This is a genomic window from Afifella sp. H1R (genome assembly GCF_021462425.1).
Lineage (GTDB): Bacteria > Pseudomonadota > Alphaproteobacteria > Rhizobiales > Afifellaceae > Afifella > Afifella aestuarii.
In genome coordinates, this window is sequence record NZ_JAKEDY010000001.1 from 2,303,572 (window position 1) to 2,418,914 (window position 115,343).

Genomic DNA, 115,343 nt, shown 5'->3' on the forward strand with positions numbered 1-115,343 from the left:
GGGAGCGCGATTGGCGAAAGCGTCGGCGGACGAAGCGGGCACAACAGAGGCGCAGCGGCTCGACCGCTGGCTCTGGCACGCGCGCTTCGTGCGGACACGCTCCGCCGCGCAGAAATTCATCAGCGACGGGCATGCGCGCATCAACCGGCAGAAGGTCGATCAGGCGAGCCGTCTGGTGCGCGTCGGCGACGTTCTCACCCTCGCTCTGCCCGGCGGTGTGAAGGTCGTGGAAGCGCTTGGCTTCAGCGAGCGCCGCGGCTCTTTTTCGGTCGCGACGACGCTTTACCGTGACGTCGGCGCGAGCGTTGAGACCTCCTCCGTTGAAACGGCCCCAGCGCCCGACGATGCGCCTCCGCCCGCCCCCCAGCACCGCCCGAGCCCACGCGAACGGCGAGCGCTCATTGCGATGAAGCGGCGGAACTGACGGGCGCTGCTAACTCTCCGGGCACGCTCATTATTAAAGCGCCTGCGGCTGCATGTCTGGGTTGGCCGCACACCCTTGCACCCTTGCCGAAAAGCCATTAGGCCCCGAACGCAAGCGCTGACGCGGAGTAGAGAATGACCTACGTCGTGACCGACAATTGCATCCGGTGCAAATATACCGATTGCGTCGAGGTGTGCCCGGTCGACTGTTTTTACGAAGGCGAGACGATGCTCGTCATCCACCCTGACGAGTGCATCGATTGCGGTGTGTGCGAGCCGGAATGCCCGGCCGATGCGATCCGCCCCGATACCGAGCCGGGGTTGGAGAAGTGGCTGACGCTCAACGCCGAATACGCGGAGAAATGGCCGAACCTCACCATGAAGCGTGATCCTTTGCCCGACTCCAAGGAACACGATGGCGAGGAAAACAAGCTCGAGAAGTACTTCTCGCCGGAAGCCGGTGAAGGCGACTAAGCCGGCCGCCCAATTCTGCACCTGACGGCGCGGAGGCACCCCGCCCCCGCGCACGTTTGCCGTGCGCGTGCAACAAATCCTTGATTTCTACGCCCTTTTGAACTATGTTCGGAAGATCGGACGTGCTCGTGTTCCGATCTCATAATTCCGGCATGGAATAACGACAGGATGATAGCCGCTGCCAGAGGCAGCGGTAAACTTTGTGTCGTCAGCCCTGTGTCGTCAGAAAGGTCCCCCGCGCAGACTAAAGCGCCCTCGGCACCACGCCCCCGGCGAAGCTGCCTTTTCCGAACTCAGGAGTCGCACGCGTATGACAACAAAGAAGACGTTGAAGCGTCAGGGTTTTCGTACGAACGAGAGCATTGTTTATCCGGCCCACGGCGTCGGCCGCATCGTCGATGTGGAGACGCAGGAAGTTGCCGGAATGAGCCTCGAATTGTTCGTCATCGACTTCGACAAGGATAAGATGACGTTGCGCGTCCCTGTCGCCAAGGCGGCTTCTGTCGGCATGCGCAAGCTTGCTGACGAACCGACCGTCGCCAAGGCCCTGGACACGGTCTGCGGACGCGCCCGCGTCAAGCGCACCATGTGGAGCCGCCGCGCGCAGGAATACGAAGCCAAGATCAATTCCGGCGACCTCATCGCCATTTCGGAGGTCGTTCGCGATCTCTATCGCTCCGAGGCGCAGCCGGAGCCGTCCTATTCCGAGCGCCAGCTCTACGAAGCGGCGATCGATCGGATGGCGCGCGAAGTGGCCGCCGTGGAGAAGACCTCCGAGACGGAAGCACAGCGCAAGATCGAAAAAATGATCGAGGCGAGCCCCAAGCGCAAGCGCGCTCAGGAAGAGGATGAGGCGCGCGAAGAAGCCGCTTAAATCCGGGGCGCGGCCCATTTAGGGCCAAAAACGCTTTTGTGAACAGGGAACCCGACCGGCAGGTCGGGTTTTTCTGTTTCAGCGGAAACAAAACGGTGTTTAGAAGTGTTACAGGGAAGGGACGCAGACGGGCAGAGTTTCACACAGGCGGGAAGGTTGGCATGAACGATTCCAGCAACTCACGACGCCAGATAGTCCGGGCGGCCATGAAGGCCCCCTATCTTGAACGGGACGAAGAGCGCGAACTCGCGGTCGCGTGGAAGGAAAAACGGGACCAGCAGGCACTGCATCGCCTCACCTCGGCCCATATGCGATTGGTCATTTCGATCGCAGCACGCTTCCGGCATTTCGGGCTGTCCATGAACGATCTCATCCAGGAAGGCCATGTCGGGCTCCTGGAAGCTGCGGCTCGCTTTGAGCCCGAACGGGAAGTGCGCTTTTCCACCTACGCGACCTGGTGGATCCGCGCCTCCATTCAGGATCACATCCTGCGCAACTGGTCGATTGTGCGCGGCGGAACCTCGTCGGCGCAGAAATCGCTCTTCTTCAATCTCCGACGTCTCAGAGCTCGCCTCTCCCGCGGCTCCGAGATGATCAATGCACCGGAGATGTACAACGAGATAGCGCAGGCGATCGGCGTGTCCACCAACGATGTTGCCTTGATGGATTCCAGGCTTTCCGGCCCGGATACCTCCCTCAACGCGCCGATCATCGAATCCGACGGATCCAGCGCCGATCGGCAGGATTTCATCGCCTCGGACGCCCCTCTCCAGGACGAGACGGTGGGCAACTATATCGATTCAGAGCGCTGGTCGGGCTGGCTCTATTCGGCCTTGAGTGTGCTGAACGAGCGCGAACTGAAGATCGTCCGCCGACGCCGTCTCGAAGAAGACGGCGCAACACTCGAAGCGTTGGGTCAGGAACTCGGCATTTCCAAAGAGCGCGTGCGCCAGATCGAAAGCCGTGCCTTGGAGAAGCTGCGCACGGCGCTGACGGAAGACAATCGCATCACGCTCGCCTGAAGGGCGCGCGGCGACGAGATGACGGGCGCAGTCGCAAGACTGCGCCCGTTTCGTATTCGGAACGGCCGCAGTCGACAGAGCGATGCCCCGGGCCGTTGCAGGCTTTCAGCGCGCCCCGTCGTCGGATGGCCGTGTCTCCATCGAGGCCGCGGACCCTTCTTCTCCCGTCTCTCGGCCTGACCTGGAGCCGGGAATTGTCCTTGCCCGCCTCGACCCTTCGGGTCTCCGCCCCTTCAGAACGCCGGATTCCAGAATGATCTCGGAAACCTGATGTTCGCGGCGATAGGCCATGACATGCACCCCGGCGACACCCTTGATCTCCCGGATCTGCTGAATGAGCTCGATCGCCAGACGCTTGCCCTCTTCGCCGGGCTTCTCGGCCTTCTCCAGGCGCTCGATGACATGATCAGGGATATGGATGCCAGGGACGTTGGAGCGCATCCAGCGCGCCGCTTTCGCGGAAGCAAGCGGACCGACGCCAGCGAGGATGAACACCTTCTTGTCGAGACCGAGATCGCGCACACGCGCCATGAAGGCCTCGAAGACCGGCATGTCGAAGATATAGTTGGTCTGGATATATTCCGCCCCGGCCTCGATCTTTTTGCGCAACCGCTCCGGGCGCCATTCGAGCGGCGGCACACAGGGGTTTTCCGCCGCTCCTAGGAAGAGATGCGGCGGGCTGCTGATCTTGCGACCCGACAAAAAAGCCCCCTCATCCCGCATCGTCTTGAGCGCCCGCAAGAGCGAGATGGAATCGAGGTCGAAAACCGGCTTCGCCCCGGGCTGATCCCCCACCCCGACGCCGTCCCCGGTCAGGCAGAGGACATTTCTGACCCCCATCGCCGCAGCCCCGAGGACATCGCCCTGGATGGCGATCCGGTTCCGATCCCGGCAGGAGATCTGATAGATCGTGCCATAGCCGGCCCGGGTCAGAAGCGAGCAGATGCCGATCGACGACATATGACAATTGGCGCCGGACGCATCGGTCGCGTTGATGGCATCGACGACCTCCGCAAGAGGCCGCGCCGCCTCGAACACATCCTCCGCATTGGCGGAATCCGGTGGGTTCAATTCGGCCGTCACGGCAAAACGGCCTTGTCGGAGGACGCGCTCCAACCGGCTTCCGGAGGAATGCCCAGGCGGCGGCGCCTCGTAAGCCTGGAATGGATGGGTGAATTCGCTCGACCCGCTCACCGCTGCGCCTCCTGATTGACGGCGCTCGACGGCTCCTCGGCAAGCGGTGCGGAGGCGGGCTCATTGCGCCTGGCGCCGGAAAAGGCGCGGGCGACGATGGCGCGCGCCCTGCTTCGCACCGGCGCGGCCCGCCGTGCAGCCGCTTTCTCGCGCGCCACGCGGAGCCAGGAGGACGAGCCCTTGAGACTGCGATCGACCGGCGGCAGGACCTCTTCGATCCAAGCCCCGTTGCGCATTGTCTGCGCCCCGCTCCAGGCGTCCACCCAGACGCAGCGCATCCATGGCCGCACCTCGCAAAAGCCCCCTGGCCTGACACCGCCGCAGGGGCCATTTCGAAGCTGCTTGGGGCAGTTCATCGGGCAGGACATGCCTGTCGACGACAACACGCACTGGCCGCACATCTCGCAATCGAAGAGGAGGCCTTTGACGTTGCGCTCGACGAAGGCGATCGGACGCTCGACGCGGTCGTAACCGAGCCGAGAGAAGAGCGGGTCAAGTGCCACCATCGTGCCCTCGACCCACTTGTAGAGCCGCTCCAGACCCCTGGAATGGCGCACGGACCATAAGCGCAGCCGGTACATAGGATCCCTGCCCTCCTGCCCCCGAAGCATGACGGCCGAGAGCGCCACGGCGGCTCCGGCTTTCCCTTTGTGCCTGGAATGAGGACGTTGGACTTGGCCGTCCGCGTCACGCAGCGGTTTCGTTTGCGCCGCCTCGGCCGCCGAAGCACGGCCGCCACCGAACGACGAAACACACACGTCCTCCAAAGACTGCACGTGCGAGGAACTCTTCGGCCAGCCACCGCACGCAATTATCCGGCAGCCTCAGGGCGCTCCACATGAGACGCCGAATTCCTCGGTGTCGATCTCACTTTGGACGGCGGCGCTGTAACGCGCACCGCGCACGGTCTTCTCGTTGATCAGGGCATCGAGGCGTGGAAGCGCTCCGGCAGGCAGGACGATATCGCCCGCCTCGGCATTCTCCCGAAGATGCGCCCTCGAGGTCGTGCCCGGGATCGGGATGATGTCGTCGCCCTTGGCGAGAAGCCACGCCAGAGCCACCTGCGCCATCGTGCAGCCGGCGTCGTCGGCAATCTCCTTGAGACCGTCGATGAGCTGCATATTGGCAACGAAATTGGCCCCCTGGAATCTCGGCATGTTGCGGCGCAAATCCCCGGGCTTAAGTTTCGCAGGATCGCGCAGCTGGCCGCTCAAAAGGCCGCGCGCGAGAGGCGAAAAGGCAATAAACGTAATGTCGAGTTGTCGGCAGGCTGCCAGCATGGCGATTTCCGGGTTGCGGGTGAAAAGCGAATACTCGCTTTGAACCGCAGAAATCGGATGCACCGCATGCGCGCGCACCAGAGTGGGCACCGAGACTTCGGACAGACCGATCGCCTTGATCTTCCCTTCCTGGACGAGTTCCGAGAGCGCGCCCACACTCTCTTCAATTGGCACCACCTTGTCCCAACGGTGCAAATAATAGAGATCGATGACATCCGTCTGGAGGCGCTTCAGGCTGTCTTCGCAGGCGCGCTTCAACCTCTCGGGACGATTGTCGATTACACGAGTCCCGTCATCGGCACGGAAGATGCCGCATTTGCTGGCGAGCACAAACTCGTCTCGCCGGCCATTGAGAGCCTCGCCGATCAGCGATTCATTGGCCCCGTATCCGTAGATCACCGCGGTGTCCAGGAGACTATATCCACACTCCAGGGCTTGATTGAGGAGACGTTCAGCATCCGCGCGCGCCAACGGCGTCCCGTAGGCGTGCGAAATGCTCATACAGCCAAGACCAACGGCCGATACGGAATAGCGCCCAAGCTTTCTCTGCTGCATACGCAGATGATCCTTTGGCTAATCAATTCTCGCAGACAACAAGATAAACGATTTTTGTTTCATTATGCAGGCAGCAAATCCCAAACTATATTTTTTTAGATGTCCGACGGACGAGACACGACGAACTTGAGACACCGACACCACGGCAATTCTCACGACCGCGCGGACCCTGCCTGCTGCAACCGAAGAGGATATATAAACCCAGGGTCGTAGCTCGACCATGAGTCTATTGTCGCAGAGAGCTCGCTCCGCGAGATGAATGGTCGATCATTTCTATTAAAAATAAGGATGATAGCCGAAGCCCAGGCACGATGAGGCGGCGCTATCGTATGACACAGGTGGCGCAGCCCGGCCCGATGCACAACCTTTTGGTGCAGACGCGATTCAAGCGAGGCCTGCTCCAGCGCTTCTGCCGTATCGCGGCTGCGGGAGAAACCGGAGGCGTCTGCACGAGCGCTTCGCCGTCGTGCGAGGTGCTTGGAAGCATTGCGTCGAAGGAGATGTCATCTCCGGCGAGCCGGTCAGTCTTCGCGGCGCCAGAGGATTTTCGTGCCGAAGCCGAGACTGTTGTCGGTGTATTTGAGAAAGTCCGCCGCGAGGAGCCAGACCGGAGCCGGCATCTTGCTCGCAACCGGGAAGCGCGCTTCATAAAGCGCCCGCACGGCAACGGCAGAGGCGTCGGGGAGGCACGTCGCCCGTGCGGAGAACTGCACGCCCTTGATGTCCTCGACCTTCTCCGGCTGCCCTGCGACGCAGCCCGCCACCTCGTCTCGTGCCCGCATCATCTCCGCATGGCGGGTCGAGCCATCGGTCAAGATTACGAACGAAGCCGACTGCGGCAGCCAGAGATAGAAGCAGTTCGCAGCCCAGACCTCTTTCCCGTCCGAGCATGCAAGCGCGAGGACGTGGTGCGAAGCGAGAAACGTGTTGATGCGGGGGTCGGGAAGAGCGTCCTCCGCCAGCCGGCCGGGCTCAGCATCCCCGTGTTCGCCGCCTTCCGACATTCAGGCCTCGGCTTGCGGCGTCGGCTCGCCCCAGCGACGAACCTTGTCGTTGTGGAGACCGAGAAGGTCGAGGGCGCGAGCCACACTTTGTTCGACCATATCGTCGAGCGATCGCGGCTTGGCATAAAACGCGGGGACCGGTGGCATGATGATCGCACCGGCTTCCGTCGCCTGGGTCATCGTGCGCAGATGCCCGAGATGCAAAGGCGTCTCGCGGACCATGAGGACGAGGCGCCGGCGATCCTTCAAGACGACGTCGGCGGCGCGGCTCAGAAGCCCTGCCGTAACACCCCAGGCGATTTCGGAAAGGCTGCGGATCGAACACGGCGCCACCAGCATCCCCTCCGTGCGGAAAGAGCCGCTGGCGATTGCCGCGCCGATGTCTTCAGGCTTGTAGACGACATCGGCGCGGGCGTGGACATCGGCCACTTTCAGGTCGGTCTCGTGCGCCAGCGTGATCTGTGCGGACTTGGTCATCACCAGATGCACTTCGACGTCGAGCTCGCGAAGCAGGTCGAGAGCCCGAACCCCGTAAATGACACCGGATGCACCACTGATACCGACGACGAGACGCTTGCGCACGAGGACTTACCTACCTCTTTCAGTTCTTCGGGAGGAAATCGTTGGTGTAATAGACCGAGACGTCGTCCACCGTCTTGGTCAGCCCGCCGAATTCCGCCATCAGCTCCTGCGTCTGTTCGAAGCGCGCCTTGTCGGAATAGCCGATGCCGTGCTCGTCGGTCACGTCGGAGGTCATCAGCTCCGCCGTCGCCTTGAGCTTCTCCACCGCCACGTCCTTGTCGCGGGTCGGCGAACGCTTGATCAGGGATTCGATCGCTTCTTCCGGATGTTCCAGAGCGTAGGCATAGGAACGCAAGGTCGCCTTGACGAAGGCGGCAATCATTTCCGGATCTTCTTCGATCGTATCGGTATTGGCGGCAAGAGCGTCGCCCATCGTGTCGATGCCGAAATCGGAATACATGAAGTAGTCGACATCACCCTCGGTGGTCGCCTTCATGCCGAGATAGGAATCGTTGGAAAAGCCAGTCAGCGCTGCGGCGCGCTTCGCCAGGAAAGTCTGGTTGCGGGTGCCGCCGTCGGTCGCCACGATCTTGACGTCGTTACGCTCGACGTCGTTACGGGCGAGAAGCGCATAGAGCATGGTCGTCGTCGTATCGCCCTGCAATGTGGCAACAGTCTTGCCGACGAGATCGGCCGGCTTCTTGATGTTCTCTTCCTTCCAGCTGATCACCGCATTGGGGCTCACCTGGTACAGCTGCGCCACGATGCGCAGCGGCATGCCCTGGGCCGCGCCCAGCATCAGCGAGGGCGGATCGATGATGGCAAAAGTGTCCTGCTTGTTGGCGACGAGCTGCATGGACGATGTCACGCCCTTGCCCTCGAGGACTTCCACATCGAGGCCCTCTTCCTCGTAGAAGCCCTTGTCGACTCCCAGGAGGTACGGCGAACGGTGGCCGTTGTAGTTGAAGGCGAGACGGACGGTGACCTTTTTCAGGTCTTTGTCCTGCGCCAGGGCCTCGGTCATCCCCGCGGGAAGGGTCAGTCCGAGCGCCGTCGCGCAGACAAGAAGGGTGCGTCGCGTGAGTTTCATTCGATCCTTCTCCAAATATCAGTACTTCTTCAGCACACCATGTGCCTCGAAGAGGTGGCGGATATGGGCGACTTTCTGCGTGAACTTCTCACTCTCCATGATGTCTGGTGTGCGCTGGAGAGGGAGATCCACCTCGATGATCTCAGCAATTCGACCAGGCCGCGGCGTCATGACCAGCACACGCTGTGCCAAGAGAACCGCCTCCTGAATATCATGCGTGACGAACATCACGCTTTTGTGCGTGCGAAGCCAGATGTGATGTAGCTCCATCACCATCTGTTCGCGCGTCAGCGCATCGAGCGCCCCGAAAGGCTCGTCCATCAGAAGAAGCGAAGGATTGTGCACGAGCGCCCGGCAGATGGAGACCCGCTGGCGCATGCCCCCCGAGAGCTCGTAGGGATATTTCTCTTCGAAGCCGGCAAGCCCGACAAGCTCTAAAAGCTCGCGTGCCTTGCCTTCATACTCGCTCGTCTTGAGGCCGCGCATTTGCGGCTGGATCATCACGTTCTGAAGGACGCTGCGCCAATCGAGCAGCGCATCGGTCTGGAAGACGATGCCGATGTCGGTGACGGCCCGATCGATCACGCGGCCCGCCGTCTTGACGGTCCCTGCGCTCGGGCGCTCCAGCCCGGCCGCGAGAGACAGGAGCGTGCTCTTGCCACAGCCGCTCGGCCCGAGGACGGCGAGAAATTCACCCTCGCCGATGGAGAAGCTGACATCGTCGAGAGCCTTCACCGGCCCGCTGGATGTCGTGAAGGTCTTGCTGACGGCGGAAAAATCGAGGGCGGGCTCCATTGTCACCGTCTCCTCACGAGCGCTGCGAAACATGCCAGGGAAGCGCCAGGCGCTCGGCGAGATCGACGAGGGCAAACAACAACATTCCCATGACGCTCAAGACGATCAGGATACTGAAGGAGAGCGTCACATCGAGCGAGCCGTTCGCCACGATGAGCTGATAGCCGAGCCCGCTGTCGGCGGCGACGAACTCCCCGACGATTGCCCCGACGATGGCGAGTGTCGAAGCCACCTTCACGCCGGCGAAGATGTTCGGCAGAGCCGCCGGCACCTGGAAATGCAGGAAGACCTTCCAGCGCGACGCCCCGGTAGAGCGGGCGAGCCAGGCGATTTCCTTGGGCATGGAGCGAAACCCGACGAGGGAATCGACCAGGATCGGGAAGAAGCAGATGAGGAAGGCAATCAGGATCTTGGGAAACAGCCCAAAGCCGAACCAGACGACGAGCAGCGGCGCGATCGCCACCTTCGGCACCGTCTGCGAGGCGACGAGAAGCGGATAGAGCATCCGCTCGACCAGTGGGAACTGCGCCAGGATCGCGGCAAGCGGGACGCTGATCACGATCGACAGAAGAAAGCCGATCAGGACCTCTTTGGCGGTGACCAGAGAATGGCTGAAGAGCAGTCCGAAATCGGAATAGATGCGCTCCGCGATCGCCGAAGGCGGCGGCAGGAGATAGGCGGGAACATCGCCGAAATACGTGACCGCCTGCCAGGCGAGGACGACGGCGAGGCACAGTATGAGGCTGTCGAAGGGCAGGCGCGCCTTGCCCCGCCCCTTTTTCTCGGCCTGTCCCGATGAGGCGGTCATGGCAGCTCCTTCAAGGCCTTGATGAGCTTGTCGTTGTCCGCCCGTGAGCGCAGCGAAATGCGCAGGACGTGATCGTTTTCAAGCCCGTGGAAGGACGTGGCGTCGGCGACGATGAGGCCGCGGCGCGCGAGGTTTTCGGCCGCTTCGCCGGGATCACGCCCACCGAGATCAAGGAGGATCATATTGGCGTTGTGGCCGCGCACCTTAAGGCGCGGATCGGTCGCGATCTCCGTCAGGAAATGCGCGAACTCTTCGGCAAAAGTCGCTTTGCAGCGCGCCAGAAACTCGCGATCCGAAAGGGCCGCGATCGCCGCGTCGAGCGACGGCAAAGCGAGGTTGAAAGGCGGCCGCCCGACCTCGGCGACGGCCACGAGATCAGGGCTCGCGATCGCATAACCGACGCGCATGCCGGCAATGCCGAAATATTTCGAGAAGGTGCGCAGGACGACGAGATTGCGGTGATTGGCGACGAGGCCGACGGCCCCCTCCTCTGCCGGATTGATCAAGGCTTCGTCGACGACCAGGATGGTCTCCGGCGCCGCTTCTGCGAGCCGCGCAATCTCGCTCCGGGTGAGACGCGCGCCGGTCGGGTTGTTCGGCGAGCAGATGAAGGCGAGCGCGGGCTTGTGCGCCACAAGCGCGCTTTCGATCCGCCCCGCGTCGATCAGCTCCGGCTCGTCATTTTCCACCGCAACGATCCGGCAGCCGCGCAGGGAGGCCTCGAGCTCGTAACGCGGAAACGTCGGCAGATGCACGAGGACGTCGTCGCCCGCGCTCGTCCAGGCCTGCAGAATGAGCTTGATGACGTCGTCGAGCCCGGCGCCGAAGAAGAACATCGCCTCGTCGACACGGTGGCGCGCGGCAAGCGCCCGCCGCAGCTGCGAATAATTGAGGTCGGGATAAAGGTGAATGGCACCGCAGGCACGCTGCGCGGCCTCGACGGCAGCGGGCGGCGGGCCGAAAGGGTTCACGTTGAGGGAGAAGTCGATGACGGCCTCGCGGGCAAGACCGTACCGCTCGGCGATCAACTCGGGCGAGGTCTCCGCTTCGTAGAGGCGCGTTGCAGACATTTCGGCGCTTTGCGGGTTGAGCGTCATGCGAGCAGCTTCCCGTAACCTGTGATCGCGGGCAGCCCTCCGAGGGCATTGCGGACGCCCCACAATGTGACCTGGTTGCTCGTCAAAACGGGCTTGCCGCATTCATGTTCAAGCTCCTCGGCGACCTCAAGCGCCCGCAGATCGGTGCAGCTCACGAAAATCGCCTCGCTGTCCGGCGTATCGACATCACGCACCAGCTCCTTCACACGCTCAGGCGGCACTTCGCGGATCGCCTTTCCGGAAAGCCCGAGCCCGCGCAGATTGGTCACCGTCAGGCCATGGCTTTCAAGAAAGGCCAATTCGGCCGCATTCACCTCGTCGAGATAAGGCGTCGCAAGGGCGACCTTAGTCGCGTTGAGATGGGCCATCGCTGCGACGATGCAGCGCGAAGTTGAAACGACGGGACAACCGACGCGCGCCTCGATCGAAGCGATCTGGCGGGCGAGACCCTCCTCGCCGTCGATGAAGGAGCCACTGGTGCAGGCGAAGGCGACGACATCGGGGGTGACGGAAGCGATGAGATCGGCGGCGGCCGCAACGCCATCGTTCATCTGACGAAGGCCCTCGGGCGTCGTCTCGCGCAGCATGACGCGCGTCGCATGAAAGGTGACATTGGGCCAGGCGATACGCGCACAATCCGGCTCGATCACCGCATTGACCGACGGCACGATGAGGCCGACGCGGCGCCTGGAGAGGGCGGAGCCCGCGGTCACCGCTTCTGCCATGACGTCTGATAGTCTGTGACGTTGGCACCTTCCCGGCTCAAGACGACCAGCGAGCGCAACAGATCGACCATGGCCGCATTGGTGCGCGCGTCGGTCCCGTCGACATAGAGCCGGAACTGCCCGCCGACGGGGTCGATCGCGCCTGCGCGCACGCAAGCCTCGATCAGCCGCTCTTCCTCTCGCCCGTCGTGGAAAGCGGCTTCCCGCCCAGTCGAGGCGGCGAGACAGGCCGCAATCCCGTAAGCGCCCCAGTTGGAGATATTGGCGACGACCGTCACGTCGGCCGGCTGTTCGGCGGCGATCGTCTCGCCGAGAGGCACATATTCCCGGACCTCGTCGGCGACCGTGCCCATGCCGAGCTCGTTGCCGAGATCGCCGATACCGATCGTGGCGATGCCACGCTCGCGTGCCATCCGGTAGAGAACGTCGGTTTTGGCCGTGAAGCCAGAGATCTCGAAACCGCCGCCGCCGTGATAATGCCCGTCCGCGCCCGCGCCCGGCCGCTCGACCGCGATGACGGCTTTCGGCTGATAGCGGTCGAGAATTTCGGCCGCCGCGCGCTCCGCCTCGGCCGCATCGACAGGAAAGTCGAGGAGTGCGCAGCGATTGCGTCCGGATCCGAGGCTTTCAGGCGCCGCCGGGATGAGACCCGCAGCCGAAAAACACGCCTCCATGCAGGGCACGACAGAGGCCTCGGAGATACCGACCGGCACGGCGCCGAGACCGACCGCAAGGGCGCGCGCCAGAACGGCCGCGCCGATCGGCCCATCCGTTTCCGGCAGCCCGTAATCTCGCATGATGAAGCCGCTCAAAACGAGGACCCGGTCACCTGGCCCCACGCGATTCTCCAGAAGGCGCGTAGCCGTCAGCGTCACCGCCTCCCCGCCAGCTTTCTCCCGGGCCCGCGCATAAAGCTTCAGAAGCGGAATGCCTTTCAGGATCGTCCAATTCGACATGGGCGCCGTGACCAGATGGTCGATCGCCTCGCCGATATTCTCGAGGCTAACACCCGCCATCGATATACTCCTCCAGACGCACGTCAGATTCTCCCGGAAAGCGTCGTCGCTCGAACAATTTCTTCATATGCAGCGGCACGGTCGCATCGATGCCGATCTTGCCGCGATGCACCTCCCGCACGTCCTCGCGTGTATAGCTCGGCACACGCGGAAAAACGTAAACGCCGGTATCGGGCGTCGCACGCGTTTGAATTGCCCATAGAACATCGGCCGCGTTGAAAGGATCAACGTCCTCATCGACGACAACGACGACTTTCGTCCACGAATAGGCAGCAAGAGCCGCAAGCACGGCATTCTTCGACTGATCCTCGCTCTTCTTCTCGATGGAGATCACGCAGCCGAAGACATAGCCAGGAGTGGCGATGTCGCGGATACGCGGCACGAAGGACGAGACCTTTTTGTAGATCTCGGTCTGGATCGGAACGCCGACGAGATTGAGATCTTCGGTGCCGCCGGCGAGGATCGCATGATAGATCGCATCGCGCCGCCGCGTGATGGCGGTCACACGGAAGACGTGGTTCTTCATCACCGGCACGTAACCGTCGGTGAATTCGCCGAAGGGACCCTCATCCTCGCGCACGCCGGCGATGACTTCTCCTTCGATCACCATCTCCGCATCCGCTGGTACATCGACGGGGATCGTCTTGCAGCGCGTGACGCGCAACGGGCTGCCCTGCCAGGCGCCGGCCACCTCGAGCTCGTCCACTTCGAACGGCACCTTGGAGGCGGCGGAAAACATCACCCCCGGAGGCGCCCCGATGACGATGGCGCAGGGGAGGTTCTGCCCCTTCTCCTCGGCCACCTGATGATAGCGGCCAAGATGCTGAGGCGGCATCATCCGCACCCGCATCCGGTCGCCGCCAACAAGCTGGCAACGGTTCCATGAGGCATTGTAGACGCCGGTTTCCGGATGCGGCGCGATCAGGACACCCGCCGTCAGATAGGCCCCGGCATCGAGCTCCGAGAACACCACCTGCGGAATATCGCGCGAGACGTCGACATCGGCGCCGGCCACGACGACTTCCTGAACGGGAGCCTCGTCTACTCTTTCCGTCGGAAGACGCTGGTTCTCCAATTGGACGAGCGAAGAAAGCAGATCGGCCTCTTCGAGACCGAGGGCAGCCGCCACGTGGCTGCGGAAACCGAAGACATTGGTTACGACCTGCTGGTCGGAACCGGCAACGGAACGGAACAGAAGCGCTTTGTTCTCGCCCTTCTGCATTTGCCGCATGACAGCCGTCAGTTCGTGCTTGGGATCAACTTGCCGCGAGACGGTTGCAAGGGCGCCTCGCGCCTCGAGTTCTCGCACCACCTCGCGGAATGCCGTTTTGGCCTTCATCAAATCGTTTCCTGTTGTTGCGCATTGCGCAACGCTGTTGCGTTTAGCTATGATTGACTTTCATCTGACAGAGGTCAAGCACAAGATGCCTCGAAAAGGTCAGAATGCAGCGATGCCTAAGAATTCAGCAGAACCGACCGCCCGCCGTCCCGGAGTTGCCGCCGCAAGGCACGCCGTGGAGGTTCTGCGCTGCGTGTCGCAGGCCGGCGGAAGCATCGGCATCAACGAGATCGCGCGCCGCATCGGGCTCCACAAAAGCTCGATTTCACGCGTCGTCGCCACGCTCGAAGACGAGGGGCTTCTGGAGCGCGAGCCGGCGAGCGAACGCATCATCCTGGGCATCGGCCTGATCGCCATCGCAGCGCCGATCCTGACGAGCCGCGGCATCTCCACGATCGCCCACAAACACATGGAGCGCCTGGCGCACGACACAGGCGAGACGGCGAGCTTCAGCGTCTGGAACGGGCTGGAAGCGATCAGCCTCGACCAGGTCATCGGCACCAATGCGATTACGCATTATGCAGGGCCCGGCCAAAGCAACGCACCCCACTGCACGGCCTCGGGCAAGCTGCTTCTGGCCTTTGCGCCCGAAGCGGAGATCGAGGCGATCCTCGCAGAGACCCTGCCGCGCCATACGCCCCACACAATCACCGACCCGCAGGCACTTCGCGGCCAGATCGACGAGATCCGCATGCGCGGCTTTGCCATCAATCGCGGCGAGCTTTCGGAAGATGCAGGCGGCATTTCTGCAATCGTACGCGACCTTCGGCACCGCCCCGTCGGCGCCATCACCATCACGCTGCCCATGTACCGCTTCGACGAGGCCCGCCAGGATGAGCTGGTCAGGCAGGTCTGCAATGCGGCATCGCGGATCTCTCTGGAGATGGGCTGCACGGAGGGCGGCCCGGGCAAGTTATGAGGCCTTGATCCGGCCCCCGTCCGGCCGCATCCGGCATGCCCCGTTCAGGTGTGCGCGGCAAAGCGAGAAAGAGAGCACCCGCAGACCTTCCCGCGTCACGGCCACGGCTCCGACAAACCCCGGCACCGGCACAAAACTCCGGAGCCCATAGGAGCCGAAATCTGGAACCGCACCGCTTCGCGCCAGGAGCCGGCGCCCCTGCCGGTCGAAAGTGAGAACGACTGTATCGGGATCGACCGTCAGGCCGAGGCCCGACGCCTTCAACACCGCCTCCTTCCAGACCCAGATCTGAAGCAGAACGGAACGATCGAGCGGCAGGCCGAGCAGGTGAAGTTGCCGCTCCTCCTCCGCCGAGAGGATCCTGCGGAGCTCGATATGCCCCGCCGTTTCCGCCTCGATATCGATCCCCACTTCACCGCCACGGCACAGTGCGACGGCAGCGATGTCACCGGCATGCGAGAGATTGAACGCCAGGCTGGCATCCAAGCCGAGGCAAGGCTTCCCGAACCGACCTTCTTTCAAAACGACGTCCGAGGGCTCGCTACCGAGATAATGGGCCAGCAAAAACCGGAGACCATTGCGGGCCGCGGCAAAGCGGATCTGAGCATGAGGCTCAGACAGCCCTGCGCAGCGATCTCTCTCCTCAGGGGTGAGCCAGTCACCGCACGCACTCAGGAAATCGCCGTCGAGCCGCCAGGTCCAGATGTGGATGTCGTCTTCAGCCAGCGAAGGTGACACGACATCACCCACTCCGGCGCAGCAGGACCCGGTTTATACCTGCCTCTCTCTCGATGGGGCTCCCCGCCTCGCTGCGCATGAGGGCAATTCGATCGGCCGCGACCTGCGGCACGAGGACACCGACATTCAGCGCATAGCCAAGGTAGAAAGGAGAGAGAAACGTCCGAGCGAATTCGAACGGAATGGCGATCCGCCTGGAATCCGGAACCTGACACGCACCGCTTTCTGCCGATGCCGCACAGCCCACCACCCAATACAAGGCGAACCAGCATCCGACAGCAGCACAGACAAGGAAGAGGCCCCGATACGCCAACATATCCTCGACACCTTCAATCTGCAGCGGCATCGGTCCGAGACGGCAGGGGTCGCGGATTCCTTAGCTTGGCATCACATCAAGAAAATAGAAAAAGTCAACAAAATGTAGCAGTAGACGCCGCAATTTTATCCTATCGCCCTAGAAATTCGTGCGACCATGAACAAGATTTAGGCTGGGAAGCAACGATTCGGGACGCCCGGCAGGCCACCTGGCGTCTCCGATCAGCAATCCGGAGGGAGAATTTCGAACATGATGATGCGGCCGTTCCTGGAGAGGCCTGAATACGAAATCCTCTCACCGGAGGCGAAAGTCAGATACCTGGAGGCGCAACGCGATTATTGCCTCGCCGCAGCGGCTGCGCTCGACGAGGCCATCGCACAAATCCGCCCGGGCGGGCAGGCCAGTCCTGTCGACCTCAGCGCGTTCAACCCCGCCTGGAAAAAGGGCGACCGGCTGACGCGCCTCGGCAAGACCGCGGTCTATGCCGCCTTCGATCGCGGCATGAAACAGATCGAAGTGGCAAGGCTGTTTCAGATCTCGACACCAAGCGCGCATCGCATCCACACGATCTGGGAAAACGATCGGCGCCCATAGCGGCCTCTGCGCGGCATCCCCGAAATCACGCATCCCGAAATCACGCACCGCCGACCTCCGGAGACAGCGGTGTGATCATCGAATGTGCCTCGACATGTCGGCGCCCGAGCCCCGACTGAAGCGCGATCCGCGCTTAAAGCAGCTCCGCCACTCTCGGCCGGAACTCTCCGCACCAATCCGTCGGCGGCACCATCGGATAGACCCGCTTTAACTCCAGCGGGCGCCCAAGCGAGCCTTCCGCATAATGCGGCGGATAACGACGACATTCGCCGGCAAATTTTTTGCCTTGACGCGCCCAGAAACGGCATTGCTCACAGCTTTCGCCATTGGAGATATTGCGACACGGCATAAACCCCTCACCTACAAGCAATGACCTGCGAAAATTATATGGAGAAATTATAAGCATAACAAGATGCCTTGCAAAATGGATTAAAATACGACGCATTTTCTAAGGGAACTTTCCGGTTTCTTTGCGTGACCGGAAGGTATGACTATCGAACACCTGCCGGTACACAAATTTCAAAGGCGCATTCGCGCCGGAAACCGAGGCTCCGCTTGCCAGTCCGGAGAACTCGCCTTCGGACTGCCGCCGAGGTCTGGCTCATCGACGCTGGCGACACTGGTTTCGCTCATCCTCCGAGAATAGAGACGGACCGAGCGACCGAGAAAGCTGTTCAGCTTTGTCCGAAACTGGCGGCTGTCGAAAATTTCTGCATGCCGGCGAATGAAAGCAGGATCATAGCGCTCCGGATTGAAGTGTCGGAGGGTCCGTTTGAGGCTCTCGCAGGTCTGTTCGTCAAACAGCTCCCCGGTCTCGCCGGGGACGACCGTGTCGAGAGCGCCCCCCTCACCCAATGCGATCACGGGACGCCCGGAGGCCATCGCCTCAAGCGGCGTGATGCCGAAATCCTCCACCGAGGTGAGGATCAGGGCGGTGCAATTGCGATAAAGCTCGGCCTTTGCCTCCCCGTCCACGCGACCGACGAATTCGACACTCGGCCCGGCAAGGGCCTTGAGGTGCCGCATCTCCCGGCCGTCACCGGCCACGACGAGTTTCACGCCGAGCTCGCTGCAGGCTTTGACGGCGATATCGGGCCGCTTCCAGCCGACGAGACGCATCAAGAGCAGAAAGTACTCGCCACGACCACTTCCCGGCCGGAACTCGTTCACATCGACGGGCGGGGGAATGATGGTGCTGCGACGACGGTAGGTCTTCCGGATCCGCTGTTCCACGAGAGTGCTCGTGCTCACCCAGAAATCGACCCCCTGCGCCGCGGCTCGGTCCATGGAACGAAGCCGCGGCAGCATGGATTCCACGACCCGCCGTTTCCAGACGCCAAAGCCCTCGCGCCGGGCATAGGCATTGTAGTCCCAGAGAAAGCGGGGCGGAGAATGGCAGTAGCACACATGGCAGCTCTCCGGTGGCGTGACCACGTTGTGCGCGAAGTTGAAAGAGCTGCTGATGACGAGGTCGTAGCCGGAAAGGTCGATCGAGCTCATCAGCAGAGGATAGAGGGGAAAGAGCGCCCGGTGATGGCGCCGCACCAGCGGCAGCCGGTTGATCCAAGTGGCACGAATATCGGCCTTATGGAAAATCTCAGGAAACGCCGACGGCTCGTAGAGCGGAACGAAGACGGGAGCCTCCGGAAACATCCGCATCAGCTCCTCGAGAACTTTTTCGGCCCCGCCGTAGACGGTCAGCGCTTCGTGGATCAGAGCAACCCGCATTCTCCCTCCAGACCCGAAAACCCCTCGCCCTGCCGCTCCCGAAGGAGACGACGGCCGGCTGGCACAGCGACCAGGCGCGTGCGCCCCAAGCGCAGCCCCGATCCCGCAGCACCCGCTCTGCGACGGCTTTCCACCATTCGAGCGCCTGGTCCATCCAGGAATTAGCATAATTATAATTTAATTAGCATTCTATATTGACTGCGCCAAGAATATTCCGTCTTCATCTAAAAACTTAGCCAAACGGCACGCCGTTCTGAGCCGACGCTCGGCACGGGTCCGCGCCCGTGCGCCAAGGGTTGAAGACAGAGGTCCCAGCATGTGTGCAGAGCGCGCCGTTCTTCATGTGAGCCGCGTCGGCTTTCTCGGCGGCGCCGAGCGCGTGATCCTGACGCTCGCGCGAGGAATGGAGCCTTACGGCTATTCCCCTATCCTCGCCTGCCCCGGCGGCGGTGATCTTGCGGCGGCGGCCCGCTCGCTTTCGATCCCGCTTTCCGATTGCGGCTTCGAGCGGATGCGCGCCACCTCGGACCCTCTCGCGCTATGGCACTATCTCCAGGCCTGGCGCGCCGGCAGCCGCCAGATTGGACGACTGCTCGCCTCCGGAGAGATCAAGCTCGTCCACGTTCACCACCCTGTCGGTGCGCTGTACGCGCTCCCCGCCGCCCGTCGCCTCGGCATTCCGGTCGTCATGCATGTGCATGAAGTCCTGCCCATCAAACCACAGCACCACCTCGCGCTCCGCTGGACCGCCCGTCATGTCGACCGCTTCATCTGCGTTTCCGGAGCGAGCCGCGAACTTCTCGAGACGATCGGCGTCTCCCACGAACGCATCGAGATCGTCCCGAACGGCGTCGATCCGGAGTTCATCGAAAAGGCGGCCAGAGCACGCCCGGCCGCGCCGATCGTGGAGAAAGGCGCGCGCTACAATATCGGCATCTTCGGCGTCATCGAGCCGCGAAAAGCGCAGCATATTTTCCTTGAGGCCGCCGAGAAGATCGCAGCCCAGGAGCCCGGCGCGCATTTCTGGGTCGTCGGCCCGCTCGCCCTCAAAGACAAGGAAGACTACGCAAAGCGTCTCCATCGCATGGCGGAGACCCCGGCCTTGCGCGGCCGCGTCACCTTCACCGGCTTTCAGGCCGACATGCCATCGTGGATGGCGGGGATGGACGTCGTGGCGTTGACCTCAACGAGCAACGAATCCTTCGGCATGGTCCTCGCCGAGGCACAAATCGTGGGGCGACCGGTCGTCGCCACGGATATCGGCGGCGTGCGCGAGGCCGTCTGCACGGAGACGGGAGGCACTCTCGTCCCCAGGGACGACGCGGACGCCGTGGCCGAGGCCGTGCTCGCGGTCCTGAGACAGCAAGAGCACGTACCTGCCTCTTTTGTCGCGAGCATCGCGCGGAAGCAGTTTTCGCCGGACGTCTTCCGGGCCCGTATTGCCGAGATCTACGAGAGGGTTCTCGGCGACCGCAGGATGCGCCTCGCCTGCGAAGAAACCACCTCGGGTCGGCGCTGGCATCCGGGCCTCTTCGCGGCCTCTCGGCCGGACTCCTCACAGGCGAACCCGGCTCTCATCAAAGGCAATCCCGGCACCGCCAATCAAGACGGGCCCGAATGCACCCGAAAGCCCGCCCTGTGGTTGTAGGAGCCGATCAGGCGAAAGCCGACATCGCGGCCGTCGACATCGCGCCCATCAATGGCGATGGCGCCGCGGCCGCCCCATCCATGCGCGCCATTCTCGCAGCGAGCCTCCTGCATCTACCGGGCCGGATCCTCAAAGCGCCCACCGCCATCTATGCCGTCATGCAATCGATGGCGACCTTTGCCGCCATCCTCTTCGTCAACATCGTCACCGGCATCATCACCGCGCGGCTGCTCGGGCCGGACGGTCGCGGCATCTATTCCGCGGTCGTGCTCTGGACGCAGTTCCTGGCCTTGATCTCCACGGCCGGCATCGGCGCCGCCACGACCTATCATGTGGCCAAGAACCGCGAGGACCGGGCAAGGATCGCGCAGATCGCTTTTGTGCTGGCGGCCGGCTGGGGAAGCCTCGTTCTGACGGCCGCGCTCCTCGCGATCCCCCACCTGATGACGCAGTACGATCAGCAAGCGATCCTCTACGCCCGCATCGCAGCTCTTGCCTCTATCTTCGGCGGTTCGCAGGCGCTTCTGTGCTGCGTCCTCATCGGATTGGGCGCCTTCACCTTCAACAATTACGGCCGCCTCGCTCCCAACCTTTTCTATTTCTTCGCGCTGATGGGAGTGCTGGGCTTCGCCGACCTGAATTGGCAAGCCGCCGTCCTGGCGTCGATTGCGGGGATCAGCCTGGCTCTCGTCACGCAGGTTCCGGCCTTCTTGGTCCGCATGGGCGTCGCCCGAGGCGATTTTCGACGCCATGCGCGATCGATGCTCTCCTACAGCCTGCGCGCCGGGCCCGCCGACATCGTCACCACCTGTGCGGAATATACCGACCGTCTGATCCTGATCGGCCTCGTCGCTCCCGCCGAGCTCGGCTTCTATGTGATCGCCTTCAGCTTTTCACGCATCGCCATGGCGTGGATCATGCCGATCAACAGCGTGCTCCTCTCCAAGATGGCGAGGGCCGAAGCGAACATTGCGAAATGCCATTTCGACCAGACCTTTCGCTTTGCCCTTGCCCTTCTTCTGATCACCTGGCTGGCAGGCATGTGGTGGGGACCGCCGCTCCTGGTGCTGCTCTATGGCCAGGAATTCGCGCCCGTGGTTCCGATCTTCCACGTCCTTCTTGCCGAGGCGATCATCTTCGGCCTCGCCAATATCAGCGCGCAGCTCTTCCAGGCCTTGAACCGCCCGGGCTATGTCTCCGCCGTGGAGGCGACATGCTTTGCGGCCATGCTGGTCTCGGTTTACGTGATGGCCTCCCGTGACGGCGCACTCGGAGCGGCCTGGGCGATCCTCGCGGTCACGCTTCTCCGCCTCACCCTCATCCTGATCGGGATCAAGATCTCGCTGAAGCTGCCGCTGCCGCGTCCTTATCTGACCCTTGCGGACCTCCGCTATCTGCGTGATCGGCTCATCCATCTGTAAGAGGCCGCCAGACGACACGCTGCCGGCCATCGATCCGGCCTGAAAGCGGCGATCAGGGATGCGTGGGCAGGGTGGCGGCGATAGGGCCGGCCACGACACCGGCATCCAGCGAGGCTCGATCCCGTGATGGCAGTCGCATCTTCGCACGCGCAGCCGTAATCTGCGCCACCCCCATCCCGAGCATGAACCAGAAGACGACCCCATGCTCCCCGAACGTGGCCGGGATCAGGAGGCTCATCACGAGATAGGACACGGCGATCGCCTGCGAGGCGAGAACGAGCGCCCTCTCCTCCGCCCTCAACGCGGCGCCCTGAACGAAGAGAAAGGCAACGACGAAGCCGATCCCGACGTAATAAACGAGAGCGCCGACGACCCCCACCGCCAGCATCGCGGCGATCGGGCCGCTATCGATCTGCATCGCCTGAACGCCGCTCTTGGTGGCCGGATCTGCCCGCGATCCCCCGAGACCGGAGCCGAAAACGTGCCGCTCCATTTCCTCGAACGCCGCCGAATAGACGTGGAGCCTCTCATTGGCACTGACGTCGGAGCGGGCATCGAGCATGGATTCGATCCGCTGACTGACGATCCTCGCTCCCTGGTCGCTCAACAGGGCCATAGGGGCCACCACCACGAGCACGAGGGCGAGCGCGAGCATCGAGGTTCTGATGCGGCCTGAGCCGAGGAGAAAACAATAAGCACCGATGATGAAGATGCCGACCCAGGCGGTCCGCACCGCCGTGAGGCCGAGCGCCACGAAGCCGAGCGCCAAAGCGACCCAGCGCAGGGCGTCTTTTGAAACGATGAGCATCGACAGCGGCAGGAGCAGAAACAAGGCCAAAGATGCGGGCGAGTTCATCGTGGCGAAGACGCGAACCTTATAGGGATAGGGTTCGCCGATCGTCGGCATGAGCGTCTTCTTCATCCAGAGCGCGTCCCAGCCGGGCATGTAGCGAAACTGATAGAGCGCGTAGAGGCCGAGAACGATGCCCGCAAAGAGCGAAAACACGGTGAGATCGCGCCGCAGCTGTCCGACCCAGGAGGGGTTGCACGCCACGAACATGCCGAATGCCGCCGGCAGCACCCAGAGAAGGAAATCATAGGCGCCGGGGAGAAACTGGCCGTTGAGAGCAGCCAGCATCAGCCCATAGACCGCGGCGGCAACGACGAGGAGAAGCCCGGCCGACATCGGGTGACGGAGATTCGCCATGGCAAAGGCAAGGGCGCCGGCAGACGGGGCGAGCGCCGCATAAGGCGAAAGCAGCAGAGGGCTGTAATCGAGAAAGCCGGCGTGAAAATCGACCATCCGCCGGATGAACGGCGTCAGAAGGAAGAGCCAGAGGCAGAAGGCGATATACCGCCTCATATCGCCTCGCAGCAGAAAGAAAACGGCAACGGCAAGAGCCCCCGCCGGAAGGCCGAGCCGCAGATGGCTGGCCGCGCTCGTGAACGCCGGCGCGGCGATGATGCCGATCAGCGCCAGAACCTGCACCTGCAGCAAGGCTCGCCCCAAAAGTCCGTCAGAGGCAGACCCGCCAGAAGCGGGAACGAGCCGGCCCGGCCCGAAACCGTCAGGCGCAGATCCGCTGGGCAACACCCTATTGGACGAGGCTCCGCTGGAAGCCCCTCCCCGCCCAGTGTCGCTTATAGGCCGCCGCGGACCCCCGGCTCTCATTCTACGACGGGGAGGCGGCCGCAGCTTCCGGCAGGGATGCCCCACCAACGGGCTGCGGGGAAGGATAAACTTCCACGAGCGAGGCGCCCGCGAGGGTCGGGCGCAGTCTCGTAAGCCCCTTTTGCGCCCGCGACGGAACCGGCGCGCCATGGCGCAAAATGCCTTCTTTCGCGAAAACGCTGTTGCCGGTCAGAACGACACCCGAGATCTCCGCGCGGCAGGCGCGCAGGAGCGTGATCGTCTGGTCGACGGCATCCGGCGAGAAACGCCCGATATGACAGAGAAGCAGCGTTTGATCGGCGAGCGTGGCGAGGGAGGTCGCGTCCGAGACCACGTTGAGAGGCGGACTGTCGATGACGATCACGTCGTAGTCACGCCTGAGGACTTCGATGAGCTTCGGCAAGACCGGCGACGCGAGAGCATCGATAGCCTTTGCGTCACGTCCAGCAGCACTCCCGGCAGCGAGAACATGAAGCGAGGTCCCCTCGACCGCCATGATCGCGTCACGCAGCCCGGCTCGTCCCTTCCCGCCATACGCACCGAGAAGATCGCTGAGCCCGGTTTTCCCAGCCGATGGCGCGGCCGCATGGTCACCCGCCCCATGCCGGAGATCGGCATCCAGCAGAAGGACCCTTCTCCCCGTCGCCGCGAAACTTTGAGCGAGCGCGACCGCGGCAAGCGACCTGCCTTCCCGCGGCATCGCCGAGACGACAAGCACCACGCGCGTGGGTTTCCCGTTGTCATGAAGCAGGCGGTTGCGGACGAAACGGATTTCCTCCCAGAACCTCACACGGCTGCCCCGGTTCGACGGAAGGCGGCTTAAGACGTTGAGCGAGATCGTCCCCAAGATCGGAAGACCAATGCCTTCGACCTGAGCGGCATTGCGCCGCCACCGGCTTGCAAGATGATCGACCACCATCGCGACCGCGAGGCCAGCCGCGAGGGAAACGATGGCGGCAAGGAGGAGGAAAAGCGCCACCTTGGGAAAGATCTGGCGCGTCGGCACAGAAGCCCGCGACACGACTTTGGCATCGTCGGCGACGAAATCGGCGCTCTGCAGCTGGCCGTCGTGCAATCTCGATGTGGCCTCGACAAGCCGGCTTTGTGTCTGCGCCAGCGCACCCCGGGCTCTGTCGAGATCGCTTTGGAGATCCGGCAGCGAATCTCCGAGCGAACCTGCCACCGGACCGGCCCCTGAACCGAAGACTGAACCGGGGAGCGGCGCGTTCCCGCCCGATACGGCTTGAGCCGATGCCAGCGCATCCATCGCCGCTTCGACCTCCGCACGGCGCTCTTGCATCTGCGCGCTCAGAAGATCGACGACATGCTGGAGCGCGAGCGTGCGTCGCTCGACCTGCATGCCGATATAGGCCGCCGCGTGTGCGTTGACGATTTTTGCGGCGAGATGCGGATCGCTCCAGGTGAAGCTGATCAGTGCGGCCGTCGACAACCCGTCATTATAGGTGGAGAGCTTCTTCATATAGATTTGCAGAAGCCGGTCCCGCTCGAGCTCGTCGACACTCCAGGCCGAGGCTCGCACCTCGTTTTCTCCGAAGACGCGCGCGCTCCAGCTCCGCAGCCTGGTTCGCCAGGACGGTTTCTCGGCAAAACTCGGCTCGTCCTGGAGATCGAGCGTCTCGATGACCCTGCGGGCGACTTCCTCGCTGCCCAGAACGGCCGCTTCCGACGCGATGATGAAGGAAGGCAGCATGGGTGAGACGGTTTTTTCCTCGGCCGTCCGCGGATCATCAACCGGCACCGAAGGGAGCAGGACGAGAGCCGTGGCGCGGTAGGAAGGCGTCAGTTTCGCAATCACCGCCGCCATCCCCATGAAGACGACCGCGGCGACGAGCACCACCACCCATTTGCGCCGGACGAGGAGGCCGAGCATCCACAGGAGACTGCCGGCACCGGTTTCGACGCTGGATTGAGCGGGCGTCTCCTGCGCCCCGGCTATGGAGAGAGGGTCAGTACGCATCTTTGCTGAACAACACGTAGATGATGGTCACGACGAGGATGCGGGCATCGAGGAGGAGCGAAGCTTCGCGCACATATTCCAGGTCGGAATTGACGCGCTCTTGCATCACCTCCACCGTCGGCGTCTCGCCCCGCTGCCCGCGGATTTGGGCGAGCCCGGTGATGCCCGGTCGCGCCTGCAACCGGCCAGGATAGCCCTGCACGAGCGTGGCATATGCCGCATCGAGCGACGCGACATGGGGGCGTGGTCCCACGATCGACATGTCGCCGAAGAGCACGTTGAAAAACTGTGGAAGCTCATCCGCGCTCGTCATGCGCAGAAGCCGTCCGACCGGCGTCACGCGCCCGTCGCTGCGACCGGCCTGGCGAAAATCCTCGCCGATCGAGAAATACATCGAGCGGAACTTGTAGATCTGAAAGGGTTGCCCTCGCAGACCGCTTCGCTCCTGCCGAAAGATGACCGGCCCCCGGCTCGTGATCCTGACCGCGGCGTAGATGAGCACCATCAGCGGCAGAAAGAGCGCGATCAGCGCGAGAGCCAAAACAATGTCGGCCGTCCGCTTGGAGGAGGCGAGGAGATAAGGGCTCCCCTCGCCAACATCGACATCACAGACCTCTCCCCTGACGAGGACAGGCATTCGCCGCGACAGGATCGCGGCCTCCTGCACGGCAACAGGACTGACAGACGCATTGCCGGGACGCGAGGCAAACTCGAAGTCCGAAAGCTCGCTCATCGACAGCACCAGCCTCAAAGATTAATATTTTTCTAATTTCAGTTAGACATTTGTTAGAATTCCTGTCAACATCCTCTTTAAGTGAAACTTGAGTGAAATAGGAATGCGCCCGCCAAACCGCACTTTCTCCACAAGTTTAAATATGCCGAGAAAGCTAATGAAACTAGTTGTTCTCATTATTTTGCTTTCGTTCAGCACCGTATCGGCGGCCAACGAACTCCCGCTGCAAGCGGGCGACACCGTAGAAATGACCGTCACCGGCGTTCAGGATCTGACACGGCGCACCACGGTTGCAGAAGACGGCGTCGTTTCACTGCCTCTCTTTGGAGACATCAAAGTCTCGGGGTTTTCGCCCTCACAGGTGCGCGCGCGGCTGAAACACGATGCACCGGGAAAAAGTTATCGTCCGAAACTACAAAATCCTAATGGGCAGGTCGTATCGATCACGGCAGAGGACGTCTTCTTCGATCTCGTTGCGAGCCGACCCGTCTACGTTCACGGCGATGTGGGCAAACCGGGCGAGGTCACGTACCGCCCCGACCTCACGGTCCGCCAGGCCGTGACGCTGGCTGGCGGTTACGACGTGGCACGGCTGCGCCAGGCGGACCCCTTCATCGAGATGGAGAACGCCCGCACCGATTACGCAGCTTTGTGGATCGCCTTTGCGCATCAGCAGGCAACCGTGTGGCGCCTCGAAGCCGAGCTGAAGGGGCGCGACGACATCGGGCACACGGACATTCCCACCGTCCCCGTCGACCCTGAACTGATCTCCCAGATCCTCCAGACCGAGAAAAAGCAGCTCGCTCTCGACCTTTCCGATCACGTTTTGGACCGCGAGCAGCTCGCCAAGACCCTCAAGGAGACCGAGCGCCAGATCGCCACGTTGGAAGAGCGGGACGACATGCAGACGGCTGAACTGGCGGCAGCCCGAGCGGAACTCGACAATCTGAAGGAGCTGGACAAAAAGGGCCTCGCGCAATCGACCCGCATCAGCGATGCACGCCGAGCCATCTTGCTGACGAGCAGCCAGCAGCTTGAAACCACCGTTGAAAAGCTGCGCGCGACCGTCGAGCGCGACGGGCTCGCGCGCCGCTACGACACCCTCGACGCCGAGCGCGAGGTGACCCTGCTCAAAGCCCTGAAGGATGCCCGCCTCGAGCTGGAAACCACCCGGACGGGGCTGCGTTCGGCGGGCCAGAAACTCCTCTACGCCGGCTTGTTGCAGTCCGACCTCGTGCGCCGCCACGCCCCCGCGGACATCATCATCCATCGCAGCAATCCAGAGGGCAAACCACAGAGCATGCCCGCCTCCGAAGATGCGCGGCTGATGCCGGGCGATGTCGTCGAGGTGAAGCTGGAGCTGCCGAGGGAGCTTTTCACAACGCAACTCAACTGATCGCACGGCGCAGAGTTTTCCGACAACTCCACGCCGTCCTTCGGAACGAACGACAGGAACGCGAAATGGCTTTCACGGGACGAGGTGCCGGCAGACTTGCAGCACTGTTCGGCGGCAGCAATCGAGCTCAGACAGAGCGGGCGGCCGGGCGGCCGATAGGGCCTATTGAAATGGAATCTGACGAGGGAACGCCCCAGGCATCGACCGCCTCTCGCTCTGTCGTCAGCTGTTTTGCCGAGCAGGTTGCCCGGCGCCCCTCCGCCGCAGCACTTCTCGCCGATCCTGGCCCGATCACCTATCTCGCGCTCGACCAATGGTCGAACCGCATCGCCCAGGTTCTGAGGCAACAGGGCGTCGGACACGGCGATCTCGTCCCGACTCTCACCCTCCAGAGGCCAGCCAGTGTGGCGGTCTATCTTGCCATTCTGAAGCTTGGCGCCGCCTATGTGCCGATCGATCCGAACCTGCCCGACGGCCAGATCGGCGCGCTCTTCGCACGTTTGAACGCGCCTCTCGCAATGGCCGACGAAGAGCTGCTCGCCCGCCTTCCCGCAGGCACCGAATGGAGCGGCGACGTCGTCTGCCTGCAACGTGAGGCCGAGCGGATCGCCACCGCAGACCCTCGCCTCGAAAGCCCTCCTCCCGGCGCGGAGGATCTCGCCTACATCATGTTTACGTCCGGTTCGACGGGCGCGCCGAAGGGGGTCATGGTCCCGCATCGGGGCATCGTGCGTCTGGTAAAGGGCACCCACTATGCCCGGATGGACGACAGCGAAGTCTTTCTTCAATTCGCCCCCCTCGCCTTCGATGCCTCGACCCTCGAGATCTGGGCGCCGCTTCTCAATGGCGGCGCACTCGCCTTCATCGACAATCCGAAGCCCTCGCCGCTCGATATCGGCGAGGCCGTTCGCCGCCATGGCGTCACGACCTTGTGGCTGACCTCCGGTCTCTTCAATCTGATGATCGAAGAGGTGCCGGAGGATCTCGCCCCCCTCCGGCAGATCCTGACCGGCGGCGACGTTCTCTCCGTCGCACATGCGGAAAAGGCGCGCCGCCTACTCCCCCACGCGCGTCTCATCAACGGCTACGGACCGACGGAAAACACCACCTTCACCACCACCTACACACTGCCATCGACGGGCCCGCTGCCGTCTCCGGCGCCGATCGGCCAGGCGATCTCCGGCACCACGGCGCATATTCTGGATAGCGACATGCGTCCGGTCCCGGATGGCGAGGTCGGCGAGCTCTACACCGGCGGGCTCGGCGTGGCGCTCGGCTACTTCGCCGACAAGGAGCGGACCGAGCGATCGTTCCTCGACGATCCCTTTGCCGAAGAGAGCGGGGCGAAACTCTACCGCACCGGGGATCTCGTGCGCAGAAATGCCGAGGGAGACATCGAATTCGTCGGACGCGCCGATCTGCAGGTGAAGATCAACGGCAAACGCGTCGAGCTGTCCGAGATCGAAGCCATCCTGGAGGATATGCCGAACGTCGCCGATGCGGTCGCGTCGGTGCGCGAGATCCGTCCTGGCGAAAAGCAGGTCGTCGCCTTCCTGCGGCCTGCGCAGGCTTGGCCCGACGAGGCGGCGATCATGGCAAGGCTGCGCGAGACCCTCTCGCCGGAGGCTGTCCCGACAAGATTGATCGTGATGGAAAGATTTCCGGTGAACCGGAACGGCAAGCTCGACCGGACCGCACTTCTCGCGACGCTTTTCGAGCCTCCCGGAAACCCGGGCGGCGAGAACGGCGGCGAGCCGGTCATGGCGCCGGCCCAGCACAGGGTAGCGAGGGAAGAGGCCGCATGAGTGAGGACAGCACGACCAGGCACCATCGCAGGGAGCCCGACCTTGACTGAGAACGTTTTCCCGGAGGGCGCTTTCGTCGAACCGGAAGAGCCTTATCAGAGCGATGACGCCCCGACGCGATCATCCGATCCTGCCTGCGGGAGCGCGCCTATCACCGCTGCGCTTTTGACGGCGTGGGAAGACCTCCTGCATGTGACGGAGATTGGCCCGGACGACGATTTCTTCGCTCTCGGCGGCTCGTCGCTCACCGCCTATCGCTGTCTTGCGCAGATCCGCAGGCTCTATGGCTGCAACATTCCGCTCGAGACCTTCTATCGCGCCCCGACCGTCACGGCGCTTGCCGAAATCATCGCCGCGAAAAGCGAGCCGCAGGCACGCGCCATCGCCCTCCAGCCCGCAGGCTCCCGAATTCCGATCATCGCCGTGCACGATACGGTCATCTACCGCGAGCTTGCCGCAAGGCTCGGCAGCGACCAGCCCTTCCTCGCGGTGCCGATGCCGGACGAGGTCGATCCTCTTTCCCAGTCCTATTCGGACATCGCGGCGCGTTTCGTCACCGCAATCCGTCATGCGCGCCCTCGGGGGCCCTATATCCTCATCGGCTTCTGTTTTGCGGGACGTCTCTCGCTCGAAATCGCGCGCCAGCTGAAAGAGGCGGGCGAGACCATCCCTCTCGTCGTCGTCGTCGATGGCTGGGCGCCCGGCTATCGCGCCGGCGGCGGGACGATGCTCGGGCGAACGGCCTTCTTCCTGCATCGCGCCTCGGCCCATCTGAGAGAGGCGCTACCGAACGGAATATCCGGGCTCCGCGACCTCCACCGACGGAGCGACACGGTGCGCCGGCGGCTAATCGCAGCGCGCAATCTCGTTCGACGTATAATGAACGAGCCGGAACAGGCGCTCGATCCGGAGGACCTTGCGCGTTTCAGGGCGATCGACGCCGCGGGAGAAAGGCACGCAACGCAGGATTACCCCGGCGATGTCCTCGCCATCTGGAGCGACGATCAACCGAAAAGTCGCTTCATCGACCAGGCCTTCGGCTGGACCGGGCTGGTCCAGGGGAACCTCAGCCACGCGCGGGTGGCAGGCACCCACACGGAAATCTGGAGCGGCCTCGGCCTCGACCAGATGGTGCGCGCCCTCGATGAGGCACTCGCCCGCTGCAACAGCCCCACCGAGGACACATCCCACGAGGTTTGGAGCGCGCACCTGCCCGAGCCGGATTGTCCCCCGCCCGTGCCGCAGATCATCTGAACCGGTACGGCCGCGAGATTCTCGCCCCGATCAAACGCCGGTCAAAACGTCAGCCAGTCCGATTGCAGCACATCATCGAAGATATCGGCCAATCCGTGCGCGGCATGGTCGAAGGCCTCGACACCCAATCCGAGATCGGCGCTGGCGACGGACCGCGAGACGGCGTGGGAAATGAAACCGCTGGCGGGCTCGTGATCTTCACCCGCCGCCGACGCGCCACGCTGCTCGGCGCGGGCTGCAAACGCCCCGAAGAGGCTCCGCGGCCCCGTGGAGGAATCTTGCCCGGCGGGCGCGGCCGGCGCCACTTTCGGTGTGACGGGAAGCGATCCGCCGGCCGGCGACACCACTGAGCCGTCATAGTCGCTGATCTCGATGACGACTGGATGGTCGGAGAGTTCGAAGGAAACCCGCTTGCCGTCTTCGGTGTGCGCGATCGCGTCGGTGCCGCTGACCATGGGATCGTAGACGGAGAGGTCCGCGGTGCTTTCGACCGTCACTGTCGAGACGTAGGCGGAGGCGGGCTTTTCGCTGGCCGTCGCACTGTCCCAGATCAATTCCTCGTTCCAGATGACGAGATCGACCGTCCCGTCGGCCTCCGTCAGAACCATATGCTTCGCCGTGTCGGGAAGGTTTTCGATCCCGTATTGCAGCGTCCCCTGCACCGTCGCCGAAACATCCGAATTGTCGGCGAGGATGGTCGTCAGATTGTGCAGAGCCGTCGCCGCCATTTTCGGCGAGCCATCGGGGTTGAAAAGCCCCCAATTGTTCTCCGGATCGAGGTTGCGATCGCTGTAGGGGTCCATCAGCTGATAGATGTAGGTTTTCTCGACGCCGTCTTCGGTCGCGTCCATCAGCACGTTGAGGATCTGTTTCGCCTGCACCTCTTCATTCACGCCCATCGTGGTGTCGGACAAGGTGTAGAAGCCGGTCTCCGTCACGACGACAGGCTTGTCACCGGTCGGAATCCGGCTTGCGTCAAGAATGGTGTCCCACTGCTCCTGAGGCTTCGAAGAGTTCGGAAAATAGATGTGGGCGTTGCCGTAATCAGCCCATTTCGAGAGATCGCCGAGCGAAGTCATCAGCTTCTCGTTGGCATACGCCACCGAGAACCCGACCACCGGAACATCGCCAAGGACGGCATTGGCGTTCACGGCCTGATAAAGATGCTCCTGGATCGAACCGCCGGCGGCAAGACCCGATTTGCCGGCAAAGTTCGCCGGCCACAGATTGATCTCGTTCGGAGCTTCGATCGCATCGATGCTGCCGGGATGGGCCTTCAGAAAATCGGCGGCCGCCCTCACCCCTTGATCGATCAGAGGCGTCCCGTCGACCACCTGAACGAGAAAGTTGAAGTCGTACCCCTTGGCCGCGAAATCTTCATAGACCTTGGCCTGGAAATCGAGCGGGATCACGTCCCGCAGATTGTCGATACCGAGATAGGCGAGCTCACTCTCAACGAGCCCGACCCGGGCATAGGCTGTGTCCGTCCAGTTCAGATGCGTGTTGACGCCGATCGTATCGACGAACGCATCGGCGCTCATTGCACTCTTCAAATCGACGGTGAGCGCATCCGTGCGTGTCGTGGAAGCCATATCAATCCAACTGTTGTTGACCGTTGGAGTTGATGCCGGGGCGAAACCTGCGCCGAAGAGGCCGAAGCAGAGTCCGACCGCCCGCAAAAACTCGGGGCTACCAAGCGCACGCAGATTGTTAGAAATGAGATAAGAAACCGCCATCATTGCGACAAGTTATGTTCTAGTTAACTTTAGATCATAGAGATTACTCTACTTCGCTATAAGATAATTGCAAAAAACTTATAGAAATTATTTGATAAAATTAGCTCTAAGCCGCTTTCACGAGCTGGAAGCCTAACGCCGCCTTCCGCAGCCAGGAAGCGGCGATGACGGCCCAAACGGGAAGAATGGCGTCTCGGAAGGTGCCGCGCCAGTAGAGGCCAAGGAAATCCGGACAAACGCCGAAGAGCGGCGAGCGGAAAAAGCCAACCGGCGGAGCCCAGCACGCGGCGTGGTCATCGCGGCGCCGGGAGCGGAGAAACCGGAAACGCAGGCGGTCGGGCGGGCGCGAGACCCGGTCCATGCGGCGAAAACCATCCGCCGCAAGCCTGCGTCTCTTGTTTAGCAGTGCGGTGCCATCACCGACGGACGCACGGCCCCCTCGCCTTCCGGCGCGTCTTTGCCGCGAAACGCCCGGCCCTCGGCATCGAAGACATGCAGGCTGCCGACATCCGCCCCGAGCTTGAGACGCGCCCCGCGCTCGACATGCACATTGCCGGGAAGCTTGGCGATGACCGGGTGGGCGTCATCCTCGGTCTTGAAATAGACGAGCTGCACCTCACCGAGATATTCCGCATAATCGACGATGCCCTCGAAGAGATGCTCGCCCTCGGTGATACGAAGCTCCTCCGGCCGCACGCCGATGTCGACGGCAGCCCCTTTGGCAGAAGCGGGCGTCGGAACGGGAACCTGCATCCTCGTGCCGTTGGCATAGGCGATGAGCGTTTTCGGACCGGGTTTCTCGATCTGCGCCCGCACAAGGTTCATCGCCGGTGAGCCGATAAACTGTGCGACGAACAAGTTCGTCGGCTCCCGGTAGAGTTCTTCGGGCGTCCCCACCTGCTCGATGCAGCCGTCCCTCAACACCACGATACGGTCGGCCAGGGTCATCGCCTCCACCTGGTCGTGGGTCACGTAGATCATCGTCGTATCGGGCAGAGATTCCTTCAGCTTCGCCACCTCGATGCGGGTCGCCACCCGCAGGGCCGCGTCGAGGTTCGACAACGGCTCGTCGAACAGGAAGACCTCCGAATTGCGGACGATCGCACGACCGATGGCAACCCGCTGCCGCTGCCCACCGGAAAGCGCTTTGGGAAGCCGGTTGAGATAGGGGGTGAGCTGCAGGATCTCCGCAGCCTGGCGCACGCGCGCGTCGATCTTCGCCTTCTTCTCGCGCGCGATCTTCATGCTGAAGGCCATGTTGTCGTAGACCGTCATATGCGGATAGAGCGCGTAGGACTGGAACACCATGGCGATGCCGCGCTTGGCGGGCGGCACGTCGTTCATGAGCCGGCCGCCGATCCGCAACTCGCCGGAGGTCATTTCCTCGAGCCCCGCGATGACGCGCAACAGGGTCGATTTTCCGCAACCCGACGGCCCCACAAAGACGATGAATTCGCCAGGATCGATATTGAGATCGATGCCGTGAAGAACCTCGTGATTGCCGTAGGATTTCTTCACCTGCTTGAGCGCAACACCCACCATGGCTTACTTCCTCGTTGCTTCGTTCCGGTGGCGCTGCCTCGCGCGGCACCCGGCAATCCAAAATCGTCTTCTCTCACAACCCGGCCGCAGCGAAAGCCTCACCCAGCCGGCGTTTTCGATGCGGCTCAATGCTCTGACGCGCCCGGCATCAGCTTGATCACCAGACGTGTCAGCGGACCCGGAACGCGGTTACGGATCTCCGCCTCGTTCTTGCGGTTGATCGCAGCCCCGACGAGCTTCGCGCCGATATAACGGAACGGCTCCGGCGGCAGGCTCGCACGTCCGGCAAGGCCCACGAGCCCGCATTGGCTCCAGCGATCTTTGTGACCGAGCGCCAGGCTCGCGAGGATACGGCCGCCGATCGGCGCCTGCGCGATGCCCGTGCCGTTGTAGCCCATGCCAAAGAAGATGTTGGGGTGGCCCTTCAGGTGATCGAACACCGGCACATGTTCCGGCACGCAGTCGATCGGCCCGGCCCAGTCGAATTCGATCGGCACACCACGCAATTGCGGGTAGAGGCGATGAAGCTCGCGCACATTGTCGCGCGCCCCCTGCGGGTTGCGGTTGAAACTCGCACCGAAATCGCCGCGGAACGCGACGCCGCCGGTGCCGCGACCGAGAACGACGCGTCCCTCGTCCGTCCGCTGGTAATAAAGCACCTGGTCCTGGGAATCGCAGATGGCCGCCCCGTCTCGCCAGCCGATGCGATCGAGCGTGTCGGGCGTCCTGCCCGTCGCAATCACCCGGCTGTCGACCACATACATATGGCGCCTGAGTTCCGGCAGGGCGGACAGCCAGGCGTTCGCCGCCAGCACGACCTTATCGGCCTCGACCACGCCGTTCGGCGTACGCAACTTTAAGGGCGCGCCGGGGACGATCTCCTGCACGGGGCTGTGCTCATGGACCGTGACACCGCGCGAGATCGCAAGATCGCGAAGACCGCGCGCCAGCTTCGCCGGCTGCACCGTGCCGGCGTTTTTCTCGACGACGCCGACATAAGATGCGCTCGACCCGGTGCGCTGCGCGATGTCGTCTGCGCTGAGTAGCTCGAAGCGATCGGCGCCCGCCGCCTCGGTCATGGCAACGGCTTTCGCCCAGGCACCTTCCTGCGCGATCGAACTTGCCGTCCACAGCCAGCCGTCGAGCCTCAGATCCATATCGACGAGACCGGAACGCTGCAGCTCGTCGAGCTCGGCGACCGCATCGACGGAGGCCAGGCAGAGGCTTCGGGCCTCCTCTTCGCCGACGACCGCACTCAGCCGGTCGATCTCAGCGAACCAGGAATGCACCTGGCCGCCGTTTCGCCCCGACGCGCCAGAGCCGCAGAAATCCGCCTCCAGCAGGACGACCCGGGTGTCGGGCGCGGCTTCCTTGATCCGCAAGGCGGTCCACAGGCCGGTATACCCGCCCCCGACGATGGCGATATCGGCGCGCACGCTCCCCGCCACCGGCGGCGTTGCCGCCTCCGCTCCGATATCCTGAAGCCAGAACGCCCGGTCGCTCGGTTGCGCGGCACTCGGCTGCCTCAAAGTGATTGTGGCCATCAGATTTTCCTAGCCGTAACGACGAATTGCGGAAGCCCGGACGACGCGGTCAGGCAGCCGGACTTTGCGACCGGGGCCGCGGCAAGTCCGCCCGCAACGACAGACCCCCTGCCGGCCCCCGAGATATCGAAGATCCCTCTCGCCCATCGCCTATTTGCCGATGCCCTCGGCAAGACCGCGGATGAAATAGCGCTGGGTCGCGAAGAAGATGATGACGATCGGCAGAGCCGAGATGGTCATCGCGGCGAAGACGACGGAATAGTCGGTGCCGTGCTTGGCCATGATCGCCGTCAGACCGACCGGCAAAGTCGTCATGTCCGTGCCGCTCGTGAACACCATCGCGAAGATGTATTCGTTCCAGGCGAACAAGACGTGCAGGATGATGCAAGACGCGATGATCGGCCGACACATCGGCAGGATGATCCGCCAGAACCTTTGGCCTTCGCTCGCACCGTCCATCGTCGCCGCCTCGTCGAGCTCGCTCGGCAGATCGAGCATGTAGGCACGAATGAGGAAGGTGGTGAACGGCACGCGAAACGCCGTGTAGAGGATGATGAGCGCCCAGAAGGAGTTGTAGAGGCCGAGCGCCTGAAACATCTTGACGAGCGGGATGAGCGCCACGGTCGGGCTGAGCATGAGGCCGCCCAGAACCACGATCAGAACGATCGGCTTGCCCGGCAGTTTGCTGCGCGTCAGCCCGAACGCCGTCCAGGCGCTGATCATGACCGTGCAGATCGCGGACGCGACCGTCACGAGGGCGCTCACCACCACATAATCGCGCACACCCTGGTTCCAGGCACGCACATAGTTCTGCCAGGACCAATGCGTGGGCAAAGCGAACGGGTCGCCAAAAATCTGGACGTTGTTCTTGAAGCCGTTCATCGCCATCCACAGAAGCGGATAGACGACGACGATCCCGAGGCAGATGAGGAACGACCACAGGAAGGCCTTGGAGAGCGGCGTCCAGATGCTGGTTTCCTTGACGGGGGCCGCCGTTTCCGTGCTCACCATTGCACCCTCCGCCGCTTCGTATACCAGAGCTGGGCGATGCCGGTGAGGAGCGTGACGACGAAGACCACCGCCGCGATGGCCGCGCCATAGCCGAAATTGTTCTCGATGAAGCCCTGCTGATAAAGCCAGGTTCCGAGGACCTGACTGCTGTTGTTCGGCCCGCCGCCCGTCATCACCATGACTTCGTTGAACACCTGGAAGGCGCCGGTGATGGTGACGATGACCATGAGACCGGTCATCTCGCGGGTTAGCGGAAAGGTGAGGCTCCACAGCCGCCGGATCGGGCCCGCCCCGTCCATGATCGCCGCATCGAACAATTCGCGCGGGATCTTCTGGATCGCGACAGCAAACAAGAGCGTCGAATAGCCAAAGCCCTGCCATTGGCTCATCGCGATGATGGCGTAGATCGCCGTGTGCTCGCTGCCGAGCCAGGGCTGAATGAGAAAACCCAGCCCGACATTCTCGAGGGCCGCGTTCAGGAGGCCGATTTTGGGCTGGTAGATGAAATAGAAGAGAAGGCCGGTGACGGTGATCGAGATGGCGGAGGGAATGAAATAGACCGCGCGCCAGAAACGCCGCCAGCGATCGCTTGCGAGCCCCTCGATGGTCGCCGCCAGAACGAAGGCACCGAAGACCTGGAAGACAATCGACAGCCCGGCATAGGCGAAGTTGTTCCAGAGCGCGCGCCAGACGACGGGGTCGTTGATCAGCCGCTCGTAATTGGCGAGCCCCACATGCAGGACCTCGCCGGTAAAAATGTCTTCCTCGGTCGTGCTGATCAGAAAATTGTCGACGATCGGATAATAGACGAACCAACACAGGACGATCAGCGAGATCGCCACCCAGCGAAGCGATGCGGCGTTGCGCAGGTGGACGCGCCAGCGTCCACCTGCCACCGTTTCAAGCGCATCTTCGTTTCCGGTGCTGACGGAAAGCCGCCCCAGATCCGAACCTGTCGTTTTCACCGACGGGCCTCCGCCTTGGCCGCCTCCCGGACTTTCTCCACGACCTCTTCCGGGGTCATGGTATCTCCGGCGAGCGCCTGCAGGCTGGTCAGCCACGCCGCGGCCACATGCGGCGTGTTGGCCGTGTCGAGCCAGGGCATCAGGTAGGACGCCTCGGCGATATCCTGCATGCCCTCGACAACGGTCGGGCTCGACACCTCTTCGTTGACGACGCCCTTGACCGCGGTCGGCTGGCCATAAGGAGGTGCCGACACGATCTTGGCGTTCTCAGGCGAGGTCACGAACTTCATGAAGTCGATCGCAAGCGGGATGTTGGAGGAGCGGGCATTGATCATGTAGCCCTCCGGCGCCCCCTCGATGGCCTTCGGATCGCCCTCCGCGTCGGCCGGCGCCGGCAGCTGGAAGAAGCCGAAATCCTCGACCTTCAGAGGAGAATCCTCGGTCGCGCTTTGATCGAACTCCAGGATTTCCTGATAGTACATCGCCGACTGAGCGTTGCTGAACGCCTGCAGAGCGGACGCATAGGACGTGCCGTTCATCGAGGCGCCGTCCGTGCAATGCTCTTCGATCTCTTTGAACTCTTTGAGGGCCTTCACGTAGCCGGGATGCGAGTATTCCGCCTGTTTCGGATCGAAATCCTTCTCGAGCGTCGCCTGCGGCACGTTGTAGGCAAGCAGCTGGCCGACATAATGAACGACAGGCCAGGCTTCCTTGTTGCCGAGCGAGATCGGCGTGACGCCTGTCTCCTTGAGGGCGTCGCAGGCGGAGATCAGCTCGTCGAAGGTTTCCGGCTTGTCGATGCCGGCCTTCTCGAACATCGCCTTGTTGTAGCCCATGAACTTGGCGTCGAGATAAAGCGGGATGCCAAAATATTTATCGTTGTAGATGAACGATTTGACGGCAGCCGGCGCGAAGGTCTCGCCCCATTCCGTGCCCGGTCCGATCACCTTCGTCAGATCGACGGCGCGGTTGCCGCGGACGAAATTGTGGCCCCAATTGCCGGTCCAGGTGAAATAGATGTCGGGCAGCGAGTTGGAGGCGACGAGTGTCTTCGTCTTGCCCTTGACGCTGTCGTCGCTCTCCTGGTCGAGCTCGACCGTCACGCCCGGATGCAGCTCTTCATATTTCTTCGCCAGATCCACAAAGAACGGCGAAAGCTGCTCCAGACCGAATTTCGTGAGGACGGAGACCGTCCCCTCATATGTCACAGAGGCGTCGGGATCGGCCACCACGACCTCTTTCAGCGGTGCAGCCGAACCCGCGGCCGTCGAAAGGGTCAGTGCGGAGACGGCGACGCCTGCCATCACCGCGGCCTTCAGTGGATGCTTCATTGCTTCTCCTTCAGTGCGGTTGAACCCATTGTTCGCATCGCCCCGCGGGCGAGGTTTCTGTCGAGGAGGCGGCCATTCCAGGCTGCCGCCGGCATATCGAGCGGCCGGCGCCCAAGGGGCACGCATCCGCAAGGCAAATGGGTTTGCGGCAGAACTAGTCTGACATCTTTTGAGCGAGAGGCGACGTCCGCATGGGGGCGGCTGCCCTTGCCAACGCGGCCAGATCGAGAACCGATTGCAGATCGCACCGAAGGCAGCGCGGACGCTCCCCGTGCCAACCGGCCTCCTTCATGGCGGACGCGGGCGGCCTCCGAGGCGCGTGGAAAATCCTGCGCAGGCACTTGGGGAGAGGCCTGGAAACGGGCGTTATCGGCGGACTTGCGAGCCTTCAGGGCGCTGGCGAGCTGTGCTGAAGCACGCGCGCAGCAGTTTGTGTCTGCCACCGCGCCAAAATTGAGCCCGGCGTCGACAGGGGTTGCCGCAGCAACACTGATCTCGCCTGAGCCCATCGCGCCAACCCCTTTGGCATGGTGTCAAAGTCGCTGAAAAGAGGTGACCCTTTCCATTAGACGTCAGACAACATTGCCGTCGGCGGAGTGTCAAGGCGGAAATTTCGCCGTGCTCAATATTGCTGCAACGCAGCATTCGCGAGTCCCGAAACCTGCATTCTTTGGCTTTTCCGAGAAAAGCAGGACAGCAGCGTCCGGGATAAAGCCGCACGCTACGGTAGCTCTGACCCGAAACGGCAGGCAACAAATTGTGCTTTAAAAACGAAAAAAGACAGGGCGCTGAAAAGCCTGGCGCGCCGAAAAACGCCCCCCGCCCTCTGCCTCACCCAGCCTCGGACCTTACAGCTTCTGAAGCTCGCCGCGGATCAACGCCGCGCTGTCGCGCATCGGCGGCAAAGGGTCGAGCCAGTACTGGGACGAGGTGAATTCGAACGAAAGACTTCCCGTGTAGCCGCCGCTCTGAAGCTCGGCGAGGAACGTGTGAAGCGGATAGGCTCCGTCGCCCCAGGCCAGATGGGCGCCCGCATCATCACCGTCGATGAAATGCACATGCGCCAGATCGGGGCCGAAGCGGCCGAGATAATCGCCGATCGTCTCGCCGGCAGCCACCATCGCCGCTGTATCGAGAATGGCCTTCACGGCCGGCGAGCGAAGCTCCGCCATCATCCGGGCGAGATCGGCGCTCGTATTGATGACGTTCGCTTCCGCCCGTGTCAGAGGCTCCAGCAGAAGCGTGATACCGAGCCTTTCGGCGTGCCGGCAAAGCAGCGAAAGGCCGTCAGCCGAGCGTTTCCAGGCCTCTCCCGCATCCTGGTCGGCATAGCCCCAACCCGGCGTCACGAGGAGATAGGGGCTCTCGAGCTCGACGCAGGCCGACAGGCTCTCGAGAAAATACCTCAAACTGCGCTCGCGGATCACAGCCTCTTCGGCCGCGATGTTGATCGGATAGACGCATTGTTCGGGCGTGAAACAGACGAGCTCAAGCCCCCGCGCTCGAAGATCGTCGCGAATCTTGCGCGCCGATTGGAGCCACGGATCGCCGAGGTAGAAATGCGGCTGCGCGCCCCACAGCTCGACACGCGTCAGACCGGCTTCCGCGACATCGTCCAGAAACCGCGCAAAGGAGTGGCGGAAATAATGGAAGTTCATCCCGCAAAGCTGACCTGCCGCAAGCCTCGCCATGATTTCCCTGCCCGGTTTTCTGTTCGTCACGCGATTTCGCGGCCGATCGATACCAGCAGATCAGACGTCTGACAATTCAGGAGCACATGCCGCGGCAGCAACGCCTCCACCGGCAACAGCCCTCCACGGGCGCCGCAGCCTCCTCACTTGCGCGCGAAATTGAAGGCGAAATGGCTGCCCTTGTACCAGTCGCTGGCAAACATGATCGGCTCGCCGGAGCGCGTAAAAACCGTTTCGTCGATCAGAAAGGCCGGGCCGAAATCGGAGAGCCCGTGGCGGGAGACGGCGCTTTCCGGCAGCATTTCCGCGCGCGCCTCCGCCGTCGACATGCGCGGCGGGTAGCCGTAGCGTTCGAGGACGGCATTGAGCGAGCCGCTCCAATCCACCTCGTAGATCGGATCGGAAATCAGGCTGCGGCGGATCATGGCAAGGCAGTAGATGAGCGGCTTGCGCTCATGCAGCCGCAGCCGCTCCAGCCGGATGATGGTTTCCCCGGGCGCCAGCTTCAGCGCCGCCCGCACCCCCTTGTCAGGCGTCTCCTCGGAAAACCCCAGCACACGGTTTTCATAGCTGTAACCGAAATGGCCGGCCATCTCGGTAATGCTCTCGAATTGCGTGATCGAGCGGGCGACATGCAGCGTCCCGGCCGCCGTCAGAAAGCGGCCGCGCCCATGCTCGACGGAGAGAATCCCCGCCTGCTCCAAAAGCTTGAGCGCCTCGCGGATGGTCGGACGCGAGCCTCCGAGATGCGCCTTGAGCTCCGCCTCCGTCGGGATCTTCTCGCCAGCCTTCAGGCCCCGTTCCGCGACGAGATTGAGAATGCCGTCGCGGAACCGCATGACCGTCGTCTGCCCTCCTCCACCAGCGCCAGCCATGTCTGCGTCCTCGCCTCTTTGCGGCATCGGGTCGTCGGTCCTCCCGAATCCCTGCCTCAATCCTTGCCCCAGTCCCTGCCATGGACGGGCGCTGAGCGCCCGCATCGACACCTTACCCGCCTAAGGCGGAACGTAGCGAGTTGACAAGTGCCTGTTGTCGGGCCATCAACTTGTCAGACAACATCGTCGCCGCCGAAAGGCGACCTGTCTGGAAGGCTAGAAGGATCATCCGCTGATGCTCAATTTTGACGAAAAGCGTTTTCTCGCGATCCAATCGGGCGCGGTTGCAACGGCCGGAGAGCTCGACGCGATCGTGGGCGCGGCTCTCGAGGCCGGCGCGCCCAACATCTTCTTCCTCGGCACGGGCGGCGCGGCGATCCTGATGCAGCCCGCCGTGGACCTTCTGCGCGCCCGCTCCGCCTTCCCGGTTTTTGGCGGCCACACGGCGGAGCTTCTCGCCGCCGGCTCCACCAATCTCAAAAAGGGTTCGCTCGTCATTCTCCCGTCCTTGTCCGGCACGACGAAGGAGAGCGTCGCCTTTCTCGAACTCGCCAAGGAACGTGGCGCCGAGGTCGTCTCTCTCGTCGGCCACGCCGATACGCCGCTCGGCCGCGACGCCGACCATGCGATCGTCAACTTCGCCGCCGACGACACGTCATCGGAGAGTTTTTACGTCCAGTCGCTCTTTGCGGCGCTTTCGGTGATGAAACACCGCGGCGAGATCGACAATTACGAGGCCCTCGTCGCCGAAATTCAGCACTTGCCGCGCGAGCTTCTGCGCATGAAAAAGGCGGTCGAGCCGAAGGCGGAAGATTACGCCAAGGTGATCGCGGGCTCCGACTGGCACATCGTCTGCGGCGCCGGCAATGTCTGGTACGAGGCGTTCTATTACGGCATGTGCATTCTGGAAGAGATGCAGTGGATCCGCACCCGCCCGATCCATGCGGGCGACTTCTTTCACGGCACTTTGGAGCTCGTGGAAAAGGGCGTCTCCGTCATCCTGATGAAGGGCGAAGGCCCGAACCGGGCGCTGGCCGAACGCGTCGAAGCCTTCGTGCCGAAGGTCGGCGGCTCGCTCACCATCCTCGACACCAAGGATTACCCGACCGAGGGGCTGTCGGCGGAAGCGCGCGAGCTGCTCGCTCCGGCCTTCCTCGCCACCATGCTGGAGCGCATCAGTGCGCGCCTTGAGGTGATGCGCGACCATCCGCTCACGACGCGCCGTTATTATCGCCGTGTCGAATACTGAGCCATGGCTTGCAGCCGTCGGTGACAATTGCATCGACGAAATCGGGACGAAGCCGGACGAAGGCGCCGGCTTCCACCCCTCGGTGCGCCTTGCCGGCGGCAATGCCGTGAATGTCGCGGTGCAGGCCCAGATCTTGGGCCTGCCCTCCGCCTATTTCGGCGCCGTCGGGCGCGACGACAATGGCGACATCATCGCCCGCGAGCTTCACCGCAATGGCGTCGATACGAGTTTCCTCGTCCGCCGGGCGAAGCCGACCTCCGTCACCCAGGTGCATGTGACGGACAAAGGCGAACGCATCATCGCGCTTGAGGATTTCGGCGCCTGCGCCGGCTACCGGCCGAGCGAAGCGGCGTTTGAGCGTCTGCTTGATGCCGCGCACATCCATATCGGCTGGTTCGACGATGGCGGTGCGCTGAAGCGGCGCCTCAAGGCGGCCGGCTGCTCGCTCTCCCAGGATCTCTCGGTCAACAACGCGCCGGAGCACCTGACGCCCGACGCCCTCGACATCGCCTTCTGCTCAGAGCCGGGCTCACCGCAGGCCGCAGAAACGCTCGGCAAAGGCCTGCTCGAAAAAGGCGCAGGCCTCGTCGTCGTCACGCGCGGGGCCGAGGGCGCTTCCGTGATTTCCCCAAGCCGCAGCCTGCATCTGCCGGCGGAGCCGATCAGCCCCGTCGACACGACGGGCGCCGGCGACAGTTTCATCGCGGGCTTCCTGGTGGCGCGCCTTCAAGGCGCCAACGACGCGGAGGCGGCCAGGGCCGGCATTCGCCGCGCCAGCGCAACCTGCCTGCACGAGGGCGGCTTCCCCCAGCGAAGCGAATAGACGCGAGCCAAGCGAATAGGCGCGAGCGAATAGTTCGCGTGCCAAAAAACACCCGCTTCAGAAAAGCGAACGGCCCGGGGATGGATCTCATCCCCGGGCCGCTCTTGAAGCGTTAATGTCGCTATCAGCCGATCAGAACTGGAAATCGGACTGATCGAGATCGGCGGCGTCGACCCCGACGAGGGTCAGGATGTCGCCGTCACCGAGATCGATCGTGGCATTTCCATCGGCATCGCTGCCGATCGACCCTTGAACATCGGCGAAGCTTCCGAAGCCCGATCCCGTCAGGTTGATGAGATCGGTGCCGTCCTCGAAGCCGTAGACCATGTCCGAGCCGTTGTCGGCAACGGAGACGTAGATGTCCTGCGCCCCGTCATTGGTGCCGAGATAGATGACGTCGTCACCTGCGCCGCCATAGGCGACGTCGGCGCCGTCGGAGGCGAAGATCGTATCGTTGCCGGCACCGCCATAGATGGTGTCGTCGCCAGCGCCGGCGCCCAGCTGATCGTCACCGAGACCGCCGCCCGAGACGTCGTTGCCGTTGCCGGAGAGGACGACGTCGTCCTCGTCACCGCCATAGCTCGTGTCGTCATCGTCGCCGCCATAGGTCGTATCGGCCCCGTCGGCACCGAAGAGCACGTCCTGGCCAGCTCCGCCGAAGCCGAGGTCGTTGCCGGACCCGCCCCCGATGAAGTCGTCACCGGCACCGCCGGCCTGCTGGTCGTCGCCGGCACCGCCATACATCTGGTCGTTGCCTTCGCCGCCGGCCGCCGTGTCGTTGCCGTTGCCGCCGAACATCAGATCGTCGCCGTCGCCGCCAAAGGACAGATCGTTGCCGTCGCCGGCGAAGATCGTATCGGCACCGCCGCCGCCTTCGATCGTATCGGCCCCGAGACCGCCTGCGATCGATTCCGAATTATCCGTACCGGGAAGGCTGTCGTCTTCGTCCGTGCCGACCGGCGTCGTCGGGCCCGAAGGGCCGCCACCCGGAACAGCGTAAGAGATCGTCCCGCCGCTGACGGAGAAATAGCTGGCGTTCAGGCCGTCCGTCACATCGATGGTGATCGAGCTCGTGGTGATGCCGTTGTCGACGTCGAAGGTGAGCAAACCATTGCTGTAATCCAACGATTCGATGGTGTCGCTACCGCCGAGCTGCACCGAGATGACATCACCCAGACCGAAGTCGGTGATGGTGTCACCGTTGAGCTCGGAGGCAAGGCCTGAGAACGTGTCGTTTCCGGCACCGCCGGTCAGCGTATCGGCACCCGCTCCACCCTGGATGGAATCGGCGCCGTCGCCACCAGAAATCACGTCCACGCCGGCGCCACCAATGAGGGTGTCGGCCCCGGCACCGCCGGAGATCGTGTCGTCGTCGTTTCCGCCGTCGATCCGATCGTTGCCGCCATTGCCGACGAGACTGTCGGCACCGTCATTGCCGGTCAGCGTATCGGCCGCGCTTCCGCCGCTCAACGTGTCGCTGTCCGTCCCACCAGAAACGATGAAGCTCTCGGCATTATCCGCCGTCGCGAGCATCGTGGCGCCCTGATTGAACGTGGCGACATTCGCGTTATCGACACTGAAGGTCAGAGCCCCGGTGACCGAGGACTCGGCGGTCAGGGAGACCGTGTCGGCTCCATCCCCACCATCGATGGTATCGCCGCCACCTGCGGTCACGGTCATGAAGTCGTCGCCGGCTCCTGCCGTGACGGTATCGGTTCCAGCGCCTGCATCAATCGTGTCATTCCCGGCACCGCCATCGAGACTGTCGGCCCCGTCGCCGCCATAGATGGTGTCGTTGTCATCGCCACCGGAGATCGTGTCGTTTCCGACATCGCCGGTGAGATAGTCCGCCCCGACCCCGCCGAGGATAAAGTCGTCGTCATTGCCGCCGTAGATCGTGTCGTTGCCGGCATCGCCGCTCAGGCTGTCGGCACCGTCGCCGCCGCTGAGGTAATCGTTGCCGTCACCACCTTCGAGCGTATCCACGCCCACATCGCCGTAGAGGTTGTCGTTCCCGGCCCCGCCGATGAGCGAATCGTCGCCTGTGTCACCGAAGAGGAAATCGTTGCCGGCGGCGCCATCGAGCGTGTCGTTGCCGCCATTGCCGTCGAGAGTGTCGTTGCCGGCGCCGCCCGTGAGCGTATCGGCCGCCGTGGTGCTGCCGGTGACATTGAACGCTTCGACGTTCTCGAACGTCGCGAGCGTATTCGTCCCGTCGGTCACGGTGGCCACGTTGGACCCATCGACGCTCATTTCGAGCCCGACGCCGGTGCCGCCTTCCGCGCTGATGTAAACGGTGTCGTCGCCGTCACCACCATTGATGCTGTCGCCACCACCGGCAAGCACGGTGATGTAATCATTGTCAGCGCCGCCATCGACGGTATCGGTGCCCGTTCCGGTCAAGATCCGGTCAACGCCCGCATCGCCGACGAGGGAATCGTCGCCGGTACCGCCATCGATCGAATCGGCGCCACCGCCACCGAGAATGGAATCCGCACCCAAGCCGCCGACCAGCGTGTCATCACCGCCGCCGGAGTTGATCGTATCCGCGTCGTCGGAGCCGACGACCCTGAAGGATTCGATGCTGTCGGCTCCCACCAGCGTGCTGGTGCCGGTGGAATCCGTCATCACACCGCTCAGGGAATCGTCACCCGTGAAGATGACCGGCCCCAAATTGCTGCTCGCATCGATATAAAGCGTATCGGTACCCGCGCCGCCGTCGACCGTATCGGTCTCTCCGGCATCGGCGACCACATAGATGCTGTCGTTGCCGTCACCGCCGTCGACGATGTCGCTGCCATTGCCGGCGTTGAGGGAATCATTCCCGCCACCGCCGAGGATGCTGTCCGCACCATCGCCGCCGAACAGCGTGTCATTGTCGACACTGCCGCTCAGCGTATCGGCCGCTGACGTACCCGTCACATAAAACTGTTCGATGTTTGCAGCGGTGGAAAGTGTCGTCGTCCCGGCAGAATCGGTCATAACGCCGCCGTCAGAACTGTTGCCGGTGAAGATGACCGGGCCGGCCTGGTTGCTGGCGTCCAGATAAAGCCGATCGGTTTCAGCGCCGCCGTCGATGTTGTCACCGTCGCCCGCCAGGACGGTGATGGTATCGAAGCCCGCACCGGCATCGATCGAATCGGCGCCTTCGCCGGCCGAAATCGTGTCGCCCCCGGCACCAGAGGCAACGGTATCGTTGCCGTCACCGCTGACGATCGTATCGCCTCCGTCGCCAGTGATGATGGAATCCGCGCCGCTTCCGGTGCTGATGTTGAAGGTCTCCACGTTGTCGACCGTCGCAAGAGTATCGGCCCCAGACGTCATGACGCTGGAAACGGTATCGCCCCAGACGAAGTCGACGTCGGTCGCAAGGGCACTCGCGTTGAGCGTCAGCGTATCCGTGCCGGCACCGCCGTCGATGCTGTCACCGCCGCTGACATCGGCAATGACAGTGATACGATCACCGCCATCTCCGGCATCGATCGAATCGGCGCCTTCGCCGGTCGAAATCGTATCGGCCTGGTCGCCGGTTGCGATCGAATCATCGAAATCGCCAGACGTTGAGATGTCGAAGCGCTCGACATTGGTGAGGCTCGCCAGCGTGTCGGCGCCGGACGTCATGAGGCTGGTGCCCCCATCGACCCACGTGAAATCCACGGCTGCGGCGATGCCGGTCGCATCAAGCCGCGCAGTGTCCGTGCCGTCGCCACCATCGATGGTGTCGCCACCACCAACGGCATCGGCAACTACCCGGATATCGTCGCTGCTATCGAGCGCCGAGATGGAATCGGCACCTGTATCTCCAAAGATGGTGTCGGCGAGCAGCGTTCCCTGGAGAGTGTCGTTGCCGATTGTGCCGTTGATAATTGCCATCGCGGTCGTCTTCCTTGTCTGGTGGGAGGCGAGCAAATTGCCGCACGTCACCCTCTCCGCTAGACAACAAATATTGCGAGAGGATTAATGGCCGCATTATCGCCCGATATGCAGCTACAGGTAGAACATTTTTGGTTAAACCGCAAATTTTAGCCAGCTATATGAATTTACATGGCGATGATCTGTAGTTTATAAGAATAAAATATAGAAAATAATCTTATTTCTAGGAAAAGATGCAAATACTATATAATACTACATTTTTATTTTAAATCTAAGTGCAGTCATGTCGTACAAATTGAACTGACAAGGACCGGCGCCGAAATCCGGAGTTTGCGCCTCAGAGAGCAGGCAAAATCTGACGCACGCGACCGCCGAGCGCCCCCCCCCCGAGCGCGCGAAACAGAGCGTCCGCCGCACATCCTTGGTGAAGCTGTTGCTGGAGGGCGTCGGAGCCCGAGAGGCAGGGGGAGCAGGGACCGCTCAGCTCCTTCCCGGCTCTGGCCCCTGGCTCGCATTTGAGCGACAACCGGCCTGCGTGACCGAGGTCGCCGCGCTCGATCGCACGGGCCTCGAAAAGCCCGTCGAGCAGCCGATCGAGATGCATCCTCAAATGCGAGCGCGAATGCATCTCCCGCGCCTCTTCAGGCGTGGCGCAGAGTGCCTCCCCGATGCAGATGTCCCTCTCCGGCGCACCACCTGTCGAAGCGGCATCACTTAACGCGCGGGCGCCGGCAACGGCCTGAAGCAGCGGTAAATGCCGTAAACGCACCCGAACGGCCAGAAGAGAACACACGCCGCGTAAAGCCAGGGCTTCCGCGCCGCCGCAGCCTGGTAGGCGCCGAACAGCGAGAAAAATGCGATCGCGATCACGATCAAGTGCCACACGGAAAACGTCACGACAGCCTCCTTTTCCGGCGGCGTAACCCGTGGGCCGGCGCGCCGCAAGCCTGGCCGGATCGTGCGGATTGAGGGCAACTCTCCAGCGCGAGACGCCAATTCCTGAAGGTCTTCAACACGCCGAAGGCATCCCGGCCGATCCCGCCGAAGACAGGAACGACGGGCCTTGGAATGTGCCGCTCCGAGCCAGCAAAGCGTTGCGGCTGCGAGAGTATCCAGGCGTGAAGCGGCTACTTCGCCGGAGCGTCCACGGCCATGCCCCGCACCAGAGCCGCGAGCTGGCCGCCCTCGAGGGCCTCCAGAACGGCCATCGGATATTCGCTGTTCCACCGCTCCGCCCGCACCACGGAATGCATCCACTTGCGGCGCTCCTCCGCGGAGGCGCCGGCAATCCATTCCGGCGATCGGCAGGAGAACTCGCTGTCGAGCTCGACGTCGGGTCCGCTGAGCCCGCATTCCACCGCCGCCTCCAGCATCTCGTGGTAGCCGGGAAGCCTCGTGATCGTCTCCGGGGTCTGATGCGGCTGGCGCTGGTACTGGTCGAGCAACTGCCGCGCAGAAGCCAGAAATTCGTCCATTGTCGGTTTGCCCATCTGATCGTCGCGCAACGTCACCATCGCCGGCGCCGCCTTGTTTTTATTTTTCACGCGTTTGACAGGGTTTTTAGCCTTGCCGAAGATCGCGCGAAAGTCGGCTCTGCCGCCACAGTCGAACAGCAGGAACCCTCGTGAAAATTACCTCTGCAACCGTCTACCATGTCAAAGGCCAAGGGCTTACGCCGGTCATCGTCGAGCTTCAGACCGACGCCGGGATCACGGGATTGGGCGAAGCGGCGCCCTCCTTCGGTTGCGGAGGCAGCGGAGCGGCAGGGATGATCCGCGACCTCTGCGAGCGGTTTGTCGTGTCGCGCGATGCAAGGCGCATCAACGCGATCGTGGCCGAGATGATCGACCAGGCATTCTGGCTGCGCAATCCCGGCGGGATCGCCGCCTCCGCGCTCAGCGCAATCGAAACCGCTCTCTGGGATATCAAGGCGCGCTCGCTCAACCTGCCGGTCTATGATGTGTTCGGCGGTCGCCTGCGGGACAACCTCGATTACTACGCCAACGGCTGGTATTTCGGGGCGAAATCCCGTGCCGAAGTCATCTCGAAGGCCGAAGCGGCCGTTCGCGATGGGCATCGCGGCCTGAAGATGTATCCGCTGGCCCGCATCCGGCCGAACGGCACTCTGCGCCACCCCGACAATCGCTTCGCGGACGACCGCACCGTGGTCAAGGACGCCATCGCCTTCGTGCGGGACATGCGCGCGGCCATCGGGCCCGATGTCTTGCTGATGCTCGATCTGGCGGGCGGGCTTTCCCACTCGGATACGATCCTGTTCTGCAAGGGGATCGAGGAATACGACATCTCCTTCGTGGAAGAGATCATCGATCCGGGCGACCTCGGCGCGATGCGCCAGATCGCCCCGCATATCCAAATCCCGATCGCCACCGGCGAGCGGCACCACCTGATCAACGGCTTCCGCGACCTGCTCGAGACGCGTTCCGTCGGCATCCTGCAGCCCGATATCGGCAATGTCGGCGGCTTCGCCGAAGCCTTCAAGGTCGCCGCCCTCGGCGAGGCCTACGGTCTGAAGGTCCAGCCGCATGTCTGCGCAAGCTCGCTCGGGGCGAGCGTCGGCGCGCATCTCAGCGCATGCATCCGGAATTTCTACATCCAGGAGCATTTCCCCTACTGGTCGACCATTCCCGGCTACGTCGAGGTCGCGAACGAACCCTTCGAGACCTGCGCCCGCAATGGCGTGCTTCCGGTGCCGGAAGGCCCGGGCTTCGGGGTGACACTCAACAAAGCCGTCATGGAAAAACATGTCGTGGCACACCTCGACTAGCAGCCTCTGAAACACCCTGGCGAGGCCGTCTCGTCACGGACAACATCATCGCGCCGCCTCACTCAGATAGGCACGATCAGACGTCTTTCTGATGCCGGATCAGCAGCCGGCCGGGGCATGGCACGAAGCGGTCATGGCGCGCCACACCGGCGGAAGACGAGGGCAGCGTCCCCGCGATCCTCCCCCACCGCTCCTTCGTGGCGTCAGACCCGCCGGTCTGGCCTCCACCGATAGACGCACGATTTGTGCTGGCGTTCTGCGCAACGGCGCCCTATCTATTATCTCAACGTTTCTTGAGTTATTGAGATAATGATGCACGAGGAAGAAGCTCTGACCGCCTTTGCGGCGCTGTCGCAGGAAACGCGGCTTCGCATCGTCCGGCTGCTGGTTGCGGCAGGCCCTACAGGCATGGCCGCCGGGGCGATCGGCGAAGCGATGGGCGGGGCCTCGTCGTCTCGCATATCCTTCCATCTCAGCCACCTCGAACAGGCGGGCCTCGTCACATCCCGGCGCAAGGGACGCTCGATTATCTACAGCGCCGCGCTGACGACGCTTTCCGGCCTTGTCGAATTCCTCATGCGCGATTGCTGCCAGGGAAATCCGGAGGTGTGCGATCCCACAATCGCCGCGCTGTCCACATGCAGCAGCCCCACAAAGGCGACACCGCATGCGTGATGCACGTGCTGATCGCGTCTTCGGCCGCCTCCCGCTTGCCGCCTTCGATCCTCGCCGACAGCCTGGCATGAGCGCGGCGACAGAACATTCAAACAAACCGAGGCACACCATCGATGCCGAATGAGCTTCCCAATCTCGATGAGAGCTGCGTGGATTTTCCCAGCCTTGACCGGCTGCACACGGCCAAACCTGCAACCCATCCACCGCGGATCCTGCTGCTTTACGGCTCGCTGCGCGAACGCTCCTACAGCCGTTTTCTGACCTTCGAGGCCGAACGCCTGCTGAAGCGTTTTGGCGCGGAAACACGCATCTTCGATCCGCACGGCCTGCCCCTGCCCGATGGCGATGACGTCGACCATCCCAAGGTGCAGGAACTGCGCGAACTCTCGCTTTGGTCCGAGGGGCAGGTCTGGACCAGTCCCGAGCGGCATGGCGCGATGAGCGCCGTCCTGAAGGCGCAGATCGACTGGGTTCCCCTCTCCGTGGGCTCGATCCGTCCGACGCAGGGGCGCACGCTCGCGGTGATGCAGGTCTCGGGCGGCTCACAGAGCTTCAATGCCCTCAACCAGATGCGCATTCTTGGCCGCTGGATGCGGATGATCACGATCCCCAACCAGTCATCGGTCGCCAAAGCCTGGCAGGAGTTCGACGAAGCCGGCCGGATGAAACCGTCACCCTTCTATGCCCGCGTCGTCGATGTGATGGAGGAACTGGTCAAGTTCACGCTGCTGACACGCGACGCCTCGCCATACCTGACGGATCGCTACTCCGAGCGAAAGGAAAGCGCCGAAGCCTTGTCGCAGCGGATGAACCTTTCGGCCGCCACATAGCTGTGCCGGGCCGATGCGAGCCGGAAAGGTCGTGCCTGAGCCACTTCTCCGCCGCCTCTCCGCCGTTTCGATCTCGGCCGGCGAATTCTGCGAATGCCCTGCGCTTGACCAGATGCTCGGCCCAGACCACGCCGATCCCGGCCTCTTGCGACGACCCCGCGGCAGCGCTTGCGTCAATCGCTGCTGGCCGGCTCTCCCATAATCTGGTCCTCCATGGGTTTCCCGAAATTGCCCGTTGGACATGGAGAAACCGCAAAGGAGCGTCTGCACGACATGTGCTGGCAGACCATGTGAGCGGGCCACCATGATGGCGAGCGGCGCCCGATGATGGCGAGCGCATCGGCAGCAAATTTGAGCACGATGCCATGCGCCAGCAGCAAATATTGTGACCAGAAAACCGCTCCGTTGGCGGGCAGACGCCGCCACAATGACATGTGCCTGCCGTTAGCCTTTGATGGTGACAGGAGAGCGGAGCTTCCGCCACGCCACCAAGTGGCTCGGCCGTTCGCCCCAGGAGGCTCATGCCAGGTACGGCGTGAGCACCTCTTCGATCCATCCCATGAACGCTCGGACGCGGCGCGACAGGTTATGGCGATGGGCCACAACCAGCGACACTTTGAGCGGCTCGGGACGCAAATCGGGCAGGATTTCCACCAGTGCTCCGCTTTCGAGGTGCTGCCGTATCCCATAGAGGGCCGCCTGGATCAGCCCGAGCCCGGCAAGACCCGCAGCCTCGTATGTCTGAACGCTGTTGACGTGCACTCCGCCAGGCAGCGCGAGCGTCGCGTAGTCGTCCGTGCCGATTATCGGATATTCCCATCCATAGGGTTTTCCGCCGAGCGTCCTGCTGTAGTGGACCATCCGGTGTTCTTGAAGCCGCAAATCCTCCAGCGTCCGCGGCACGCCATGGCGCTCCAGATATGCGGGGCTTGCCGCATTCACCATGCGCAACCGACCCAATGACCGGGCAATCAGCGTTTCATCCCCGATCGGCCCGATCCGCAGGACGCAATCGAACCCTTCTTGGACCAGATTCACCTGTCGGTCCGTGCTCGAAATTTCGAGCTCCAGTTCGGGATGGGTGGCGATGAATGCCGGCAAAGCCGGCATAACCGTCGTGCGCGCGATCTCGGTAGGAAGGTCGACCCGCAGACGCCCTCGCAGCGCCACGCGATCCTCTGCAAACATCGTTCGCAGGTCGTCGACATCAGCAAGGACGTCGCGCGCTCGCGCATGGAAGGCGCGTCCATCCTCAGTCAGTTGAACGCTACGTGTCGTCCGGTGGAGAAGCCTGACGCCAAGCGCCTCTTCAAGCTTCCGAACCGCTGTGGAGGCGCGTCCCTTCTGGATGCCGAGGCTATCAGCCGCGCGCGTGAAGCTCCCCATTTCGGCGACGCGGATGAAAATGCGGATGGAATCAAGGCTCGGCATGTCAGCGCATTCAGATTGTATTGCACTGGAAGAACAATGTGTTCGTCGCAACGCAGTTTATCGTTTTGAGGATGCACAATATGTCAGATGGCAAGCACCGCCAAGGAGACAGACATGAAGCCATCCGATGCCAAAATCGCCGTCGTCTACCATTCGGGATACGGCCACACGAAGCGTCTGGCGGAGGCTGTCGCGGAAGGTGCGTCGGCATCGCTGATCGCGATTGATGCCGACGGCAACATCCCGGAAGACGGATGGGAAACACTGGCGGCGGCCGACGCCATCATCTTCGGGTCGCCGACCTACATGGGCGGCCCAAGCTGGCAGTTCAAAAAATTCGCGGACGCTTCCTCGAAACCATGGTTCGAGGGGAGATGGAAGGACAAGCTCTTCGGCGGCTTTACCAACAGCGCAAGCCTCAACGGCGACAAGCTCAACACGCTGCAATATTTCCTTCTGCTTGCGGGTCAGCACGGTGGCCTGTGGGTCAGCCTCGCCGTCAAGCCGGCGAACGTGAGAGCCTCGCAGCGCGACGATCCGAACCGCATGGGCGCGTACATCGCGCCGATGGCGCAGTCGGACGCGGACGCGCCGCCGGAGGAGATGTCGAAAGGCGATTTGGAGACGGCCCGGCTTTACGGCGCCCGCGTGACCGAGATCGCCGGCCGCTTCGCACCGGCGCAGATTGCATGCGGGTGACGGAGTTCGTTCTGAGACTTGCCCCCCCGTGAGACCGGGCAAAACCCGGTGAGACCCGGTCGCGCTGCAGCGGTTACGGGCGGCCGCCAGGCCCTTCCTCGACGCGGGCTTCCCGATATGTCTTGAGCGACAACCGCCCCTCCCGCTCGAGGTCGGCGCGATCGGCAGCGTAGAAGTCGGCACCTCCGGCGAGCGCGATGAACTCGCCGCGGTGCATGCCGATTTCGGGGTGATGCTGGATCGTGGCAGGCTCGCCGTCGATCTCGATGACCGAGATGCCGATCCGCCTCGCCAGGCCCATCAGCTCTTCCAGCGAGAACAGGTCGATCTTGCCACGACGAAGCGCGTCCAGACGCTCGGTCGAGATCCCCATAAGCTGCCGCGCACTGGCGTCGGAGAGGCGGTTGAGCAGCTGGTCGAGGTGCATCAGAAGGCGGGATCGCGAGCGCATCTCCCGCGCCTCTTCTGGCGTATCGCAGATTGCATCCCAGACGCAGGTGTATCTCTCCATGGCCACCTCGTATCGCCGTCGTAAGGGTTCCGACCGAATCCGCCAGCAACACTCGCGGGTTCTGGCTCAGCTGCCAAGGGACGAGTGTTCGCTGGCCGGCGGATCGTCGCTGAAGGCAGGGCGCACCAGATACTCATCGGGCTTGGCCGCGGAAGGCGTTGGAATGGTGTGCCCGTCGAGGATATGCCCCTCCAGCGCGACCGCAAGCGCATCGGCCATCTCGCTCAGCGTCTCGTCGACGGTCTCACCCTGGGTGATCGCGCCGGCCACGTCGCGCGCCCGGGCGACAAAGCCGCCGTCTGGATCCGGCGTGAGGAAGACGGGGAAAGGGACGCTCCCCAGGTCGTGGGTGGCACGGAGGTCCACGGTCACCGCGTCGTACGGGAAGACAAACCGGTCACCCTCCGCGCTCACCACACCGGCCGTCGCGAGGACGGCAGGATCGTTGCGCAGCTGGGCGGCCTCGCGCCGAAGGATCGCCGCCAGATGCTCGGCGGTCACCGGTCCGGCGCCGGCCATGGCCTGGAGGATCGGCCACCGGTGCGGCGGCAGGATCTCTTGCATCAGATCTTTGGCGGCGAAGGTCAGGACCTCGCCCTGTGCCTCGCCGCGGAAGGCAGCCACCGCCGTCTCCGACGCCTGTTCGGGGCGCGCTATGCTGACGGTGACCACGCGCACGACGAATCTCCGGGTGTGGTGGGCGATTTGGAACGAAGCATGCCGATTTCCCGCCTGGCGGACCTGAGATCCCGCCGTCGGAAAGGCGCCCTCGCCAGCGCTTGCAATTTAAGGAAAATTTGGCGCACCCGACAGGATTCGAACCTGTGACCTCTGCCTTCGGAGGGCAGCGCTCTATCCAGCTGAGCTACGGGTGCAGCTCACGCCCATGTAACCGATCAAAGGCGGGCCTGCAACGGCGTGTCGACGCCTTCTGCGCGTTTATGAGGACCGGGAGCGTGAGACGCATCTATCCGCCCCTCAGGCCGGGCCTCGTCAAAGGCGTGAGGATCGTCTGCCCGCCCCTTGAAAGCGGCATTGCCCCGTCAGTGAGCCTCGCCGGCCAAGAGGCCTCCCGAGGCGGACCACCGCCGAGCCGCCGCCGCCTCGCCGCGGAAGGCAGCCACCGCCGTCGAACCACCGCCGTCGAACCATCCAGCGCCCGCAAAGACGCCTCTCGATCGCCGGCCGCCACGTGCCCCACTCTCCGGCCCCCAATTTGCCATCGCGCCCACATCTGCCTAGTTCTTGCTCAAGCGAAGCAGGGAGGCACAAAGCCATGAGCGACAATCCGATCCTGAAACGCGTCTATGCGCTCGCCGGGGACCGCGACGAAACGCGCAATGTCTATGCCGCATGGGCCAGGGACTACGACACCGACACATTGCGCGGGATGGGCTACGTCGCGCCGAAGCTTGCGGCCGCGGCCCTTGCCGACCTCGTCGACGCCACGGCGCGCGTACTCGATGCCGGCTGCGGCACGGGCCTCGTCGGCGAAGAACTCTCCCGCCATGGGCTGGGCGCCGTCGATGGCATCGATCTGTCGCCGGGCATGCTGGATGTGGCGGCGGAGAAGAACGTCTACCGCAATCTCGACGTGGCCGATCTGACCGAGCCTTTGAACATTGCCGACGGCAGCTATGACGCGGCGATCAGCGTCGGCGTGTTCACCTCCGGCCATGTCGGCCCCGATGCGATCGCCGATCTTGCCCGCGTGGTGAAGAAGGACGCGCCTCTCGTCATCACCGTGCACGAAAATGTCTGGGAGGCGCAGGCCTATCCCGATGCGCTCACCCGCTTCGAGGCGGACGGACATCTGCGCATCAACGAGCTCATCGAAGCGCCCTATCACGAACGCGAGGGCTATCGCTGCCGGCTGTGCCTTCTGTCCGCCGCGTGAGGCAGTCCCGTCTCGGGAGAGACGCAAGCGCGTCAATACGTGTCACGCCCTGCCCTCGAAAGCCGCGATAGCATGGTCTTGCCAAGGCCCCGCGCCACGGCCCCAGCACAGAGGAGCAGGCCCATGAGCGAGAACTTCCCGGAAACCCTGCAGGAGGTCACCGACGGCATCGAGCTTCTGCAAGGCGCCATCCCTGACCTGATGCAGGCCTTCGGCGCGCTCGGCGAAGCCGCCTCCGAGGAGGCCGCCCTGTCGCCGAAGGTCAAAGAGCTCATTTCGCTCGCAATCGCCGTCTCGGTGCGCTGCGATGGCTGCATCGCCTACCACGCCAAAGCCGTGGCCGATTGCGGCGCCACGCGCGCGGAGGTGGCCGAGGCGATCGGCACCGCCATCCATATGGGCGGCGGCCCCTCGGTGGTCTATGGAGGTGCGGCCCTCAGAGCCTTCGACGCCTTCCTGGAAGACCACGCCTGAACGCCGGGTTCCGGGCCAACACCGCACTTGCGGAAAACGAAGTCGAAGAACGCATTGCCAGTCCTCCCTCCCCGGCGGGTCGGAGCTTGCTGGAGCAAGCTGCCGTTGGCTCCGATGTGCAAAGTTGGCCGGCATCTACCGCCACCCACGCGCGGACGTGACGCCGAAGCGCATCGCAGGCGGAAGCTGGAAGATGAAGTAGGGATTGAGCAAAGGCAGCGCGCTCACCTGGTCGAGGCGCCGCTCCTGATCCTCCGTCAACGTGACATCAAGCGAGCCGATGTTCTGGGCGATCTGCGCGGCGCGGCTCGCACCGATCAGCACGGACGAGACCCCCGGACGCGTCGCGACCCAGGCCAGGGCGACTTCGGCCATCGAGCGGCCGATCTCGCCGGCGACAGCCCGGAGCGCGTCCACGATATCGAAGTTGCGTTCCGTGAACAGCATGCCGCCGAACGGGTTGTCGCCCTTAAGTCGCTCGTTGCCCTCGCGCGCCTCATCTTCACCCGACACGCTCTTGTCGGGAAGGCTCGCAGACCGGCTGGCCTCGCTCAACATCTCGCGGCCGTACTTGCCCGTCAGCAGGCCGCCCCCGAGCGGGCTCCAAGGCACCACGCCCAGATCGAACTCGCGACCGGCAGGCAGAATGTCGAGCTCGATGCCGCGCTCGAGGAGAGAGTACTGGTATTGAAGCCCGATCGGAACCGGCAGACCGTGGGCCTGAGCCAGCGTCGCAATCTTGGCGACATACCAGCCGGGCGCATTGGAGAAGCCGTAATGCAGGATCTTGCCGGCTCTGACGGCATCGGTCAGCGTCTGGAGAACCTCTTCCGCAGGCGTAACGCGATCCCACACGTGCACCCAGTACATGTCGACATAGTCGGTGCCGAGACGGCGGAGCGACCCTTCAAGGCCGGCGCGCATGGCTTTTGCGCCGTTGCCACCGCTGTGCGGGTTGCCATCCTGGCTGCGGGCAAACCCGGCCTTGGTCGCAATCGCGATGCGGTCACGGATCCCCTTCTCGCGCACGAAGGCACCGACCATCTCCTCGCTGCGTCCGCCTGAGTAGATATCAGCCGTGTCGATGAAATTGCCTCCGGCCTCGACATAGGCGTCGAACACGGCGCGCGATTGTTCCCGTCCCGACCCCCATCTCTCGGCGCCGAACGTCATTGTGCCAAGCGCCAATGGGCTGACGAGAAGTCCCGAGCGGCCAAGTGTGCGGTAATGGGTCAGGGTCATCGATCGCCTCCATGCGAATTGGGTTCGATCCGGTAGATAGATTGCGCCGTCCGTCGTGATTAGCGGTTGCGGCTCGCATGAGCTTGTGAGCATCGTGCATGAATGCAGCGGACTGAACTCAACGATCTGCTCGCGTTCGAGGCGATTGCGCGCGAGCGCAGCTTCACGCGCGCCGCCGCCCGGCTCGGCATGTCGGCGTCGGCTCTCAGTCACGCCATGCGCGGGCTTGAAGAGCGTCTGGGCGTGCGCCTCCTCGCGCGCACCACGCGCAGCGTGTCGCCGACAGAGGCGGGCGAGCGGCTGCTCCGCTCTTTGACGCCGGCTCTTGCCGAAATCGAGGGTGGACTGGCGAGCCTTGCCGCCTGGCGGGAGACACCATCCGGCACGGTGCGGTTGACCACCTTCTCCTATGCGGCCGAAACGATCCTCCAGCCGAAGCTTCCGGCCTTCCTGCTCGCGAACCCGGACGTCAACGTCGAGATCGACGTCAATGACGGTCTGACCGATATCGTCGAGGCCGGCTTCGATGCCGGGATTCGCTTCGGCGAAACCGTCGCAAAGGACATGATCGCCGTGAAGGTCGGTCCGGACCTGCGCACGGTCGTCGTCGGAACACCGGATTATTTCAACCGCCACCCGAAGCCCGAAACCCCGGACGATCTTCGCCGGCACGTCTGCATCAACTATCGCCTGCGAACGAGTGGCGGACTTCTCCCGTGGGAGTTCGCGGTCGGCGAACGCGACATCAATGTTCGTCCGACCGGCCAGCTGATCACCAACGACGGACCTCTCGTGGCGGCGGCCGTCCGCGCTGGCGCGGGGCTTGGCTACATCCTCGAGCATGAAGTCGCAGAGGATGTTGCTGCCGGCCGCCTCGTCCAGGTTCTCGCCGATTACTGTCCCGTCTTCCCGGGATGCCGACTCTACCATTCGAGCCGCCGACAGACCCCGCCGGCATTGCGGGCTCTGATCGACGCTCTGCGAGACAATCGGCCATGAACGTCCTTGAAGGAGCCGCCCCTCTTCGGGCATTCACGAAAGCAGTCTGATGACAGAGAAAAACGAAATCGGCCGCGATCTTCGAGCATGATCCGCATCTCCACCAACATCGCGCTTGCCGAAGACGAAATCGAAGAGCGCTTCGTCCAGGCGTCCGGCCCCGGCGGGCAGAACGTCAACAAGGTGGCGAGCGCGGTGGAGCTGCGCTTTGCGCTCGCCGCTTCGGAAAGCCTCCCGCCGGACGTGAAGCAGCGCGTCACCGGCCTTGCCGGCCGCCGCCTGAACAAGGATGGCGTCCTCGTCATCCGCGCGGAACGCTTCCGCAGCCAGGAGCAGAACCGAGAGGATGCCGAAAAGCGCCTCGTCATGCTCATCCGCCAGGCTCTGACGGCACCCAAGAAGCGCCGCCCGACGCGACCGACCCGCGCCTCCAAAGAGCGGCGCTTGCAGACGAAGAAGGCCCGCGGCGCGCTGAAGAAAGAAAGACGCGGCGAATGGTGACAAGGTGAGCCCCGGCGAAATGCCCGGCTCGCCTTCTCTTTGCTTGTGAGACAAGAACGGGCAGTCTAGCCATATCGGATGAGCGATGGACTGAGACATACCGGCTTCTTCAGCGACGAGGCCTGTTTCTGGCACGGTGGCGGCAATTACGCCTTCATGGTGCCGGCCGGCGGGCTGGTTCAGCCCATGAACGGGCTACCGGAAAGCCCGGAGAGCAAACGGCGACTCAAGAACCTGTTGGAGCGCACCGGCCTGATCGCCGAGCTCGATCAGCGCTCTGCCGCACCGGCGACGGACGAGATGCTGCGCCGGGTCCATCCGGAACATTACCTTCGCGAATTCAAACAGCTCTCCGACGCGGGCGGCGGCGAGCTCGGTCAACGCACCCCGTTCGGACCGGGCGGTTACGAGATCGCCGCTCTCTCGGCAGGCCTTGCGACGGAAGCGCTTCGCGCCGTCCTCGGCGAGGAAATGGTCAACGCCTATGCGCTGTCGCGCCCGCCGGGACATCATTGCCTGCCGGATCGGCCGATGGGCTTCTGTCTCCTCGCCAATATCGCCATCGCCATCGAGACGGCCTTCGCCGAGCGGCGGGCGGAGCGCATCGCCGTCGTCGATTGGGACGTGCATCACGGCAACGGCACCGAGGCGATCTTCTACGGCCGCAGCGACGTTCTGACGATCTCGCTCCACCAGGAAAACAATTACCCGCCCGGCTCGGGGCGGAGCGAAGCCCGCGGCGAAGGGGCTGGCGAAGGCTATAACATCAACGTCCCGCTCCTGCCGGGCGGCGGCCACGACGCCTATCTCTACGCCTTCGAGAAGATCGTGAGCCCGGCCCTCACGCGGTTTCGGCCGGACGCGATCATCGTCGCCTGCGGCTTTGATTCCTCCGGCGTCGATCCGCTCGGGCGCATGCTGACCTCGGCCTCGACCTTCCGCCAGATGACACGGATTCTGATGGAAAGGGCGCTCGAACTCTGCGGCAGCCGCCTCGTCGTCGTCCATGAAGGCGGCTATTCTGAGCTGCATGTGCCCTTCTGCGGGCATCAGGTCATCGAGACGCTGTCGCGCTCGCAGATCCATGCGCCGGATCCGCTGGAGGAGCGCATCGCGGGCCAGCAGCCTTCACCCCGCGCCCAGGCTTTCCAGCGCGTTTTGATCAACGAAATGGCGGGTTTTCTCGGGTTTTAGTGGCCACCCGCCGGCTCAGGAGAAATCTCCCGCGCAAGGCGGGAGATTTTGGCGCAAGCGCGCTGGGCCTCCCCTGCGCCGCTCAAGGGCCGCGTCAGCTGACGCCCTTCAAGACCGGCATCCATTGCGCCGGCACATAGCGATAGCCGTCGCCATCCTTGCCGATATGGCCGGTCGCCGGGAACGGGAAGTGATAGGAAGCGATGCGCATGCGCTCCTCGGCCACCATGTCGAGAATGCGGTGGCGCGTCTCGCGTGCCGCATCGGCATCCTGATCGAACACCGCCGACCAGTCCGGATGCGTGACGAAAAGCGCCGGATGGTTGGTCGTATCGGACAGGAACATCATCTTCTCGTCGCCCGATGCGATCGCGAAGACCGTGTGTCCCGGCGTATGGCCATGCGCGTCGATCGCGGTGATGCCGGGCAAAAACTCCTCGTCCCAGGAAAACTGCGTCAGGCGATCATCGAGCGTGCCGAAAATCTGCTGCGCGAGATCGAAATTCCCGCGCCGCCCTTCCGGCGCATTGGCCTTGTTGTCGTCGCTCATCCAATAGGCATATTCCGGCTCCGGCACGAAGACTTCGGCGTTCGGATAGACCGGCGCGCCGTCCTTGGTGGTGAGCCCCATGATGTGATCGCCGTGGAAATGGCTGATCACCACCTTGGTGACGTCTTCCGGCGCCATGCCCGCCGCCGCCATGCCGCGTTTCAGCTGGCCGGCCGTGGGCGGGCCTTTCTCGCCGAAGCCGGTATCGAAGAGGATGAGATCCTCATCCTTGCGCAATGTGAGCGGCGTGAACGGAATGAAGAGCTTGTCCTCCGGCAGAAACGCCTCGCGCAACGCCGCCTTCACGTCCTGAAGCCCGGCATTGACGACGAAACCGTCCTGAAGCGGGCGCTCCGCCATACCGTCGGAAAGCTGCGTGACGAGAAAATCGCCGAGCTGATAGCGATAGGCGCTCGGAAGCTGCTCGTCCGGCGCCGCCGACATTCCGGCCATCTCTTGCTTTCCTTCAGATGCGCTCTGCGCGTCGGCTCTGCCGATGCCGCGCGTCAAGGCGGCTGCACCGGCTGTCCCGGCGGCCAGGGTGAGAAAAAGTGATCTCCTGTCGAGATGCATACGAACCTCCCTCACGGTCAAGTCTCGCAACCGAAACTAGGAGGCAGACGGCGCTTGTCAGGTCGCCGGCAGCGAGCCTTGGACAAATCGCTGTGAGGCGAGAGGCTTTTCAGGTTCCGCGGATGCGGCCGCGTCCCGCAAAGAGCGGTGTTATCTGGGCGACGAAAAAGAGAAAAAAGGCGGCCGACCAGAACGTCCCGCCGCTTGCCAGGAGCGGACGGTAGAGATCGACGACGAGCGGCGCCGCGACCCGCAGAAGGGCACCCGCATGGACGAGAACAAGGGCGAGCCGCACCGCCTTCCCGAGCAACCGCCCCGGTTCGGCCGAAACCGCAAGGCGCGCCATGACGGCAAGCGTCATCGTGCCGATCGCCCCGGCAGAGAGCGCATGCAGCGCCGCATCGGCGGGCACGAGAGAGGCAGGCGGCGCGGCGAGGGCGGCGAGGCAAAGACCGGCGATCAGCCAAAGATAGCCGCCGTGAAGGGCAAGCGTCGGCAGATCACCGAGAAGGAAGCCCCGCCAGCGCAGGAGGCGCGCAAGGTTGATGAGGGCCGCCATCCCCGCCAGCACGAATGTGAGCGGATGCGACGGCACGAGCACCCAGGCGACAAGACCGACAGAGAGAGACAAGAGCGCGATCAGATCGAAGCGGCGATAGGGCTCCGGCACGCGCCCACCCGCTTCATCTCCGAGGGCGAGACGCGTGAGCTCGGGCACGAGACGCCCGCCGACGGCCCCGATGAGGAGAGCCCCGACGGAAATGCCGAGGCGGGAGAGAAGTGCCACCATCTCATAATCGGCCGCCCCGTCACCCAAAGCGAAGACGCGATGCGCCAGCGAGGCCGCCGCAAGAAGGGGGAAGAGGACGAGCCCGTGCTTCGACTGTTTTGCGCCCGGAAAGCGCGACAGCTTTAAGAGCACGCCCGCAACAGCGAGAGGAAAGAGAACGTCGACCGCCGTTCCGACGGCGAATGGCACGACGAGCGGCAGCAGGCGGCCGGCGATCCAGAGGAAGAAAAGAAGCGCGAGCGACCGCCCGGGCAGAGCCCCCTCTCCCGCACCGGCGCCAGCAAGCGACAGAAGATACCCCGCCATCACCGCCGGCAGATAGCCGAACACCATCTCATGCGCGTGCCATGCAAGTGCCGGCATGCCGGCAACCTCGACGGGCTCGATCAGATAAAGCCACAGCCAGACGGGTACGGCCGAGGCGGCAAAAAGCGAGGCGCCGACGAAGAACGGTCGGAAGGGTGCAGCAAGAAACCAGTCGCTCCGCCGACCGGGATCCGCGGCGGCCGCAGCAGAGAACGCAGACATCGCTCAGCTCGAAATCCGGCCGATCCTGACGCGCCATTCATTCGGGCCGCGCTCGACATACTCCCAGGTGAAGTCGCCCGGGATGGCGATCTGCAGATAATGAAACAGACCCATCGGATCGTGGTCGTTGACGATGAGAAGGGCCTCACCCGTCTGAAGCTCATCGAAGGCGGCAAAGAAGGCGACGCGGCGCATCGGTTTCGTGACCTCGCGCAAATCGACGAGCCGGTTCTCGGCGGCAGAAACGGTCATGCCTTCATCCTCCACGTTTCAAACACGTCTGAAATCTAGGCCGGCGACCGCCGCCGCTCGTTGCGCCAACACAAACTGGGGACGCGAGGCCTCCTCTGCGAAGGGACGACGCACCCATCTGGCCGTCTCTCCCTGCCCTTAGAAAAACTCATCAAGCATCAGGTGGAATTGCAGCCGTCGCCAATCGACGTCGGTGACGCCATATTGCTGGAGAAACCGCTCCTGAAGCGAACGGTCGAACTCACCAAGACAGTTCCAGATGATGGCAAGGTCCTGGTATCGATCCGCGACACCGGCCTTCCCGACATCGATGCACCCCGTCACCTCGCCGTCGAAGATCAGGAGATTGTCGAGCGAAAAGTCGCCATGCGTGACGACCGCATCCGGCGCAAGCGGCAGCAGGCGATGCATCTCCTCCCACACCTGTTCGGCCGTCCATCCTTTCCGCTCGGCGTCGAAATCGTCGACATCGACCAAGCCCGCATCGAGGCGCTCGCGCGCACGGGCGAGGCTGTAAGCGTGATCGCTCGTGAAGGGGCAGGCGCACACCGGGATCGCGTGCAGCCGGCGCAAGAATGCCGCCAGCGCGTCGACAATGGCGAAGCGCGTCGCGGGATCGGCCTCCAACACCTGATAGGCCGTCTTCCCGCGGAGAGACGTCGTCACAAGCCATGCCTCGTTGGACGTCCGCGTGAAGCTGATGAGGGCCGGCACCGATATGTATCCGGCGAGCCAGCGCAATCTCACCATTTCATCGCTCAGATCATCGGCAAGGCCGCCTTCGCCGTGCTTCACAAACGCGTCCGGGCCGTTCGGTTTGCCGTGCAGCCGAAAGACAGAACCGCCCGACTGACCGACCCTGTCGCGCATCCACCGATACCCCGCGAGGTCGCCGGACATGAGGCCGGGCACCGGCGCCGGCTCACACACCTCTTCTCGATCCGCATCGCTCATCCACAAAGCACCTCTGCAAGGAGGTGCTTTCCATAGGCCCCAAATGCGGCCTTTGCTGCAAAGCTCACGGGACAGGACGACGCGCCCGAAGCCTGCTTGTCACGTCTTTCCGAGCCACCGCAGCACGCTGACGCCGCCGACGAGGCCAATAAATCGGCGGCCTCCGCAGCAGTTTTGACAGAATGTCGCAGCCGTCCTATCCGTCTTTACTGACAGAATGTCGCACCACCCCAAATGGGCGAACGTTCGGTTCTTTGCTTTTCCGCAAAAAAGCTTTCCGCGATCGGGTGTTCATTCCTGTCATCGAACGAGATCGAGATAGAAGGACGAGATCGATGATCACCCGCCGCTCCGCATTGATGGGTGCCGCCAGTGCCGCCACAGCCGCCTTTCTGGCGAGCGCTCCTGCCCGTGCCACCGAGAAGGCCTCCGATGGCCTCACCCCCGCGACCACGGTCGGCGATCTGCCGCGCGTGAAGGGCAAGCTCGTCACGCCGCCGCATGTCATGGCGCACGACCAGGTCGCCAAGGGCGGGCCCAAGATCGTCGAATTCAAGATGACGGTGCAGGAAAAGAAGGTCGTCGTCGACGATCAGGGCACCGAATTCCAGGCCATGACCTACGAAGGCTCCATGCCAGGACCGACGATGGTGGTGCATGAGGGCGATTATCTGGAGCTGACCCTGGTCAATCCGGAAACCAACACCATGCCGCACAACATCGACTTCCACGCCTCAACGGGCGCTCTCGGCGGCGGCGGCCTCACCCTCATCAATCCGGGCGAGCAGACGGTTCTGCGCTTCAAAGCCTTCCGCCCCGGCGTCTTCATCTACCATTGCGCGCCGACCGGCATGGTGCCCTGGCACGTCGTCTCCGGCATGAGCGGTGCGGTTCTGGTTCTGCCGCGCGACGGTCTCAAGGACGGCGACGGCAAGCCGCTGCACTACGACCGCATCTACACGATCGGCGAATTCGACCTCTACATCCCGCGGGACGAGGACGGGAACTACAAGACCTATGACGGCCCCGGCGAATCCTATTCCGACACGCTCGACGTGATGCGCGGCCTCATTCCGACCCATGTCGTCTTCAACGGCAAGGTCGGTGCGCTGACCGGCGAAGGCGCCATGACGGCCAAGGTCGGTGAGACAGTGCTCTTCATCCATTCCTGCGCCAACCGCGACAGCCGCCCGCATCTCATCGGCGGGCACGGCGACTGGGTCTGGGAAAACGGCAAATTCGCCAATGCCCCGCAGAAGGACCAGGAGACTTGGTTCGTGCGCGGCGGCAGCGCGGCGGCCGCCGTCTACACCTTCCGCCAGCCCGGCATCTACGCCTACGTTAACCACAACCTGATCGAGGCGGCGGAGCTCGGCGCCACCGGCCATGTGAAGGTGGAAGGCGACTGGGACAACGACCTGATGACCCAGGTGAGCGCTCCGGGCCCGATCCAGGCCTGACGACCTGACGACGAACCTTCCCGCCGACCGACAGGCCGGCGGAGCGGCCCGCCACGCCCCCCGGCGGGCCGCCCTACCCTCAAGATGCGAGGAGGGGACGATGCAGCTTCATAAGACGCTTCGCGACGCCATGGCCTCAGGCGCGCTCCTCCTCGCCCTTTCCGGTTCCGCTTTCATCGAGTCCGCGATCGCCGCGGACAAGGCCCAGGACGATCCCGTCTTCGTGCGCATCGAGAGCCAGGAAGTCGCTTACAGGCCCTCCGGCGAATTTCTTCGCGGCAGCCATCCCGTCGATCCCCCGCTTGCGAAGATCACCCCGGAACGCGCCTTCTTCATCATGAAACGGCAGGTGACGCGCGGCGAATATTCCGCTTGCGTCGCCGCGGGTGCCTGCCGGGCGCTGGACGAGGTGGGAGAAGCGGCGCTCCCCCTCGTCGGGGTCAGCTACGACGATGCGATTGCCTATGCCGCGTATCTGTCGGAGACGACCGGCGACCATTACCGCCTGCCGACGGACGAGGAATGGGCGATCGCGGCCGGCTCGCGCTTTCAGGACGATGGCCTCGGCGTCACGACCGATACGGACAATCCGGCGGAACGCTGGCTGGCAAGCTATGACGCGGAGGCCGCGCGCGCCCGCAAGGTCGAGGCCGAACCGCGTCCCATCGGCAGCTTCGGTGAGAACGAGAACGGCCTGTTGGATGTCTCAGGCAATATCTGGGAATGGACGTCGACCTGTTTCACGCGCCACCGGCTCGACGAAACGGGCGTTGCGAGCAGCCATGAAAGCTGCGGCGTGCGCATCGCCGAAGGCGAGCACCGGGCCTATCTGACGAGCTTCGTGCGCAACCCGTCGGCCGGCGCCTGCTCGGTCGGCATCCCGCCCGCCAATCTCGGCCTCCGGCTGGTGCGGGAAGAAACGACGTTCTTCGGACGCATCGGCGAAATCTTCGGCCTTTGAAACGAGCGGCAGACGCACCTCGCCCCGGCAAAGCACCGGGGCGCGTCCATCGCTGAGCCGAGCCTCAGACGTCGAGGTTCGCCACCTGCAGCGCGTTCGTCTGAATGAACTCGCGCCGCGGCTCGACATCGTCGCCCATCAGGCCCGAGAAGATCATTTCGGCCGCATCGGCGTCCTTGACCGACACCTGCAAGAGCGAGCGGCTTTCCGGATCGAGCGTCGTCTCCCACAGCTGGTCCGGGTTCATCTCGCCGAGCCCTTTGTAGCGCTGCAGCGTGATGCCCTTGCGCCCGACGGCGAAGACGCCCTCCAGAAGCTGAATCGGTCCGAATACCGAGCTGTCGACCTCTTTGCGCCGCAGCCGTGCCGGCTCTTCGAAGACCGACATCAGCGGCTGGGCATGATGATTGATCGACTTCGCATCGGCCGAGCCGATCAGCGCCGAATCGAGACGCACGACCTCGGTCACGCCGCGCAAGGTGCGCTGCAGGAGCACGCCACCATCGCGGACTTCGCCCTGCCAGCCCTTTTCCGTCTCATCGGCCATGCGATCGAGGCGCTCCGCGGTCTTCGCGGCGATCTGCAACGCCTCCGCCGGCACCGCCATGCGCTCCGCATCGAGAGCGCCGGCAAGCGCCGCCTGCTCCACCACGGAACGATTGTAGCGCGAATGCAGCCGGTCGAGCGCCGTGCGCAGGCCGCGCGCCTCGTCGATGATGGCGCGCAGATCCTCGCTCGCCCGCTCCTCGCCATGGGCGAGCGTCAGGACCGTCTCTTCCAGGCCGCCGCGGATGAGGTAATCCTCGAGCGCCCGCTCGTCCTTGAGATACTGCTCGGAGCGGTTGCGCGTCACTTTGTAGAGCGGCGGCTGGGCGATAAAAATGTGCCCGCGATCGATCAGCTCGCGCATCTGTCGGTAGAAGAAGGTCAGAAGCAGCGTGCGGATATGCGCACCATCGACATCGGCATCCGTCATGATGACGATCGTGTGGTAGCGCAATTTCTCAGGATTGAACTCTTCCTTGCCGATGCCGGTGCCGAGCGCCGTGATCAAGGTGCCGATCTGGTCGGAGGACAGCATCTTGTCGAAGCGCGCGCGCTCGACATTGAGGATCTTGCCCCGAAGCGGCAGCACCGCCTGATAGCCGCGGTCACGGCCCATCTGCGCCGAGCCGCCGGCCGAATCGCCCTCCACGATGAAGAGTTCGGACTTGGCGGGATCGCGCTCCGAACAATCCTTAAGCTTGCCGGGCAGCGAGGAAATGTCGAGCGCGCCTTTGCGGCGGGTGAGATCGCGCGCCTTTCGGGCCGCCTCGCGCGCGGCCGCAGCCTCGACCACCTTGCTGACGACGATCTTGGCTTCCGCCGGATGCTCCTCGAACCAGGTGGACAGCGCCTCGTTGACGACCGATTCCACGACCGGGCGCACTTCCGAGGAAACGAGCTTGTCCTTCGTCTGCGAAGAAAATTTCGGGTCAGGGACTTTGACGGACAGGACGCAGGACAGTCCTTCGCGGCAATCGTCGCCCGTCAGAGACACCTTTTCGCGTTTGGCGATGCCGGAGCTCTCCGCATAGGCCGAAACCTGGCGCGTCAGCGCTCCGCGGAAGCCGGCGAGATGCGTGCCGCCGTCGCGCTGCGGGATGTTGTTCGTAAAGAGAAGCACCGTCTCGTGGTAGCTGTCGTTCCACCACAGAGCCGCCTCGACGGTGATGCCGTCGCGCTCGTGATAGACGGCGATCGGCGCCGGCATCAGGGGCTTCTTGGCGCGGTCGACATAGCGCACGAAGGCTTCGAGCCCGCCTTCGTATTCCAGGATCTCTTCGCGCACATCGGCATGGCGGCGATCGGTCAGGCGGATCTTGACGCCCGAATTCAGGAAAGCGAGTTCCCGCAGCCGGCGCTCCAGCGTCGCGTAATCGAACTCCGTCATCGTGAAGGTTTCGGTGGACGGCATGAAGGTGACTTCGGTGCCGGTCATATCGCCCGCCTCACCGATCACCGCGAGCGGCTGCTCGGCGACACCGTGCACGAAACGCATCTCGTTGATTTTGCCGTCGCGCCAGATCTTGAGCTTGAGCCAGGAGGACAGCGCATTGACGACGGAGACGCCCACACCGTGCAGACCGCCGGAAACCTTATAGGAATTCTGGTCGAACTTTCCGCCGGCATGCAGCTGCGTCATGATCACTTCGGCGGCCGAAACACCCTCTTCGGGATGCAGATCGGTCGGAATGCCGCGACCATTGTCCATCACCGTGACGGAGCCATCGGAATTGAGCGTGACCGACACTTCGGAGGCCCAGCCCGCCAGCGCCTCGTCGATGGCGTTGTCGACGACCTCGTAGACCATATGGTGCAGGCCCGAGCCGTCATCGGTGTCGCCGATATACATGCCGGGTCGCTTACGCACGGCATCGAGGCCCTTGAGGACCTTGATGGAGCCCGCCCCGTAATCTGACGGGAGGCTAATGCGTGGCGTCTCGGGTGTGTCCGTCATAAGCTTTCGAATCGGCTAGAGAGATGGGATTTCCCCTTATAGATGGGGATTGTGGCAACGCCAATGAAGGCGGCGGCCATGTTTTTTAGCGTCCACGCCTGATGTTGAGGATGACTTACGAAACACGGGCCGAATTGCCCGGCAAAGAGCCGTCCTTGTGGCCGTGAGGCGTCTCTCCAGCGGGACGGAGTCGCTCCAGCAAACCCTGCGCAAAGCCGAAGCTCACATCCTCGCCGGCAAAGAGCAGGCGGTACACAAGCGGGGCGAACACGTGGTCCATGAGCGCCTCGCTGTCGGGCGGGCTCTCACCACGCCGCGCCGCCCTCTCCCGGATCACCTCGAACTGCTCGCGCAACGCGCAGGCGCATTCACCCGCATTGACCGATGTCTGGCCGCCGACGAGATCCCGCAAAACGGAGCGGCCAAAGGCTGACGACATCTCGTCGATGTATTGGGCAAGCCATGCTTCCATGTCGCTGCGAAACGACCCTGTGTCCGCCGGCGCACCGTCAGGGCGCAGACGCTCCAGGGCGACGTCGGAGAGAAGCTGCGAAAGGTCTCCCCAGCGCCGATAGATCGTCGATGGCGTCACCCCGGCCCGGGCGGCAATCGCCGGCACGGTCAGCTCCTCTCGGCCTGCCTCTCGCTGAATGTCCCGCACGGCCTGGTGAACCGCAGCCTGCACGCGCGCACTGCGTCCTCCCGGGCGAGGGCCCTTCCGTCCGCCCGCAACCGGCTCTTCCTCACGCGTCATTCTGATCGCCACTAACGCAAATTATTTGCTTTAAGTGAAAACGTCGGATATTACAAAAGCACATTTTTCGCTTTTGTCTCACAGGTCGCCGCATGTCAAACGAATCTGCCCTGCCTGGAACGCCGGCCGTAACGACCGCGCTTTCGGTGCATACCGCAACAACGGTGATTTTCCTCGCCGCATCGAGCGCCCTCACCCCGCTCTACCGGCTTTACCAGGCCGCCTGGGGGTTCTCGCCAGGCATGCTCACCCTGATTTTCGGCGTCTACGCCTTCGCCCTGCTGACGAGCCTCGTCCTCGCAGGGTCCTTGTCCGACTATCTCGGACGTCGGCCGGTCCTCAGCCTGGCATTGCTGCTCGAAGTCGCCGCGATCACGCTGTTCCTGATCGCGACATCGCCAGGCTGGCTGCTTGCAGCGCGTCTTGTGCAAGGCGCGGCGACCGGCCTTGCCACCTCGACGCTCGCAGCGGCTCTGATCGATCTCGACCGCCGGCGGGGTGCCCTGATCAACAGCATCTCCCCGATGCTCGGCATGGGCTTCGGCGCGCTCGGCACCACAGCTCTCGTCGAAATCGCCCCGGCGCCGTTGCACCTCGTCTTCGTCGTGCTGCTGGTGGCGCTCTGCCTGCAGCTCGTCCTGACGTGGCGGACACCCGAGACGGCGCAGCGGCGGCCTGGGGCTCTCGCCTCGCTGCGGCCACGGATCTTCGTGCCCCAAAACGCATGGACGGAGCTCCTCGCGGTCACCCCGATCAATGTCGCGGTCTGGGCGCTTGGGGGCTTCTACCTGTCGCTGATGCCCTCGCTCATCGCAACCGTCACGGCCGCGCATTCAACCTGGCTCGGAGGCCTCACCGTCGCGGCGCTGACGATGAGCGGCGGCCTCGCCATCCTCCTCCTGCGCCAGTCCGCGCCTTTGACGGCGCTTGTGAGCGGCGCATGCGCCCTGATCCTCGGCGTCTCCGTCACCCTGATCGGAGCCGATCTGCATCTCGGAAGTCTTCTGCTTGCCGGCTCGGTCATCGGCGGTCTCGGTTTCGGCGCTGCCTTTCTGGGCGCCATGCGCAGTGTCGTCCCTCTGGCCGCACCACACGAAAGGGCGGGTCTGATGGCCGCCTTCTACATTGAGAGCTATCTGGCCAACAGCGTGCCGGCGATCCTCGCCGGATATATGGTACGACGGCTCGACCTTCTCGCCGTTGCCAACCTCTACGGGGGAGCGCTCATCGTTCTCGTCGTCATCGGCCTGATCCTGACATTGACGCGCCACGGCCGTGCCGCTGCCGCCAAGGTCTGCACCTGCCCTGCCTGATCCGGCCTGCGGAGGCGGCTCTAGGCCTGCAAAAGCTGTCCGTCGACAACCTCGATGAACTGGCCGCTGTCATTGACGGCGGCAAAGAGGGCCTTGTCGGTGCCGGTGAGAAAACTCTGCCCGCCGAGCGCCTCGAGACGCGCGAGAAGCGCCGCCCGCCGCCCCTCGTCGAGATGGGCGGCGACCTCGTCGAGGAGGAGGATGGGCGTCATTCCGGCAACGCGGGCAACGAGCTCCGCCTCCGCCAGGATGATGGCAAGCAGCAGCGCCTTCTGCTCGCCGGTGGAAGAAAGCGCCGCCGGCGCGTTCTTGGCGGCAAAGGTGACGGCGAGATCGGAGCGGTGCGGCCCGGAAAGGGTTCGCTTGGCGGCGCGGTCGCGCCCTCTCTCGGAGGCAAGCGCGGCCCGATAGGCTTCCTCCGCCTCGCTTGCAGAGCGGCCCGCCACCAGCGCCGCCTCGAAATCGCCCTCTAGCGCGAGCCCGGCGGAGGGAAAAGCCGAGGTCTCGTCATGGGACGCGATCAGCCCGGCGAGGAGCGCCACCGTTTCCTGGCGGGCGAGCGAGACGGCGAGCGCCGCTTCGGCGAGCTCCGCCTCCACCGCGGAAAGCCAGCGCGGTCCGGCATCGTCTTCGAGCAGACGATTGCGGCTCGAGATGAGCCGGTCGAAGGCGCGCACCCGCGCCCCGTGCCCCGGATCGATCGCAAGCGTCAGGCGGTCGAGAAAACGCCTTCGGTCTCCTGGCGCGCCGGTGAAGAGCCCGTCCATCGCCGGCGTCAGCCACAAAACCCGGCAATACTCCGACAGGGCTTCCGACGAGGGCGCCGTCGCCCCGTCGACGCGCACCTCCCGGCTTGCCTCTTCCGCGGAGCGAAGCCCGGTGCCGACGCGCCTAACGTCCTCGCCGGCAGCGATATCGGCCGCAACCGCCCAGCCCCCAGAGCCGTCGGTGCGGGCGACCGAGCCGAGTTTTGCCCGCCGCAGGCCGCGGCCGGGCGACAAAAAAGACACCGCTTCCAGGAGGTTGGTCTTGCCGGAACCGTTGCGGCCCGTGAGCACGACGAGCCCCGGCCGGAGGGCGCACCCGACCGCCTTGTAATTGCGAAAGTCCGTCAGCTTCAGGGAAGCGAGCGTGACCTGCTGCCAAGCCGCAGGCGCCGCGATCATGACCTCACACGCGCATCGGCATCAGCACATAGAGCGCGTCGCCGCCCTCTTTGTCGCAAATGAGCGTCGGCGATCCGGGATCGGCGAGCTCGAAACGCGCTTCGCCCGTCGTCAGCTGGTCGGCGATGTCGAGGAGATAGCGCGAATTGAAGCCGATCTCCAAAGGCTCGGCATCATAATCGACATCGATCTCGTCGGTGGCGCTGCCGGAATCCGGATTGTTGACGGTCAGAACCAGACGCCCTTCGGAAAGCGCCAGCTTCACCGCCCGACCGCGATCGGAGGAAATGGTCGAAACCCGGTCGACGGCATTTTTGAAGATGTCCTTGGAGACGACCATCTCCTTGTCGTTGCCGGACGGGATGACCCGCTCGTAATCCGGAAACGTGCCGTCGATGAGCTTCGAGGTGAGCACGATCGAACCGGCGCTCAGACGAATCTTGGTGTCGGAGAGTTCGAGCGTCACATTGGTGTCGCCGTCCTCCAGGAGACGCTGCATCTCGCCGATCGTCTTGCGCGGCACGATGATGCCCGGCATCTCGTCGCTGCCTTCCGGCGCGGTCATTTCCGCCTTGGCGAGACGGTGCCCATCGGTCGCCACGGCGCGCAGCCGCCGCTCCGCGCCCTCGCCCGCGACGTGGAAGAAGATGCCGTTCAGATAGTAGCGGGTCTCTTCCGTGGAGATCGCAAACTGCGTGCGCTCGATAAGGCGCCGCAGCTCGCTCGCCGTCAGCGCAAAGCGCATCGGAAGCTCGCCCGGATCGAGGTCCGGGAAATCGGAATCCGGCAGCATCTGCAATTCGAAGCGGGCACGCCCCGCCATCAATTTCATGGTGCCGCCGTCGCCGGTCGTCAGCGAGATCTCCGAACCTTCCGGCGCCTTGCGCACGATGTCGTAGAGCATATGCGCCGGCACGGTGGCGGCCCCCGGCTGCTCGACCATGGCCGGCATCCGATTGGACACCTCCAGATCGAGGTCGGTGGCTTTCAAGAGCACGCCGCCCTCGACAACGCGCAACAGCACATTCGACAGGATCGGAATGGTGTTGCGCCGTTCGACGACGCGATGGACGGGGGTCAGGGCTTTCAGGAAGGCAGCCCTTTCGATCGCAACTTTCATACCGGCATTCCAGGAATTGGAGGGCCCGAAGCCCCTGCGGATACGGGTGCATCGCAGCGGCGGGCGGTCAAATTGGCGCGCCTCACTGACAAAAGCAAGTGCGCGTGGCCGCTTGCGCGGAAGAACCACGAAGAGGGGCGCCGGCGGTGGACGACACCGCCAGCGCCGGAGGACTTAATCCTGCAACAGCCGACGCAGGAGCTCGATCTCGTCGGAGAGCTTTTGATCGGCGCCGACGAGCCCCTCGATCTTGCGCACGGCGTGCAGGACGGTCGTGTGGTCGCGGCCGCCGAAGCGCTTGCCGATCTCCGGAAACGAGCGCGGCGTCATGGTCTTGGCGAGATACATGGCGATCTGCCGGGGCCTGACGACGGTGCGCGTGCGCCGCGCGGAGACGAGGTCCTGCCGGCTCACATTGTAATGGCGGGCGACGATCTTCTGGATGTCCTCGATGCGGATGCGCTTCGGCTCGCGGTCCCCGATGAGATCGGCGATCGCCAGTTCGCAGGCCTCGACCGAGATCGGCTGGTCGGAAAACTGGGCGCGACAAATCAGCCGGTTCAAGGCACCGTCGAGATCGCGCCCGTTGCTCACCACCATGCGGGCGATGAAGTCGAGCACGTTGTCGGGCACCTGGATCTTGGGATCGCGTTCGCGCGCGGCCGCCAGACGAAGATCGAGAATTTTGCGGCGCATCGCCGTATCCGGGCGCGCCATGCCGACCACCACGCCACCCTTGAGGCGGGAGCGCACGCGCTCGTCGATCCCGTCGAGCTCGCCCGGCGCGCGGTCGGCTGCAACGACGACCTGCTTGGAGCTGTCGAGAAGCGCGTTCAGCATGTGGCAGAATTCCTGCTGCACGCTGCGCCCGGTCAGGAACTGCATGTCGTCGATGAGGAGGATGTCGATCGAACGCAGCTTTTCCTTGAAGTCGAGCGCGGCCTTGTCGCGCAGGGCGGCGACGAACTGGAAGGTGAAGCGCTCCACCGTCAGATACATCACCCGCCGCTGCGGATGCAGCTTGCGCGTCTCATGCGCGATCGCCTGCAACAGATGCGTCTTGCCGATGCCGACGCCGGCATGGAGGTAGAGAGGATTGTAGAGGGGGGGTGCACCGTCGGGCGCCGTGGCCACGGCCTTGGCCGCGCGAAACGCGACCTCGTTGGAGGCGCCCTCGCAGAAACTGGTGAAGGTCAGCCGGGCATCGAGAGGCGAACCGGCGAAGCGGTCTTCCGCCTCCTCCTGCGCGGCCTGAGGCTGGGCCGGCGTCGGTTCGGAATGCACAACCTTGACTTGCGCAGGAAACTTGAGAGGGCTGCGCTTGACGACATCGACCCGGCGCACGTCGCCATATTCGGCGTTCCAGAGCGCCACCAGGCGGTCACTGTAATGACTCTTGATCCATCCCTTCAAAAACAGGGTCGGCGCCGAAAGGCTGACGACACCCGCCGCAACCCCGTCGCATTCGATGCGCGCAAACCATGACGTAAAGACGTCGTCACCGAGCTCCGTCCGGAGCCGCTTTTTGACGCGCGCCCAGGCTTCGTCCCAGTCACGCCGCTCGACGTCTGTCTCCGCCACGTCCTGCTCCTTCATGATTTTCGCCGCCTCTGCAGACATACTGCCTCGTCCTCCTTGCGCCGGGCGCTGACGCGCCAGGCCTTTCACCTCATGCACCCGAACGACAGTCAAGACTGCGTCCAGGGCAGTCCCACCGCTTTCCAGCCGTTGATCTGCCCGCGATGTCCAGCCTCGTTGCGGTCCCCCTCGAACCCTCCCGAAACGTTGAAACATGGACCATACCCTGCCGCCGTCATGGCCGCCGCCGCTGCAGCGGAGCGCACGCCCGATCGACAGATGAAATAGAGCGGCACGTCCTGTCCGACCCCAGCCTCCCCCAGGGCTGCGACAAGCTTTCCGGCAAAATCCGGATCGACCTGTTGCGTGGGAAAGGACTGCCACTCCGCCAAAAAAAGCTGACGCCCCAGGGGCGACAGATCCGGGACACCGACATAGGCCCATTCGGCACGCGTGCGCACATCAACCAGCACGGCATCCGACTCTGAGAGCCCCTTCCAGGCCTCCTCCGGTCCGACGTCGCCCTGATAAACCGTTGTACGCAAGACAAATGCCTCCTGTCCGCCCGAGCCATGACCCGGCCGCCAAAAACACCCGTAAGAGGGGATCCCAGCCTTTTGGTTTTGACGGTCTTGAAAGACCGCCGCGACGGAGCGAACCCCAGGTTTGGACCCGCCCAGGCGCAAGGCATCCACCACGCCAGAAAGGATTCCTGGCGCCGTTCGGCTTCACCTTTTGCTGAGGGCATCGGGTCGCCCCGTCGTGGCGATCTAAAAACCACAGAGCTGAGGGGGGGGCAACCATCGAATCCGACGCAGACGGAACGAACTAAAAACGACTCCGACGTGACCTTCGGGAAGACCGTCCCAGCGTCACGCCACAAGCCCTTGGAGTCTCAGAGTCTTGGGCAATATGTGCGTTTTCGGCAACGGCTTTCGAAGTGAGTCAGAATCGTTGCCGCGCAATTGGGCTTGACTCGCAATCCGCTCCAAAAATCCGGGTCCGGACGTCCGTCTTGCCCATAAACTTTTGTTAATGAATGGATAATTCTGACAGCGTGGCTCAACCAGACTCTGCCGGGAGCGTTCGACGCCGGCCGCAAAAAGGGCACTGCAGCGTCTCTTTGGCTGTGTGTGGAAAGCGGGCAAAGCCCGCCCTGCCATGTCATCTCAGGCGAAGGCGGCGCGCCGAAGACGCCGCCAGGTTGCGCTCAGCCGAGGGCCTTCACGCGCTGTGCCAAACGCGACATCTTCCGCGCCGCGGTGTTCTTGTGCAGGACGCCCTTGGAAGCGCCGCGCATCAATTCCGGCTGCGCCTCGCGCAGAGCGCTCTGGGCGGCCTGGGAATTCCCCGAGGCGATGGCCTCTTCGACCTGCCGCAGGAAAGTGCGCAGGCGCGAACGCCGCGCCTTGTTGGTGGCCGTGCGCTGCTCGATCTTCCGAGCAGCCTTCCTGGCCGAAGGTGTATTGGCCATATCAAGATCCGTTCGTTGCCAATTGAAGGGCTCTGTCGGCGCCGACAATTGTCGCTTCGGCCCAACAGAAAGCGCGGCCGTAAACGGCCGCGTTGTCGCCCGATGCTATAGTTGCGCCCTGCCCGGCAGTCAACGGCAAGCTCCACCTGCCGCAACCAAGCATTTTTACGCGACCTGAGCGACACAGACTAGCCCCGCCGCTGTAACGCGCATCGGCGGCGCAAAGGCCCGACTTTCCTTGCCGTCCCGCTCTCCACAGTGAAACGGCCGCAGCCGCGGCCGTTCCCTCTTACCTTTGCCGCGTGCGATGCCTCAGATGATCGCCTCGGCCGAGCCGAGATTGGCGAGCGCCCGCCGTGCCATGACGGCGACGAGGTTCGCCCGGTATTCGGCCGAGCCGTGAATGTCGCCCATCATCAGGTCGGGGTCGACGCTGAGGCCTTCCAGCGCATTGGCGGAGAAATCCCCGGCAAGCGCCGTCTCCGCCGCATGCCAGCGGAAGACGCCTTCATTGCCGGCACCGGTGACGGCGACACGGACTGTGCCATCGCGATGGCGAGCCACGAAAACCCCGGCCATCGGATAGCGCGAGGCGGGATTGCGAAACTTGGCATAGCCCGCCGTCTCGGGAATGGCGAAGCTCACGCCCGTCACGATCTCGCTTTCCTCCAGCGCCGTCTCATAGAGCGCCGTGAAGAAATCATCGGCCGCGATCTCGCGGCTGTCGGTCGTGATCGTGGCGGCAAGGGCGAGCGCGGCCGCGGGATAATCGGCGGCCGGATCGTCATTGGCGATCGAGCCGCCGAGCGTGCCGCGATGGCGCACCTGCGCATCCCCGATCGAACCGGCGAGCGCGGCAAGCGAGGGGATCGCCCGCTGCACCTCGCTGGAGCCCGCGACCTCCGCATGCGTCATGCCGCCCCCGATGCGGACCCGGTCGCCTTCGACCGAGATCCCCTTCATGGAGCCGATGCGGGTGAGATCGACGAGCACGTCATGCGCGGCAAGCCGCTGCTTCATGGTCGGCAGCAAGGTGTGGCCGCCCGAGAGATAGGCGGCATCGGACGCTTCCTGGAACAAGCGCCGCGCCTCTTCCACACTGTCTGCACGCTTATAGGTGAGAGAATACATGGGCTTTGCTCCTATTCCGCCGCCTGCCGCATCGGCGCGGCACCGGCCCGAAGGGCCCGCCACACCTTCTCCGGTGTCGCCGGCATGGAAAGGTCGTTGTTGTCGATCGCATCGGTGATGGCGTTGATCACCGCCGGTGGCGTGCCGATGGCCCCCGCCTCGCCGCAGCCTTTCATGCCGATCGGATTGGACGGACAGATCGTCTCCGTGGTCGACACCTTGAAGGACGGCAAATCGTGCGCCCGCGGCATGGCGTAGTCATTGTAAGACGCCGTGATGAGCTGGCCGCTCTCCGCATCATAGATGCAGCCCTCCAGGATCGCCTGGCCGACGCCCTGGGCGATACCGCCATGCACCTGGCCTTCGACGATCATCGGGTTGATGACCCGCCCGAAATCATCGGCCGCCACGAACTGGACGATCTCGGTGTGGCCGGTATCGGGATCGACCTCCACCTCGCAGACATAAGCGCCGGCCGGGAAGGTGAAGTTCGCCGGATCGTAGAAGGCGCCCTCTTTGAGGCCCGGCTCCATCCCCTCCGGCAGATTGTGCGCCGTATAGGCGGCAAGGCAGACCTCGTGCCAGCCGAGCTTCTTGTCCGTGCCGGCAACCCGCACCTCGCCATCGGCGATCTCGATATCGCCCTCGGCCGCCTCCAGGAGATGCGCGGCGAGTTTTTTCGCCTTCGCCTCGACCTTGTCGATGGCTTTCGAAATCGCCGACATGCCGACGGCGCCGGAACGCGAGCCGTACGTGCCCATGCCGAACTGCACCTTGTCGGTGTCGCCATGCACGATCGAGACATTGTCGATCGGCACGCCGAGACGTTCCGCCACGAGCTGGGCGAACGTCGTCTCATGCCCCTGGCCATGGCTGTGCGAGCCGGTGAGAACCTCGATCGTGCCGACCGGATTGACCCGCACTTCAGCCGATTCCCAAAGCCCGACGCCCGCTCCGAGCGATCCCACGGCCTGCGAGGGGGCGATGCCGCAAGCCTCGATATAGCAGGAGAGCCCGATGCCGCGGAGCTTGCCGCGCCGCGCGGCTTCCGCCTTGCGCTCGCCGAAACCGGCATAATCGGAGGCCGACAGAGCGGCGCTCAGCGAGGCTTCGTAATCGCCGGCGTCGTAATTCATGATCACCGGCGTCTGATGCGGGAATTCGCGGATGAAGTTCGTCCGCCGAAGTTCCGGCGGCGCCACGCCGAGCTCGCGCGCTGCCGTCTCCATCATCCGTTCCACGACATAAGTCGCTTCCGGCCGCCCGGCACCGCGATAGGCATCGACCGGCGCGGTGTTCGTGTAGACGCCGCGCACATTGCAGTGGATCGTCGGGATATCGTACTGCCCCGACAGGAGCGTGGCGTAGAGATAGGTCGGCACCGAGGACGAAAAGAGCGACATGTAGGCGCCGAAATTGGCGATCGTGTCGATCTTGAAGGCGGTGATGCGGTTGTTCGCGTCGAAGGCCATTTCCGCGACCGTGACATGGTCGCGGCCATGCGCGTCGGTCAAAAACGCCTCAGACCGGTCGCCCGTCCATTTCACCGCAAGCCCGGTCTTGCGCGCCGCCCACAGGCAGGCGACCTCTTCCGGGTAGATGAAGATCTTGGAGCCGAAGCCGCCGCCGACATCCGGCGCGATCACCCGCAATTTGTGTTCCGGCGCCACATTGTAGAAGGCTGAGAGAACGAGCCGCGCCACATGCGGGTTCTGCGACGTCGTCCACAAGGTGAAATGGTCGTCCGCCGCGTCGTATTGGGCGAGCGCCGCCCGCGGCTCCATGGCGTTCGGAACGAGGCGGTTGTTGACGATCTCCATGCGCGTGACATGGGCGGCCTCCGACAAAGCCTTGTCGGCCGCGGCCTTGTCGCCGATCTCCCAATCGTAGATCAGGTTGCCCTTCGCCTCGGGATGAAGCTGCGGGACGCCCTCCCCCAAAGCCTTCGCCGGATCGGTGATGGCGGGAAGCTCTTCCCATTCCACCGCCACGACATCGGCCGCATCGCGGGCCTCGCCGCGCGTTTCGGCGATCACCATGGCGACGGCCTGGCCGACGAAGCGCACCACTTCCGGCGCCAGCGCCGGCCATGCGCCCATATTCATCGGCGTGCCGTCCTTGGAATGGACCATCCAGCCGCAGATGAGATTGCCGATGCCGTCGGCCACGAGTTCCGAGCCCGTGAGGACGGCGAGCACGCCCGGCATATTGCGCGCCTGTTCCGCATTGATACCGCCCACCTTCGCGTGGGCGTAAGGGCTTCGCACGAAAGCGACATGCTTCATGCCCGCGACGCGCATGTCGTCGACGTATCGTCCCTTACCGGTGATGAATCGCTTGTCTTCCTTGCGCGCGACCCGCGCGCCGATCCCATTTTGAGCCATGTTTCCTCCTTCGGCCGCACCCTTTTGCCGGACCCTTTGTCGGGTCTCTTGCGGGGCGGTCCGGATCCAGATCAACGCGTCTATTCGGCGGCCTGGCGGACCTCGCCATGCATCTCCTGCGCCGCGGCGAGGATCGCCTTGACGATGTTGTGGTAGCCCGTGCAGCGGCAGATATTGCCCTCGAGCTCGTGGCGCACCGTGTCCTCGTCGAGCTGGCCCTCGTGCCGGCGGATGATGTCGACGCCGGACATGATCATGCCGGGCGTGCAATAGCCGCATTGCAGACCGTGATGCTCTTTGAAGGCCGCCTGCAGGGGATGCAGATCGGCGCCATTGGCGAGCCCTTCGATCGTCGTGATCGACGTCCCGTCCGCCTGCGCCGCAAGGATGGTGCAGGATTTGATCGCCTTGCCGTCGAGATGCACGACGCAGGCACCGCATTGCGAGGTGTCGCAGCCGACATGCGTGCCGGTCAGCTCCAGATCTTCGCGCAGAAAGTCCACGAGGAGGCGGCGATCTTCCACCTCCTTGGAGACCTGACGGCCATTCACCGTCATCGTCACAGTGACCATTGAAACCCTCCCTATGAGTTTTGTTATGGGGGCGTATCGCCCGTTATCCAGATCGCGGCCGGCAATGCGGCCGCGACCTTAAAGAATCGCCCAGAGCGCGATCAGAACGAGGATCGCGATAAAGCCCCAGACCATGGGCCCTCCGAGGAAACCGCCGGCGGCGCGTTCTTCGACCGCCTCCTCGGCCTCTTCGGCGGCATGCTCCAGCTCGTGGGCGGCATGCGAAAAGGCCGATTCATGCTCGCCCTCGCGCCTGGCCTCGCTGCTCGTGCCAGCGGCGGTCTCTTGGCCGCCCACTTCCGGCACGCCCGTCGCGAGCGGCGGCACGGTGGCCCCGGGGATCGCCGCCGTACCGGCGGGCTCCGAGAGTGCCGCTTCATCGGCCGCGACACCCGCCGGCGCCGCCTCGCCGGCCTTGACGGTATGACCGCCGGCCTTTTCGGCGAGGCAGGAGAAGAACTGGTCGGCGAGCTTCTTGACGGTCGATCCGACGAGGCGGTTGCCGAGCTGGGCGAGCTTGCCGCCCACCTGCGCATCGGCGTCATAGGTCAGGATCGTCGTCTCGCCGTCTTCGGCAAGGCGCACATCGGCTGTTCCCTTGGCAAAGCCCGCGACCCCGCCCTGGCCTTCGCCGGCGATCCGGTAGCTCTCGGGAGGCTTCACATCCTGCAATTCGACCGTGCCGTTGAAGGTCGCCTTCACCGGTCCGATCTTCGTCGTCACCCGCGCGGACAGGCCGCCGGTTTCGGTCTCATGGAGTTCTTCGCAGCCGGGCAGGCATTCGCGCAGCACGTCCGGATCGTTGAGCAGCGCCCAGACCTTCTCTCGCGGCGCCGTGATCACGTATTCACCGGTGAGTTTCATACTGCCTCCCTACGCCCCCTTGTTGATTGCGTTCGATTGTGCACACAGGCCCATTCATACTCAACTGGCAAACAAACCCCGGCAAAGGCTATTTGATGGCAAGACCGGAGACGACAAGGCCGGAGACAACAAGGGACCTCATGCCACTCAGCCAACTGCCCGCGCCGCTCGATACGCTCATGACGATCGCGATCGCTGCCGGGGAGGCCATTCTCGAAATCCATGACGGCGATCTCGCCGTGGAGAAGAAGGCCGATTCATCACCCGTATCCGCAGCGGATCGGGCGAGCGAAAAGCTCATCACCGAAAGATTGCGCCACGACTTTCCCGACATCCCGATCGTCGCCGAAGAGGCCTGCTCGGAGTTCGGACCGCCCGAATGCGGCTCCCGTTTCTTCCTCGTCGATCCGCTCGACGGAACGAAAGAATTCCTGAGCGGCAGTGGCGAATTCACCGTCAACATCGCCCTCGTCGAGGACGCCCGTGCGGTCGCCGGCGTCGTCTACGCCCCGGTGCTCGGCAAGTTCTTCTGCGGCCTCAAACAGGAGGCCTGGCGCGGCGAGGTGGAGCGGCCGTCGGGGATCGTCACCGACCTGCAGACGATCGCCATCCGCCCCGTCCCGGAAACGCCGATCGCGGTCGCGAGCCGCTCGCACATGTCGCCGGAGACGGCCGCGTTTCTCAACCGTTTCGAAGCCGCGGAGACGCGCTCGATCGGGTCTTCGCTCAAATTCTGCCTGCTTGCGGCGGGCGAGGCCGATTTCTACCCTCGTCTCGGCCCGACCATGCAGTGGGACACGGCGGCCGGCCAGGCCGTCCTGGAGGCAGCCGGCGGCCAGGTTCTCAACCTCGACGGCACCCCCTTTCTCTATGGTCGCGAACACGAAGGCGGGCCCCGCCCTTTCCAGAATCCCTATTTCCTGGCGATCGGCGACCCGACGCTCACAGAAACTCTGATCGGCAATCGTGCAGACTGACCCCCTTCCGGACGACGCCACCTTTCAGCCGCGGGTGCTCGCAAGCCGCGGCCACGAGGATTACGCGCTTCTCGACAGCGGCAACGGCCGCAAGCTCGAGCGCTTCGGGCCGATGCTGCTCGACCGGCCGGAGGAGCAGGCGATGTGGGCGCCTTCTCTCCCCGAGAAGCAATGGCAGCGCGCCGACGCCGTCTTCACCGGCGACGTGGAAGAGGAAGGCGCCGGACGCTGGCGGCAGAACGCCAGCGAGACGGAATGGACGTGCCGTCACGGCGCGCTCGCCTTCACCTGCCGCCTGACATCCTTCCGCCATGTCGGCGTCTTCCCCGAACACGCCGTGCATTGGGATTTCGTCGAAGAGCGGCTCAAGGGACTTGAGGCGCCGAAACTCCTCAATCTCTTCGGCTATACCGGCATCGCCTCGCTCGTCGCCGCGCAGGCCGGCGCCCAGGTCACCCATGTCGACGCCTCCAAAAAGGCGATCGCCTGGGCGCGCGAAAACCAGGCGCTTTCCGGGCTCGATGACAAGCCGATCCGCTGGCTCCTCGACGATGCCGGCAAGTTCGCCGCCCGCGAGGTGCGCCGCGGCAATCTCTATGACATGATCCTGCTCGATCCGCCGAAATACGGCCGCGGGCCGAAGGGCGAGACCTGGCATCTGTTTGAGGATCTGCCCGAGATGCTGAAACTCTGCTCCCAGTGCCTGAAGCCCGGCGGGACGCTGATCCTGACGGCCTATGCGATCCGCGCCTCCTATCTCGCTTTGCACCAGCTTTCGGCCGATATCGTCGGCGGCAGGGTCACGTCCGGCGAAATGGCGCTTCTCGGCGAAGGCCGCGCCAAGGCCTTGCCCACGGCCCTATATTGCCGGGCGGAGAAACCACAATGAACGAAGCCGAGGAAGAGTGGCGCCCGGGCTTTCACCGCGTCACCAGCCCGTCGAACCCCATCGTCAAACAGCTCTCAGCCCTTTCGGCCAAGAAGAAGGAGCGGGACCGCACCGGCCTCTTCCTCGGCGAAGGCCTGAAGCTCGTGCGTGACGCGCTGGAGACGGGATTTCGCGTCCACGATTTCATCGCCTCTGCGGAGAGCCTGCAGGAGGGCGCGGTTGCCGACACCGCCGCCGCCGTCAAGGGTGCGGGCGGGCGCGTTCTGTCCGTCAGCCGCCCGGTGCTGGAAAAGCTCTCCCGCCGCGACAACCCGCATTCCGTCATCGGCGTCTTCGAGCAGAGGCTGGCGCCCCGCAAGGAGATCGGCCGTGAAGGCCTGTGGATCGGGCTCGACCGCATCCGCGATCCCGGCAATCTCGGCACCATTTTGCGCACGGCGGATGCGGCGGGCGTCGCGGGCGTCGCACTCGTCGGCGAATGCTGCGATCCGTTCTCGCTGGAAACGGTGCGCGCCTCCATGGGCTCCTTCTTCCACGTGCCGCTGGCCACGGCCGATGAGGCAGCTTTTCTCGCCGCGGCGAAGGCCAATTCGGCGCGCCTTCTCGGCACGCATCTTTCGGCCACAGAGGATTTCCGCGAGGCGGATTATGCGCCGCCCCTCGTCCTCGTCATGGGCAACGAGCGCCAGGGTCTGACCGACGCGCTCGCGGCCGCCTGCGACGGCCTTTTGCGCATCCCGATGCGCGAAGGCGCCGATTCGCTCAATCTCGCCGTCGCCACCGGCCTGATGATCTACGAGGCGCTCAAACATCCGCAAAACGCTGCAGCCTTGGGAAAGGCTCAACCTTTACGAAGCACGGGCCGTTGATGGCCGCATGCCCCCGAGACTATATGTGTCCGAAACCCATGCTTCTCGCCTGAGAAGCCACACGCCTGGCAGGAGTTGAACGTGCAACCACCGAGCGAACCGACCCGCCTCGTCACCGTCTTCGGGGGCTCCGGCTTTCTGGGCCGTCATGTCGTGCGTGCCCTTGCACTGCGCGGCTGGCGCATCCGCGTCGCCGTGCGCCGGCCGGATCTCGCCTTCCACCTGCGCCCGCTCGGCTCGGTCGGTCAGATCGTCCCGATGCAGGCGAATTTGCGCTATCCCTGGTCGGTGGAACGTGCCCTCGATGGGGCCGATGCCGCCGTCAATCTGGTCGGCATCCTCTACCAGGGCGGCGCCCAGAGCTTCGACGCCGTGCAGGCGAAAGGTCCGCGCACCATCGGCGAAGCGGCCAAGGCTGCCGGCGTCGACGATATCGTGCATGTCTCCGCCATTGGCGCCGACGCCAACTCCGACATCCCCTATTTCCGCAGCAAGGCGGAGGGCGAAGCGGGGCTGCGCGAACACCGGCCGGAGACCGTCGTCATGCGCCCGTCGATCGTCTTCGGGCCGGAAGACGAGTTCTTCAACCGCTTTGCCGGCATGGCGGCGATGTCTCCGATCCTGCCGATCATCGGCGACGGCAGCTCGCGCTTTCAGCCGGTCTTCGTCGGCGATGTGGCCGAGGCGATTGCTAACAGCCTCGAAGGCAAGGCGAAGCCCGGGGCGACCTACGAGCTCGGCGGCCCGGAGGTTTTGACCTTCCGCGAATGCATGGAACTCATGCTGAAAGTCATCAACCGCCGGCGCAAGCTCGTGTCGATCCCCTTCAGCGTCGCCAAGCCGATGGGCCGCATCATGAGCAAACTGCCCTCGCCGCCCCTCACCTACGATCAGGTGCGTCAGCTCCGGCTCGACAATGTCGTCTCGGAAGAGGCGAAAGCGGAAGGCCGCACACTCGAAGGCCTCGGCGTCGATCCTGCCGCGCTGGAGCTCATTCTGCCGACCTACCTCGTGCGCTTCCGCGACCACGGGCAGTTCGCCGAGAAGCATCCCGTCTGAGACAGGGCCAGAGCGCGAAACGCTAAGAAGCCGCGCTCCGAAGACATTCAGAACGTTGAAGCGGCGGGAAGAGCTCCCGCCGCAGCCCTTATCTTCAGCCCCAGAGCCAGAGCCCGATGAGGCCCGCCGTGCCGACGGCGATGCGCCACCAGGCGAACGGCGTAAAGCCGTGGCGGGAGACGAAGTCGAGCAGGCTGCGCACCACGACGAGGGCCGCTGCGAAGGCGAAGACGAAGCCGACGCCGATGATCACCGCATCGTCGGTCGACAAGAGCGCGCGATTCTTGAAGAGATCGTAGGCGAAGGCGCCGGCCATCGTCGGCATGGCGAGAAAGAACGAAAATTCCGCCGCCGAACGCTTGTCGCAGCCCATCAGAAGTGCGCCAGCGATGGTCGCACCGGAGCGCGAAACACCCGGGATCATCGCAAGGCACTGGAACACGCCGATCTTGAAGGCGAGGCCCGGCGGATACCGCATCGCGTCATGATGCACCGGCTTCAGGTCCAGCCGATCGATGAACGCGAGAATGACGCCACCCACAATCAGGGTGATACATATCAGCACCGGCGTCTCGAATAAGACATTCTTAATAAAATCGTGCGCGATGACACCTATGACTGCGGCCGGCAGGAAAGCGAGGAGGATCGCGATGACGAAGCGCCTTGCATCGGGGCTCGTCGGAAGTTGTGTCGCCACACGCCACAACCGCCCGAAATAGACCGACAGAATGGCCAGGATGGCGCCGAGCTGGATGAGCACTTCGAAGGTCTTGCCTGTCGATTCGAAGCCCAGAAAATGCCCGGCGAGTAGAATGTGCGCTGTCGATGAAACCGGAATGAACTCCGTCAGCCCTTCGATCAAACCGAGGAAAGCGGCATCAAAGATGGTTCCGATATCCAAGCTCTTTCCTTTCCCGCATAGGCGATCGCCCAACCTTCGCCCGATTGCGCCGCCATGGCACAAGGGCGCTCGCGAATCGTCGCGAGCGTGCGGCTCCTACCATGCCGCAATGAGCGTTCCCATTTCCTTTCACCAGTTTGATAGCCAGCCCCGCTGATGATCCGGCTTTACCACCATCCGTTGTCCGTTCCCTCCCGCTTCATCCGTTTGGCGGTGGGAGAATGCGACCTCAATTGCGAGTTGATCGAGGAGCGCCCGTGGGAGCGCCGTGAGGACTTCCTGCTGATGAATCCGGCAGGCACCCTGCCGGTGATGCTGGAAGACAACGGTCCGCCGATCGTCGGCGCCTGGCCGGCATCTGAATATCTCGACGAGACCCGCGGCTTTGCCCTCGACGAACACCGGCTTCTGCCGGCAAGCGCCGATGGCCGCGCCGAGGTGCGCCGGCTTCTCGACTGGTTTCTCGGAAAGTTCGATCCCGAAGTGACGGTCTACCTCGCGGAAGAGCGGGTCATCAAACGCGAGATGTCTCGGCTCGGCATAGATTCCTCGCCCGATTCCTCGCTTCTGCGCGCCGGCCGGGCTAATATCCGCATGCATCTGCGCTATATCGATCATCTGATCGTGGAACAGAGCTGGCTTGCCGGCGACCGCATGAGCTACGCGGATCTCGCCGCCGCCGCGGCGCTTTCCGTGGCCGATTTTCTGGGTGAGGTGCCCTGGCAGGAATACGAGGAAGTCAAGGATTGGTACGCGAGGATCAAATCGAGACCGTCCTTCCGTCCGCTCCTCAACGACCAGATGCGCGGCGTGACCCCGCCGGCCCATTACGCCGATCTCGACTTCTAGAGACGGAGCGCCTGAAGGCGTTCCTGGCCGAAATTGCCCGTGACGAAGGCTTCACCTCCCTCGGCGTGACGCATCCGGACAGGCTCGGAGACGCCGGCAAGCGCCTCGGCGTCTGGATCGACGAAGGCCGCCACGGCAGCATGGAATGGATGCCGGAAACAGCGGACCGGCGCGCCGATCCACGCCGCATCTTCCCCGATGTTCGCTCCGTCGTCATGCTCGGCATGAATTACGGCCCCGAAGGCGATCCCCTCGCCACGCTCGCGGAACGGCAGAAGGCGACGATTTCCGTCTATGCCCGCAACCGCGATTACCACGACCTCATCAAGGGCGCGATGAAGCGCATCGGCTCACGTTTCGCCGCCGAAGCGCGCCGCCGCAATCTCCCCGACGAGATCAAGGTGTTTGTCGACACCGCCCCCGTCATGGAAAAGCCGCTGGCGGCCGCCGCCGGCATCGGCTGGCAGGGCAAGCACACCAATCTCGTTTCGCGCGATCACGGCTCCTGGCTTTTTCTGGGCGCGATCTTTACCGCCGCCGAGCTTCCCGCAGATCCCGCGGAGACGGACCATTGCGGCTCGTGCCGGCGCTGCCTCGAGGCCTGCCCGACGAACGCCTTCCCGGCGCCCTACCAGCTCGATGCGAGGCGCTGCATCTCCTATCTGACGATCGAAGACAAAGGCCTGATCCCGCGCGAATTTCGCAAAGATCTCGGCAACCGCATCTATGGCTGCGACGACTGCCTCGCCGCCTGCCCGTGGAACAAATTTGCCGAAACCGCCGCCGAGGCGAAGCTGAAAGCTCGCGAAGATCTTCGCGCGCCTTCTCTGAAAGACCTCGTCCGTTTGGAGGATGCCGCCTTCCGGCAGCATTTTTCCGGCTCGCCGATCAAACGCATCGGACGGGCGAAATTCGTCTCCAATGTCTTGATTGCGATCGGCAATTCGGGCGATCCCACACTTGCATCGGAAGCCCGGGCAAGGCTCGATGACGAAAGCCCGCTTGTGCGCGGCGCGGCGATCTGGGCACTCGCCAGGCTCGCCCCCGAAACGGCAGAGAGGGCACGGGCAGAACTTTTGCCGCACGAAGACAATGCCGCCGTGCGCGGCGAATGGAATTTGCTTGGCGAGGATTGATGGATCTCTTTTGCTTTGGCCTCGGTTATTCGGCCCGTTTCACCATGGACGCACTTGAACCCGAAAGCGTCTGGGGCACGACGCGCAGCGCCGAAGGCCTGCATGCGATGGCCGCGCTCGGCGCCATGCCTCTCCTCTTCGACGGAAATGCCGGCGCGCCCCATAACGGTGCCGTCTCTGATGCGCTTGCCGAGGCGACCCATGTCCTCGTCTCCATCGCGCCCGACGAGACGGGTGATCCCGTGCTGAACGTCTTCGGCGACACCCTGTCGGAAGCGGGGCCCAATTCGATCTGCTACCTCTCCACGGTCGGCGTCTATGGCGACCATGACGGCGGCTGGGTCGACGAGACGTCGGAATGCCGGCCGGTCTCGAAGCGCTCCAAGCAGCGGGTCGAGGCGGAAAACGCCTGGCTCTCTTTCGCCGAGACGACGGGCATTCCCGTTTCCATCGTCCGCCTCTCCGGCATCTACGGCCCCGGCCGCGGCCCGTTCGAAAAGATCCGCCGGGGCACGAGCCGCCGCATCATCAAGGACGGACAGGTCTTCAACCGCATCCATGGCGAGGATATCGGCCAGATCGCAGCCGCCGCTCTCCGGCAGAATGCCTCCGGCGTCTTCAACGGCACGGATGACGAACCGGCCGCCCCGCAGGACGTGATCACCTATGCCGCCGAGCTTCTGGGTGTCGAACCGCCGGAGGAAGTCCGTTTCGAGGCCGCGAATATGAGCCCGATGGCACGCACCTTCTACGGCGAGAACAAGCGGGTCAAAAACGACAAGATCAAGAACGAGCTCGGCATCACCCTCGCCTACCCGACCTATCGCGAGGGCCTGAAAGCCATTCTCGCCGCCGAAAACGACTGAGCCCTCTCTGCGGGCCTGCCCGGCAGGACGCCGGCTGACAGAGCCAGCGTCTTTCCTACCGGCGCCGCTCCTGCGGCGCCTTTCCGCGGGCCACGTGGACACAGCCGTCGAGCGCGCAGCCCTGCGGCACGCCGAAACGCTGATTGAGCCGTGTCTCGATGCGCGTGCGCAAAAGCTCCGAAAGCCCGCCCAGGAGATAGAGCGGCTCGCCCTCATTTTCTCCGCGCCCGCTCTCTCCGGGTTCTCGCTCGCCAAGGGACCGCACCAGGGCCGCGGCTTCATCGGCGGCAGCTTCCAGAAGCGCGTCAGCTGCGTCATCACCCGCCTCCGCGGCCGCGGCGATCTCCGGCACGAGTGCCGCAAAATCCCGGGGCCTCGCCTGCAACAGCCAGTCCAGAATGGCGCCCTCACTGCCGCCGAGCCGGGCCACGAGCCGCTTGGACAGGAGGCTCTCAGGCGCCGCCCCGTCAAAGCTCTTCAGCGCGGCCTCCACCGCCCGACGGCCGAGCCAGGCGCCGGAGCCGCGATCTCCCCCGAGAAACCCCCAGCCGTCGCGTTGGATCGAGGTCCCATCGGCAAAAAGCCGATGCCCGGCCGCACCCGTACCGAGGATGATGAGGCGCGCCGGCCGCCCAGCGCTTGCCCCGACAAGCGCCGCATAGCCGTCCGACATCGCCACGATCTCGGCAAATCCCGCATGTGCGGCGAGAAACGCCGTGCGCCGGTTGACGTCGACGAGACCCGCCACCCCGAGGCTGAGAACCACCGATCCGCGCTCGGTCTGCGGCGTGGTCTGCCGGCAGAGCACATTGATGAGGGCGTCGAGGACGGCGATCGCCCCTGCAAGATCCGTGGACGGATTGCAGGCACCGCCCTCGCCGCTCACCAGAACCGTCCCATCCGGGGCGACAAGGCGCGCGCGGCACTTCGTGCCGCCGGCATCGACTGCCAGAATCGTTCTTTCCATAAAAACCTGTTCCCGGTGCGTTACGATGCTGCGCCGACGGTCCGCGCTCAATCGCCTTCGACCGCCTTCATCGCCGCCTTGGTGATCGACTGCCGCACCGATTGATATTCATCCCAGGGATCGCCGCGAAGCGCCTTGAGCCGTTTCGGCAGATTTTCCACGGTGTAGGCATTCGCCGCTTTCACCGAGGAGAGCTCGTCCCAGGAGACCGGGGTCGCCACCGGCGCCCCGTCGCGCGAGCGCGTGGAGAAGGGTGCGATCGCCGTCGAGCCACGCTCATTGCGGAGATAATCGAGAAAAATCCGCCCCTTGCGCTTCGCCTTCGACATCGTCGCCACGTATTTCTCCGGCGCCTCCTCGGCGAGTCTCATTGCAAAGCCGCGCGCGAACGCCTTCACCTCGGGCCATTCGGCGCGCCGGGTCAACGGCACGATGACATGCACGCCCTTGCCGCCGGAAAGCATCGGAAAACTCTGAAGGCCGAGATCGGCGAGCCGGTCGCGGAGGTCGAAAGAGGCGCTCTTCACGTCGCCAAAATCGAGCCCTTCATCGGGATCGAGATCGAAGACGATGCGCTCCGGCTTCTCGATCTGATCGATGCGCGAACCCCAGATGTGGAATTCCATCACCCCCATCTGCACCCCGGCGACGATGCCCGCGAGATCGTCGACATAGAAATACTGCTCCTTGTCGCCCGAACCTTCGGTGATTTCCACGCGCTTCATCTCGTCGGGAAAACCGCCGGAATCGTGCTTCTGGAAAAAACACTTCTTGGCGCGCCCCTGCGGACAGCGCACGAGGCTGAGCGGGCGCTCGGCGAGATAAGGCAGCATCCATTCGCCGATCGCCGCGTAATATTCCGCAAGGTCGCGCTTCGAGAGGCCCTGGCTCGGGAAGACGACACGATCGGGCGAGGTCAGGCGCACGCCAGCGATGCGCATGTCGTCGCCGTCGTCCGCAGCACTTGCGGCGCCCGCAGACGACGCTCCGCCCGAGCCCCGCTTCCCGGACCCTTGCTTCCCCGGCTTTTGCTTCGACTTCGACGAGGTTTCGGCGTCTGTCGCCGCAACAGGTTTTTCGAGGCTCACTTTGCTGGCCTCCTTGTCCTCGCGCAGTCCCAGGAAAGAGGGATGCCGCAGAATGTTGTCGCCGGTGAATTCGGTGAAGGCGATCTCGGCGACGAGCTCAGGCTTCACCCAATGGGCGCCGCGCGCTGCCGCCTTCGGCACATCGGCAAAGGGCGGCGTCTTGCGCTCGATCGCTTTCAGCCGCCTCGACAAGGCGTCGAGATCGTTCTCATCGAACCCCGTTCCGACACGCCCGTTGTAACGAAGCTTGCCGTCCTCGAAGGTGCCGAGAAGGAGAGACGAAAAGCCGGTGCGCCTTTCCGACGGCGACCAGCCGCCGATGACGAATTCCTGCCGCTTCGTGCATTTGATCTTGAGCCAGGCCTTGGTGCGCCGCGAGCGGTAGGGCGCATCCGCCTTCTTCGAGACGATGCCCTCATGCCCGCCGGCACAGAGCGCCGACAGCACCTTCTCGCCTTCGCCGCGCACATGTTCGGAAAACTGCACGACGGAATCCTTGGGCAACGGCTTCAGGAGCTCTTTGAGCCGCGTCTTGCGCTCGCTCAGTTCTTCGCCGGTCACGTCCTCACCGTCGATCTGGAGAAGATCGAAGGCGAAAAAGGCGAGATCGCCCCCCTCGCCGATCGCCCGCTGCAGGGAGGAGAAATCGGTCCGTCCCTTGTCGTCGAAAGCGACGAGCTCGCCGTCGACGAGCGCCGACCGTCCGGCGAGAGGCGCAAAGGCCTTGGCGAGCTTGGGAAATTTCGCCGTCCACTCCTGGCCGCTGCGGGTGAAGAATTTCGGGCCTCCTTCACCGAGCGCCACGATCAGACGGTAGCCGTCATATTTCATTTCGTGGACCCAGCCGGCACCCGACGGCACGGCATCGACGAGGGTTGCAAGCTGCGGCGAGCGGAAGGCCGGCAGCGCGGCCTTGGCGTCTTTCGTCCCTGCGCTCTTCTTGGCAGCCGCCTTGCCCTTGGAGCCGGTTTCGCCCTTGGCAGTCTCACTGCCTTTCTCGGGCTCCGATTCCCATACGGGCGAATCCGCGCCCTCCGCGATCGCCTGCATGCTGCGGCCGGTCGCAACGCTGGTCTCGTGGTTTTTCAGAAGGGGATCGCTCTCGTCGGCCGTCTCGTCGCGCTCCTTGATGAGGAGCCAGTTATCACGCTTCTCCTTCGGTCGCCCGCGCATTTTGACGAGCGCCCAGCCGCCCTTCATCCGCTCGCCGTTGAGACGGAAATGCAGCTTGCCCTCTTTCAAGCCCTCATGCGGATCATGGAGCGGCTCCCAGGTGCCGCGATCCCACAGCATCACCGTGCCGCCGCCATACTGGCCTTTGGGGATCGTGCCTTCGAAGCCGCCGTAATCGAGGGGATGATCTTCGACATGCACGGCCAGGCGTTTTTCGCCCGGATCGAGGCTCAGGCCCTTGGTCACCGCCCAGCTCTTCAGAACGCCGTCGAGCTCGAGACGGAAATCGTAATGCAGGCGGGTGGCATCATGCTTCTGGACGACGAAGCTCGCCCCCTTGGCCTTGCCGCGTTTGCCCTTCGGCTCCTGCGTTTTGGCGAAGTCGCGCTTGGTACGATAGGTCTTGAGAAGATCTGCCGTCGCCATCAACTCTCCTTAAGCCGATTTCCGCTGGCGGCCGGATGAGCTGGAGGACTTCGCCCGGGACGAAGATTTGCCTGTGCCGGCCTTGCCGCTCCGCGACTTCGCCGAGGACGAAGCCTTCGCAGCGGGCTTTCGGCCGCTCTTGCCACCTTCCCCGCTCTTCTCCAGGCTCTCTTTCAGCGCCGCCATCAGATCGATGACATTGTCGCCGCCGCGTTTCGGCGCCTCGTCATCGTCGCTTTCGACGACCTTGGGCCGCTTCTTCTTGAGCTTTGAGTCGATCACGTCGCGCAGCGCCTTCACGTAATGATCCTTGAAAACGGCCGCATCGAAAGGCGCGGTCTTGCGCTCGATCAGCTCCGAGGCGACGCCCAGAAGATCCTCGTCCGCCTCCTCCTCGCCGATCCCGGAGAAGAAGGAATCCGATTTGCGGATCTCGTCTTCGTAATGCAGCGTCTCCAGGAGAAGGCCCGTCCCGCAGGGCTTGATGGCGACGAGGTATTCCTTACCGCGAAGCGCGAGCTGCCCGAGCCCGACCTTCTCCGACTGGCGCAGCGCATCGCGCACCACGCGAAAAGCGTCTTCGGCAAGATCGTCCTGCGGCACCATGAAATACGGCTTGTCGAAATAAAGCGGGTCGATCTCGCAGGAACCGACGAATTGCGTGAGCTCGAGCGTCTTCTTGGTCTCGAGCTTGACCTCGTCGATCTCGTCTTCCGACAGGAGGACGTAATTCCCCTTCTCGTATTCGAAGCCTTTCAGGATTTCATCTGTATCCACCGGCCCGACACCCGGAACCACTTTCTGGTATTTCACGGGCTTGCCCGAAGGCTCGTGAATTTGACGAAAGGAGATCTTGGAAGACGTCTTCGTCGCCGAGTAGAGTTCGACCGGGATGGAAACGAGAGAGAGGCGCAGCTGACCTTTCCAGACAGGACGGGCGGCGGGCATATCGGACTCAACTAACTGATAAGACTCACGGACTTTATTCAACGCCGTGCCCGCAGGCGTTGTTCCACTGCGCATGCCCGCCCTGCGGCCACGGGAATTGGCCTGGAAAACCGCGCCTCCCGCAGCATTTTCACGTGCAACGAAGAAATCGCAGGAGAAGAAGCATGTTGAAAGGCAAGACCGCCGTCGTCACCGGATCGAATTCCGGGATCGGTCTCGGCGTCGCCAGGGCGCTCGCCGCCGAAGGCGTCAATGTCGTGATCAATTCCTTCACGGATCGCCCCGAAGACCACGAGCTCGCCGAGAAGATCGCCTCCGAATACGGCGTGACGGCGAAATACGTGAAAGCCGACATGTCGGTCGATGCGGAATGCCGCAGCCTCATCGAAGAGGCGGCCAAGATCGGGCCGGTTCAGATCCTCGTCAACAATGCGGGTATCCAGCACGTGGCGAAGGTCGAAGACTTTCCGGCAGAGAAATGGCACCAGATCATTGCCATCAATCTCTCCTCCGCCTTCTTCACCACGGCGGCCGCCGTGCCCGGCATGAAGAAAGCCGGCTGGGGGCGGATCATCAACATCGCCTCCGCCCACGGCCTCACCGCCTCGCCCTATAAGAGCGCCTATGTCTCCGCCAAGCACGGCGTCGTCGGCCTCACGAAGACGGTGGCGCTGGAGCTTGCCGAGACGCCGATCACCTGCAACGCCATCTGCCCGGGCTATGTGAAGACGCCGCTGGTGGAGGGGCAGATCGAAGATCAGATGAAGACCCACAACATGGACCGCGAGACGGTGATCCGCGAAGTCATGCTGGAGCGCCAGCCGACGAAGCAATTCGTCAAGATCGAGGATATCGGCGCCATGGCCGTCTTCCTGTGCTCCGATGCCGCGGCCCAGATCACCGGAACGCCCTTGTCAATCGACGGCGGCTGGACGGCTTTATAAGCGGAGGGAACAGAAGCCGGCCGGGGGGCCTTCTGGGAAGATGGACACGCTCACAATCGCCGAGACGCACCTCTCGATCGTCATCGCCGACATCACCACGCTTAACGTGGATGCGATCGTCAACGCCGCCAACCAGTCGCTTCTGGGCGGCGGCGGGGTCGACGGAGCGATCCATCGCGCGGCCGGCCCGCAGCTCCTCGAAGAATGCCGCAAGCTCGGCGGCTGTCCGACGGGCGAGGCGCGCCTGACGGACGGCTACGATCTGCCGGCCCGCCATGTCATCCATGCCGTCGGCCCGCGCTTTAAAGGCGGCGGGCATGGCGAGGCGGAGCTTCTCGCCTCCGCCTACAAGCGCTCGCTCGACATCGCGGCCGAGAACGGCCTGAAATCCATCGCCTTCCCGGCGATTTCGACCGGCATCTACGGCTTTCCCTCAGATCGCGCGGCGACGATCGCAACCGCCACCTGCGTCGGTTATTCGGAAGGCCATCCGGGCGCGCTGTCGGAAATCATCTTCTGCTGTTTTTCCGAAGAATCGGCAGAGCAGCATCGGCGCGCCCTCGCCGAAATCGGCCAGGAGGCGGAAATCGCCGAAGAAGAGGCCCGGGCAGGACACCCGGGCCGATAATCAAACAGCCTATTCGGCCGCCTCGTAGCGGATCAGAAGGTCCTTGGCGTCGACGGCATCGCCAGCCTTGACGATGATCGCTTCGATCGTGCCGTCGCGGTCGGCATGGATCGCCGTTTCCATCTTCATCGCCTCGATCGACAAGAGCACGTCGCCCGCCGTCACCTTCTCGCCGGCCTTGACCGCGATCTGCGAGATGACGCCCGGCATCGGTGCGCCCACCTGATCGGCATTGCCCGCTTCCGCCTTCGGACGCCGCGCCGCATCGGCCGCGCCATGCGCCCGGTCCGGCACGCGCACGAAGCGCGGCTGGCCGTTGAGCTCGAAGAAGACGCGCACCTGCCCCTCTTCGTCGGGCTCGCCGACCACCTGACAGCGGATCACGAGCGTCTTGCCACGCTCGATCTCGACCATCACCTCGTCGCCGGCTTCAAGGCCGTAGAAATAGACGGGCGTCGGCAGAACCTCCGTCGGCCCATAATCCTCCTGCGCCCTGGCGAAGTCGGTGAAGACCTTCGGATACATGAGATAGGAGGCGAGCTCCTCGTCGGAGATCTCGTGATCGGCCGCTTCCGTAGCCTTCGCACGCTCCACCTCCAGATCCGCCGGTTCCATCAAGGAGCCCGGCCGCACGGTGATCGGCGTGTCGTTCTTCAGAACCTTTTTCTGGATCGCTTCCGGCCAGCCTCCGGGCGGCTGACCCAGCTCGCCGCGCATCATTTTGACGACGGAATCCGGGAAGGCGATCTCACGGCTCGGATCGACGACGTCGTCGACGGAGAGATCCTGGCTCACCATCATCAGCGCCATATCGCCGACGACCTTCGAGGACGGTGTCACCTTGACGATGTCGCCGAACATCAAGTTCACGTCGTGATAGGTGTGCGCCACCCGGTGCCAGCGCGATTCAAGCCCGAGGGACCGCGCCTGCTCCTTGAGATTGGTGAACTGCCCGCCCGGCATCTCGTGGAGATAGACCTCGGAAGCCGGCGCCTTGAGATCGCTTTCGAAGGCCGCATACTGGTAGCGCACGGCCTCCCAGTAGAACGCGATCTTGCGGATCGCATCGCGCGTCAGGCCCGTGGCCCGCTCGCCCGAGGCGAGCGCTTCCACGATCGAGCCGAGTGCCGGCTGCGAGGTGAGGCCGGCGACGGAATCCATCGCCGCATCGACGATATCGACGCCTTCCTCGACCGCCGCGAGCACCGAGGCAGCCGAAATGCCCGACGTGTCATGCGTGTGGAAATGCAACGGCAGATCGGTCGCCTCGCGCAGCGCCTTGAACAGCGCCTTCGCCGCGGCGGGACGTAAGACCCCCGCCATGTCCTTGACGGCGATCATATGCGCGCCGGCTTTCTCCAGCTGCCTGGCGAGATCGACGTAATAGGCGAGATTGTATTTGGAGCGGTCCGGATCGAAGAGGTCGCCGGTGTAGCAGATCGTGCCTTCGCAGATCTTGCCGCTCTCGATGACGGCATCCATCGACACCCGCATGTTCTCGACCCAGTTGAGGCAGTCGAAGACGCGGAACACGTCGACGCCCGCCTCGGCCGCCTTGGCGACGAAGAAGCGGACGACGTTGTCGGGATAATTGGTGTAGCCGACGCCGTTGGAGCCTCGAAGCAGCATCTGCATCAAGATGCCCGGCGCCCCGGCGCGGATGCGTTTCAGCCGTTCCCACGGATCTTCCGTCAAAAAGCGCATCGCGACATCGAAGGTCGCCCCGCCCCAGCATTCGAGCGAGAAGAGCTCCGGCAGCGCCGCCTGATAGGCCGGCGCGATCGCCGCGATGTCATGCGTGCGCATGCGCGTGGCAAGCAGCGACTGATGCCCGTCGCGCATGGTCGTATCGGTGACGAGCGTCCGCTTCTGTGCACGCACCCAGCGCGCCAGCCCCTCCGGCCCGTCGCGGTCGAGGAGCTGGCGAGTGCCGACGAAATCCTCCGGCATCGCCTTCGCCTCGAACAAAGGCGGCACGGGCGGCGGCACATCGGCCGGCGGGCGCGGCCTGTTGCGTGTCTCCGGATGTCCGTTCACCGAGACGTCGGCGATATAATTCAACAGCTTGGTGCCGCGGTCGCGGCGCCGCACCGTATCGAAGAGCTCCGGCGTCTCGTCGATGAAGCGGGTGGTGTAGCTGTTATCCTGGAAAGACGGATGCGTGATGATGTTTTCCAGGAAGGTGAGGTTGGTCGCCACCCCGCGGATGCGGAATTCGCGCAGCGCCCGGTGCATCCGCTTCAAGGCGTCTTCCGCCGTCGGCGCCCAGGCCGTCACCTTCTCCAGAAGCGGATCGTAATAGCGGGTGATCACCGCGCCGGAATAGGCCGTGCCGCCGTCGAGGCGGATGCCGAAGCCGGTGGCGCCGCGATAGGCGGTGATACGCCCGTAATCCGGGATGAAATTCTCTTCCGGATCTTCCGTCGTGATGCGGCATTGCAGGGCATGGCCGTTGAGGAAGATCTTCTCCTGCGCTGGCACGCCCGACGCCGGATCGCCGATCCTCTCGCCCTCGATGAGCTTGATCTGCGCCTTGACGATATCGATGCCCGTCACCTCTTCGGTGACCGTGTGCTCCACCTGAACGCGCGGATTGACCTCGATGAAGTGGAACTCACCCGTCGCGGAATCCTGCAGGAATTCAACGGTCCCCGCACACACATAATCGGCGGCCTTGGCGAGCTTCAGCGCATAGCCGCACAATTCCTCACGCTTTTCGGCGCTGAGATAAGGGGCCGGCGCGCGCTCCACGACCTTCTGGTGGCGCCGCTGCACGGAACAGTCGCGCTCGAACAGATGCACCTGGTTGCCGTGCCGATCGCCGAGAACCTGCACCTCGACATGGCGCGCATGCTCGACGAGCTTTTCCAGATAGACCTCGTCCTTGCCGAAGGCGGCCTTGGCCTCGCGCTTCGCCTGCCGCACGGTCTCCACGAGTTCCTTCTCGTTGGCGATGACGCGCATGCCGCGTCCGCCGCCGCCCCAGGAGGCCTTGAGCATGACCGGGTAGCCGATCTCGCTCGCGACTTCTTTCCAGCGGCTTTCGTCGTCCGGCAGCGGCTCGCTCGCCGGCATCACCGGCACGCCCGCCTCGACCGCGAGATTGCGCGCCGCAACCTTGTTGCCGAGCCGGCGCATCGTCTCCGGCGACGGGCCGATGAAAGTGATGCCCGCCTCGCGGCAGGCTTCGGCAAATTCCGGGCTTTCCGACAAAAAGCCGTAGCCCGGATGGATGGCGTCCGCACCGCTCGCCTTGGCGACGCGCAGAATCTCGTCGATCGACAGATACGCCTCGATCGGACCCATCTGGTTCGGCAGATGCGATCCAGAGCCGATCAGATACGCCTCGTCGGCCTTGAAGCGATGCAGGGCGAGCTTGTCTTCCTCGGCGAAGACGGCAACCGTCTTCAGCCCCAGCTCGTTGGCCGCGCGAAAAACGCGGATTGCAATTTCGGAACGATTGGCAACGAGGAGCTTAGAAACTTTCCGCAAGGCCACCCTCTCTCTGCAAGAACGCACTTTCTTACCGGCCGGTTTTCGGCGACGCAAATGAAGAGGCCCCCGGCTTGCGCCGGAGGCCTCTCTTTCAACTCAGCTGCGCGCGATCAGTAGCCCGCCGGGCACTCCGCGGTGTAGCGACGACCATAACGGTCGCGGTAGTAGCAATAGCCGGGGCGGCTCGCCACCGAGCCGATGATGGCGCCGGAAGCGGCACCGATCGCGCCACCGACCACGGCGCCTCCAACCGATTTCGTCGCAAGCCCGCCGATCGCTGCGCCACCGACGCCGCCGATGGCAGCACCGGTCGCTGCGTTCTTGTCCGTCTGCGTACAGGCGGTGATGCTGAGGGCAGCAACAGCAGCAATGGCAATGGCTTTAATTTTCATGCGTCCATCCTCTCCGTGTCCGGGTGCGGTCAACCGTTCTCACAACACGGGCACCCATGCCAAGGTTCCAAAAATTTCATCATCCATGCCGGAGGTTTAGGCGCGACATCGCACTCGCGGGCAAAATCTCAGGACACCGAGCCGAAGAGGAGTGCCAGCGGCGCGCGGCGGAAAAGCTCCGAAGCCGCGATCCGGTCGCCCGCGATATCGCCACCGCCGAGAAGATCGGCGAACCGGGCCGCCCCGCCGGGCAGCGACACGAACGTGTCGGCAAAGGCGTCGGCGCGCAAAGTGAGCCCGTCGTCCCGCTCGAGCAGCGAAAGCGGCAATCGCGGCACGATCACGACGAGGGTCTCGCCCTCCACGCGGCGCGCATAGGCGGTGATCTGCGCCGCCATCGGACCTTCGACGGCAAGCGGTTCGTAACTGCCCTCGAGGAAGAGCCCCCGGTGCTCGCCGCGCAGGCGAAGCAGACGCTGCACGAGCCATGCCTTCGGCACCGCCTCGCGCCATCGGGAGAGCGCATCCGGAAAACTCATCTCGCCGAATTCGTCGAGCCCGAATTCATCGAGCCCGAATTCGTCGAGCAACGCCCGGCGCCTGTCGAACTCGACAGGGCGGCGGTTGTCGGGATCGACGAAGGAGAGATCCCAAAGCTCCGTGCCCTGATAGACATCCGGCACGCCGGGCGCCGTCAACTTGATCACCGTCTGAACCAGCGAATTGACCGCACCGGCCGCAAAGAGCGGAGCGCTCACCTTGAGGAAATCCTGGCGATAGGCGGCAAAATCGTTGGAGAGCGCCGAACGCACGAAGTTGGAGAGCTTTTCCTCATAGGCCGTATTGGCGGCCGTCCAGCTCGTCCGCTCCTTCGCCTCGCGCACGGCCTTCAGCATGAAGGCTTCCAGCCGCTCGACGAGATCGCGCATGCCGTCATGATCGTCCGGCTGAAGCTCCAGCGGCCAGCCTCCCAGAAGCGCCTGGTGGAACAGCCAGACGACATTCGGCTCCGGCGCCGGCCCGTCGTCGATCTCCGCCACGAGCGGCAGGAGGATCGCGTTCCAGCGCTTCACCGCGTCCGCCCACTCCTCCGCCATTTCGCTGATGGTGGAGATCCGGGCACGCGCATCCTCGCCGCGTTTGGTGTCATGCGTCGCGGTCGTCGACAGCGCCTGCGGCTGCGTTTCGAGCCGCTCCTGCATCGCGGGGTGAAAGCTCGCCTGCGGGCCGGGCTCCGGCTCGCCGCCCACCTCGTTGAGCGCGATCAGCCGATTGAAGCGGTAGAAGACCGTGTCCTCCAGCGCCTTCGCCATCATCGGACCGGTCGTTTGCTGGAAGCGGCGGGCGAGATAAAGCGCGCTTGCGATCGTCTCGTGATCGGAGAGGTTTTCCAGAAGCAGAAGACCGACCAGGAAGTCGACGACCCCCGGATCCTCCACGAAGGGCGAGAGCTTCGCCTCCTCGCCGGCTTTTCGCAGGAGCTTGCGATCCTGCTCGGATGCGCCGGACAGGTCGACATAGCTGCGATAGACGGGGAAGGATGTCGCGATCTCGATCAACGCACGACGCAGCGAATCCGGCCCGTAATCGCGCGTCAGGGGATCGTTCTCGCCGATTTCGCGGGCGCGTTCGACGAGATAGGCGAGCTCGCCCGCGAGATTGTAAGTGAGGATGCGGCGCTTGGTTTCGCGCACGATCTCCGAAAACGGCCGCGTTTCGCCCGTCTCCTCGCGCCACGCCGCGTCGAGGCGGGAAAGCCCCTCCGTGTCGACCTGCAGCGCCGTCAAGGCGTGGGCGAATTCGTAGCCGGTCGTCCCCGCCGTCCGCCAGGTTTCCGGCAGCCTTTCGTCGGGGCCGAGGATCTTCTCGACCACGACATAGGGCGCGTTCTCGATCTCCGCGAGCTGCGCGAGATAGGCCTTGGGGTCCGCAAGCCCGTCGATATGATCGATCCTGAGACCGGCCACGTCGCCTCTCTCCGCGAGCTCTTTGACGAGCGCATGCGTCGCCTCGAAGACCGAGGGACGGTCGACCTGCACGCCGACGAGATCGGTAATCTCGAAGAACCGCCGATAGGTCAAAGTCTCCCGCGCCATGCGCCAATGCGCGAGCCGCCAGTTCTGCGCCTCGTGCAGATCGTGCAGCGCCTCCCGATCTGCCGCGATCTCGCCAACCGCTCTTTCGATCTTGGCGAGCGCCTCGGGATCTTCGGCGAGCGTCGCAAGCCGCTCCTGGAGAAGCCCCGCCCCATCGGCCGAACCCGTGGCGAAAGTCAGCGACAGCTCCTGAAAATCCGGCTCGTCGATCTCGCCCAGAATCCGGCCATAGGTATTCGGCGCCAGCGGCAGCGCGATGTCGTAATAGGTGAAGCGGAAGCGGCCTTCATCCTTGTCGAAACGCAGCCCGAATTCCCCGTCTTCGAGAACCTTGCCATAGGGCGCACCGAGCGCCGGAATAAGCAGCTTCGCCGCCGACCAGTCGATGTCGAAATAGCCGGCATACTGGCTCTCCTCGCCCCATTCGAGCACGTCCGCCCAATAGGGATTGGCCGTCGACGCGCCCATATGGTTGGGCACGATGTCGAGGAGAAGCTTGAGGCCGTTTGCCTTGAGAGCGTCAGCGAGGCGGGCAAACCCCTCCGCGCCGCCGAGCGCCGGATCGAGCTCGGCGAAATCGGCGACGTCATAGCCATGGGTCGAACCCGGCACCGCCGTGAAGATCGGCGAGGCATAGAGGTGGCTGATGCCGAGGCGCTTCAGATAGGGCGCGAGCCCTGCCGCTTTGTCGAAATCCATCCCCTCGCGAAACTGCAGGCGATAGGTGGCCGTCGGCACCGCCTCGAGCGGCGGACCTGCCTCACGCATGAGACGTCTCCATGAAGAAGGCGACGGCGAGCGCCGGCACGAGCCCGTCGGCGATTTCCGCGTCGACCCCCGGGCCGGAGACAAAGATCGGAGCCGACGGCTTGAAGCTGTCGGTGGAAACGGGCGTATCGCCAAGATTGGCGAGAAGTGTCAGATGAGCCCCGTCGCCCATCGTCCAGGTGACGCGGAAGCCGTGGTCCCCGAGACGTTCTGTCTCGGCGTTCATCGCCCGCATGCCGGCAAGGCGCGGCACGATCTCGCGATGGCGCAGATGCAGGAGCTCGCGGGTGAAGGCGAGATGTTCATGCCCTTCGCCACGCGCCGCACCCGACCAGTCGAGGCATGAGCGCTCGAACGTCTTCACGTCGTTCGGATCAGCGATCGCGGCCCGGCGCGCGGGATCGCGAAAGCTCTCCCAGGCGGTGAATTCGCGGCGTCGGCCTTCGCGCACGAGATCGGCGAGCTCGCCATGAAAATCGGTGAAGAACAGGAAGGGCTGCGTTTCGGCATATTCCTCGCCCATGAAGAGGAGCGGCAATTGCGGCTGCAGGAGGTGGATGGCCGTCAGAAGCCTGAGCATCTCTTCGTCGGCGAGCACGGCGAGCCGTTCGCCGTCGGCGCGATTGCCCACCTGATCGTGGTTCTGCAGGAAGGTGACGAAGGCCGTCGGCGGCTGGCCGGCGCTCGCAACGCCGCGCGACCCGCCCCAATGCTCGGACACCTCGCCCTGATAGGCAAAACCCTCGCCCAGGATCCGCATCAGATGGCCGACGGGATCATCGGCGTAATCCTTGTAATAGCCTTCATGCTCGGCCGTTGCCGCGCAATGCGCGGCGTGATGGAAATCGTCGTTCCACTCCGCCGTGAAGTAGCGTGGCGCGCCGTCCGCGTCGCGCTCGTGCAGAGAGACGATGTTGCGCTCGTCCTCCGTCGTCAGATGGATATGGCGGTCGGGCCATTTTTCGCGGATGCGGGAGGAAAGTTCTGGCAGGAGCGTCTCGGCGCCCGGCCCCTTGATCTGGTCGATCGCATCGAAACGCATGCCGTCGAGCCGGAACTCTTCCAGCCAGTAGAGCGCATTGTCGATGAAGAAGGAGCGCACGGCCGCGTCATCGTAATGGATGCCCGCGCCCCAGGGCGTGTGCCGCTCCGGATCGAAGAAGGACGGGGCATACATGTGGAGATAATTCCCGTCCGGCCCGAAGTGATTGTAGACGACGTCGAGGATGACCATCAGATTTCGCTGATGCGCGGCATCGACGAGCGCTTTCAGCCCTTCCGGCCCGCCATAGGCGCTGTGCGGCGCATAGAGCAGCACGCCGTCATAGCCCCAGCCGCGATTGCCGGAAAACTGCGCCACCGGCAGAAGCTCGATCGCGGTGACGCCGAGATCTTCCAGATAATCGAGCCGTTCCTCGACCCCCGCAAAGGTCCCGGCCGGGCTGAACGTGCCGACATGCAATTCGTAGGTGACGAGCTCTTCGACCGGGCGCCCGCGCCAGCCGGCGCTCTGCCAGCGATAGGCCTTCGGATCGACGAGCCGGCTCGGACCATGCACATCGCCCGCCTGCGCTCTTGCGGCCGGATCTGGGACGGCAAAACCGTCTTCCAGCACGAACTGATAATCCTGCCCCGCCTCGGCTTCCGGAACAGTGAGCTCGAACCAGCCGCGATCGGCCTTGTTCATCGTCAGATCCTGGCCTGCAAGGCGCAGCGTCAGCGCGTTCTGAGCGGGAGCCCACAGGCGGAAACGGGCGCCGCCTTCCGGGCGCATGAATGCGCCCCATGTCGTTTCAAATAAGAAGCTCTGGGTCACGTAAGATATCAGTCGATAAGGTGTTGCGGGTGCAGTGGCCGGTCAACGCTCGGGCGATCCCAGCGTTCCGAGCCTCACGCCGGCATCGCCGTTTCGACGAGACGCGCCAGATAGCTCGCGCCGTAAGGTGCTGCACTGTCGTTGAAATCATAGGCCGGGTGGTGAAGGCCGGCGGAATCGCCATTGCCGAGAAAGATGAAGGCGCCGGGCCTTGCTTCCAGCATATAGGAGAAATCCTCCCCCGCCATCAGCGGCGGCGTCTCTTCGGTGACCGCCCCCTCCCCGACGATTTCGCGCGCGACGGCAGCCGCCTTGTGCGTCTGCTCCTGGTGATTGACCGTCACCGGGTAATGCCGCTGGTAATCGAGGCGGGCGCGTGCCCCGAAAGCCTGCCCGATCGTCGGCACGAGCTCGTTCATGCGCCGCTCGACCAGATCGCGGATGGCCGGATCGAGCGTGCGCACCGTGCCCTTCAAGGTCCCGCGCTGCGGGATGACGTTGAACGTGTCGCCGGCGTGAAAGGTCGTCACGGAGACGACGGCACTCTTCAAAGGATCGACATTGCGCGAGGCGACCGATTGCAGCGCATTGACGATCTGCGAGCCGACGAGAACGGGATCGACCCCGGCATGCGGCTTGGCGGCATGGGATCCCTTGCCCTCGATCTGGATGACGAAATTGTCGGTCGCCGCCATCAGCGGGCCCGGGCGGATGCCGAACTGGCCGACGGGAATGCCCGGCATATTGTGGAGACCGTAGATCTCGCTGATGGCAAAACGCTCCATCAACCCGTCTTCGATCATGGCGCGCGCCCCCGCACCGCCTTCCTCGGCCGGCTGGAAGACGATCACCGCGCGACCGGCGAAATTGCGCGTTTCGGCGAGATAGCGCGCCGCACCAAGCAGCATCGCCATATGCCCGTCATGGCCGCAGGCATGCATCTTTCCGGGCGTTTCGGAGCGCCATGGCTTGCCGCTCTCCTCCTCGATCGGCAGCGCGTCCATGTCGGCACGAAGGCCGATGCCGCGATCGCCGTCTCCGCGACCCCGGATGATGCCGACGACACCGCTTCGCCCGATGCCTTCCACCACCTCGTCACAACCGAAAGCGCGCAGTCTGTCCGCCACCACTTTGGCCGTGCGCGGCACCTCGTAGAGGAGTTCCGGGTTGCGGTGAAAATCGCGCCGCCATTGCGTGATCTCGTCGGCGGCTTCGGCAAGCGAGTTGATGACGGGCATGAGGCGGCTCTCTCGTGAAAGAGCCGATGCTAGCGCCTGTGCCGCACCTGGCAAGCATAGAGAAATTGCCAGGCTTCGCGTTGGCGCTCAGGCGACCGCTTCGGCCGCCCGGCCGCGACGGTCGAGCCGGATTGTCCATAGGAGCAGCGCAAAAGTCATCGCCGCGCCGATCGCCGTCGCGACCGGCAGGCCCGGCCACAGCACGACGACACCGGCGACACCTGCAAGAAGTCTGAGCGGCCAGGCGAGCGGCGCCTCCATATAGCCTTCGAAGGCGGCTCCAACGGCATAGGAGCCGATCACCGCCTGCGCGAAGACGAGAAGCACCTCCGGCACACTGCCGTGCAGGAACGGCGTATAGGCGAAGAGGATCGGCACGATGTAGAGCCCCTTGGCGAGTTTCCAGGCCGTCATCCCCGTCGCCATATGCGGCGTGCGGGCGATCGCCGCGGCCGCAAAGGCGGTAAGGCAGACCGGCGGCGTGACGTTGGAATCCTGCGACAGCCAGAAGATGATCATATGGGCCGAAAGAAGCGCTGCCGTGATCAGGGCCGGATCGAGTGCCTGGCCGTGGACGAGGCGCAAGACCTCGGCGGGGGCCGCGGCGATGAAGGCGTTCGCCGCCTCGCGGCTCATCGGCGCGGCAAGCTTCGTCATCGCCTCGGGATCGGCGAGCAGGAAGGGCCCGCGCGCCGCCTCGGGCAAGGTACCGGACGTCAGAAGGTCGACGAGGTAGCCGTTCTCGATCATGCCCTGAAGGGCGGGCGCGGAAAGCGTCGCGAGCACGATATAGGCGGCCGTCACCGGCAGCCCCATGCCGAGCACCAGCGAGGCGAGCGCAATCAAGAGGAGTGCGATCAGGAGATTGCCGCCCGCCCACTCGGCGATCATCAACGAAAAGGTGTTGCCGATGCCGGTCATGGCGATGACGTTGACGATGAGCCCGACGGCGATGAGAAGCACCGCCGTCATGATCATGTTCTGCGCCCCGAGCGCCAAGGCGTCCAGGATCGCCTTCGGCCCCATGCGGTTCTTGGTGAGCCAGGAGGCGGCAACGACGGAGAGGATCGCCCAGCCGGCGGCATAGACCGGGGTGAAACCGTAGATCAGAAGCGAGATCAGGGTGGCGACGGGGATCAGAAAGGCCGGGCCGCCCGCCTTCAAGACCTCCCAGGCGCTGCGGCTTTCATCGTCGACGCCGACGATGTGGTGCTTCTTCGCCTCGATCCGGACGAAGAAGGCGACGGTGAGGAAATAGGCGATCGCTGGCAGCGCCGCGACGGCGACGATGTCGAGATAGGGGATCTGGGTGTTCGACGCCATGACGAAGGCGCCCGCTCCCATGATCGGCGGCATCAGCTGCCCGCCGGTCGAAGCCGCAGCCTCCACGCCGGCGGCGAATCGCGGCGGAAAGCCCGATTTCTTCATGAGCGGAATGGTGATGACGCCGGTCGAGACCGTATTGGCGACGGCCGAACCCGAAATCGTGCCCGTCAGGCCCGACGCGAAGACGGCGACGAAGCCGGGGCCGCCGACGAGGCGGCCGGCGAGCGCCCGGGCAAGGTCGATGATGAAATCACCCGCTCCGGAGCGCACCAGAAACGCCCCGAAGAGGATGAACATGAAGACGAAGCTCGCCGAGATCAGGCCGATCGTCCCGAACATGCCCTCATCGGCGAAGATCGAGCGGAAGAGAACCGTCTCGGTGGAGAGGCCGGCGAAACGGAAGACGCCGGGCGCATAGGCCCCGAGAAACGAGACATAGGAGAGCGCCAGGATGATGAGGACCGGGATGATCGGCCCCGTCGTGCGCCGCGTCAGCTCGATCGCGCCGAGAATGACGAGAATTCCGGCCACCCAATGCTCGGGCGAAAGACGCACCCCCTGCGCATAGATCGCCGTCTCCGAGCCGATGATGAAGAGCGTCGCGCCGGCGATGACGGCGCCGGTGATGGCGTCGAGCCAGAGTGGCGCCACGAAACGGCCGAGCTTCATCGGATAGCGCAGGCAGGCGAGAAAGGCGAAACCGGCAAAATGAATGCCGACGAGCCACAAGGTCGACACGCGCCCGTCGATGTTCGCCCAGATGTGGAAGAGCGAGATCGCAATGCCGCAGGCGGCGAAAACCCGGGCTGGCCAGGAGACGAGGCTCCTGACATGCGTTTCGACTTCGCCGTCGACATCCTTCTGAGGCGCGGCCTGCTCAGACGCGTCTTGCGCCTCGCTCATCGTCCGATCCCTGCAGCTGGAAAACTTTCGCGGAGAGTGAAAGACGCTGTCCCAGCCGAGCGGACCGCATGCCAGCGCACGCGGCCCGTGACCAGGCCTGAAGCGGCGTTTCGCACGCGCCTTTTATTCGGCCGAAACCTTGAGACGGTCCGGGATCGTGATCCCCTGCTCTTCGTAATAGCGCGCCGCGCCCGGATGCAGCGGCAGCGGCAGACCGGCGATCGCCGCTTCGAGCTTCATGTTCTTCGTCGCCGGATGAATGCCCTGCAGGAACGGCAGGTTCTCGTAGATCGTCTTCGTCATCTTGTAGATGGTCTCTTCCGGCACATCGTCGCGCACGGCGAGGAAGTTCGGCTGGGCGATCGTGTTGATCTCCTTCTCCTGCCCCGGATAGGTCCCGGCCGGGATCGTGAAGCGTGTCCACAATTCATCGAAATCGCCGTTCGCCTCCTGCATCTCCTCATCGGTGAAATCGAGGACGGTGATGTCGTTGCCCATATTGGCGAAGGCCTGGCTGATCGCACCGACCGGCGGGCCCGCCGGCGTCGAGATCAGCACCACCTGACCGTTCTGCAGGGCTTCCGCCGCCGGGCCGTAACCGGAATAGGCCAGGGTGAAATCCTGATCGATGTCGTAGCCGAGATTGCCGAGGATGGTGCGGTTGGAGCCGAGCGTGCCGGAATTCTGCGCGCCGAGATTGATCGACTTGCCCTTGGCGTTCGCGACATCGGCGATCGTGCCGGTGTCCGCGAGGTCGGATTTCAGGACGAAGTGCTCCACATTCGGCCACAGCATGGTGACGGAGCGGAGGTTCTCCTGCGGCCCTTCATTTTCCAACGGGCCGGAGCCCTTCTTCGCATAAGCGCCATAAAGGCCTTGCAGGATGGCGAACTGAACCTCGTTGTCGCGCATCAGCTTGATGTTCTCGGCCGAGCCCGCGGAGTTGATCGCCGACAGGCCGATCTTCTCAGTCGGCTGCAGCTTGACCTTGATGAGCGTGGCAAGAGCAACACCCACCGGATAATAAGTTCCTCCCGTTGAAGCGGTCGCCAGAAGGTAATTCTGTTCTTCCTGGGCTCGCCCCGAAGAAGGCCAGGCAATCGCGCCAACGAGAGCAAGGCTCGTCGCAGCCATGACAAAGGAGCGTAAAACTTTGCGCTGGAATAGCATTCTGTTCCTCCCACCATTGCAGTCTTATTGTTTTGGAAGACTGAGCTTATGGGCTATCGGCCGGAAAGCAAACCCCGCGCGAGCGCTCACGGAAACTCAAGCAAGGCGCGTTTGTGAAAGTGAGCCGAATTGTGTTACGCAGCGGCGGTCGCGTAAGTCTGACCCGGACAACTGTGGGGCCGAAACCTTGACACCTCCGCTTCGCATGCTTTCGGGGGCGCGCCTGCTGCTCGCTCTCCTGTTTCTTGTGACAGCTCCCCTTGCCGCCGCCGCCAACGAAACGGCTGACGATGGCGACGTCGTGGGACCTTATCTCCTGGTCGATGCGAAGAGCGGGGACGTCCTCGAGGAGCACGATGCGCTCCGCCCCTGGTATCCGGCGTCCACCACCAAGCTGATGACGGCCTTTGTCGTCTTCCGCGCCCTCGAGGTTGGCGAGATCACGCTGAAATCGCCCGTGGTGATGTCGCAGCACGCCTACAACCAGCCTTATGCGGCGCGTTTCTTCAAACCCGGCTCGGTCCTGACGGTCGACAACGCGCTCAAGGTCATGCTGGCGCGCTCCTCCAACGACATGGCGATGGCGATCGCGGAATCGGTCGGCGACGGCTATGACAATTTTCTGCTGCGCATGAACCTCGAGGCGAAGCGCCTCGGCATGACGCGCACGCAATTCGTCAACCCGCACGGCCTTTACAGTCCGCACCAGGTCACCTGCGCGCGCGACCTCGCGCTTCTGACGCGGGCGATCTTCGACGAATTCCCGCGCTACCGGCATTATTTCAACGTCCCCGCCATCAAGGTCGGGGGTGCGGTGAAGCGCAACACCAACCTTCTGATCGGCCGCTACCGCGGCGCCACCGGGATGAAGACCGGCTATATCTGCGATTCCGGCTGGAACCTGGTCGCGACCGCGCAGCGCGGCCGGCGCGAATTGATCGCGGTCGTTCTCGGCGCCGACAACGGCATCGACCGCGCCGAACGCGCCGCCCGTCTGCTGGATGCAGGCTTCGACCGCGGCGGAGGGCTCTTCTCAGGCGGCCCCGACATCACCCGCATCAATTCCGGCTCCCGCTACACCGAGCCCTATGACATGCGCGATCAGGTGTGCAGCCCGCAGAAGGGCAAGCAGGTCGCCTCCAAGTCGAACCCGATCTACAAGCCCATGAAGGGCGGCCTCATCATGGTCGACGAGGGAGACGGCTTCAAACCCTCCCATATCGGCCAGCGCAAAGGTCCCGTGACCCCGATCGAGGTGGCGACCGGCGGCGTCGAAGGCCCGGGTGTCGACGGCCTTGCGCAGGAGATTTTGACGGCACAGCTCGGCGTCATGCCACGGCCGCGCCCGACGATCGCCATCCCGCCCCGGCCGCAGCTCGCGACGGCCTTCGCGCCGAGCGAAGACGTGAACAAGGCCGCGCCCGTCGATCCCGTCCTGCTCCTTGCCGCCCCGGCCCTGATGCCGCGCCCGCGGCCCGACCGGTAGGCGTAAGCGCCGCCCGAGCCGGCGGCCTTTCGACAAGCACCCTCAGCCGCCGGTTTCGATCTCGTAGCGGCTGACACCCTCGTCGTCGTGACGCCCCAAAAAACGGTGACCGCGTTCGCTGCAGAAATGCGGAATGTCGATCGCCGCCATCGGGTCGGTCGCCAGGACCACGACCCGCACGCCCGGTGGCAGCGCCGCGATCCCCTTGGCGGTTTTCAAGACCGGCAGCGGGCATTTCAGCCCGCGCACGTCGATGACGTGGCAGTTGTTTTCTTCATCCCCTGAATGAATGGCCAACATCGGCCTCCTTGCAGGCTTGACCTCTTCAATTTCCGTCCCTGGTATGGGAAGAGATGCCAGAAACAGCAAGAATGCCGCGGGCTCTTCTGCCTGAAGCGGCGGGGGAGACGATGGGCTTAATCGAAAGAATCAAGAGCGAACTCGCCTATGTACGCGGCGCCCTGCGTGCACTTCGCAAAGTCAGCTCGGCGGCAAAGAACCGCAACCGCACTTTTCCCGATCTGATCGAGGACATCGCAAAAGAGCATGGCGACCGGCCGGCGATGATCGCCGAGAACGAGCGCATGAGCTACCGCGAATACAACGAGCGGGCCAACCAATATGCCCGCTGGGCCATCGCCAACGGCGTCAAAAAGGGCGATTGCGTCGCCCTGATGATGCCGAACAAGCCGGAATACATGGCCGCCTGGCTCGGCATCGCGCGCGCCGGCGGCGTCACCGCCTGCCTCAACACCAATCTGCGCGGGCCGGTCCTCGCCAATTGCGTGAACATCGTGGAGCCGAAGCACATCATCGTCGACACGGCGATCTCCGACGGCTTTCACACCGCCGATCCCTTTCTTCAGACGAAAGCGGAATACTGGGCCTATGGCAGCGGCGTGGACGCGTGGAAACGGCTCGACGAGGCGCTCGACACCTTCAGCCGCGATCCGCTCGAGGCTTCCGAAAGACCGAAGCTGACCACGTCGGACCGCTGCCTCTTCATCTATACGAGCGGCACGACCGGCATGCCGAAGGCCGCCAACATCAACCACTACCGCGTGCTCGCCATCTCGCTCGGCTTCAACGGCGCCATGGATATGAAGCCGCACGACCGCATCTATGTCTGCCTGCCGCTCTATCATACGACCGGCAGCGTGCTCGCGTCCGGCGCGGCGCTGACAGCGGGCGCCAGTGTCGTCATCCGCGAGAAATTCTCCGCCAGCCAGTTCTGGGACGACGTCGTCGACTACGAATGCACGATCTTCCAGTATATCGGCGAGCTCTGCCGCTACCTCTTGAACAGCCCGACGCACCCCAAGGAACGCCAGCACAAACTTCGGCTTGCCTGCGGCAACGGTCTGCGTCCCGACATCTGGGAAGATTTCAAGAACCGCTTCGCCATCCCGAAGATCCTGGAATGGTATGCGGCGACGGAAGGCAACGCCGTCTTCTTCAATTTCGACGGCAAGGTCGGCTCCGTCGGGCGCATTCCGAAATGGGCGGAGAAGCGCTTCGTCACCGAGATCGTCCGCTTCGACCATTCCTCCGAAGAGCCGGAGCGCGGTCCCGATGGCTTCTGCATGAAATGCGCGCCGGGTGAAATCGGGGAGGTGATCTCGCAGATCATCGACGATCCGAGCCGTCCGAGCCAGCGTTTCGAAGGCTACGCCGATCCCAAGGCGACCGAGAAGAAGATCCTCAAGGACGTCTTCGCAAAGGGCGATATGTGGTTCCGCACCGGCGACCTCATGAAGAAGGACGAAATGGGCTACTTCTATTTCGTCGATCGCATCGGGGACACCTTCCGCTGGAAGGGCGAGAACGTCGCCACCTCCGAAGTGGCGGAGGCGATCACCGTCTATCCGGGCGTCAAGGATGCCAATGTCTTCGGCGTTTCGGTGCCCAACACCGACGGGCGCGCCGGCATGGCCTCGCTCGTCGTCGAAGACGCCTTCGATATGAACGGCTTCTACGTCCATGTGGAACGGCATCTGCCGCGGTATGCGCGGCCGATCTTCCTGCGCCTGCAGCAATCGATGGAAATGACCGGCACCTTCAAGCAGCGCAAGGTCGACCTCGTGCGCGAGGGCTTCGACCCGAACCGCATCGCCGATCCGCTCTATATGCTGCACCCGGAAAAGCAGACCTATGTGCCGCTCGACACGGGCCTCTATGAAGAGGTCGAGAGCGGCGATCTTCGGCTTTGAGGCAAGTGATGTCACCGACAAATCCGGGCCCGCACGACGTGATCGCCTTCTGGCGCGAGGCGGGCCCGGAGAAGTGGTTCAAGAAGAGCGACGCCTTCGATCGCGAGATCGACGAGCGTTTCGGCGCCCTGCATGAGGCCGCATCGAAGGGCGCGCTCGAGGACTGGGCCGAGACGCCGAACGGCGCTCTCGCCCTCATCCTCCTCCTCGATCAATTCTCTCGAAATCTCAACCGTCAGCGGCCGGAGGCTTTCGCCAACGACGCGGCAGCCCTTCGCCTGGCCAGGAAAGCTCTGTCTGAAGGCTACGAGAACCAGGTACCGGCGGACGTCGCGAAATTCTTCGTCATGCCCTTCATGCATTCGGAGAGCCTTCCCGACCAGGACCGTTGCGTTGCACTCAGCCACCGGCTCGACAAGGCCGGCACGCTCTCCTTTGCCCTGGAGCATCGGGACATCATCCGCCGTTTCGGCCGCTTTCCCCACAGAAATGCCGTGCTTGGCCGGCACACGAGTCCCGCGGAGCGGCGGTTTCTGAAGGAAGGCGGTTTTTCCGGCTGAAGCGGGGTCCGATCCTGCGGTGCGTTGTGCGAAGTTGAGCGGCCTTGTTAGGGATAATTTTACCTAATTCCCTCCCCGCCGCTCGGCCTCTGCTACCGTTGTATAATGGAGATGATGCCCCTGAAGAGCGACGCCGGATGGGTGAAAACCCCGGGCCCTGCCACAGAGCCGACATTCCGCCTTCTCATCGAGAAGCCGGAAGCCTTGAGCGTCCATGCCGACGAGATCGAAAGGCTGGCGGGCGAAAGCCTCGACGCCAATCCCTTCTATCTGCCGGCCTTCCTCGGCCCCGCCATCAGGGCGTTCGGCAACGGAGAGGTCGAGCTCGCGCTTTTCTATGCTGGCACCCGCCTCGTCTTTTTCGCGCCGATCCTGTGCGCACCTTTTCGCCGCGGCGCGCTGCGCATGGCCCAGATCTGGAGCCACAATTATGGCCCCCTCGGCGTGCCGCTGCTTGATCGCGCCCGCGGACACGCCGTCGCCCGGGCGCTCTTCGCCGATCTCGCAGACGCTGGCATCGAGCTTCTGATGCTGAGCGACACGCCCGTCCTCTGCGACACCTGGATCAGTCTGCGGCGGGCGGCCGAGGGCCGGGTTCACACGATCTTTCGCGAAGAACGTCCCATCCTCACCGCCGAGCCGGATGCCCTCCAGGAATTCGAAGCCGGCATCTCGTCACAGCGCCGCAAGGACATCGGCCGCCTTCGCCGCCGGCTGGAGGACGAGGGCCCGGTGGAGTTTTCGACGGCGACCGGCGCGGCGCTCCCCCCGGCACTCGACGATTTCCTCGCGCTGGAGGCCGCCGGCTGGAAGGGCCGCCGCGGCACCGCCATCCTCACCCATGCCGGCAGGCGCTTCGCCGAAGATGCGATCCTCGCGCTCGGCGCGCGCGATGCTGCCAGAATCGAGCGTCTGACGGTCGGCGGCAAGCTGGCCGCATCCTCGATCACGCTGGTCTCCGGCTCGCTCCTCATCCCCTGGAAGATCGCCTTCGACGAGAGCTTTTCGCGCTTTTCGCCGGGTGTTCAGCTTATCCTGCGCAACACCCGGCTATGGCTCTCGGATCCGACCATCGCCCGGATCGATCCCGTTTCGAACACCGCCGATGCCAGGCTGCTCACACATTACTGGCACCATCCGGAGCCTTATGAAGCGGCCGTTCTGGAGGTGACGCCGTCCGCCACGAGGGCGCGGCTTGCCCGCTCGGCCGAGCATGGGCGCTGGCTTCTTCGTCAGCAGGCGCGGGCCGTCCGCGACCGCCTGCAAGGACGCTTCCGCCGCAACTGACCCGAGCCGCAAAACGCCCGTGCAAGCTTCGTGCAAGCTTCGCGCAAGACAGGCGCGATAAGCTTAAACGACCCTCGGCAAAATTTCCTTCAGGTTTTAGCCGCAATCGTTTCGTCCTCTCAGGAGAATATTACGAATCTCGTGTAACGAGCTGACAGCGACCTCAGAGGAATTGAACCATGGCCAACTACGGAACGACGTTCGACCAGGCGATCATAACCTTCGCGTCGACGGCGCCCGATTATGGCTTCAACATCGCTGATGCCTTTGCGATCTGGGATCCGTGGATGGAACCCGATTTCGTCAGCGCTGCCAATTTCATGTCCGCCGACATCCAGATTCTTCAGGGTCCGATCGACGGCTATGGCGGCACGCTCGGCAATTGCGTGACCTATATCAGCGGCACGACCATCACGAGCGCCGAGATCACCATCGACGAAGCCGATCCGGATCAGGATCACCTGTCGGTGCTCGCCCACGAGATCGGCCACGCCATCGGCCTCGACCACGACGATGATCCCACCTCGATCATGTATCCCTTTTCGATGGGCGTGATCACGCTGAATGCTGCGAACATCACCGAGCTGCAGTCCCTCTACGGACCGGACAGCGGCGACAATTATCTGGTCGGCACCGCCGAGGCCGACAATTTCTCCGGCGGCGCCGGCGCCGATACCATGTTCGGCGGCACGGGAGCGGACAATCTCCGCGGCGGGGACGGCGCCGACCTCATCTTCGGCGGCCAGGGCAATTTCGCCGATTACCTCGATGCGGGCAGCGGCAATGACACGGTCTATGGCGGCGACGGGGTCGACACGCTCTACGGCGGCACCGGCAACGATGCGCTCGGCGGCGGCGGCGGCACCGATCACATCTATGGCGGCGATGGCGCAGATCTTCTCTTCGGCGGCGGCGATGCCGCGGCCGACGATCTGAACGGCGAGGCTGGAAACGACGCCCTCTACGCCGGCGCAGGCAACGACACCTTGAAGGGCGGCACCGGCAACGACGAGCTGGGCGGCGCCGCCGGCAACGACGTGCTCCAGGGTGGCGACGGCAACGACACGCTTTATGGCGCGGCCGGCAACGATACGCTCTACGGCAGCAATGGCGCCGACCTCCTCTTCGGGGGCACGGGCGACGACCAGATCTATCTCGGCAGCTCCGACGGCGCCGCCGACATCTACGCCACCGTCGCAAACAACGGCGACGACACCGTCTTCGGCTTCGAGAACGGCATCGACCGCATCGACGTCTCCGACAACGGCTTCAGCAGCTTCTCAGAGCTCACAATTGCCCAGGACGGCGCGGGCAACGCCTTGATCGATCTCGGCGGCGGCGACGTTCTGACATTGAACGGCATCGCCGTCAGCGCTCTCGACGAAAGCGATTTCATCTTTCAAACGCTGACGAGCTGACACCCGCCAGTCTGGTCTCCCCGGCCTGCGGCGCCCACAGCGCACCATCCTTCCGGGCATGCCGATCTCGACCTCAGCCCCCTCCGCCGCTAAGAGGTAATCGAGGCAGCAAGGGGTTTTTTCCGTGTATCTCGGCATCGATATCGGCACGTCGTCCATCAAGGTCATCCTGATGACGGCGGCACAAGACGTTCTCGCTTCCGCCACCGCGCCGCTCGACGTGATGCGGCCGCAAC

98 protein-coding genes, 1 tRNA gene and 1 pseudogene (1 of these 100 running past the window's edge) are annotated in these 115,343 nt (G+C 63.9%); 41 read left to right on the forward strand and 59 right to left on the reverse strand.

Going from position 1 to position 115,343, the window contains the following annotated elements; all coding sequences use genetic code 11:
• Positions 1 to 10: 10 nt before the first annotated feature.
• From L0F51_RS10940 to L0F51_RS10955, 4 genes are all read left to right on the forward strand, one after another.
• Positions 11 to 424 (forward strand): RNA-binding S4 domain-containing protein, encoded by a 414-nt coding sequence (locus L0F51_RS10940; RefSeq protein WP_234629159.1) that lies wholly within the window; start codon positions 11 to 13, stop codon positions 422 to 424.
• 134 nt (positions 425 to 558) lie between these two features.
• Positions 559 to 897: a ferredoxin FdxA gene (fdxA, locus tag L0F51_RS10945; RefSeq protein ID WP_092814553.1), complete on the forward strand. Its 339-nt coding sequence runs from the start codon at positions 559 to 561 to the stop codon at positions 895 to 897.
• A 310-nt stretch (positions 898 to 1,207) separates the two neighbouring features.
• On the forward strand, positions 1,208 to 1,771 hold the full coding sequence (locus tag L0F51_RS10950; protein WP_128290889.1) for a CarD family transcriptional regulator: 564 nt from the start codon (positions 1,208 to 1,210) through the stop codon (positions 1,769 to 1,771).
• Positions 1,772 to 1,932: 161 nt separating this feature from the next.
• Positions 1,933 to 2,793 (forward strand): RNA polymerase factor sigma-32, encoded by an 861-nt coding sequence (locus tag L0F51_RS10955; RefSeq protein ID WP_128290888.1) that lies wholly within the window; start codon positions 1,933 to 1,935, stop codon positions 2,791 to 2,793.
• 105 nt (positions 2,794 to 2,898) lie between these two features.
• Here the strand turns inward: L0F51_RS10955 and L0F51_RS10960 are convergent, their stop codons facing one another.
• The 12 genes and pseudogenes from L0F51_RS10960 to L0F51_RS11015 form a co-directional block, all read right to left on the reverse strand.
• Positions 2,899 to 3,987: a methylenetetrahydrofolate reductase gene (locus L0F51_RS10960; RefSeq protein WP_234629160.1), complete on the reverse strand. Its 1,089-nt coding sequence runs from the start codon at positions 3,985 to 3,987 to the stop codon at positions 2,899 to 2,901.
• Between the two features lie 122 nt (positions 3,988 to 4,109).
• A pseudogene (locus L0F51_RS10965) lies at positions 4,110 to 4,616 on the reverse strand (methylenetetrahydrofolate reductase C-terminal domain-containing protein); the annotation flags it as partial.
• A 195-nt stretch (positions 4,617 to 4,811) separates the two neighbouring features.
• Positions 4,812 to 5,822: an aldo/keto reductase gene (locus L0F51_RS10970; protein WP_255701307.1), complete on the reverse strand. Its 1,011-nt coding sequence runs from the start codon at positions 5,820 to 5,822 to the stop codon at positions 4,812 to 4,814.
• A 521-nt stretch (positions 5,823 to 6,343) separates the two neighbouring features.
• Positions 6,344 to 6,826, reverse strand: coding sequence for a pyridoxamine 5'-phosphate oxidase family protein (locus L0F51_RS10975; RefSeq protein WP_234629161.1), 483 nt, complete (start codon positions 6,824 to 6,826; stop codon positions 6,344 to 6,346).
• Positions 6,827 to 7,408, reverse strand: coding sequence for a UbiX family flavin prenyltransferase (locus tag L0F51_RS10980; protein WP_234629162.1), 582 nt, complete (start codon positions 7,406 to 7,408; stop codon positions 6,827 to 6,829). It abuts the gene before it with no gap.
• A gap of 19 nt (positions 7,409 to 7,427) precedes the next feature.
• Positions 7,428 to 8,438: an ABC transporter substrate-binding protein gene (locus L0F51_RS10985; RefSeq protein WP_234629163.1), complete on the reverse strand. Its 1,011-nt coding sequence runs from the start codon at positions 8,436 to 8,438 to the stop codon at positions 7,428 to 7,430.
• Between the two features lie 18 nt (positions 8,439 to 8,456).
• Positions 8,457 to 9,233, reverse strand: a complete 777-nt coding sequence (locus tag L0F51_RS10990; protein WP_234629164.1) for an ABC transporter ATP-binding protein — start codon at positions 9,231 to 9,233, stop codon at positions 8,457 to 8,459.
• A gap of 13 nt (positions 9,234 to 9,246) precedes the next feature.
• Entirely contained in the window at positions 9,247 to 10,041 is a 795-nt protein-coding gene (locus tag L0F51_RS10995) for an ABC transporter permease (RefSeq protein WP_234629165.1), read from the reverse strand.
• Positions 10,038 to 11,138 carry a histidinol-phosphate transaminase gene (locus tag L0F51_RS11000; RefSeq protein WP_234629166.1) on the reverse strand — a complete coding sequence of 367 codons (1,101 nt, stop codon included), beginning with the start codon at positions 11,136 to 11,138 and terminating at the stop codon, positions 10,038 to 10,040. Before L0F51_RS11000 ends, L0F51_RS10995 begins: the two co-directional genes overlap by 4 nt.
• Entirely contained in the window at positions 11,135 to 11,863 is a 729-nt protein-coding gene (locus L0F51_RS11005; protein WP_234629167.1) for a hypothetical protein, read from the reverse strand. Before L0F51_RS11005 ends, L0F51_RS11000 begins: the two co-directional genes overlap by 4 nt.
• Positions 11,848 to 12,879, reverse strand: a complete 1,032-nt coding sequence (locus L0F51_RS11010; protein WP_234629168.1) for a glutamate cyclase domain-containing protein — start codon at positions 12,877 to 12,879, stop codon at positions 11,848 to 11,850. Before L0F51_RS11010 ends, L0F51_RS11005 begins: the two co-directional genes overlap by 16 nt.
• The gene (locus L0F51_RS11015) at positions 12,866 to 14,218 is read right to left on the reverse strand and encodes a UbiD family decarboxylase (RefSeq protein ID WP_234629169.1); all 1,353 of its coding nucleotides are present in this window, start codon (positions 14,216 to 14,218) and stop codon (positions 12,866 to 12,868) included. Before L0F51_RS11015 ends, L0F51_RS11010 begins: the two co-directional genes overlap by 14 nt.
• Before the next feature lie 112 nt (positions 14,219 to 14,330).
• On the opposite strand from L0F51_RS11015, the gene L0F51_RS11020 reads away from it, so the two are divergent.
• Positions 14,331 to 15,137, forward strand: a complete 807-nt coding sequence (locus L0F51_RS11020) for an IclR family transcriptional regulator (RefSeq protein ID WP_234629170.1) — start codon at positions 14,331 to 14,333, stop codon at positions 15,135 to 15,137.
• On the opposite strand, the gene L0F51_RS11025 is transcribed toward L0F51_RS11020, so the two are convergent.
• Positions 15,132 to 15,623: a 4'-phosphopantetheinyl transferase superfamily protein gene (locus L0F51_RS11025; RefSeq protein WP_234629171.1), complete on the reverse strand. Its 492-nt coding sequence runs from the start codon at positions 15,621 to 15,623 to the stop codon at positions 15,132 to 15,134. The genes L0F51_RS11020 and L0F51_RS11025 overlap by 6 nt on opposite strands.
• A 223-nt stretch (positions 15,624 to 15,846) precedes the next feature.
• Here L0F51_RS11025 and L0F51_RS11030 point away from each other — a divergent pair, with 223 nt between their 5' ends.
• Together L0F51_RS11030 and L0F51_RS11035 are read left to right on the forward strand one after the other, a co-directional pair.
• Complete coding sequence (locus tag L0F51_RS11030) at positions 15,847 to 16,299, forward strand: hypothetical protein (RefSeq protein WP_234629172.1); 453 nt, start codon at positions 15,847 to 15,849, stop codon at positions 16,297 to 16,299.
• Positions 16,300 to 16,440: 141 nt separating this feature from the next.
• Entirely contained in the window at positions 16,441 to 16,785 is a 345-nt protein-coding gene (locus tag L0F51_RS11035; protein WP_234629173.1) for a hypothetical protein, read from the forward strand.
• Positions 16,786 to 17,304: 519 nt separating this feature from the next.
• Here the strand turns inward: L0F51_RS11035 and L0F51_RS11040 are convergent.
• Positions 17,305 to 18,513, reverse strand: a complete 1,209-nt coding sequence (locus L0F51_RS11040; RefSeq protein ID WP_234629174.1) for a glycosyltransferase — start codon at positions 18,511 to 18,513, stop codon at positions 17,305 to 17,307.
• A 316-nt stretch (positions 18,514 to 18,829) separates the two neighbouring features.
• On the opposite strand from L0F51_RS11040, the gene L0F51_RS11045 reads away from it, so the two are divergent.
• Both L0F51_RS11045 and L0F51_RS11050 read left to right on the forward strand, forming a co-directional pair.
• Positions 18,830 to 20,161 (forward strand): glycosyltransferase, encoded by a 1,332-nt coding sequence (locus L0F51_RS11045; RefSeq protein WP_234629175.1) that lies wholly within the window; start codon positions 18,830 to 18,832, stop codon positions 20,159 to 20,161.
• The gene (locus tag L0F51_RS11050) at positions 20,131 to 21,582 is read left to right on the forward strand and encodes an oligosaccharide flippase family protein (RefSeq protein WP_234629176.1); all 1,452 of its coding nucleotides are present in this window, start codon (positions 20,131 to 20,133) and stop codon (positions 21,580 to 21,582) included. Before L0F51_RS11045 ends, L0F51_RS11050 begins: the two co-directional genes overlap by 31 nt.
• 52 nt (positions 21,583 to 21,634) lie before the next feature.
• Here L0F51_RS11050 and L0F51_RS11055 read toward each other — a convergent pair whose 3' ends face one another.
• From L0F51_RS11055 to L0F51_RS11065, 3 genes are all read right to left on the reverse strand, one after another.
• Complete coding sequence (locus L0F51_RS11055; RefSeq protein ID WP_234629412.1) at positions 21,635 to 23,071, reverse strand: O-antigen ligase family protein; 1,437 nt, start codon at positions 23,069 to 23,071, stop codon at positions 21,635 to 21,637.
• A gap of 184 nt (positions 23,072 to 23,255) precedes the next feature.
• Positions 23,256 to 25,232 carry a tyrosine-protein kinase domain-containing protein gene (locus tag L0F51_RS11060; protein ID WP_234629177.1) on the reverse strand — a complete coding sequence of 659 codons (1,977 nt, stop codon included), beginning with the start codon at positions 25,230 to 25,232 and terminating at the stop codon, positions 23,256 to 23,258.
• Complete coding sequence (locus L0F51_RS11065) at positions 25,222 to 25,965, reverse strand: sugar transferase (protein WP_234629178.1); 744 nt, start codon at positions 25,963 to 25,965, stop codon at positions 25,222 to 25,224. The genes L0F51_RS11060 and L0F51_RS11065 overlap by 11 nt, the downstream gene beginning before the upstream one ends.
• Positions 25,966 to 26,068: 103 nt before the next feature.
• Between L0F51_RS11065 and L0F51_RS11070 the strand changes: the two genes are divergently transcribed.
• The 3 genes from L0F51_RS11070 (at position 26,069) to L0F51_RS11080 (ending at position 30,420) form a co-directional block, all read left to right on the forward strand.
• Positions 26,069 to 27,361, forward strand: a complete 1,293-nt coding sequence (locus L0F51_RS11070) for a polysaccharide biosynthesis/export family protein (protein WP_234629179.1) — start codon at positions 26,069 to 26,071, stop codon at positions 27,359 to 27,361.
• Between the two features lie 170 nt (positions 27,362 to 27,531).
• The gene (locus L0F51_RS11075; RefSeq protein ID WP_234629180.1) at positions 27,532 to 29,166 is read left to right on the forward strand and encodes an amino acid adenylation domain-containing protein; all 1,635 of its coding nucleotides are present in this window, start codon (positions 27,532 to 27,534) and stop codon (positions 29,164 to 29,166) included.
• A gap of 42 nt (positions 29,167 to 29,208) precedes the next feature.
• A complete protein-coding gene (locus L0F51_RS11080; protein ID WP_234629181.1) occupies positions 29,209 to 30,420 on the forward strand; it encodes a thioesterase domain-containing protein in 1,212 nt (403 codons plus the stop codon).
• 41 nt (positions 30,421 to 30,461) lie between these two features.
• Here the strand turns inward: L0F51_RS11080 and L0F51_RS11085 are convergent, their stop codons facing one another.
• The 8 genes from L0F51_RS11085 to L0F51_RS11120 all read right to left on the reverse strand — a co-directional run bounded on the left by L0F51_RS11085 (position 30,462) and on the right by L0F51_RS11120 (position 41,079).
• Positions 30,462 to 32,012: a hypothetical protein gene (locus L0F51_RS11085; RefSeq protein WP_234629182.1), complete on the reverse strand. Its 1,551-nt coding sequence runs from the start codon at positions 32,010 to 32,012 to the stop codon at positions 30,462 to 30,464.
• A gap of 543 nt (positions 32,013 to 32,555) precedes the next feature.
• Positions 32,556 to 33,698, reverse strand: coding sequence for an ABC transporter ATP-binding protein (locus tag L0F51_RS11090; RefSeq protein WP_234629183.1), 1,143 nt, complete (start codon positions 33,696 to 33,698; stop codon positions 32,556 to 32,558).
• Between the two features lie 125 nt (positions 33,699 to 33,823).
• A complete protein-coding gene (locus L0F51_RS11095; RefSeq protein ID WP_234629184.1) occupies positions 33,824 to 35,242 on the reverse strand; it encodes an FAD-binding oxidoreductase in 1,419 nt (472 codons plus the stop codon).
• 150 nt (positions 35,243 to 35,392) lie between these two features.
• Positions 35,393 to 36,253, reverse strand: a complete 861-nt coding sequence (locus L0F51_RS11100) for a carbohydrate ABC transporter permease (RefSeq protein WP_234629185.1) — start codon at positions 36,251 to 36,253, stop codon at positions 35,393 to 35,395.
• Positions 36,247 to 37,218 (reverse strand): carbohydrate ABC transporter permease, encoded by a 972-nt coding sequence (locus L0F51_RS11105; RefSeq protein ID WP_234629186.1) that lies wholly within the window; start codon positions 37,216 to 37,218, stop codon positions 36,247 to 36,249. Before L0F51_RS11105 ends, L0F51_RS11100 begins: the two co-directional genes overlap by 7 nt.
• Positions 37,215 to 38,549 carry an ABC transporter substrate-binding protein gene (locus L0F51_RS11110; protein WP_234629187.1) on the reverse strand — a complete coding sequence of 445 codons (1,335 nt, stop codon included), beginning with the start codon at positions 38,547 to 38,549 and terminating at the stop codon, positions 37,215 to 37,217. The genes L0F51_RS11105 and L0F51_RS11110 overlap by 4 nt, the downstream gene beginning before the upstream one ends.
• 848 nt (positions 38,550 to 39,397) lie before the next feature.
• On the reverse strand, positions 39,398 to 40,240 hold the full coding sequence (locus L0F51_RS11115) for a sugar phosphate isomerase/epimerase (RefSeq protein WP_234629188.1): 843 nt from the start codon (positions 40,238 to 40,240) through the stop codon (positions 39,398 to 39,400).
• 143 nt (positions 40,241 to 40,383) lie between these two features.
• Positions 40,384 to 41,079: a GntR family transcriptional regulator gene (locus L0F51_RS11120; protein WP_234629189.1), complete on the reverse strand. Its 696-nt coding sequence runs from the start codon at positions 41,077 to 41,079 to the stop codon at positions 40,384 to 40,386.
• A 271-nt stretch (positions 41,080 to 41,350) separates the two neighbouring features.
• Here L0F51_RS11120 and L0F51_RS11125 point away from each other — a divergent pair, with 271 nt between their 5' ends.
• Both L0F51_RS11125 and L0F51_RS11130 read left to right on the forward strand, forming a co-directional pair.
• A complete protein-coding gene (locus L0F51_RS11125) occupies positions 41,351 to 42,364 on the forward strand; it encodes an SIS domain-containing protein (RefSeq protein WP_234629190.1) in 1,014 nt (337 codons plus the stop codon).
• Positions 42,351 to 43,187 carry a PfkB family carbohydrate kinase gene (locus L0F51_RS11130; protein ID WP_234629191.1) on the forward strand — a complete coding sequence of 279 codons (837 nt, stop codon included), beginning with the start codon at positions 42,351 to 42,353 and terminating at the stop codon, positions 43,185 to 43,187. The genes L0F51_RS11125 and L0F51_RS11130 overlap by 14 nt, the downstream gene beginning before the upstream one ends.
• 132 nt (positions 43,188 to 43,319) lie before the next feature.
• Here L0F51_RS11130 and L0F51_RS11135 read toward each other — a convergent pair whose 3' ends face one another.
• A complete protein-coding gene (locus L0F51_RS11135) occupies positions 43,320 to 47,060 on the reverse strand; it encodes a calcium-binding protein (RefSeq protein ID WP_234629192.1) in 3,741 nt (1,246 codons plus the stop codon).
• Positions 47,061 to 48,187: 1,127 nt separating this feature from the next.
• Entirely contained in the window at positions 48,188 to 48,604 is a 417-nt protein-coding gene (locus L0F51_RS11140) for a hypothetical protein (RefSeq protein ID WP_234629193.1), read from the reverse strand.
• Between the two features lie 80 nt (positions 48,605 to 48,684).
• Between L0F51_RS11140 and L0F51_RS11145 the strand changes: the two genes are divergently transcribed.
• From L0F51_RS11145 to arsH, 3 genes are all read left to right on the forward strand, one after another.
• A complete protein-coding gene (locus tag L0F51_RS11145) occupies positions 48,685 to 49,845 on the forward strand; it encodes a mandelate racemase/muconate lactonizing enzyme family protein (protein ID WP_234629194.1) in 1,161 nt (386 codons plus the stop codon).
• A gap of 312 nt (positions 49,846 to 50,157) precedes the next feature.
• Positions 50,158 to 50,520, forward strand: a complete 363-nt coding sequence (locus L0F51_RS11150; RefSeq protein ID WP_234629413.1) for a helix-turn-helix transcriptional regulator — start codon at positions 50,158 to 50,160, stop codon at positions 50,518 to 50,520.
• 113 nt (positions 50,521 to 50,633) lie between these two features.
• A complete protein-coding gene (gene arsH / locus L0F51_RS11155; protein ID WP_234629195.1) occupies positions 50,634 to 51,350 on the forward strand; it encodes an arsenical resistance protein ArsH in 717 nt (238 codons plus the stop codon).
• 519 nt (positions 51,351 to 51,869) lie between these two features.
• On the opposite strand, the gene L0F51_RS11160 is transcribed toward arsH, so the two are convergent.
• Positions 51,870 to 52,781: a LysR family transcriptional regulator gene (locus L0F51_RS11160; protein ID WP_234629196.1), complete on the reverse strand. Its 912-nt coding sequence runs from the start codon at positions 52,779 to 52,781 to the stop codon at positions 51,870 to 51,872.
• 114 nt (positions 52,782 to 52,895) lie between these two features.
• Here L0F51_RS11160 and L0F51_RS11165 point away from each other — a divergent pair, with 114 nt between their 5' ends.
• Positions 52,896 to 53,480: a flavodoxin family protein gene (locus L0F51_RS11165; protein ID WP_234629197.1), complete on the forward strand. Its 585-nt coding sequence runs from the start codon at positions 52,896 to 52,898 to the stop codon at positions 53,478 to 53,480.
• A gap of 73 nt (positions 53,481 to 53,553) precedes the next feature.
• On the opposite strand, the gene L0F51_RS11170 is transcribed toward L0F51_RS11165, so the two are convergent.
• The 3 genes from L0F51_RS11170 to L0F51_RS11180 form a co-directional block, all read right to left on the reverse strand.
• Positions 53,554 to 53,991 (reverse strand): helix-turn-helix domain-containing protein, encoded by a 438-nt coding sequence (locus L0F51_RS11170; RefSeq protein ID WP_234629198.1) that lies wholly within the window; start codon positions 53,989 to 53,991, stop codon positions 53,554 to 53,556.
• 66 nt (positions 53,992 to 54,057) lie between these two features.
• The gene (locus tag L0F51_RS11175; RefSeq protein ID WP_234629199.1) at positions 54,058 to 54,669 is read right to left on the reverse strand and encodes a type II toxin-antitoxin system HicB family antitoxin; all 612 of its coding nucleotides are present in this window, start codon (positions 54,667 to 54,669) and stop codon (positions 54,058 to 54,060) included.
• A 120-nt stretch (positions 54,670 to 54,789) separates the two neighbouring features.
• Positions 54,790 to 54,866: transfer RNA gene (locus L0F51_RS11180), tRNA-Arg, on the reverse strand.
• A gap of 401 nt (positions 54,867 to 55,267) precedes the next feature.
• Between L0F51_RS11180 and L0F51_RS11185 the strand changes: the two genes are divergently transcribed.
• Complete coding sequence (locus L0F51_RS11185) at positions 55,268 to 55,888, forward strand: class I SAM-dependent methyltransferase (RefSeq protein ID WP_234629200.1); 621 nt, start codon at positions 55,268 to 55,270, stop codon at positions 55,886 to 55,888.
• 123 nt (positions 55,889 to 56,011) lie between these two features.
• Entirely contained in the window at positions 56,012 to 56,362 is a 351-nt protein-coding gene (locus L0F51_RS11190; RefSeq protein WP_234629201.1) for a carboxymuconolactone decarboxylase family protein, read from the forward strand.
• Between the two features lie 135 nt (positions 56,363 to 56,497).
• Here L0F51_RS11190 and L0F51_RS11195 read toward each other — a convergent pair whose 3' ends face one another.
• Positions 56,498 to 57,604: an aldo/keto reductase gene (locus L0F51_RS11195; RefSeq protein ID WP_234629202.1), complete on the reverse strand. Its 1,107-nt coding sequence runs from the start codon at positions 57,602 to 57,604 to the stop codon at positions 56,498 to 56,500.
• A gap of 102 nt (positions 57,605 to 57,706) precedes the next feature.
• Between L0F51_RS11195 and L0F51_RS11200 the strand changes: the two genes are divergently transcribed.
• From L0F51_RS11200 to L0F51_RS11210, 3 genes are all read left to right on the forward strand, one after another.
• A complete protein-coding gene (locus L0F51_RS11200; protein ID WP_234629203.1) occupies positions 57,707 to 58,603 on the forward strand; it encodes a LysR family transcriptional regulator in 897 nt (298 codons plus the stop codon).
• 87 nt (positions 58,604 to 58,690) lie between these two features.
• Positions 58,691 to 59,104 (forward strand): alternative ribosome rescue aminoacyl-tRNA hydrolase ArfB, encoded by a 414-nt coding sequence (arfB, locus tag L0F51_RS11205; RefSeq protein WP_234629204.1) that lies wholly within the window; start codon positions 58,691 to 58,693, stop codon positions 59,102 to 59,104.
• A 78-nt stretch (positions 59,105 to 59,182) separates the two neighbouring features.
• Positions 59,183 to 60,298, forward strand: a complete 1,116-nt coding sequence (locus L0F51_RS11210; RefSeq protein WP_234629205.1) for a class II histone deacetylase — start codon at positions 59,183 to 59,185, stop codon at positions 60,296 to 60,298.
• A 94-nt stretch (positions 60,299 to 60,392) separates the two neighbouring features.
• On the opposite strand, the gene L0F51_RS11215 is transcribed toward L0F51_RS11210, so the two are convergent.
• The 4 genes from L0F51_RS11215 to L0F51_RS11230 all read right to left on the reverse strand — a co-directional run bounded on the left by L0F51_RS11215 (position 60,393) and on the right by L0F51_RS11230 (position 63,945).
• Positions 60,393 to 61,301 carry an MBL fold metallo-hydrolase gene (locus L0F51_RS11215; protein ID WP_234629206.1) on the reverse strand — a complete coding sequence of 303 codons (909 nt, stop codon included), beginning with the start codon at positions 61,299 to 61,301 and terminating at the stop codon, positions 60,393 to 60,395.
• Between the two features lie 229 nt (positions 61,302 to 61,530).
• Complete coding sequence (locus L0F51_RS11220; protein WP_234629207.1) at positions 61,531 to 62,739, reverse strand: NnrS family protein; 1,209 nt, start codon at positions 62,737 to 62,739, stop codon at positions 61,531 to 61,533.
• Positions 62,740 to 62,742: 3 nt separating this feature from the next.
• Complete coding sequence (locus L0F51_RS11225) at positions 62,743 to 62,991, reverse strand: DUF2249 domain-containing protein (protein WP_234629208.1); 249 nt, start codon at positions 62,989 to 62,991, stop codon at positions 62,743 to 62,745.
• Positions 62,992 to 63,129: 138 nt separating this feature from the next.
• Entirely contained in the window at positions 63,130 to 63,945 is an 816-nt protein-coding gene (locus L0F51_RS11230) for an APH(3')-I family aminoglycoside O-phosphotransferase (RefSeq protein ID WP_255701309.1), read from the reverse strand.
• Positions 63,946 to 64,280: 335 nt separating this feature from the next.
• On the opposite strand from L0F51_RS11230, the gene nirK reads away from it, so the two are divergent.
• Together nirK and L0F51_RS11240 are read left to right on the forward strand one after the other, a co-directional pair.
• Positions 64,281 to 65,405, forward strand: coding sequence for a copper-containing nitrite reductase (nirK, locus tag L0F51_RS11235; protein ID WP_234629209.1), 1,125 nt, complete (start codon positions 64,281 to 64,283; stop codon positions 65,403 to 65,405).
• 100 nt (positions 65,406 to 65,505) lie between these two features.
• Positions 65,506 to 66,366, forward strand: a complete 861-nt coding sequence (locus L0F51_RS11240) for an SUMF1/EgtB/PvdO family nonheme iron enzyme (RefSeq protein ID WP_234629210.1) — start codon at positions 65,506 to 65,508, stop codon at positions 66,364 to 66,366.
• Between the two features lie 64 nt (positions 66,367 to 66,430).
• Here the strand turns inward: L0F51_RS11240 and gyrB are convergent, their stop codons facing one another.
• Together gyrB and L0F51_RS11250 are read right to left on the reverse strand one after the other, a co-directional pair.
• On the reverse strand, positions 66,431 to 68,866 hold the full coding sequence (gene gyrB / locus L0F51_RS11245; protein ID WP_234629211.1) for a DNA topoisomerase (ATP-hydrolyzing) subunit B: 2,436 nt from the start codon (positions 68,864 to 68,866) through the stop codon (positions 66,431 to 66,433).
• A 115-nt stretch (positions 68,867 to 68,981) separates the two neighbouring features.
• Positions 68,982 to 69,620 (reverse strand): TetR/AcrR family transcriptional regulator, encoded by a 639-nt coding sequence (locus tag L0F51_RS11250; RefSeq protein WP_234629212.1) that lies wholly within the window; start codon positions 69,618 to 69,620, stop codon positions 68,982 to 68,984.
• A 92-nt stretch (positions 69,621 to 69,712) separates the two neighbouring features.
• Here L0F51_RS11250 and L0F51_RS11255 point away from each other — a divergent pair, with 92 nt between their 5' ends.
• Positions 69,713 to 70,933: an MFS transporter gene (locus tag L0F51_RS11255; protein WP_234629213.1), complete on the forward strand. Its 1,221-nt coding sequence runs from the start codon at positions 69,713 to 69,715 to the stop codon at positions 70,931 to 70,933.
• A gap of 20 nt (positions 70,934 to 70,953) precedes the next feature.
• Here the strand turns inward: L0F51_RS11255 and recF are convergent, their stop codons facing one another.
• From recF to L0F51_RS11300, 9 genes are all read right to left on the reverse strand, one after another.
• A complete protein-coding gene (gene recF, locus L0F51_RS11260; protein WP_234629214.1) occupies positions 70,954 to 72,099 on the reverse strand; it encodes a DNA replication/repair protein RecF in 1,146 nt (381 codons plus the stop codon).
• A 4-nt stretch (positions 72,100 to 72,103) separates the two neighbouring features.
• Entirely contained in the window at positions 72,104 to 73,219 is a 1,116-nt protein-coding gene (gene dnaN / locus L0F51_RS11265) for a DNA polymerase III subunit beta (RefSeq protein WP_234629215.1), read from the reverse strand.
• Positions 73,220 to 73,393: 174 nt separating this feature from the next.
• Positions 73,394 to 74,839, reverse strand: a complete 1,446-nt coding sequence (dnaA, locus tag L0F51_RS11270) for a chromosomal replication initiator protein DnaA (protein WP_234629216.1) — start codon at positions 74,837 to 74,839, stop codon at positions 73,394 to 73,396.
• A 68-nt stretch (positions 74,840 to 74,907) separates the two neighbouring features.
• Complete coding sequence (locus L0F51_RS11275) at positions 74,908 to 75,342, reverse strand: rhodanese-like domain-containing protein (RefSeq protein ID WP_234629217.1); 435 nt, start codon at positions 75,340 to 75,342, stop codon at positions 74,908 to 74,910.
• Between the two features lie 665 nt (positions 75,343 to 76,007).
• Positions 76,008 to 76,271 (reverse strand): 30S ribosomal protein S20, encoded by a 264-nt coding sequence (gene rpsT / locus L0F51_RS11280; protein WP_092814887.1) that lies wholly within the window; start codon positions 76,269 to 76,271, stop codon positions 76,008 to 76,010.
• Positions 76,272 to 76,583: 312 nt separating this feature from the next.
• Positions 76,584 to 77,402 carry a xanthine dehydrogenase family protein subunit M gene (locus L0F51_RS11285; protein WP_234629218.1) on the reverse strand — a complete coding sequence of 273 codons (819 nt, stop codon included), beginning with the start codon at positions 77,400 to 77,402 and terminating at the stop codon, positions 76,584 to 76,586.
• Between the two features lie 11 nt (positions 77,403 to 77,413).
• A complete protein-coding gene (locus tag L0F51_RS11290) occupies positions 77,414 to 79,786 on the reverse strand; it encodes a xanthine dehydrogenase family protein molybdopterin-binding subunit (RefSeq protein WP_234629219.1) in 2,373 nt (790 codons plus the stop codon).
• Positions 79,787 to 79,866: 80 nt separating this feature from the next.
• Positions 79,867 to 80,358, reverse strand: coding sequence for a (2Fe-2S)-binding protein (locus tag L0F51_RS11295; RefSeq protein WP_128290803.1), 492 nt, complete (start codon positions 80,356 to 80,358; stop codon positions 79,867 to 79,869).
• A 78-nt stretch (positions 80,359 to 80,436) separates the two neighbouring features.
• A complete protein-coding gene (locus L0F51_RS11300) occupies positions 80,437 to 81,222 on the reverse strand; it encodes a carbon monoxide dehydrogenase subunit G (RefSeq protein ID WP_234629220.1) in 786 nt (261 codons plus the stop codon).
• 140 nt (positions 81,223 to 81,362) lie between these two features.
• Here L0F51_RS11300 and cysQ point away from each other — a divergent pair, with 140 nt between their 5' ends.
• The 4 genes from cysQ to L0F51_RS11320 all read left to right on the forward strand — a co-directional run bounded on the left by cysQ (position 81,363) and on the right by L0F51_RS11320 (position 85,016).
• Positions 81,363 to 82,199 (forward strand): 3'(2'),5'-bisphosphate nucleotidase CysQ, encoded by an 837-nt coding sequence (gene cysQ / locus L0F51_RS11305; RefSeq protein ID WP_234629221.1) that lies wholly within the window; start codon positions 81,363 to 81,365, stop codon positions 82,197 to 82,199.
• Positions 82,189 to 83,088: a class I SAM-dependent methyltransferase gene (locus L0F51_RS11310; RefSeq protein ID WP_234629222.1), complete on the forward strand. Its 900-nt coding sequence runs from the start codon at positions 82,189 to 82,191 to the stop codon at positions 83,086 to 83,088. Before cysQ ends, L0F51_RS11310 begins: the two co-directional genes overlap by 11 nt.
• The gene (locus L0F51_RS11315; RefSeq protein WP_234629223.1) at positions 83,085 to 83,957 is read left to right on the forward strand and encodes an RNA methyltransferase; all 873 of its coding nucleotides are present in this window, start codon (positions 83,085 to 83,087) and stop codon (positions 83,955 to 83,957) included. The genes L0F51_RS11310 and L0F51_RS11315 overlap by 4 nt, the downstream gene beginning before the upstream one ends.
• Positions 83,958 to 84,038: 81 nt before the next feature.
• On the forward strand, positions 84,039 to 85,016 hold the full coding sequence (locus L0F51_RS11320; protein ID WP_234629224.1) for a complex I NDUFA9 subunit family protein: 978 nt from the start codon (positions 84,039 to 84,041) through the stop codon (positions 85,014 to 85,016).
• Positions 85,017 to 85,110: 94 nt separating this feature from the next.
• Here L0F51_RS11320 and L0F51_RS11325 read toward each other — a convergent pair whose 3' ends face one another.
• Entirely contained in the window at positions 85,111 to 85,917 is an 807-nt protein-coding gene (locus tag L0F51_RS11325; protein ID WP_234629225.1) for an undecaprenyl-diphosphate phosphatase, read from the reverse strand.
• Positions 85,918 to 86,073: 156 nt separating this feature from the next.
• Between L0F51_RS11325 and L0F51_RS11330 the strand changes: the two genes are divergently transcribed.
• From L0F51_RS11330 to L0F51_RS11340, 3 genes are read left to right on the forward strand one after another with little or no spacing between them, the layout of a single operon-like run.
• Positions 86,074 to 86,766 (forward strand): glutathione S-transferase family protein, encoded by a 693-nt coding sequence (locus L0F51_RS11330; RefSeq protein ID WP_234629226.1) that lies wholly within the window; start codon positions 86,074 to 86,076, stop codon positions 86,764 to 86,766.
• 11 nt (positions 86,767 to 86,777) lie between these two features.
• Entirely contained in the window at positions 86,778 to 87,902 is a 1,125-nt protein-coding gene (queG, locus tag L0F51_RS11335; RefSeq protein ID WP_234629414.1) for a tRNA epoxyqueuosine(34) reductase QueG, read from the forward strand.
• Positions 87,902 to 88,768, forward strand: coding sequence for an SDR family oxidoreductase (locus tag L0F51_RS11340; protein WP_234629227.1), 867 nt, complete (start codon positions 87,902 to 87,904; stop codon positions 88,766 to 88,768). Before queG ends, L0F51_RS11340 begins: the two co-directional genes overlap by 1 nt.
• A gap of 55 nt (positions 88,769 to 88,823) precedes the next feature.
• Here the strand turns inward: L0F51_RS11340 and L0F51_RS11345 are convergent, their stop codons facing one another.
• From L0F51_RS11345 to L0F51_RS11355, 3 genes are read right to left on the reverse strand one after another with little or no spacing between them, the layout of a single operon-like run.
• A complete protein-coding gene (locus tag L0F51_RS11345) occupies positions 88,824 to 89,735 on the reverse strand; it encodes a BadF/BadG/BcrA/BcrD ATPase family protein (protein WP_234629228.1) in 912 nt (303 codons plus the stop codon).
• 47 nt (positions 89,736 to 89,782) lie between these two features.
• A complete protein-coding gene (gene ligD, locus L0F51_RS11350; protein WP_370642351.1) occupies positions 89,783 to 92,425 on the reverse strand; it encodes a DNA ligase D in 2,643 nt (880 codons plus the stop codon).
• 6 nt (positions 92,426 to 92,431) lie between these two features.
• Positions 92,432 to 93,370 carry a Ku protein gene (locus L0F51_RS11355; RefSeq protein ID WP_234629230.1) on the reverse strand — a complete coding sequence of 313 codons (939 nt, stop codon included), beginning with the start codon at positions 93,368 to 93,370 and terminating at the stop codon, positions 92,432 to 92,434.
• Between the two features lie 164 nt (positions 93,371 to 93,534).
• Here L0F51_RS11355 and L0F51_RS11360 point away from each other — a divergent pair, with 164 nt between their 5' ends.
• Both L0F51_RS11360 and L0F51_RS11365 read left to right on the forward strand, forming a co-directional pair.
• Positions 93,535 to 94,314 carry a 3-hydroxybutyrate dehydrogenase gene (locus tag L0F51_RS11360; RefSeq protein ID WP_234629231.1) on the forward strand — a complete coding sequence of 260 codons (780 nt, stop codon included), beginning with the start codon at positions 93,535 to 93,537 and terminating at the stop codon, positions 94,312 to 94,314.
• A 40-nt stretch (positions 94,315 to 94,354) separates the two neighbouring features.
• Complete coding sequence (locus L0F51_RS11365) at positions 94,355 to 94,942, forward strand: O-acetyl-ADP-ribose deacetylase (RefSeq protein WP_234629232.1); 588 nt, start codon at positions 94,355 to 94,357, stop codon at positions 94,940 to 94,942.
• A 9-nt stretch (positions 94,943 to 94,951) separates the two neighbouring features.
• On the opposite strand, the gene pyc is transcribed toward L0F51_RS11365, so the two are convergent.
• The 7 genes from pyc to L0F51_RS11400 form a co-directional block, all read right to left on the reverse strand.
• Entirely contained in the window at positions 94,952 to 98,434 is a 3,483-nt protein-coding gene (gene pyc, locus L0F51_RS11370) for a pyruvate carboxylase (RefSeq protein ID WP_255701310.1), read from the reverse strand.
• Positions 98,435 to 98,547: 113 nt separating this feature from the next.
• Positions 98,548 to 98,823: a glycine zipper domain-containing protein gene (locus L0F51_RS11375; RefSeq protein ID WP_370642387.1), complete on the reverse strand. Its 276-nt coding sequence runs from the start codon at positions 98,821 to 98,823 to the stop codon at positions 98,548 to 98,550.
• 134 nt (positions 98,824 to 98,957) lie between these two features.
• Entirely contained in the window at positions 98,958 to 101,693 is a 2,736-nt protein-coding gene (gene treY, locus L0F51_RS11380; RefSeq protein ID WP_234629234.1) for a malto-oligosyltrehalose synthase, read from the reverse strand.
• The gene (gene treZ / locus L0F51_RS11385; protein ID WP_234629235.1) at positions 101,686 to 103,467 is read right to left on the reverse strand and encodes a malto-oligosyltrehalose trehalohydrolase; all 1,782 of its coding nucleotides are present in this window, start codon (positions 103,465 to 103,467) and stop codon (positions 101,686 to 101,688) included. Before treZ ends, treY begins: the two co-directional genes overlap by 8 nt.
• Positions 103,468 to 103,583: 116 nt before the next feature.
• Complete coding sequence (locus L0F51_RS11390) at positions 103,584 to 104,747, reverse strand: M20 aminoacylase family protein (protein WP_234629236.1); 1,164 nt, start codon at positions 104,745 to 104,747, stop codon at positions 103,584 to 103,586.
• Positions 104,748 to 104,834: 87 nt separating this feature from the next.
• On the reverse strand, positions 104,835 to 106,976 hold the full coding sequence (locus L0F51_RS11395; protein WP_234629237.1) for a TRAP transporter fused permease subunit: 2,142 nt from the start codon (positions 106,974 to 106,976) through the stop codon (positions 104,835 to 104,837).
• A gap of 123 nt (positions 106,977 to 107,099) precedes the next feature.
• Positions 107,100 to 108,146: a TAXI family TRAP transporter solute-binding subunit gene (locus L0F51_RS11400; protein ID WP_370642352.1), complete on the reverse strand. Its 1,047-nt coding sequence runs from the start codon at positions 108,144 to 108,146 to the stop codon at positions 107,100 to 107,102.
• 187 nt (positions 108,147 to 108,333) lie between these two features.
• Between L0F51_RS11400 and L0F51_RS11405 the strand changes: the two genes are divergently transcribed.
• A complete protein-coding gene (locus L0F51_RS11405; protein ID WP_234629239.1) occupies positions 108,334 to 109,632 on the forward strand; it encodes a D-alanyl-D-alanine carboxypeptidase family protein in 1,299 nt (432 codons plus the stop codon).
• A gap of 42 nt (positions 109,633 to 109,674) precedes the next feature.
• Here the strand turns inward: L0F51_RS11405 and L0F51_RS11410 are convergent, their stop codons facing one another.
• Positions 109,675 to 110,001 carry a sulfurtransferase TusA family protein gene (locus tag L0F51_RS11410; RefSeq protein WP_370642353.1) on the reverse strand — a complete coding sequence of 109 codons (327 nt, stop codon included), beginning with the start codon at positions 109,999 to 110,001 and terminating at the stop codon, positions 109,675 to 109,677.
• A 2-nt stretch (positions 110,002 to 110,003) separates the two neighbouring features.
• On the opposite strand from L0F51_RS11410, the gene L0F51_RS11415 reads away from it, so the two are divergent.
• The 5 genes from L0F51_RS11415 to xylB all read left to right on the forward strand — a co-directional run.
• Positions 110,004 to 111,842: a long-chain-acyl-CoA synthetase gene (locus L0F51_RS11415; RefSeq protein ID WP_234629240.1), complete on the forward strand. Its 1,839-nt coding sequence runs from the start codon at positions 110,004 to 110,006 to the stop codon at positions 111,840 to 111,842.
• Positions 111,843 to 111,850: 8 nt separating this feature from the next.
• Positions 111,851 to 112,402 (forward strand): DUF924 family protein, encoded by a 552-nt coding sequence (locus L0F51_RS11420; protein ID WP_234629241.1) that lies wholly within the window; start codon positions 111,851 to 111,853, stop codon positions 112,400 to 112,402.
• A gap of 114 nt (positions 112,403 to 112,516) precedes the next feature.
• Positions 112,517 to 113,689 carry a GNAT family N-acetyltransferase gene (locus tag L0F51_RS11425; protein WP_234629242.1) on the forward strand — a complete coding sequence of 391 codons (1,173 nt, stop codon included), beginning with the start codon at positions 112,517 to 112,519 and terminating at the stop codon, positions 113,687 to 113,689.
• A 179-nt stretch (positions 113,690 to 113,868) separates the two neighbouring features.
• Positions 113,869 to 115,107 (forward strand): matrixin family metalloprotease, encoded by a 1,239-nt coding sequence (locus L0F51_RS11430; protein WP_234629243.1) that lies wholly within the window; start codon positions 113,869 to 113,871, stop codon positions 115,105 to 115,107.
• Positions 115,108 to 115,231: 124 nt separating this feature from the next.
• On the forward strand, positions 115,232 to 115,343 hold the beginning of the coding sequence (gene xylB / locus L0F51_RS11435) for a xylulokinase (RefSeq protein ID WP_234629244.1). The gene runs 1,343 nt beyond the window's last position; the window shows 112 of its 1,455 coding nt (coding positions 1-112); the start codon lies at positions 115,232 to 115,234; its stop codon lies off the right edge, out of view.

What these genes read in the sequence shown, in the direction of transcription:
- L0F51_RS11000 (WP_234629166.1), bottom strand. Translation starts at nt 11,138, where the DNA reads ATGACGCTCAACCCGCAAAGCGCCGAAATGTCTGCAACGCGCCTCTAC.
- L0F51_RS11170 (WP_234629198.1), bottom strand. Translation starts at nt 53,991, where the DNA reads ATGGAGAGATACACCTGCGTCTGGGATGCAATCTGCGATACGCCAGAA.
- L0F51_RS11240 (WP_234629210.1), top strand. Translation starts at nt 65,506, where the DNA reads ATGCAGCTTCATAAGACGCTTCGCGACGCCATGGCCTCAGGCGCGCTC.
- treZ (WP_234629235.1), bottom strand. Translation starts at nt 103,467, where the DNA reads ATGCGCCCGGAAGGCGGCGCCCGTTTCCGCCTGTGGGCTCCCGCTCAG.
- dnaA (WP_234629216.1), bottom strand. Translation starts at nt 74,839, where the DNA reads ATGTCTGCAGAGGCGGCGAAAATCATGAAGGAGCAGGACGTGGCGGAG.
- L0F51_RS11165 (WP_234629197.1), top strand. Translation starts at nt 52,896, where the DNA reads ATGAAGCCATCCGATGCCAAAATCGCCGTCGTCTACCATTCGGGATAC.
- L0F51_RS11285 (WP_234629218.1), bottom strand. Translation starts at nt 77,402, where the DNA reads ATGTATTCTCTCACCTATAAGCGTGCAGACAGTGTGGAAGAGGCGCGG.
- L0F51_RS10970 (WP_255701307.1), bottom strand. Translation starts at nt 5,822, where the DNA reads ATGCAGCAGAGAAAGCTTGGGCGCTATTCCGTATCGGCCGTTGGTCTT.
- L0F51_RS10950 (WP_128290889.1), top strand. Translation starts at nt 1,208, where the DNA reads ATGACAACAAAGAAGACGTTGAAGCGTCAGGGTTTTCGTACGAACGAG.
- L0F51_RS11390 (WP_234629236.1), bottom strand. Translation starts at nt 104,747, where the DNA reads ATGCCCGTCATCAACTCGCTTGCCGAAGCCGCCGACGAGATCACGCAA.
- L0F51_RS11190 (WP_234629201.1), top strand. Translation starts at nt 56,012, where the DNA reads ATGAGCGAGAACTTCCCGGAAACCCTGCAGGAGGTCACCGACGGCATC.
- recF (WP_234629214.1), bottom strand. Translation starts at nt 72,099, where the DNA reads ATGATCGCGGCGCCTGCGGCTTGGCAGCAGGTCACGCTCGCTTCCCTG.
- L0F51_RS11355 (WP_234629230.1), bottom strand. Translation starts at nt 93,370, where the DNA reads ATGCCCGCCGCCCGTCCTGTCTGGAAAGGTCAGCTGCGCCTCTCTCTC.
- L0F51_RS11020 (WP_234629170.1), top strand. Translation starts at nt 14,331, where the DNA reads ATGCCTAAGAATTCAGCAGAACCGACCGCCCGCCGTCCCGGAGTTGCC.
- cysQ (WP_234629221.1), top strand. Translation starts at nt 81,363, where the DNA reads ATGCCACTCAGCCAACTGCCCGCGCCGCTCGATACGCTCATGACGATC.
- L0F51_RS11395 (WP_234629237.1), bottom strand. Translation starts at nt 106,976, where the DNA reads ATGAGCGAGGCGCAAGACGCGTCTGAGCAGGCCGCGCCTCAGAAGGAT.
- L0F51_RS11185 (WP_234629200.1), top strand. Translation starts at nt 55,268, where the DNA reads ATGAGCGACAATCCGATCCTGAAACGCGTCTATGCGCTCGCCGGGGAC.
- L0F51_RS11415 (WP_234629240.1), top strand. Translation starts at nt 110,004, where the DNA reads ATGCCGCGGGCTCTTCTGCCTGAAGCGGCGGGGGAGACGATGGGCTTA.
- L0F51_RS11195 (WP_234629202.1), bottom strand. Translation starts at nt 57,604, where the DNA reads ATGACCCTGACCCATTACCGCACACTTGGCCGCTCGGGACTTCTCGTC.
- L0F51_RS10990 (WP_234629164.1), bottom strand. Translation starts at nt 9,233, where the DNA reads ATGGAGCCCGCCCTCGATTTTTCCGCCGTCAGCAAGACCTTCACGACA.
- treY (WP_234629234.1), bottom strand. Translation starts at nt 101,693, where the DNA reads ATGCGTGAGGCAGGTCCGCCGCTCGAGGCGGTGCCGACGGCCACCTAT.
- dnaN (WP_234629215.1), bottom strand. Translation starts at nt 73,219, where the DNA reads ATGAAAGTTGCGATCGAAAGGGCTGCCTTCCTGAAAGCCCTGACCCCC.
- fdxA (WP_092814553.1), top strand. Translation starts at nt 559, where the DNA reads ATGACCTACGTCGTGACCGACAATTGCATCCGGTGCAAATATACCGAT.
- L0F51_RS11115 (WP_234629188.1), bottom strand. Translation starts at nt 40,240, where the DNA reads ATGGCGAGGCTTGCGGCAGGTCAGCTTTGCGGGATGAACTTCCATTAT.
- L0F51_RS11040 (WP_234629174.1), bottom strand. Translation starts at nt 18,513, where the DNA reads ATGCGGGTTGCTCTGATCCACGAAGCGCTGACCGTCTACGGCGGGGCC.
- L0F51_RS11085 (WP_234629182.1), bottom strand. Translation starts at nt 32,012, where the DNA reads ATGGCTTCCACGACACGCACGGATGCGCTCACCGTCGATTTGAAGAGT.
- L0F51_RS11110 (WP_234629187.1), bottom strand. Translation starts at nt 38,549, where the DNA reads ATGAAGCATCCACTGAAGGCCGCGGTGATGGCAGGCGTCGCCGTCTCC.
- L0F51_RS11035 (WP_234629173.1), top strand. Translation starts at nt 16,441, where the DNA reads ATGATGATGCGGCCGTTCCTGGAGAGGCCTGAATACGAAATCCTCTCA.
- L0F51_RS11225 (WP_234629208.1), bottom strand. Translation starts at nt 62,991, where the DNA reads ATGACCGTTTCTGCCGCCGAGAACCGGCTCGTCGATTTGCGCGAGGTC.
- L0F51_RS11075 (WP_234629180.1), top strand. Translation starts at nt 27,532, where the DNA reads ATGGAATCTGACGAGGGAACGCCCCAGGCATCGACCGCCTCTCGCTCT.
- L0F51_RS10975 (WP_234629161.1), bottom strand. Translation starts at nt 6,826, where the DNA reads ATGTCGGAAGGCGGCGAACACGGGGATGCTGAGCCCGGCCGGCTGGCG.
- L0F51_RS11065 (WP_234629178.1), bottom strand. Translation starts at nt 25,965, where the DNA reads ATGAGCGAGCTTTCGGACTTCGAGTTTGCCTCGCGTCCCGGCAATGCG.
- L0F51_RS11030 (WP_234629172.1), top strand. Translation starts at nt 15,847, where the DNA reads ATGTCGTCTTCAGCCAGCGAAGGTGACACGACATCACCCACTCCGGCG.
- L0F51_RS11400 (WP_370642352.1), bottom strand. Translation starts at nt 108,146, where the DNA reads ATGCTATTCCAGCGCAAAGTTTTACGCTCCTTTGTCATGGCTGCGACG.
- arsH (WP_234629195.1), top strand. Translation starts at nt 50,634, where the DNA reads ATGCCGAATGAGCTTCCCAATCTCGATGAGAGCTGCGTGGATTTTCCC.
- L0F51_RS11015 (WP_234629169.1), bottom strand. Translation starts at nt 14,218, where the DNA reads ATGAAGGCCAAAACGGCATTCCGCGAGGTGGTGCGAGAACTCGAGGCG.
- L0F51_RS11135 (WP_234629192.1), bottom strand. Translation starts at nt 47,060, where the DNA reads ATGGCAATTATCAACGGCACAATCGGCAACGACACTCTCCAGGGAACG.
- L0F51_RS11365 (WP_234629232.1), top strand. Translation starts at nt 94,355, where the DNA reads ATGGACACGCTCACAATCGCCGAGACGCACCTCTCGATCGTCATCGCC.
- L0F51_RS11150 (WP_234629413.1), top strand. Translation starts at nt 50,158, where the DNA reads ATGCACGAGGAAGAAGCTCTGACCGCCTTTGCGGCGCTGTCGCAGGAA.
- L0F51_RS11290 (WP_234629219.1), bottom strand. Translation starts at nt 79,786, where the DNA reads ATGGCTCAAAATGGGATCGGCGCGCGGGTCGCGCGCAAGGAAGACAAG.
- L0F51_RS11160 (WP_234629196.1), bottom strand. Translation starts at nt 52,781, where the DNA reads ATGCCGAGCCTTGATTCCATCCGCATTTTCATCCGCGTCGCCGAAATG.
- L0F51_RS11345 (WP_234629228.1), bottom strand. Translation starts at nt 89,735, where the DNA reads ATGGAAAGAACGATTCTGGCAGTCGATGCCGGCGGCACGAAGTGCCGC.
- L0F51_RS11300 (WP_234629220.1), bottom strand. Translation starts at nt 81,222, where the DNA reads ATGAAACTCACCGGTGAATACGTGATCACGGCGCCGCGAGAGAAGGTC.
- L0F51_RS11200 (WP_234629203.1), top strand. Translation starts at nt 57,707, where the DNA reads ATGCAGCGGACTGAACTCAACGATCTGCTCGCGTTCGAGGCGATTGCG.
- L0F51_RS10955 (WP_128290888.1), top strand. Translation starts at nt 1,933, where the DNA reads ATGAACGATTCCAGCAACTCACGACGCCAGATAGTCCGGGCGGCCATG.
- L0F51_RS11230 (WP_255701309.1), bottom strand. Translation starts at nt 63,945, where the DNA reads ATGAGCGATGCGGATCGAGAAGAGGTGTGTGAGCCGGCGCCGGTGCCC.
- L0F51_RS10995 (WP_234629165.1), bottom strand. Translation starts at nt 10,041, where the DNA reads ATGACCGCCTCATCGGGACAGGCCGAGAAAAAGGGGCGGGGCAAGGCG.
- L0F51_RS11010 (WP_234629168.1), bottom strand. Translation starts at nt 12,879, where the DNA reads ATGGCGGGTGTTAGCCTCGAGAATATCGGCGAGGCGATCGACCATCTG.
- L0F51_RS11215 (WP_234629206.1), bottom strand. Translation starts at nt 61,301, where the DNA reads ATGGCCGGAATGTCGGCGGCGCCGGACGAGCAGCTTCCGAGCGCCTAT.
- L0F51_RS11425 (WP_234629242.1), top strand. Translation starts at nt 112,517, where the DNA reads ATGCCCCTGAAGAGCGACGCCGGATGGGTGAAAACCCCGGGCCCTGCC.
- arfB (WP_234629204.1), top strand. Translation starts at nt 58,691, where the DNA reads ATGATCCGCATCTCCACCAACATCGCGCTTGCCGAAGACGAAATCGAA.
- L0F51_RS11005 (WP_234629167.1), bottom strand. Translation starts at nt 11,863, where the DNA reads ATGGCAGAAGCGGTGACCGCGGGCTCCGCCCTCTCCAGGCGCCGCGTC.
- nirK (WP_234629209.1), top strand. Translation starts at nt 64,281, where the DNA reads ATGATCACCCGCCGCTCCGCATTGATGGGTGCCGCCAGTGCCGCCACA.
- L0F51_RS11050 (WP_234629176.1), top strand. Translation starts at nt 20,131, where the DNA reads ATGCACCCGAAAGCCCGCCCTGTGGTTGTAGGAGCCGATCAGGCGAAA.
- L0F51_RS11295 (WP_128290803.1), bottom strand. Translation starts at nt 80,358, where the DNA reads ATGGTCACTGTGACGATGACGGTGAATGGCCGTCAGGTCTCCAAGGAG.
- gyrB (WP_234629211.1), bottom strand. Translation starts at nt 68,866, where the DNA reads ATGACGGACACACCCGAGACGCCACGCATTAGCCTCCCGTCAGATTAC.
- L0F51_RS11070 (WP_234629179.1), top strand. Translation starts at nt 26,069, where the DNA reads ATGCGCCCGCCAAACCGCACTTTCTCCACAAGTTTAAATATGCCGAGA.
- rpsT (WP_092814887.1), bottom strand. Translation starts at nt 76,271, where the DNA reads ATGGCCAATACACCTTCGGCCAGGAAGGCTGCTCGGAAGATCGAGCAG.
- L0F51_RS11330 (WP_234629226.1), top strand. Translation starts at nt 86,074, where the DNA reads ATGATCCGGCTTTACCACCATCCGTTGTCCGTTCCCTCCCGCTTCATC.
- L0F51_RS11250 (WP_234629212.1), bottom strand. Translation starts at nt 69,620, where the DNA reads ATGACGCGTGAGGAAGAGCCGGTTGCGGGCGGACGGAAGGGCCCTCGC.
- L0F51_RS11100 (WP_234629185.1), bottom strand. Translation starts at nt 36,253, where the DNA reads ATGGTGAGCACGGAAACGGCGGCCCCCGTCAAGGAAACCAGCATCTGG.
- L0F51_RS11125 (WP_234629190.1), top strand. Translation starts at nt 41,351, where the DNA reads ATGCTCAATTTTGACGAAAAGCGTTTTCTCGCGATCCAATCGGGCGCG.
- L0F51_RS11060 (WP_234629177.1), bottom strand. Translation starts at nt 25,232, where the DNA reads ATGCGTACTGACCCTCTCTCCATAGCCGGGGCGCAGGAGACGCCCGCT.
- L0F51_RS11210 (WP_234629205.1), top strand. Translation starts at nt 59,183, where the DNA reads ATGAGCGATGGACTGAGACATACCGGCTTCTTCAGCGACGAGGCCTGT.
- L0F51_RS11220 (WP_234629207.1), bottom strand. Translation starts at nt 62,739, where the DNA reads ATGTCTGCGTTCTCTGCTGCGGCCGCCGCGGATCCCGGTCGGCGGAGC.
- L0F51_RS11420 (WP_234629241.1), top strand. Translation starts at nt 111,851, where the DNA reads ATGTCACCGACAAATCCGGGCCCGCACGACGTGATCGCCTTCTGGCGC.
- L0F51_RS11360 (WP_234629231.1), top strand. Translation starts at nt 93,535, where the DNA reads ATGTTGAAAGGCAAGACCGCCGTCGTCACCGGATCGAATTCCGGGATC.
- L0F51_RS11120 (WP_234629189.1), bottom strand. Translation starts at nt 41,079, where the DNA reads ATGCGGTTCCGCGACGGCATTCTCAATCTCGTCGCGGAACGGGGCCTG.
- L0F51_RS11095 (WP_234629184.1), bottom strand. Translation starts at nt 35,242, where the DNA reads ATGGCCACAATCACTTTGAGGCAGCCGAGTGCCGCGCAACCGAGCGAC.
- L0F51_RS10985 (WP_234629163.1), bottom strand. Translation starts at nt 8,438, where the DNA reads ATGAAACTCACGCGACGCACCCTTCTTGTCTGCGCGACGGCGCTCGGA.
- L0F51_RS11255 (WP_234629213.1), top strand. Translation starts at nt 69,713, where the DNA reads ATGTCAAACGAATCTGCCCTGCCTGGAACGCCGGCCGTAACGACCGCG.
- L0F51_RS11045 (WP_234629175.1), top strand. Translation starts at nt 18,830, where the DNA reads ATGTGTGCAGAGCGCGCCGTTCTTCATGTGAGCCGCGTCGGCTTTCTC.
- L0F51_RS11340 (WP_234629227.1), top strand. Translation starts at nt 87,902, where the DNA reads ATGGATCTCTTTTGCTTTGGCCTCGGTTATTCGGCCCGTTTCACCATG.
- L0F51_RS11315 (WP_234629223.1), top strand. Translation starts at nt 83,085, where the DNA reads ATGAACGAAGCCGAGGAAGAGTGGCGCCCGGGCTTTCACCGCGTCACC.
- L0F51_RS11430 (WP_234629243.1), top strand. Translation starts at nt 113,869, where the DNA reads ATGGCCAACTACGGAACGACGTTCGACCAGGCGATCATAACCTTCGCG.
- L0F51_RS11090 (WP_234629183.1), bottom strand. Translation starts at nt 33,698, where the DNA reads ATGGTGGGTGTTGCGCTCAAGCAGGTGAAGAAATCCTACGGCAATCAC.